Genomic DNA, 109,829 nt, shown 5'->3' with positions numbered 1-109,829 from the left:
TCGCTTTGTTTAAGCCCATTGTAGTACGTGTGTAGCCCAGGACATAAGGGGCATGATGACTTGACGTCATCCCCGCCTTCCTCCGTCTTGTCGACGGCAGTCTCCCTTGAGTTCCCACCTTTACGTGCTGGCAACAAAGGATAAGGGTTGCGCTCGTTGCGGGACTTAACCCAACATCTCACGACACGAGCTGACGACAGCCATGCACCACCTGTTTTCGTGTATCCGAAGATAGGAACTAATCTCTTAGTCTTTCACTCAATGTCAAGCCCTGGTAAGGTTCTTCGCGTTGCGTCGAATTAAACCACATACTCCACCGCTTGTGCGGGCCCCCGTCAATTCCTTTGAGTTTCAACCTTGCGGCCGTACTCCCCAGGCGGGGTACTTATTGCGTTAGCTTGCGGCACAGAAGGGGTCGATACCCTCTACACCTAGTACCCATCGTTTACGGCTAGGACTACCGGGGTATCTAATCCCGTTCGCTCCCCTAGCTTTCGCGCCTCAGTGTCAGACACAGTCCAGAAAGTCGCCTTCGCCACTGGTGTTCCTCCCAATATCTACGCATTTCACCGCTACACTGGGAATTCCACTTTCCTCTCCTGCACTCAAGATTCCCAGTTTCCTGCGCCTATACGGGGTTGAGCCCCGCACTTAGACACACGACTTAAAAATCCACCTACACGCCCTTTACGCCCAATAATTCCGGACAACGCTTGCCACCTACGTATTACCGCGGCTGCTGGCACGTAGTTAGCCGTGGCTTCCTCCTTTGGTACCGTCATTAGAATGCATTATTCACACATCCCACGTTCGTCCCAAACGACAGAGCTTTACAATCCGAAGACCTTCTTCACTCACGCGGCGTTGCTCCGTCAGACTTTCGTCCATTGCGGAAGATTCCCCACTGCTGCCTCCCGTAGGAGTCTGGGCCGTGTCTCAGTCCCAGTGTGGCCGTTCATCCTCTCAGACCGGCTACTGATCGTTGCCTTGGTGAGCCATTACCTCACCAACTAGCTAATCAGACGCAGACCCATCTCTAATCGGTAGCTTATAAATAGAGGCCACCTTTCTTATCCTAGTCATGCGACCAAGATACCACATTCGGTATTAGCACCACTTTCGCGGTGTTGTCCCCAATTTAGAGGCAGGTTGTCTACGCGTTACTCACCCGTTCGCCACTAAGCATCCATTGCTGGATACTCCGTTCGACTTGCATGTGTTAGGCACGCCGCCAGCGTTCGTCCTGAGCCAGGATCAAACTCTCCAATAAAGTTTTATTATTGAAGCCATTTGTTGGCTCTATAAATCATAGTAAGAAATTGTTTTTGTGTTGTATGTCGCAAGCGACATATAACCGCACATCTGGCTTTTATGATGCATTACTTACATTGTTCAGTTTTCAGGGAACGTGTTGTCGTTCGCTGACGACTTTTATATAGTAACACATAGGTTTTCACCGTGTCAATATATCTTTTGTTGGTAATTTTTGTCGTTTGAATGAATCGCTTATTATTTCATTCTGACTCGCTCGTTACAAGCGACTTTTATATAATATCCTAAAGGGCTCACCCTGTCAAGCTAGTAATATTAACCTGTTCCCAAGCTGTCAAGACTTCTGGTTTTTACTTGTACTGGTGGGGTTGCAAGTGGAATTTGAGGGTAGCTAAGCGCCTGTCGCTGCCGGCTTATTTTTTGTTCCCAGTCAGTCATCGATTTTTGCATAAACTCATGCACCAGGAATTCAGGCTGCACATAGTCGACTATTTTTTGCGCGACTGAGGTAGCGAACGGCAGATGTTCATCAATTTTCAGTACATGGTTCATAACCTCTTCCATCGTGTATTCTTCCTTACACAGTTTTGAGGTTTGACTACGGTGCAGGTATCTTCCTGACAGCGACTTGTGCAGATGAATGCCTCTAACATATTGCTTATAACTTCCCAGGTTTTCTAGTGTCTTTAGAATATACTGCACGCCCTCAGCCTCAGTCTGTAAGTCCCTGTTAGTATTCATTAGATGGCCGGTATCCAGCATTATCCCGACATTCCGATGGGTGACGTTATCAAGCAGTCTGGCAGTCACACCCTTATCAATAAGTGTCATGCCAGGCCACCACAGGTTTTCAAATAGCAAAGCCATATCCTGAGGAATTTCCTTGGCTAGCGCATTGACTACCTCAAGCATGGCTTCTATTACTTCTCTGTTTGTAGCACTAAACTTCCAACTGAATAATTCAGGTATTCGAGCATGACTAACGTGTAATACCAGATATTTTACGCCAGCCTGCTTGGCAGTCCGAATATTATCTCGATAAATGTCAAGCCAAGCTTCGCGGGTTGGTCCCCCATAGCACTCATTGATGCTTGCTTGACTACCAAACTGTCGGAGTAATGCCTCCTGATCACCGCGCCAAAAATCCAGCCACCAAGGCCAGAAACGCAAATGGCACCCATGCATCCATTCTGGTCTATGAAGCTGCGCGTCCCAAGGCCCGCAAAACATCATTTCTAAGCCATCAAGGTTATGGCGTTCCAAAAAATTCTGCAACCGCGCAGGGTCATTTTCCACAAGTTCATTATCACAACTATAGTTTGACATATTTACAAGCTGCAACATAATGCTTATCCTCACCCAGCTATTTTGTATCTCTTTAGCTATTATATACTCAATTATCTTTAGGTCACATTTTTCAGAATTCTATTCCTTTTTGCGCCTTTATCCCTTTTTTATAAGGATGTTTAATTTCCTTCATTTCAGTTACCAAATCCGCTTTATCAATGATCTCCTGGCGTGCGTCGCGCCCGGTAAGCACAAGATGCAGTAATGGCGGTTTTATTGCCAACAGTTCGACTACGGCTTCCCAAGAAACCAGTCCAAATTTAATCGCATAGTTAATCTCGTCAAGAATAATCATGTCCCAGTTTCCCGACACAATTTCCGTCCTCGCGTCCTGGAGTGCTTTTTCGGCAGCCTCTTGATGATCAGCTCGGTCCGCTTCTGTGGTATCTCGCACAAAGCCTTCACCCAGCTGGCGAATTACAAAGTCAGCTCCCATTCTTTCAGCAGCCTGTAATTCACCATATTTCCAATTCCCCTTGATAAATTGCAAAACCAATACCTTAAGTCCCTGACCCCACGCACGCAACCCCATACCCAATGCAGCAGTAGTTTTCCCCTTGCCATTTCCCGTATTTACGATAATCAAGCCCTTGGTTTCTGCCATAGTATCCTTCCTTTCTTTACTATAGTTTTCTTATTACTGCCTGCGCCTGCAAACTTCTTACTGCGCAATATATGCAATGTGTTAAAGAAATCCCCCTGTTACTACCTTCTCGGCAAACTGTACTGAGCTCAGCACAGTTACCTGCGGCAACGCAAGCAAATCATGGTACCGCTTGGCTGCTGCACCACCGGTAAAATCACGTTCCTCAATAGCTGTATCTTCAATAATAATAAGTTTTTTTGCAACAAAGGCCGCCTCAAGATTATCCAGATTTTGTTGTCCGTAATAGAGATTACTTAATACTGTACAATCGGCAGCACGGATTTTTCCTCTGTTTTCGCTCGCCTGGCCTTGATCAATAATGCAAAAAGGCTGGCCGACTATCGCCTGTATACCAAAAGCTAAAGCTGCCTCAGCATCGGTATCGCCTTGCTGAAAAACACCGCCGCTTACATTATAGGATCTTTCGTGCAAGAGCCGCAAAATATTTCCAGCAGTACCCCCACCGCCAATCACGTGGACTGACGGCTGCCGTGTAGTAGTCCCAGCCGCCTCATAGGTGTGAATATCCAGATTGCCTGTTACTTTATTAATAAAAACATCTGAATGTAAACCATAGGCCTTTTCCAAATTCTGTGCAGTAATAACTTCTTCCGGACTTCCGTCAGCAAGTATGGTGCCGCCAGTTAATAAAAGCAAGCGCGTACAAAACTTAGCCGCGAGTTTGATATCATGAGCAATAATAAGCACCGTCTTGCCTGCTTGGCACATGACCTGACAATGCCGGAAAATTTCCTCTTGGTACACCAAATCCAAACTGGCTGTCGGTTCATCCAGGAAGATGAGCGGTGTTTCCTGCGCCAATACCTTTGCCAGAAGAATACGCTGACGTTCTCCGCCTGAAACCTGCTGCACAGATTTCTCAGCCAATGCTTCAACACCGGTGAAAGCCATGTATTTTCGGGCAATCGCATAATCCTCACTCTGCTCATTCTGCCACCATTTCAGATATGGGTAGCGTCCAGCCAACACCACTTCTAGCGCATTAAAACCAAAGCCAACATTTACGTCCTGCTGCATATACGCCACAGCCCGAGCCAGTTGTTTGTCTCCCATAGTACGAATGGACTGGCCAAATACCTGGACATCCCCGGAGGCAATGGCGCCCATACCACGCAAGCCTCTGAGCAGCGTGCTTTTGCCTGCACCATTGGGTCCAATAATACCGATAAACTCACCTGGATTAGCCGCGAAAGAAATATCCCGCAAAATAACTTTTTCACCAATAGTAACGCCCACGTTAATGGCAGCTAAAACAGGTTGACTGACTATCTTCATGATAAGCCGCCCCCTTTCTGTGCTTTACGCAACAGATACAAAAAGTAGGGCGCCCCCACTAACGCTGTCATAATACCAACCCGAACCTCAGATGGTGGTATTAACAGCCGTCCCAAGGTATCACAAGCCACCAGGAATATCGCTCCGGCCAAAGCACAGGCAGGTAAGAGCGTCCGATGCTCTGGGCCAAGCAATAGACGCATAATGTGCGGCACAACTAAGCCAACAAAACCAATTGTACCACTAGCACATACGGCAATGGCGGTTGTCACGGCTGAAACAAACAACAGCACTAGTCGCAAGAAGGCCACCGGAACTCCGACTGAACGGGCTTCTTGATCGCCCAAAACTAAAATATTGAGGTGTCTGGCCAATAAAAACAAAATCATAATACCGATAATGACTGGGCCTGCAGCCAGATATACATGTTCCCAGCGACGGTAATCCAGGCCACCCACCGTCCAGAATAAGAACTCCCGCAGCCGATACTCGTTCATAAAGGTCAATATCCCAGAGGTCAAAGCACCCATTAGCAAACTTACAGCAACCCCAGACAAGAGAAGCACCATCACCGGGATTTTGCCATCACGCATAGCTAACGCAACTGTCACTCCGACTGCCAGCAGCGCACCCGCTAACGCAAAGAAAGGCATGTAAAAAATCCCGTTAGCTGTCACACCTAAAGCAATGGCAATAACAGCGCCCAATGCCGCACCGCTTGACACACCAATAATTCCCGGATCGGCCAGCGAGTTGCCAAATACCCCTTGCATAACCGCTCCTGATACCGCAAGTGCCGCACCCACCAGGATCCCTACCAGTGTGCGTGGCATACGAATATGCCAGATAACAGATATTTGTTCCTGGGTAACACCTGCCCCTTGAATGCCGGGAAGGTGTAATTGTTGAGCAATAACTGCCAGTGTGGTATTGATAGGTACAATTATCTGCCCCCAAGCCAGCGAGCATATGATCACTACAAGCAGCAACACACCCATCCCGCCAAAAAATATAGTTTTATTTTTAACCCTGCCGCTCATATCATCTTGTCCTTTTCACTAATTAGAAAGAATACTTGACACCCAGCTGGAAGTTGCGAGATGCCATAGGATAGTTACCCCGGCTACTTCCGGTTTCGCTAGAAGTGAGTTCATATGCCTTGTCTCCTAAATTAAAAACATTTAAGTAGACACTGGCAGCTGGCGACATCTTGTAATTGGCCGCCAAATTCCAGACCCAGTAACTGCTGTCAATAAATCGATTAGTGCTTAGCCCAGTTGCGCTCAGACCGTTGAGATTCACATCCCACTGCGTATCAGTATAACCTACCTTCACACGATACCCGTTTGGTTGACTGTTTTTGTCTTCCACTAGATAGCCCGCATTATCTTGATTGTTTTCTGTATGCACGTAGGAATAGCCAACTTCAGTGTAATAATGGTCAGAAAGCTTATGATGAATATCAAGCTCAAAACCACGTTTCTTTTGTTTGGCAATATTGCGCGCCCACGCATTGTTATCATCATAGTCCCAATCAATGGCATCTGTAAGCTTGCTGGTAAAGTAGTTGGCTTTTATTGATGTATTATCATTAAGTTTTTTATTCACCCCAACACTAAGTACATGCCCTTTTTCTGGTTTAAGATTAGGATTCCCTTTCCATGTCATTCCATAATAATCTATATTATAATACAAGTCATCCAGTGTAGGTGCCTTAAATACTTTATTGTATGAGAAATAAATATCGGTAGATGAATCGGCACTATAATTTACATTCACTTTAGGAGTTGTTTGCCCTCCAAATTTGCTATGATGGTCATAGCGCACGCCTGGTGTCATCGTCCATTTGTCTGTGACAGTAAAAATATCTTGCAAGTAAATTGCCGTATTCGTAACCGATTTATTTTCGTAGTTTACAATATCATAATATTCATCGTGATATGTATTTTCCAGGACTTCACCCTTTTCCCAGTCAAGACCGGTAATCAGTTTATGTTTGTCACCTAATTGCCAGCCTGTTTGGAAGGCAAAGCCTTGTGTTCTGCTTTTATAGATACCGCTAAAGTCTTGATTCATATAATTAGTATAAATGCGGGCAAAACCCGGCACGTTTTTTTGTTTATTGAAATCATAGGTTAGCGCCCAGTTGTTTGATAACTTTGCCGATTTAACGCTAGAGAGTGCAAACGCTGATGATACTGAATACGGTTGTCCGCCCTCATCATCCCAATGTTCAAAGTTAAACGTAACCGAACGATTATCATCAATTGTTTTATCTAACCGCATGGTGAAGCCTTGTCCCTCATATTTGCTATTCGGCCACCGATAGCTGTCACCTTTACTGCTGCCTGGTGTTAAGGCTGGATTCAACACGTTGTATTTCGTATAATCCTGTTCCTTTTTATTGGCGGTAACATACCAGCTAAATCCATTTTCACTGCCCTGCGTACTAAACCCATAATTGCGGTTACCCCAGGAACCGACAGAAACGTCCATTGTGGTTTTAGCCTCTGTTCCTTTGCGAGTAATAATATTAACCACTCCGCCGACAGCGTCGGAGCCATATAATGCGGAAGCGCCGCCCTTAACAATTTCAATACGTTCAATATTATCCAGCGAAATAATTGAATTTAGATCAATACCGGCCCGACTACCAATAACGCCCTGGGGCTGACTAATCCTGCGTCCGTCAATCATAACCAGCACACGGTCATCGCCGTTTAGACGAATTATCTGATTGGCACCAGCAAAACCTTTGGTAGTGACAATAACTCCATTAACGTCTCTGAGTACATCCCCCAAGTTGGCGAAAGCCCCTTTTTCAATTTGTTCTTTGGTAACAACCGTGACATTCGCAGCGGTTTTCGATACTGGCGTCAGCACCCTGTTCGCCGTTACCACCATTTCATCAAATGAAAACTGTTCTTGCTTAGCCGCCTCTTCTGCCAATGAAATACCGGGTATCTGGAATAGCAATGTACTTGTCACCATCGCACATAACCAAGTCTTTTTTGTACTTGTGGATTTCTTCCTTTTCACTATTGTTCACTCCTATTCTATACGTTCAGCTTAAATACCACAGGCATGGTAGTTTGACAGGCAATACTTTGACCTGACCCCCGCACTTTGGCTGGAACAAAACGCCAGCGCTGCACCGCAGCTGCGGCAGCATCATCCAGAAGTTCTGAACCACTGGATTGATAGATACTCACCTCGCCGGCGCGGCCATTTTCTAAGATTTCAATACTAAGCACTACAGTGCCTTCAATACCTGCCTGACGTGCTTTCTCCGGATAATTTGGTTCCCGGCGTGAGAGGATTCCGGGAGGAATGATTTCCCTCGCTGCGCCGGCGCTTTCCACTGAACCTGAACTACTTCCCGTAACACCGCCAGCAGGATTGCCAGCACCAGTTGCGGGTGTTCCTGCTGGAGATGCTGTTGTGCCTGTCGACGCAATCGTGCTACTATCAACAGCGACAACCGCCATAGCACTACTAACATCTACTACCGCCGCTTGCGTCATCTGTTCCGCTACAGGGTTGGTTTGTTGCTGTTGTGGCACCATCTCCTGACTTGATGGTGCTACCGCCGCCGGTGCCGGTATAGCCGCCAAAGAAGGGCTTGTCGGATCACTGGCTAACTCCAGCTCAATCAGCGTCTCCGGCATGGGAACAGGCAGGACAGCCTTACCGGCCAAGTACCCGACACCAGTTAACACAATACTATGCAAAAGCAAAGAAAGAACCATAGCTTTGCGCCAACGCGAACCTGCCACCCAATCCATTACTTATCCTTCCTTTCGGTCGCAATAGATACCCGCTGGGCCCCCGCTAGTTTCAATTCATCGAGAACAGCTACCACTTTGCCATATTCAGCCGCTTTATCAGAGCGCAGGATAAAAACCAGGTCGCTTTGCTTGCTCATTTCCAGTTGCACCCGTTTTTTCAACAATTCCAGTGGTATATCTTCCTGTTCAAATAAAACCCGTCCCTCTTTGGTAACAGCAATCGCCACACTGTGCGGTTTGTCGCTTTGGGACGAGGCAGCCTGCGGTAAATTAACAGGTATGGTCTGCTGATCAACCATATAGAGAGTACTCATAATGAAAAATACCAATAGGAAAAAAATAATATCAATCATGGGGATAATCATCAGTTTAGGCTGGCGCTCAGACCGCAAATTACGCAATTTCATGATGTTTCTCCTGTTTGATATGCCCCAACACTAACAGGCAAGCTTGTTCAACCTGGGTGATCAATTGGTCTAGGCGATGGTTGAAATAACTATACACAATCATCGCTAAAGTAGCTACACATAAGCCAGAGGCAGTAGCAATAAGCGCTTCCCCGACACCGCCAGTAATGGCCTGTGGCTGGCCAGCTTTAATATTCATGACACTGAAAGAACCAATCATGCCAATAACTGTACCCAGGAGACCCAAGAGTGGCGCAATGGTTACAATGGTGTCCAAATGACTTAGATTGGTACGCAAACCAGCAACAGCTAACGCAGCCTCACCCTCAAGCACACTTTCCACATTGGCACAGCCCTGTTGAATGTAGCCAATACCCTTGGCAGCAACACTAGCTGCAATTCCCTGAGTCTGTCGGCATAATGCATAAGCTGCTTCCCAATCAGCCTGTTCTAGCAATGGTGTAAGCTGCTCGCTAAACTCACGCATGTTGGTATTCATCTTTTTATAATATAAGAACCGTTCAACACCAATGGCTACAACCAGTAAGGAACAGGCCATAATCAAATACATAACCGGGCCACCTTTATGAAATATGCCAAAAAACTCTGCTATAATGCTCATCTTTGTTCCTCCGTTTTATGTAAATTACTTGTAATAATGCTCAGCAGCAATATCTGCCAGGTTTGCAGACAAGCTGCAGCACTCGTATCGGCGATCACAGGTGCTGTCACCCCAAATTTAGTGGCAACTGTCATAAGCAATTGATTGGCTACCTGACACACCTCACTACCAGATAATAATTCCCACTGCAGTTCATCCAGGAGATGTACATACAAAGCCCCATAGGTCACTAAGCAAGCATCACTGTCTATCTGGTATAGTTCATCTAAAAATTTAGGTTTAATCACAGCTTTTTCCGTATTATCTTCATAATAAACCTGCCATAGCTCTTCTTCTGCTAACCCATATCGTTTGAACCGGCGCAACATGCTGTGTTGCTGCTCTGGTGACAATCCAGTCTGCTTATACAAAGCTTCTTTAACAGCAGACACTACTGTCCGGCCAATCAATTCTCCCAGCTTCGAGTGTTTGCCCGCGCTCTCAAAGTACAGCGACGAGGTAGGATTAGCAATGACAATTGTCTGATCTGTACCTGAACCGGTAGCCAAACCGGTCGAGTAATTGCTGCCTGCCATGAGTTCTTGCAAGGCCGCCGTCTTGGCTTCCGTACAGGTAACCAGCGCTCTGCTTATAATGCCTGGCGGCAAATCAGCATCAATGACCAGAATAATATTGATAGTTCCAGGTTTTTCCACACTACTTTTATCAATAGGCTGAAAGTAGTCTGCTGGATCACCGACCCGCCCACCATTGACCTCAATACCGCCGGTAACAATGGCGGTTACTGTCAGGGTTTCATAGCATGCCGTATGGATAGCAACATTCTGCATAGAGGCCGCGGTCTCCATCCCAACCGTTGTCACCGGGTCCAGGCCGATTTCTTCGGTAATAAGCTTGATATGTTCCTGGTAGGTGAGCGCACGCAGGGTGCAGGCCATCCCAGCCCCAGGATTACAGTCATTATTAAACACAGCTGTCAAATCCTCCCGGTAACCCCCATTAACAATTGCTGTGCTGATTACCTTGCGTGGTTGCTCAAATGGAATGACAATACTTTTATAATACTGGTAAACAATATCGCCAGTAGATAAGGTACAAAGTTTCATGCTACTGCTCCTCGTACACTTCATTTTTTCTGACCTAAAAATACTGCGGATAAGCAGCCCGAGCTACGTCCTGTACGCCATACACAATGTACTGCGAAGTAGAAGTTAAGTGTCTGTCAGGCACAGCAATCATTTTTTTATTGCGAACAGCTTTTACCGACTGCAATGCCGGATCATTCTGTACATCCTCTGCGAACTTCTTCGTATCTGTTTTGCCACTATAATCCCAGACAGGCAGCAATATTACATCTGGATTAACACTGACAATTTGTTCTTTGGACAATACTTCATCACTATGCAGTCCAGCCAACGCCGCACCTTCTAATACCCCGGCCTGACGACAAATATCTTCAAAAGTACTGCCTTGTCCACCGCCGTCACCCATCAAGGAAAACCGGATAACTACCGGCTGACTGCCTGCAGGAACTTGCCGTACTTTCTCCTTAACTTGTGCCAGTTGAATTTCCATCTCGGCTACCAACCGTTCACCGGCTTGTTCTTCGCCAACAACATGAGCCATTGTTGTAATCGATTGTTTGACTTCGGCAATGGTGGTTGCGGTTTTATAGACATAGACCGGAATGCCTACCTCCCTGAGTGTTTGGCTTAGCGCTGGCGGCAGCCAGTCTGGAATAATTACAAGGTCTGGCTGAAGCGCAATAACGCTTTCGGCATTGGCCTGTATTTTTTTAGGAATCGCTTGGCCTTGTTCAACAATATTCGATACGCCACTGTTACCAGACAACTGCGTCAAGGCCGCAATACGCTCTTTGACTACCAGAGCCATAAGAATCTCATCAGTGCTAATAGAAAGCGACACAATCTTCTGGGGTTTTTGCGGAAGTTTCAATACATAGCCAGTACTATCTACTACTTCGTAACCCCCAGAACTGGCTGCACTTTCGCCTGGAGGCGAACTACTATTATTTTTTTCGGCACAACCACCTGTGAATACTAGCAGCAGTCCTAAAACCACAAGCATACTCAGTCGAAGGAATGACCGCTTAGCTAGGTTTACCATTGTCATAGCTTCATCTCCTGTAGGTTGTCTCTTCAGCAGATACTGTGCAGCATCATTGCCGCCAAAGCAGTGCAACCGTGTTATTTATCCTGCTTATTGAGAAAAAATGGATACACATAGCAAAACTCCCGACCACGTAAAGTCGGGAGTAATAAACAAACAGTAAGCTAATGCTAATAAAAAACTCCTGGTGTCAAAAACCAGGAGTGAATCAGCTAGTCGACAAAACGCCTACTGTAATCCCCTCCCCAAACCTCGTGGGTAACAAACGGTGATTGTCAGACAGGCAGTTCTCCTGACTCCGGATCATTGCTTGCTTAAACCTTCCCAGGAAATACATCCCAGTGGCGTATCTTAAGCTTGCTCCCCGTTACAGTGGCGGGACCGCGCCGGCTTTTAACCGGTCTTCCCTATTAAGCCCAGTTGGGCACCTACCTCAAATATTTTATTTTCCATATTCAGTATATACCTTTGTGAAAATACTTGTCAAGTTCTATGTCTTTTCCTTTTCATCTGAACAATAACTATAATTGACAATTATGTCGAAACAATTTATAGTTAAAGTAGCTATTCTGAATCATGAAGATTCGAAATTCCGGTATGAAACCTGAGGAAATGCTACCTTGGATGTTCATGCCTTTTTTATTAATTGCATTTCAGGAAGGTGAAAATATATGTGTAATACTAAGTTTTGGACAGCTGCCTGGCAGGAGGTACGAGATACCTCTAATTATGCTCCCAGTTATAGCAATAAACAGGGCTGGCAACAATTCTGGAATTCATTCGCCGAAGAACATGCACTGCGCAACCGCCAGAGCCGTTCTATTTATAATACCATTGTTGAAGGTCTTGTGGCCGACAAGGTGATCAGCCCCTTCAGCACCGTACTGGATATAGGCTGCGGTGCCGGTACCTATACATTGCCCCTGGCTTCCAAGGTCAGACAAGTTACCGGCTTGGACACAGCCGACCAAATGCTGGCGATGTTGAAATCCGAGGCCATACATGAAGGGCTTACATGCCGGATTGAGCCGCAGCAGGCAGATTGGCTCGATTTCCCATCTGAACCTGCCTATGATGTCGTGTTTGCGGCCAATACGACTGCCATCAATGATTATGACAGCTTAATGAAAATGAATGATGTGTCAACCGGCGTCTGTTGCCTTATCGGCTTTGCCGGCACTTACCATATCAAGGTTCGCTCTCTTCTGTGGGAACATCTCATGGGAGAACCCCCTGAGCATATGGCCTTTGACATTCAGTATCCGTTTAATATCCTCTATAATGAACGTTTCCTCCCGAACCTCAAGTTTTACAGTTACCGCGAGCGCTACCGGGAAACCCTGGCGTACATGATTGAGTACTACACCAGCTATTTTTCACTGTTTGGACTGGAAGGCCCAGAAACAACAGCTAAAATTACCGAGTTTATGACCAATCGGGCTGTTGAGGATTATTGTACTGAACTGATTAACACAACAATCGGCGTGCTTTGGTGGCGTGCAGACCGTAAAACAACTATTTTAGAATAGCCCACTACTATACAACATATATAAACACCCTGCGGTAAAGTGTTGGTTCGTAATTTTCACTTTACCCGCAGGGTGTTTTTTTATTACCTAGAAAATAAATCAAATTCCATTGCTTGCAAGAAAGTCACGCAGTAAATTCATACAAACAGCCTTGCGGTATTCTGCCGAAATTCTACCTCTGATAGGAACAATAGCCTGCGCATAGGCAGTAAGATACTCTTCCTTGACGTTCTTTGCTTCATCAATCGTCTTACCGATAAACATAGCATCAATATCTGCTCGCCTAATGATAACGTCGCTGACTGCACCGAATGCCGTCATACAGCTTGCAATCTTCCCTTGTTTAACGTCAAAGATGGCCGCAAAGGATACTCGAGAAATTGCTAAAGCATTTCTTGCACCCACCTTCTTATAATAGTAATTACTAAGACCGGTTCGCTTCATTAGAATTTCTACAAGCAGTTCATCTGCCTGCAGGGACGTTTTCTTTCTACCCAGATAGAACTCCGTAATAGGAATCACCCGTTCGCCCCGGCTGCTAACAAGACGCAGTTTAGCGTCTGTCGCGAAAAAAATCAGTGCGCTGTCCGCCTTAGGTGAACCGTTACAGATATTGCCACCAACAGTGCCCAGGTTGCGGATGGCCGGTGCCGCAATCTGCGATACCGCCTTCTTTAAAATAGCAGGCGCCAGTTCACTTTCCATAATATCAGTAAACGTGCACGCGGCCCCAATACGGATATACTCGCTATCTTCCACTATATTTTTCATCTCAGGTACTTTAGCCAGGAATAAATAGTTTGCATTTTCATCTGGTTCAAGCATCAAATCAGTACCCCCACCATAAGGGATAACCGTCTTTATTGCACGAATCTCCAAGGCTTCTTTCAACGATGCTGCCTGATAACTATTTACCATAAACCTTGCCCCTCCTTTGCGGCACTCTGAATCGCTTGGACGATGGCATTATACCCGGTACATCTGCAAAGATTACCTGATATACCTTCGCGAATCGCTGCTTCGGTAGGGTTGGGATTCTTGGCTAGAATACATTCAGAAGCAAGAATCATGCCTGGAATACAAAAACCACACTGCACCGCACTGACAGCAGCATACGCCTTATCCAGAGCGGCAAAGCGCTCTGTTTCACGATAACCTTCAATAGTCATAATCGTACTGCCTGCAATGTGGCCCATGGCTACCATGCACGAGTTAACCAATCTGCCATCAAGAATAACCGAACAGGCACCACATTCCCCTTCTTTACAACCGCACTTTACACCAGTAAGGCTAAATTCAGCTCGTAGCACATCAAGCAACCGCGCATTTTCTTTGGCAAGAGATGTAACCGAGTGACCGTTAAGAATAAATTCTATCATCGCTTATTCGCCTCCTGTAAAATGCTCATGGCATCTTCTTGTGTGAATGGCACCTTATTCAATGGAGCACCAAGCGCATTTTCCATCGCGTCTAGATAAGCTGGAGCCGCACCAACAAGCGGAAGTTCACCAGCCCCCTTTGCTCCATAGGGACCATGGGTATATGGATTGTTCAGGATTTCAGTCACCAGATTGGGCACATCTACCGCTGTCGGAATAATATAGTCACTAAAGCTGTTATTGCGAATCCTGCCTTTATCGTTATAGTCCATCTGCTCCATCGAGGCATAACCAATCCCTTGAAGGAAACCGCCCTGCATTTGACCTAATATAATATTCATATCAACAGGAACACCAACATCGAAGATTCCCCATGCTCCCAAAATCTCGGTAGTAGCAGTAAGTGTATCTACTTCTACTTCAATCGCATTAACAGACCAGGAATAGGTCGGATAGGCGTCTCCCCTAAATTCTTCAAGATTAAACGGAATTACAAAATCAGGCTCGACAAAATGCTCTTCGATAACTTGTTCTTCGCCAGGTCGCCATTCTTTCTTAAGCTTCTCTGCCGCTCGCTGCAGCAATCCACCAACTGTCATTAAGGAACGGCTGGCTACAGTCGGGCCTGAATCTGGCACACGGTCGGTATTCGGGTTATCAATGAATACCTGATCATACGAAATACCCAGGGTATCTGCAACAATTTTACAAAACGTAGTTTTGAGACCTTGACCTATATCTGCATTGCTTGTGAGAACCTCTACCGTATCATCTGCATTTTTTCTAATCTTGGCAACAGCCTTAATGATGTCACGCTCGCCACTGCCCGTAAACCCACAGCCATGGTAGAACAACGACATGCCAATACCTTTCCGGTATCGTCCTGTCTGATTCTGGTACAGCTTGCGCTTGGTGCGATAATCGGTAAGCTCATCAATCCGCTGAATCATTTCAGGCAAAGGTACATGGAAATGATACTTACCGCTGGTAGACGTAACATCCCCCTGTTTAACAATATATTTTTCTTTAAGTTCCAGAGAATCCATGCCCAGTTCTTTGGCAATATGAGCCATGGCCATCTCTACTGCAAAGAAAGTCTGCGGTGCGCCAAAACCGCGATAGGCTCCGCAAGGCACTGTATTTGTCTTAACTGCCCGCCCGGCAACCCTCAGATTATCCACACGATACACACCATTTGCGCAAATCAAGCCCCGCTGCAAAACAACGGCAGAAAGAGTAGTATAGGCACCGCTATTGAATAACACTTCAATATCCATACCTGTAATTTCACCATTTTTAATCGCTACCTTATAGGTGCAAATGGATGGATGGCGTTTTGAAGTAAACTCCATATCTTCGCGCCGGTCAAATATGACCTTAACCGGCTTGTTTGCCTTTTTTGCCGCTACTGCGGTTTGACACGCAAGCATGGAAGGAAATGCTTCCTTGCCGCCAAAGCCTCCCCCAGTGACATCCTGGATAACTTGAACAGCCTTTCCCTCGCAGCCTAATGCTTGGGCAACTGCAGCATGCACATAATAGGGGCACTGCATCGAACCACGTACCGTCATTCGTCCATCATGCGGCTCTGCAATCAGCCCTTGTGTTTCAAGATAAGCCTGTTCCTGATAACCAGTCTGGAATGTCTCAATGAAAATACGATCTGCTTCTGCCAACGCCGTATCAATATCGCCTTTGGCATAATTGTACTTGAAAAAAGCAGTATCTGATTTACGCATATCAAGAACTGGAACTTGTTCTTCATATACTACAACAACCTCATGCAAAATTCTCTCGACTTCTTTAAAATCCGGACCGACAACCATCAAAATCGGCTCACCAATATACTCAACAGTATCCTCAGCATAAACCGGAGTGTCATGAACGATAATTGCCACGCGGTTTACACCAGGTACATCATTCTTGTCAACAACCAAATAGCCCTCCGGCAATGCTGGCAGAATAATATCAGTGATACGTGCTTTGGCCTTTGCGGAGTGCAATAATCTACCATAAAGCATATTGTCCATTACATGATCATCCACATAAAGAGCCTGGCCGCTTACTTTCGCTTCATGATCTTTTTTCTTAGCAGATTTACTGATTGTTTCCATGCTGGGCCTCCTCTACCTCAACTTTTTTTACATCGTTCCTATTGATAGTTAGGGTAAACATAAATACCCTCCCATTTTGTAATAATTTAACAATCACTTGTTATAATCATTATAAAATAGGAGGATATTTTCATCAAATTCTTTGTCAAAAGAACTTGCTATACAATTTTGATTTTTAAAATAATCTATCAAATTCATTTTTTGCATACTGGCGTATATTTTGTTCAAATTGCTGATATTTCTCCAGAAATTTCAGACCTTCATTTGTCAAATACGTTTTTCCGCCCTTGCTGCCGCCATGTTTTCTTTCAACAACTGCATATCCCAACTCTTGTTCCAATTCGTTTAGCATATTCCAGGCTTTACTATAAGACAATGCAATACGCCTGCAGGCACTTCGCACCGAATGTGTATCCTGAATCAAAATCAAAAGCAATTTTGTCCTTGAATTAAAAAATAGAGATTCTTTTTCAATACTAATCCTAACAAACGGATGCAATATCTGGTGATTATGTTTTTCTAAAAGTTGGTCTAACCGCTCAATGTCATCGGTATTATGGAGAATACCTTCATCCTCTATCTCCAGCCCTTGTCTTTCAACCCCCATATTTTCAATGGCTCCTCGCATTCCCCTATTCCCCGCATACTTGAGGATGCCAGGAATCAGTTTGGAAGATAACATAAGGGGATGACCGACTTTTCCATGATACGATGGCGAAATTACCTTTTCACCACATTCCATCATCTTTTGAATTGTCTCTGGTGTAAACAGCGGAATATTTACTGGATTGAATAATACCTGATCACATTTATTTTGTAAGAAATCCAGTCCGATTTTGGCAGAATCAAACATCTGCGAGGTTTCATACTCTGGATTTCGTAAAAATATAACCCCATAATCAGCTAAATCATGTTCGATTTCTTCCGCTCTATACCCGGTAATTACCACAATTGGTGAAATTTCAACCTGCTGGAAGGTTAAAACAATTCGTTTCACTACAGAAATAGAGCCAATTTTGAGCAGTGGGCATGCTTCATTTCCTGCTGAAGTTTTTCCAGCAGCAACGATTAGGCCGCCTGTTATTTGTTTTTCTTTTTTTTCACAGTTATGCTGCTTACTTTGTCCAGGCAGTGTCATTTCAACACCCCTTACCCACCATGGGTTGTTTTATCTGATGACTCGACAGCTTACTTTATCTTACCAGGACTTACCTTGAACAAGCTCACTTACTTTCGCCACAGCTTCTTTAATAGATACCACCAGTGGCCTGGTTTCCAGCCCAACTATATCGAAGTGTTGTTGATTAACCGGTATCAGTACTTTATGCGCATCAGATGAAGCAACAGCTTCGGCAATCTTAGGCGTAATCTCGCCCATCAAGGAATTAGGAATTATAATACCAATTGGCCCTACTACTATATCAACTTTGCGGATAGAGACAACAACAACATTCTCTCCGGTCGCACCACGCATAGCTCCCGCCCGCACCATATTGTTGGTTGCTAACGCATTTGTTCCCAGCGCAATAATATCTGCTTTTTGCCCGAGTTGTGATGAAAGCTGCGTAACCAGCTGCACTCCAAGGCCTCCGCCCATTCCGTCAATAACTGCAATTAACATTACTTTTTTACCACCTTCCGTAAAACTGGACGATTGCCATATCTATTCGGCTAACAACAACCAAATCCCTGCAGAAGCCGCCTGTGCCCTTTAGGGGTATAGTCGTTCAATCCAGGGAAAGTTATACTTTCCATCTGGAGAACGAAAAAAACCATGAAAATCGCTTCACACGAAACCTTCATGGCTACATTTCACATTATAGGTTATTTACAAGTCGTTCAACATAAAGAAACCACGGCCTGCTTTTAAGAAATTTTTATACTTTCTGTTATGGAAACAAACAACCGTACTTCATACGGTATTCAGCAGCTTCAGCTACCTTCATTACTCTGATTGTACCAAAATTCACTTTTATATGTCAAGACATAGTACGAATTATCTAAAATCATTAGCATTACAAACTATACTTACACCTATTATAGTACTGGTTCTTCTGAAATCATCTTGACAAAAATTACAAAATGGTTTATAAATAAGTAATTAATGCAATGATAGGGAAATACACTGCGGTATGACGCTCCAGAGAGCTGTTGGTTGCTGAGAAACAGCGCGCAGAGCAGTCGTGAAACTCACCCTAGCAGATATCAACAAGAGTGATACCACGAAAGTTTACGCTTTCGTCTCTTAGCAGAAATGCTTAGAGATGAAAGCTTTTTTATTGCTGGGTATAGCTAACTAAGCAGACCGATTATTAATAGTTCTAAAAAAGATTTGTGAGGAGACTGCAATGAAACTTGCTTTTTCTACCTTTGGTTGTCTTGATTTCAGTTGGACAGATATCTATTCCATGGCCAAAGATTTTGGTTTTGACGGCATTGAAATCCGTGGACTGGGCAACGATACTGTTCGCGCACATCCGTTTACCGCAACTCAGATCCCGCAAACAATCCAAAAGCTCTCTGAACTACACCTCGAAATTCCTTGCTTTTCTTCTGTTTGCTGCTTAAAGTACGCAGAAAAAGCGGAAGAAAACCATGAACAGCTTGTGCAGTATATTTTACTAGCTGCCAAATTTGGCACGCCCTATGTCCGCATTCTGGCCGACCTTGCTCCCCAACCAACCGGCGATGTGGATGATGGGGTTGTACTTGACGCATTAAGGCGCCTGGTTCCTATAGCCGAAGAAAATGGTATAACCCTGCTGGTGGAAACCAATGGTGTTTATTCCGATACTGCCCGCCTATGCCTGCTGCTTAATCAAGTTGCAAGCGATGCAGTGGCCGCTCTGTGGGATATACATCATCCCTACCGCTTTGCAGGTGAGACACCAGAACAGACGATACAAAATCTTGGTGCCTATATTAAATATGTACATAGTAAGGATTCTATTGTGGCAGATGGCATAATCCACTACCGCGTAATGGGCGAAGGAGATTTACCAATTAATGCTATTATGATGGCATTAAGCTCCATAAAATATGATGGCTATGTTTCACTTGAATGGATCAGGCACTGGGCACCAGACCTTAATGATGCAGGCGTTGTTTTCCCAAATTTTGCAAACTATATGAGCCGTTACATTGAGAAAACTACGGCAAAGGGCCGTCTGTTCGACAATAACACCAAAACTGGCAAATATGTCTGGGAGAAAGATACGCTCATTGACTTGACCTTCCCTCAGGTGCTTGACCGCATGGTTAATGAGTTTTCCGATCAGTATGCTTTTCGGTATACCACACTAGATTATACCCGAACCTATTCGGAATTCCGGGACGATGTCGATACCTTTGCCTGTGCGCTAATTGCCTTAGGCGTCAGACCAGGTGATCATGTTGCCATCTGGGCAACTAATGTCCCTCAGTGGTTCATTACCTTTTGGGCAACGACCAAGATTGGTGCGGTGCTTGTCACTGTAAATACAGCCTACAAGATTTATGAGGCGGAATATCTGCTCCGTCAGTCAGATGCACATACACTTGTGATGATAGACGGTTATAAGGATTCCGATTATGTCGGTATTATCAAGGAGCTTTGCCCAGAACTTGAAACCGCCGATGCGGAGAAACCTCTGCACATAAAACGTCTGCCTTTCCTGCGCAATATAATTACGGTTGATTCAAGGCAGAAAGGTTGCCTGACATGGGAAAATGCCATAGCCATGGCTGACAACGTTCCCATCGAAGAGGTTTATCGCCGCGAACGTTCTATCAACAAACATGATGTGTGCAACATGCAGTATACCTCGGGAACCACCGGCTTTCCGAAAGGTGTCATGCTCACCCACTATAACGTGGTAAATAACGGAAAAAATATCGGCGACTGCATGGATCTTTCCACAGCCGACCGCATGATGATTCACGTACCTATGTTCCATTGCTTTGGCATGGTGCTTGCCATGACAGCTGCGATGACGCATGGCGTTACCATGTCGCCGATGCCGTATTTCTCACCTAAGCTATCACTGGAATGCATCAACCGGGAGAAAATAACCTGCTTCCACGGAGTCCCCACTATGTTTATTGCGATGTTAGAGCATGATGACTTTCCGAAAACAGATTTTTCTACTATACGAACAGGCATTATGGCTGGCAGCCCTTGTCCTGTCAAGGTAATGCGCGATGTTGTAGACAAAATGAACATGACTCAGATAACAATAGTGTTCGGGCAAACCGAATCTGCACCTGGCTGCACCCAAAGCCGCGTAGATGATTCTGTTGAATTGCGCGTTACCACCGTAGGCCGTGCGCTACCTGGCGTTGAGTGTAAGATTGTAGACCCCGAAACCGGCAAAGATTTACCTGACAACATGGATGGCGAGTTTGTAGCCCGCGGCTACAACATCATGAAGGGTTACTACAAAATGCCTGAAGCAACATCAGCTGCCATTGACAAAGACGGTTGGCTTCATACCGGCGACCTGGCAAGGCGTGATGAAAATGGATACTACAAACTTACCGGACGTATCAAGGATATGATCATTCGGGGTGGTGAAAATATCTATCCTAAGGAAATCGAAGATTTTATCTATACACATCCCAAAGTCAAGGACGTTCAGGTGATTGGCGTACCAGACAAGCAGTATGGCGAGGAGATTGTTGCGTGCGTGATCCTCAAAACGGGGATGATCCTAACGGCCGACGAGCTTAAGGATTATATCTGTTCCCATATATCCAAACATAAGACTCCTCGCTATATCGATTTCGTTACTGAATTCCCGATGAATGCCGCCGGAAAAATCATGAAATATAAGATGCGCGAACAGGCAATTCTAAAATTAGGCTTACAAGCAGACAGTCGAATTGAGACCGCATGACAATAAATAAAAAATTCTGGAGGTTATCATGAACAATCGTCCTGCCGACTTTCAAAGGGCTATTGACTTTCACGGGCATTGCTGCCCCGGGCTTACTATCGGCTACCTGGCCGCCAAGGCTGCCTTGGCACATCTCAAGGTAGAACGCGCCGCCGACGAAGAACTTGTTGCTATTGTCGAATCTGACGGCTGTGGCATTGATGCCATACAGGCTATTTTAGGCTGCACCATCGGTAAAGGCAACCTGATCTACAAAGATCATGGCAAGCAAGCCTATACAGTTGGCAATCGTAGCACAGGTAAGGCTGTACGGGTTGTTGTAACAGGCGATAGAGTACCACTGACACCTGAGCAGGAAACCATCAAAACTGCCATATTCAGCGGACAAGCTACGCCGGAACAGGAAGAATCCTGGCAAAAACTTCAGTCTGAGCGCATTGCCTGTCTGCTAGCTACCTCGCCTGATGAAATATTTAAAATCCAGGACGTCGAACTCAAACTACCTTCAGAAGCCAAAATCTTCAACTCTGTTATCTGCGAGTACTGCGGCGAAAAAGTCATGGAAGCCCGCGCCCGGTTAAGAAATGGCAAAATTGCTTGTCTGGCCTGTACCGAAGAATATAGCCGGGGATGGTAAAACAAGAGCGAGGTGATTTTATGTACAATACCAAATTTTGGGCCAAGGCGTGGGACGAGTACCGCCAAACCGTACGAAAACAGAGTCCTGATCCCCAAGCCTGGATCGAATTTTGGAACAGCTTTGCCAGCAGTTATACAAAAAATACTAACACCAACCGGCAAACCCATCAGGACATCATTGAACAGCTTATAGCGCAGGGAGCCGTCAAACCAGGCGATAGCTTACTTGACATTGGCTGCGGCCCTGGCACCTATGCGTTGCCTTTGGCTGCTAAAGGCGTTAAAGTGACTTGCCTGGATACAGCCAGTCAAATGCTGTCTACACTCCAACACAAGGCCGATAAAGCGGGGCTATCTGCTCATATTGATTGCTTGCATGCCGATTGGAATGACTTAGCGGCAAAACCGGTCTATGATGTTGCGTTTGCCGCCAAAAGCCCGGCCATTGATGACTATGACAGCCTCATGAAAATGATCAAAGTAGCCCGCAAAGTTTGCTGCCTCATTGGCTTTGCCGGTCAGCACAGCCTTACTTTGCGCCGCCTGTTATGGGAGAGACTTCGCGGCCAAGCTCCGCCCGGTCCCTCTTTTGACATTATTTACCCTCTCAACATCCTCTACCAAGAAGGCTATCGCCCTAACTTGACTTTTTACAGCTACAGTCAAACCGAACAAGAGCCGCTTAATTATCTGATTGAGCACTACACCCGCTATTTTACTGTATTTGGCATAAGCGGCCCAGATATCGAAGCCAGTATTCGCGACTTCTTAGAGTCCCGCGCCGTTGATGGCCTGTGTACCGAACAATCAGCAACAACTGTTGGGGTTATGTGGTGGAAGGTTACAGAGAAACTGTCATAAATAAATTAGTAGAGTGTGTTTCAAAAATAAAACTTTGAGTACTTAGGAAACTTTGAGTACTTTGCGGTAACAATCCTTAATACGGGCTTGGTTTGGGCTATGGGGTTAGGTTTATATAACCACAAAGGACACAAAGAGCGCAAAGGGATACGAAGGGTAGATTGTATTGTATAGCGCCTGCTGCACTCAATTATGCAGCAGGCGCTTTCTATACGTTAAACTGAATAGTAAACACTGTTCCCTTGCCTGGTTCACTTGTTACTTCAACCGTAGCACCATGCAGGTTGATGATTTCCTTAGCAATAGCTAAGCCCAAGCCTGTACCGCCAGTGGCACGGGTATGGGATTTGTCCGCTTTGTAAAACCGTTCCCAGATATACGGCAAGTCCTCAGGCAGAATACCGGAACCAGTATCTGCAATGTTCAGTGTGAGTATATTGTTAACTGCACTCACACGTAGCGTAATTGTCCCGCCCGCTGGGGTAAACTTAAGCGCATTGTCAAGCAAAATCAGGACTAACTGAGTCAATCTGTCACCAGAGGCCTGAATTTCCGGCAACCCATCCGCAATCTCAGTACGCACGATAACTCCTTTTTCCTGACTCGGCTGTTTAAATAAGGTTACAATATTATCCACAATTTCTGCCAAAGAAACCGGTTCTGTCTCCAGCGCAGCCGTACGGGCTTCCAGGTGACTGAGATCCAATAGCTCATTGATCAATTTTTGCAGCCGTATGGATTCGTCACGCATAACTTTGTGGTATTTTTCCACCTGCTCAGGCTGGGATATTGTCCCGTCGAGGAGCGCCTCATTATAGCCGCACATAATAGTCAACGGTGTTCTGAGTTCATGCGAAACATTGGCAACAAAATCACGTCTGAGCTTATCAGTTTTTTCGGTTTTATTCACAAACTCATTGAGTGCTTTAATCAGTAGATTTAACGAGCGGCTTAAATCACCTACCTCGTCGTTAGTCTCGACTTTAGCCTGAACCGAATAGTCGCCTCCAGCCATAGCCGAAGCCACTGCCTGCATGGACCGCAGTGGCCGGATAATGCTTGTGGAAAGATAATTGGCGATAAAAATCGTAATCAATATCCCCACCGTTCCGGCGGCGGCAATATACCAGTAAATCCGACTGAGGAACCCATCGAAATCGGATAAAGGTGCATTAATCAGCACAGTGCCTTGAATCTGGCCCTCCGCTTGTTTCAGCGGCACTGCAACAAGCAGCATGTTCTCTTCATAATAGGGATGATATACCATTTTAGACCAAGCCGTCCCACGAGCTGCTTCCAACTGCTGTTTTACTTCCTCAATGCCGCTTATGGCTGCAAGGCTTGGCACTTGACCGGACTCTGCCTTGTCGACAGGCCTGTCTGACGTCATACCCGACATCCTGCCATGCCCTCCCATACCAACGCCATGACGCCCCATCCTACCTTGACCTTCCAGCATATCACAATCCTGCCCCATCTCCATGGGACTTTTTTTCATCATCCCGGCCCGGCGGCGAATACCACCTGATGGTGCCTGCTGTTCTTCGGAAGCGGCGATTAAATTAAAAGAGCTGTCTACGACCCAGACTCTAGCACTAAGCAAACTGTCAATACTGTTAATAAAATTAGCCAACTGACCATAATTGATCTCACCATTATAATAGCTGTTTACCACCCGCGCGGTTTCATAGGCCTTGTCAGTCAGTTCACGCTGCTTACTGGCAAAGAAATAATTGTGGATTAAGAATGAAACCCCAGTGGAGACAATGAGCAATACCAACGCAACAACCATGATGAAACTGCTCAGTAATTTGTGTTGCAGCGATACTCTCACTTTTTCACCTCAAATTTGTAACCTATACCCCACACTGTTTTTATATCCCAGGGTGAAGTCGCACTGATCGCCAATTTTTTCCTAATCCGTTTAATATGAGTATCGACAGTACGCGTATCGCCACAATAGCTATAACCCCAGACACTCTCTAACAGCTGTTCACGAGAAAATGCCCGTCCTGGCTGAGCGGCCAGCTCCCAGAGTAGCTCGATTTCCTTATTGGCAAAGGGAATTTCCTGGTCAAACGCCATGACCGTATGCTTAGCCATATCAATTGTCAGATTTGGATATCGTAAAGCAGCCGTTGACTGTTGCGGCGGCACGGCCAAACGGCGCAATACCGCCTTGACTCTGGCAACCACCTCCCGGGAATTAAAAGGCTTTGTCACATAATCATCTGCTCCAAGCTCAAGGCCCATGATGCGATCTTCATCTTCAGCCCGCGAAGTCAGCATAATAATAGGTATGTTTGAAAACTTTCGAATTTGACGGCATACCTCGAGTCCATCCAAAACAGGCATCATAATATCCAAAATGATAATATCCGGCTTATATTCCTGATTTTTAATAAGCGCCTCTGCACCATCTGCTGCTTCGTGCACCGTGAAACCTTCTTTAGTAAGATAGAGAGCCAATAATTCCCGAATGGCCTGTTCATCATCAACAAGTAGTACCGTTTTACCTGTCATGTTTTCACCTCTTAGCTTAAGCATACCACAAGCTGCATTTGCTCAAAAGAGCCTGCCGCTATGCGACAGGCTCTTTTACTTTATATTATTGTTGAGCCGGAACGTTATTATTACCACAACTGCCGTTCATTGGCCCCATGCCCCGTCCTTGTCCCATCTGGCCATGCCCGCGGCCCATACCCATCATGCCAAAATTACCGTCTTTTTGCCGCTGCTCCATGAAGGAAATCTGCTCATCAGCCTGAGCTTGGGTTAGCCTGCCCCATTCAACCTGTTTTTGCAACACTTGTTTTCTGTGTTCAAACCGCTCTTGTTGCCAAGTAGCCATCTGAGCTTTTTGTTCGTCAGTCAGGTTAGCTTGTTGTCCGGCCGCTCCGAAGAATGGGCAAGCCTGACCGAGATTGTTTCCTGGAGCCGCAAATGCAACTGCACCTGCCAACGACAGTACGAGGGCGCCAATTAAAGCAAAACTAGTGAACTTTTTCATGTCAATCACTCCTTGTTATTATTTGACTTAAGTATAGCGTATTCTTTTAGGCAAAGTGTGACCAAACTGTGAACAAAGCGTGAACACTTTTATGATTCATTTGCTATTTACAATCATAATTTGGTAAAGTATATTGTGTAAGGGTTTGTGTCAAAAGCATAAGGAAAGGTGGTTTTACCATGACTAACAAATTTGACATTGGCATTGTCGGCGGCGGCCCAGCCGCTGTATTTGCTGCTTATGAGCTTGTCATCAATAATCCTGCTATCAATATTGTTCTTATAGAAGCCGGACATGACATCTATTCCCGGCATTGCCCCATCGCCGATAAAAAAGTTTCTGCTTGTATTAAATGCAACCCCTGCGGTATCATGCGCGGTTTTGGCGGTGCAGGCGCGTTCTCTGATGGCAAGTATAACTTTACCACCCAGTTTGGCGGCTGGCTGAATGAGTATCTTCCTGACAAAACCGTGCTTGATTTAATTGACTATGTTGACCAAATCAACTTGAAGTACGGCGCACCGGCTGAATATTTCAGCACCCAAAACAGCGGACTCGGCAAAGAGGCCTTAAAGGTTGACCTACACTTATTAGATGCTAAGGTTCGCCACTTGGGCACCGAAAACAATTTGAAAATCCTACAATCGATCTATGACTATCTGCAAAAAAAGATCACTATGCTATTCGGTGTAACGGTAAATTCCATAAAAAAACAAGACAACACCTTTATCCTTGAAACAGCCAAAGACGGAGCCATCGAATGCGATTATCTGATAGCTGCGCCTGGACGCGCCGGTTCTGAGTGGTTTTCTCATCAATGCCGCGACCTTGGTTTATCACTAACCAATAATCAGGTGGATGTTGGCGTGCGGGTAGAGATCCCCGCTGAGGTATTCCAACACATAACCGATGAAGTATATGAAGCCAAACTTGTATACCGTACCAAACAATATGGCGACTTGGTACGGACCTTCTGCATGAACCCTAAAGGCTATGTTGTTGCCGAAAACACGGACGGCATTGTTACTGTAAACGGCCACAGTTACCGGGACGAAAAGCTGCATAGCAAAAATACCAATTTCGCGTTGTTGGTAAGTAATACGTTTACTGAGCCGTTCACCGAACCCCACCAATATGGCAAACGCATTGCGTCCTTCTCCAACATGCTTGGCGGCGGTGTACTGGTGCAGCGTTTCGGTGATCTGCTAAAAGGCCGCCGCACCAATGAACACCGTCTGGCCCAAAGCTTTACCAAGCCTACCCTCAAAGCCACCCCCGGCGATTTGAGCTTAGTATTACCCAAACGCCATCTCGACAATATCATTGAAATGATTTATGCCCTCAACAAAATTGCTCCTGGCATGACCAATGACGACACACTGCTCTATGGAGTTGAAGTCAAATTCTACAGCTCACGCCTTAAACTCACCGGCGAACTGGAAACTGAGATTGAGAACATGTTTGCCATTGGCGATGGTGCCGGTATCACCCGCGGCTTGTCACAAGCCAGCGCCAGCGGCGTGCATGCTGCCCGGATTATCAATGCCCGGCTAAAAAAATAAAAGAAAAATAGACCGCCAGGTGCTGCTTGACCTGGTGGTCTATTTTTCTTTACACTACTAAACCATCGTTCTATTAAAATACTCCAATGTACGCTGATATATACCACTATCACCTACCACAACAATCTTGTCATAGGCTTTAATTGCGGCATTGGGACCTGGTGATATAATAATTTCCGTGCCGCGTCGAATGGCTACCACTGTGGCGCCTGTATGCTGCCATAATCGGAGCTGACTAATGGTCTGTCCGACAATATGGGCATCGGCTTTAACTGCAATTTCCACCGGATTATAAGGCGTGAGGTTTCTCAGCCGATCGGAATAATTGATTATTTCCGTAAGCACTGCCTCGATTTTCTCATCAAGATCGCGCTTTTCCCGTAAGAGAATTTCGATTTCCTGCCGCAGTGAATAAACAGACTCCGCGCTTTTGTAATGCTCGATAAAATCATATGACTTTTCCACTGAGAGGATAGTTACTTCTTTACCTTGCGAGACATCGACAACCCCCTCATCTTTCAATAGCGATATAGCCTTCCTAATGGTTTCCGGTGACACATTATAGTGACCGGCAAGTAACGTCCGCCCTGAAATTTTACTGTCTTCCCCAAACTCACTGTTAATAATTCGCTGCGCTATATCAAGTGCAATAGCGCGAAAAATCGGGACATGCCCCTTCATCTAGCATCCTCCAAACTTGTCCCTAGTGAGCACCATAACCAACCGGTCTTGTCCTGGCCCATACTCGTTTTGTCTAAACTCCGTTACTTCAAATCCCAGCTTTTCTCTGTACACCTTAACTGCCGCTACGTTGTCGGCCTCTACCGTAAGTTCAACTGTGGTAATCGTAGCCTCAAATAGCTTTTGGATACTCGTAGCAAGCAGTTTTGTTCCTATGCCTCTGCCGCGAACCTGTCCAGACACCGAAACCCCAATTATATAAGCCAGCCCCGGGTTATCCCAATCCAGCATATATTGAACTTCCCCGACCACAATATCATTTTCCTTAATAACAAACACTCTGCCGTGACGGATAATAGGTACAAGATGCCACTCGTTCATTCCTCCATAGCCAAAAGCTTCTTGCTCTAATTCGATGAGACGCTTAAGCAGTTTTGGTTCTACTACAGTGATTAATTCAACCATACATTATCCTTTCTGAACACCTTTTTTACATATCTAGATTGACTCACCGAAAGTAACCCTGAATACGTAACATGAAATGCCAGTTCGTCACCAACCCGTATTTTTCTTGTTATATCAGTGATATCCAAAATCGTATGATCGCTGCTCGCTCCTAATATTGTTACTTCCTTGTCAGCAGGGATAAGACCTTCAATATACGCATCCTGTTTGCCCAAAGCGACAATAGCCTTATTTCTTATACCCACATCTGCGAATTCCGGAATATTTCCAAAAGCATCCCGCCCGATGTTGCCAATAGGAACCGATGGTTTGAATTTGGCTTCGATTACTTCGGCTTTTAATATAAAAGCATCATTTTCGAGCCAATCTATTATCCGATGATTTGTCGTGTCAGTTCCTAGTAACATTCCTTCCCCAATGCGCAATTGATTGATGCCTGTAGGAATTTCGTCTCTTTCCACAAGTAATAATGATGACGTACCACCACCCGACAGGATCTTCATGGTTACACCTAGTTTGGTCTCAATCATTTTACCAAGCTTCACCAAAACGTTAAGATTACGGTACTCTGGCAAAACACCACCAAAACAGCCCATATTAGTTCCCAGCCCCACTAGCTTAATCCCTTCCATACCTACTACCTTGCGGACCGTATCCAGGACATTCTCAATCATAATGCCTTCACGCAGGTCACCCACGTCAACCATCAAAATAACTTGATGCTCTACCCCGATTTTTTTAGCAATCTGCCCCAAAGCCCGAATAACAGCTACTTCAGAATTGACACTTACGTTACAGTATTTAACTACATTCTCCACATTGCTTAACCGGGGAATACGTAATAAGGTTATGGATTCCAGGCACCCTTCATTTCTTAATTCGAGAATATTTTCCATTCTGGCGTCAGCCAACCCATCAACGCCACCTTCGAGGATTGCAGTAACAATTTGCGGAATTGCGGTAAATCCCTTGGTAACTCCAAGCACCTCTATCCCGTGGCTATGGCAAAGCTCTACGATTTTAGCGGCGTTGTACTTGATTTTATCCAAGTCAACCTCTAGTCTCAGACTATGGCTCATCCCTCTTTTCCTCCTGTTAGTAAGCGTTCACGGCGATATCATGGATATACTACTATTCTTGACAGTTTTTGAATTTATTACATACAACTTATTTATAATATAAAATTGTTAGTTGTACAAGTATTCTAGAACTCATTTTTTACATACATTTATATCCAGAATTTGTAATAGTAGATATAAATGTATGCTGCTTCCGATTTATCATAATCGAAAGCAGCATATGGGGAAACCATTGACTAGGACCGATACAAGACATATGCTACCCAACCTGAGTTGTCAACCCGGCGATAATTAGATAAGATACCGCAGGTACACATAAACGTTTGCAATCAATATCGACAGTAGCATAAGCGGAAAACCAACTTTCATAAATCTTACAAAAGATATGGGATATCCTTCTTGCGCAGCAAGTCCTGCTACAATAACATTGGCACTGGCACCAATGATCGTACCGTTGCCACCAAGACAGGCCCCCAATGCAAGGCTCCACCAAAGTGGCTCCAGATTAGTCATCCCTAGAGCGCCCATATCTTTGATTAACGGAATCATTGTGGCAACAAACGGAATGTTGTCAACAAACGCTGAGGCAATAGCACTAAGCCAAAGAATGACCATGGCCGTAGTTGTAGGATTGCCTGCTGTGAGTTCCATCGCCTTTTGGGCCAATAGGGAAATTATCCCTGTCTCGACAAGTCCGCCAACCAAGATGAACAGCCCGACGAAAAAGAACAGTGCCACCCATTCTACCTTGTGAAAAATAGATTCCAGGTCATGATCAGAGTTCTTTTTTGCTAACAGCATCAACAACGAAGCTCCAAAGATCGCTACTGTCGCCGATTCCATATGCAGCTGCTGATGTAGAAAGAAGAGAGTTACTGTCAAAGCCATCACAGCGAGAGAAAGTTTCAACAGCTTGGGATTTTTAATTTGGTGACTTGGATTAAGGCTCATAATTTTCGCACGCAACTCTGGTGTTGTTTTGAGCTGCTTGCGATAAATTAGTACAAGGATAATGATATTGACAACAAGGATAATCATTGCTATACCAGCAAGATTGTTAAAAAATGCGAGAAAATCCAGTTCTTTTACCGCACTGCCAATCATGATATTCGGCGGATCTCCAATCAATGTCGCAGTCCCACCAACATTAGACGCGATGATTTGTGATATCAGATAAGGGGCTGGCTTAACATTAAGCTGCTTTGTAATACTCAGCGTTACCGGAACAATTAATAATACGGTAGTCACATTGTCTAACAGAGCTGAGCATAACGCCGTAATAACACTTAAGGCAATCATAAGCTTTAAGGGATCGCCGCCAACCGCCTTGGCAGCCCAAATAGCCAAAAAACGAAATAGTCCTGTTTCGCTGGTAATCGCCACGATGACCATCATACCTACCAATAACCCTAATGTATTAAAATCAATGTGATGAATGGCCTGTTCCTGACTCAAAACCCCTAGCATGATAACAAGTACTGCCCCTGCCAAAGCAATAACAGTCCGATGAATTTTTTCGGAAATAATTAACGCATAGGCCACAAGAAAAACACCTACAGCAATCGCTGCCTGATTACTCTCCATTTTTTTACTACCTCCAATTTATAGTTTGCTCTTACCCCTAGATAGACATTCAGGGAGGAGCCTGCAAACACTCCTCCCTGATAGTAATTCCCTGAAAAAAACAGGAGGAGCCCTTGGTGACAGGCTCCTCCTATAAACAAAACATATTATTTTGTGAATTAATCATAATCAAAACCAGACTGATTGTCAAGTTCACTTTATGGATGGACTAAATTCTTCTATCCACACATAAAATGATAAAAAATGGCATATAACGTTGACTAGTTTACTAACATATCGTATTATTTTCACAATGATATAATTTTATTGTGAAAATTATTAGGAGGCGCATTTATTTTGCATGATCTTGCTTTTTGGGGTTCAGTTATTGTATTCTTAATTACCTATGCCCTAATTATCTCTGAAAAAATCCATCGGATGGTGGTAGCGACAGCCGGGGGCATGGTGATGCTGCTGCTTGGCTTTTTGACCCAGGAAACTGCGCTCAAAGATAATATTGATTTTAACACTCTTGGACTATTAATTGGTATGATGATTTTGGTTACCATCACCCGCCGTACAGGCGTGTTCGAAGCGGTTGCCATCTGGGCTGCCCGCATAACCGGTGGTGAACCGCTGCGGCTCCTGGCGCTGTTAGCCTTTATAACCGCTATCGCCTCGGCTTTTCTTGACAATGTTACCACCGTCTTATTAATTGTACCAGTAACACTGACACTGACTGACAAGCTCCAGGTTAACCCTACCCCGTTTCTCATTGCAGAAATTATCGCCTCAAACATTGGTGGTACTGCTACCTTAATCGGCGACCCTCCGAACATTATGATCGGCAGTGCGGTGGGCCTTGACTTTAACGCCTTTTTAGTCCACCTGACTCCTGTCATTTTTATCGTTTTGATTGTAACCATTGCTCTGTTGCTCTTGATTTATCGTAAAGATTTACATGTTGCTGACGAAAACCGCCAAGCTATTTTACAGCTCAATTTTAAAGAAGAGATTAAAGACTGGCAGCTATTAAAAAAATCCTTGATCGTTCTTGGCATTACCATTGTTGCTTTTATCTTCCACGGAATGCTGCATTTGGAATCAGCTACGATTGCCTTTACAGGAGCCATCTTGCTTATGCTGGTCAGCCGGGAAGAGCCTGAAGATATTCTGTTACATGTTGAGTGGCCTACCATCTTCTTCTTCGTTGGACTGTTTGTTCTGGTTGGTGGCTTAAAGGCAACTGGCGTCATCGGTGAATTAGCCCACTGGACCCTCACGGTAACCCATGGGGATTTACTACAAACGACCTTGATCGTTTTATGGGTGTCTGCAATTGCCTCAGCCTTTATTGATAATATCCCCTTTGTCGCCACCATGATTCCTCTGATCCTAGAAATGGGACAGCTCTCTGGCATGACTTTAGATCCCCTGTGGTGGTCACTGGCGCTTGGCGCTTGTCTTGGCGGCAATGGAACACTTATCGGTGCCTCGGCCAATGTCATTGTCGCAGGAATCGCCGAAAAAAATGGCATTTCGCTCACCTTTAATCACTATCTGAAGATTGCCTTTCCGCTGATGATAGTATCGATTATTATCTCTCACATCTACCTCTACTGGCGTTATTTTTAATTAAGCGAATCTAAGGCCGACAGGTGCGGAGAACTTACTCTTCACTTGTCGGCCTTTATAATTCTTCTGGGCAAATAGTAGCTTTGAACTTGACTATCAAGGAATCTTGTGGTAATATATGTAAATAATAGAGTCTGTTATTGTATACGGAGGAGACTGTCACAGGCAGGCTCCTTTTGTTACCCTAACCGAAGAATGTATCACTTTATAATAACAGGCTAAAAATAACATTGTTTTGTACTTTCGCTAAAACTCTACCAGATACGAATGGGAGGAATTGTTATGACTGCAGCTATGAAAAAATGGCCATTTCAAGGTAACCCTCAAATCATAATTAAGGATATCGCAGACATAACAGAGCTACCAAATTATTGCGAGCAGATCGCCGCCGTTACCGACGGTTGGGTCGGCGGCCCAGTCGCAGCAGTTCTCCGCGGTGGCAGTAATGCCCGGTCAGTACTTGATGTTATGGTACAAGCAGGTATCAAAGAGGCTCATATATATCACTTAGAAGAAAAAATCCCTCAATTGGAGGAAGTCTTCCTGTCATCAGTAGTAGCGCCTGCTCACACACTGTTTGATAATGTAAATATTACTTGGCGGCGTGAGGCTACTATTTTTGATTTACTCAAGAGCATCGGCTCTCACTATAACATGCTATTCTTTGGTGCACCGCTGGCACAATCAGAAATTGATCCCCTTTATAAGCAATTGAGACAAGTATATGAAGGCAGTATAACACTTGTACGCGGACCAGTACAAGATATCGACTTCGATAAAAGTGATGCCATTTACCGCTGGGTGCGAGAGAGAACCTTTGAGGCAGCGGACTTTTCTCTACCCTCGGTGCTTCGGGCATGCAAAAAAAACTTAGGCGTCAAGATTGCTATTATCTTGCCTAGTCTGAATGAAGAAAAGACTGTTGACAATGTGATAAAAACTGCCCTTGAGGTAAAAGATGCTGGAGTCATTGACGATATTATTCTCATAGACTCTAATTCTACAGACAACACGATAGCTATTGCTAAGTCCCATGGAATTCCCGTTTATCAGCATACCGAAATAGTTCCAGAGCAGGGCAGTTACACAGGTAAAGGCGAGGCTATATACAAAAGTGCCTATGTTACCGATGCTGATATTCTGGCATGGGTGGATACTGATATTGAAACAATTACACCTCGCTTTTTCTATGGCCTATTAGGCCCTATGCTTACCCATCCTGAGATAAAGTTTTCCAAAGGCTACTTTTCCCGTCCAGTGCGAGTCGAAGCAGCTGGTCTCGAGCTGGGCGGTGGCCGTGTTACGGAAATATTAGCCCGCCCCTGGATTAATACCTTCAGTCCTGAGCTTTCCGGCTATATTCAACCGCTAGCCGGAACGGTGGCGATATACCGCGATTCCCTGCTCAGAATGCGCATACCGGCAAATTACGGCGTAGAAATGGCTATGCTTGTTCAAGCTGTCGAGCAAGCCGGTCTCTGGTCTACTTGCCAAGTAAATCTTGGTGAAGTCATTCATAAATCAAAGGGAGTCATTGGACTTAGTGAAATGGCTTTTCAGATCATTCAGGTCATGGCTGAATTAAAGGGTTTTCATGGTGAACAGGCTCTGCCTAATATTTTGCGACGCGTTTATTCGGCGCATGGCGAATTTAAAATTGACACCAAACGGTTTAGCACCGTTTGGCGCAACTATGGGACGTAAAAAATAGCCAAGTCGGCGAAGCCTTTCTGCGTGGACTTTTGTACTTCCAGGGAAACTATATTGTTAAGTTGATCTTGACTATGAGTAAATTTCGCAGTAATATAGGAGGAGACTGTCACTGACAGGCTCCTTTTCTTACTATTTGAGTTTTTATCAACTGCCTCTTTGTTACTGAAATTATCGATACTTTATGAAAGCATAGCTAAGAAATACAACCTTATTATCTCAGGGAGGAATATTTACTCTATGAAACTAGCTGCTCGTTTAGACAATCTTGGTACAGAAAATGCCTTTGATGTACTCAATGAAGTAAACCGTCTCAAAGCTGCTGGCCGCGATATTATTAGCTTTGCCATTGGCGAACCTGATTTCGAGACTGCTGATAACATTAAACAGGCCGGTATTACTGCTATCCAGAACAATTTTACTCATTATAGCCCCTCAGCCGGTATTTTACCGCTCAGAGAAGCCGTTGCCAGCCACATTTCCACTACCCGCTATATCCAGGTAAACCCGGAACAAGTCGTTATCACCCCTGGCGGTAAGCCGATCATTTATTATGTACTGCACGCCTTAGTTGACCCCGGTGATGAGGTCATTTGCCCCAATCCCGGATTTCCCATTTATGAGTCGGTCATCCGCTTCACCGGCGGCATACCAATAGCCGCCCCGATACTGGAAGAACAGAATTTCAGCTTAGATACCAATCAATTGGAAAATCGTATTACTCCAAAAACCAAGGTAATTATTTTAAATAGTCCTCATAACCCCACTGGCGGTATGCTGACTGCTCAAGATCTAGAAACTATCGCTGCCCTTGCCAATAAACATGATTTATGGGTATTATCTGATGAAATTTACAGCCAGATTACTTACATGGGAACTTTTGGCAGCATCGCTTCACTGCCAGGCATGCAGGACCGAACCATCATTCTTGACGGGTTTTCGAAATCATATGCCATGACTGGCTGGCGGCTAGGCTATGGCGTTATGCCAGAAGAATTAGCCATACATGTTGCCCGGCTAATCACCAACTGCGAATCCTGCACTAACACCTTTGTACAATATGGCGGTCTAGCAGCGTTAACCGGCCCGCAGGATTTTGTTAGCAATATGGTTAGTGAGTTTAAAGCCAGACGTGATTTAATCGTCGCCGGACTAAACAGCATTCCCGGGATTTCCTGCAAAACCCCCAACGGTGCCTTCTATGTTTTCCCTAATGTCACTAAGGCCTGTCAACGATTAGGTTTGCCTGACAGCAAGGCTCTGCAGCAGCACCTGCTCTATAACGCCGAAGTAGCCGTACTACCCCGCTCGGCTTTTGGCGCACAAAATATCGGGGAAACTGAGGAATATCTCCGTTTCTCCTATGCAACCTCCTGCGACACAATTGAAGCCGGCCTTGCACGTATTGAAAAAGCAATGCGCCTGTCATAGCACAAAATAGGCTGCCACTGGTAAAAAAAATACCATTGGCAGCCTATTTTGAGTTTCTTTACAACTTAAGCAATTGCAAGGTTTCTTTATCGGTTATACCACTTTCCGGCAACCGGTTATCTCGCTGAAAAGCCCGCAACGCCGCCTCAGTGTCTTTGCCAAAGGTGCCCTTCGCTCGTTCCTGATAATAGCCCAGTTTCACGAGTTTAAGCTGCAGCACAACAACATCAGGCCCCTGACTCCCTCGGCGCAACACCTGGTTCAAACCAGGTTTCGGTCCAAGAATATCGACAGGCGTCCCTACAGGCACCCATTCATACAATTCTTCCGAATCCTGATTACGCATGCGAATACAACCATGGCTGGCAAAGCTACCGATTGACCACGGTGCGCTTGTTCCATGTATACCGTAGCTTCCCCATGGTATATCAAGACCCATCCAGCGGGTGCCCATCACCTCTTTGGGGCTCCAGCCTTTATACACAATATTCCATTCTCCAATCGGCGTTGGTGTCGCCCGTTTGCCGACAGCAACCCGGTAACGCTTAAATAGCCTCCCATTATCATACAGTTCCAGCACCCGGTCAGGAATTCTAATAATTATATGCATTTCACCTTGCGGCACTGTCGACGGCTGGCTGACAGAATAGTTGAGAGCAGCGGCATCCAGATATTCAAACAACCAGATACCGCCAAATAGAACAAATAGCGCAGCAATAATAATACTAAACCGGTTTTTGGTCCGCTTGGCATTTAAGTAAAAAAAACGCATGTTCATTTTACTCCTGCTCAATATTTACTACTAACATCCTATTAACTTGCTCGATTATCCATGCATACAATAAAGTTTTTTCCAGGATTTTTTTTAAAATACGAATAAGGGAAAAATAGAAATAGTCTGAAAAAGTTTATCCTAAGAGGACAACCTGTAAATAGTAAGTCTAACCGCCCAATATAACGGTTTTTGCTATTTTTAAAAATTCCCTAAATTGGTTATAATTGGAGTGGAATCCACTTTTACGAGGAGGGGTCTTATTGAACCGGAAAAGTTATTTATTCCTAGCGGTCATCTGTGTGCTGGCATTTAGTTTACAGGCTGTATGTTTGGCCGCAGAAGCACCTGACAAACTTCCCAATGTCAAGATTCTTGCCACAGGCGGTACTATTGCTGGCTCTGGTGCAACAAACACAACTACTGTGGGTTACACAGCAGCGGTAACGCCGGTTGATGCGTTAATCAACAATGTGCCAGAATTACAAAAGGTCGCCAATGTCAGCGGCGAGCAAATTTGCCAGATAGCCAGCGAAAATATGACCAACGAAGTATGGCTTACACTTGGCAAACGCGTCAATCAATTACTGGCGCAAGATGATGTTGATGGCATCGTGATTACTCATGGTACCGATACTCTGGAAGAAACAGCCTATTTCCTAAATTTAGTAGTAAAAAGCGATAAACCTGTTGTTGTAGTTGGCTCCATGCGTCCACCCACAGCTATGAGCGCTGATGGTATGCTCAATCTTTATCGGGCCACTATCTTGGCTGGTAGCAAAGAGGCCGTAGGCAAAGGCGTCCTGGTTATGCTCAACGATACGATTCACTCCGGCCGTGATGTTACCAAAACAATTACCGACAGGGTCGACACTTTTAGAGCTCCAGAAATTGGCCCACTTGGCTTCTTTACCGGAGATCAACCAGTCTTTTATCGAGCTCCTTTACGCAAACATACCACCGCTACTGTATTTGACATTAGCCAATTAACTGATCTACCCCGTGTTGATATTGCTTACCACTATGCCAACAATACCGGCGTTGTGGTTGAGGCGCTTACCCGCGCAGGTGCCAAAGGCATTGTCCACGCCGGCACTGGTAACGGCAGCATCGGCAAAGCCGAATACCCTGCCATTGAAGCTGCTCAGAAAAAAGGAGTTGTCATTGTAAGAAGTGCCCGCGTTGGCAACGGTATTATTGCCCGTAACGGCGAAGCTAATGATGATAAATATAACTTTGTCGCTAGCGATAATCTAAATCCTCAAAAGGCTCGTATCCTTTTAATGCTAGCCCTAACCAAAACTGATAACCCACAAGCTATTCAAAAAATGTTCTGGGAATACTAATTGATAAAAAAATGCACCGCAGCGATCTGCAGTGCATTTTTTTATCAACTAGCTGCGAGCCTTATCAATAGCACTAAGTACTTCTTTAAAGTCTGCGCCGTATTTATCAATTACAGGTTTAACAGCAGCTTGCCAAGGTTTGAGATCTTTTACTTCGGTAATGGTTACGCCTGCTGCACGAATTTTGGCTTCGGCCTCTTTTTCTGTTTTAGTCCAAACTTCTCTTTGATAATCTACTGAATCCATAGCCGCTTGTTTAATGAGTTTTTGATCCTCAGGCGATAGCTTTTCCCAGGCAGCCTTACTCATTAATAACACTTCAGGAATTCGTTGGTGAGCATCCAGAATGTAATGCTTAGCTGACTGATAGTGGTTTTGCGCAACAAATGTTGGATAGTTATTTTCAGCGCCGTCAATTACCCCTGTTTGCAAAGCACTATATATTTCACCAGCCGGCATGGGAGTTGCACTGCCACCTAAAGCAGCAACCATATCCATGTTAATTTTATTTTGCATAACCCGAATTTTCAGCCCTTTCAGGCTGTCAACACCAGTAAGTGGTTTAAGTGAATAGAAACTGCGGGCGCCGCCAGTATAATAAGCCAACCCTTTCATTCTCGATGGTTGCAAATCATTCAACATTTTTTCGCCCATTTCACCTTTGAGAAATTTCCACATATGGTCTTCATTATCAAAAACATAAGGCAATGAAAAAACACTCATTTGTTTGTTAAATTCACCTAATGGTGATGCACTTACCCGTGTAAACTCAATAGCACCTAATTGTACTTGTTCAATCACCGCTTTCTCTTCCCCTAATTGCGCTCCTGGGAAAACATCAATAGTAATACGGCCATTGGAACGCTGCGCTACCAGCTCTGCAAACTTTTTGTCACCTAGCGTTACCGGATGTTCCTCTGGATTACTTTCAGCAAGCCGGAATTTGTAGGTAGCTCCATCTTTTTTGTCTCCAGCAGTCTTAGAATCCTTTTGTCCGCAGCCAGCTAATAGCATCGAACCGGCTACTACCACAGACAACGCTGCCACTAAAAATTTTTTTGTATTCATATTCCATCCCCCTTGTTTTTTTCGGGAGTTAACCCCTATTTATATTCCTGCATAACCAAGCGCCCTTGATATTTCCCCAGTACTTTCCAAAAGCTTGCCAGCAACTTCGTTTTCAATATATTCCTTGGAAAAGCGGGAGGCTAAACCAGAAATACTGATTGCCGCCACAACCTGACCGGAATTATCATAAATAGGCGCCCCAATACACCGGCCATCAAGCTCACTCTCACAGTCGTCCAACGCATACCCTACCCTGCGAATCTTCGCTATCTCAGCTAAATAATCATCAACCGTGCATAAGGTATATTCTGTCCGCCGCTCCATTCCATCTATGGCGAGAAACTCCCTGATTTTGGCCGCATCATGTTCGACAAGCAGTACCTTACCTAACGCTGTACAATGAACAGAATTAGTCGTACCTAACTTAGCCACCAGCCGCAAAGCATGCGGACTCTCTACCGTATCGACATACAAAACCCGATGTTTAGTCAAAATTCCCAGATGAACAGTCTCTTTGGTCAATTTGTTCAACTGCACCAAATACTTTCTGGCTAAATGCTTAATATCAAAATTCTGTTCGGCCCGCTGACTCATCATCAGCAATTGGATACCCAGCCGATAACTACCATTACTATTACATTTCACATAATCCCGTTTTTCCAGATTACTAAGCAGCCGATAGACAGTGGATTTTGGCAAACCTGTCTCATCCGTAATATATTTCAGGCTTACCGGCGAAACACTATTGGCAACGACCTCTAATATATCAAATGTTCGCTGCAAGGACTGTACTTCTAAGCCCGGCACCGGCATCCTCTCCTACTCTCCGCTTACAAAATATTCTGTCACTCACACGTATTAAATGCTAGCGACTACTTCCTTTTATCTTAACCGCCGTGTCAAGCCTCCCGCCTCTACAGGCGGCGTCAGATCAGGTGGAGTAGACTCTCCACCTGATCCCCCGATGTTTCAGCTCTGCTGAAACAAGTTCACTACTAACGTAAATCCTTCATGGCAACATGATCCATATCATCAAAGGCCTGATTTTCGCCTGCCATACCCCAAATAAAGGCATAACAGCTGGTTGCTACACCGGCATGGATAGACCAGCTAGGAGAAATGACAGCTTCTTCATTTTTAAGGACAAGATGCCGTGTCTGATCAGGCTCGCCCATGAGATGGAACATCGAAGCCTCTTCCGGCAGGTTGAAATACAGATATACTTCCATCCGCCGGTCATGAGTATGGCAAGGCATACTATTCCACATGTTGCCTGGCTCTAAGACCGTCATCCCCATTACTAATTGACAGCTTTTGACAGTATTGGGTTCAATATATTTGTAGATATTTCTTTCATTGGAGCTTTGGATTGAGCCAAGGTGAACCGGAGTAATACCCTTACGTTCAATTTTAACAGTCGGATAGGTCGTATGGGCCGGCGCACTGTTAAGATAAAATTTAGCTGGTTTCTTGGCATCCTCACTTGTAAAAATAATCTCTTTGGCACCCATACCTACATAGAGGGCATCAGTGCTATCAAGCTTGTACTGGGCACCATCCACCTTGACCACACCAGCGCCGCCAATATTGATTACCCCTAATTCTCTTCTTTCCAAAAAGTAACTTACACCTAATTCCTTGCCCCCACTAAGCGCTAACGCCTTAATGGGACAGGCGCTGCCGGCAATCATGCGGTCAACATGGCTGTATACCAGCTTAATTTCGTCAGGCTGAAATAATCCCTGAATCAAAAACCGCTCTCTTAATTCCTCAGTAGTTAATCGCTTTACATCATCCGGATGAACAGAATGTCTGACTTCCATATAAGCTCCTCCTAGTATTTGTAGTATTATTTAATTGTGCCACATCGTAAAACAGAATGCTATTTTATATTTATAGTAATACGCTCTCCGCTAAGAAACTCCTTTGATAGTTTAAGGAATAGTCATAATATTTCACCATATGGAATGTCAATTCAAATAATCGCGTGTTTTGGAATTAAGTTTGTGGAAACTCTTGGCAAAACCCCGTCCTTTGCTTTACAATATAAGCTAGGGGGATTTTGACAAATATCTGTAAAGTTACCAAAACCAACAAAACCTTACTATTTTATTTGAAAAAATAAATATAGATTTCCATGGATGGGTACTCTTCACACGGCTGTGAAAAAAGGAGTCATACTATGTTATGTTTCATAAGCTGCGCTTTAAACTCACTGCAATCAATGTAGTAATCATGTTAACCCTTTTCTTTTTGCTTATTTGCAGCACCTACTTTTTTTCCAAAATCAATATCACCCGTCACACGGAGGCCGTGTCGCAACGAATCGTAGACGATATTCAGGCAGAGCTCATCGGCGATTTACCGCTGCGGCCTGGTGACCTTGCCAGAGGTCCTGACAAACTTCAGCCTGTTCCTCCACCGCTTATCCCCCCCGGTCCACCTCCTGAGCCTAGTTTCTTTTTCGTTAAAACTTCACCTGAGGGCGCTATTATCTTTCAATCCTCCAATCAGCCGCTGGATACCGACAGTCTAACGGCTCTTACTAAACGTACCTTGCTGGCGGGCGCTACCCAAGACACCATTATATTGAAAGAAACAACCTATTCGTATCTTAAAGCCCCGCTCCATAACTCGCCTGGTACAGTGATCATTTTTCATGATTTAACCCCCGAAACCAATATGCTACAACTTGTGCTGACAACCCTCCTGGCGGTCGGTCTTGTCTGTGCCCTCCTCTCCTTTGGCGCTAGCTTCTACATGGCTAATCGCGCCATGCTCCCAATAAAAAAAGCCTGGCAGCAACAACATGATTTTCTTTCTGATGCATCCCATGAATTACGCACACCGCTCACCATTATTCAAACCAACTTGGATATTATCAAAGACAGCCTGGACGAAACCGTAGCAAGTCAGAGCAAATGGTTAGATAATATCCAGGAGGAAAGCACCTGTATGAAAAACCTTGTTAATTCCCTCCTATTTTTAGCCAGAGCAGATTCGAAGCAGCAGTCGCCTAATAAACAACTCTTTCCTTTCGATATAATTCTCAGCGAGGCCGCTGCTCCCTTTGAAGCAATTGCCCAACAAAAAAATTTATCGCTGGAAGTACACGCTCAGCCAAATATAGAAGTCTTTGGCGATGAGCATCAACTAAAACAAGTTATTGCCATCCTGCTGGATAATGCCAGCCGTCACACTGCTTCTGGCGGAAAAATTATACTCGCCTTGTCCCAAACAGGCAATAAACTATTACTAACCATTACCGACTCAGGCGAAGGAATTAAACCTCAATATCTAGAGAGGATTTTTGACCGTTTCTACCAGGTAGATGAATCCCGCAATAAGGGCGGTTCCGGACTAGGGCTGGCGATCGCCAAATGGATTATTGAAAGTCATTGCGGCTCAATTTCCGTAAGCAGTACACCTAACGTAGGAACAGTCTTTACTATTTTGTTGCCTGCAAGACCTAGTATTTAATTCTTTTTAAATAAATATTTGGATTAAATAAAATTCCAACATTTATATGGCAAAATATATATAGATACCAAGGATGGAAAATTTTTCACAAGGCTGTGGTTACAAAGGTTGTAGTTACATGAAACTACTGCTCGTAGAGGACGAAAACAAGTTAGTCGATTCATTATCGCACTTATTAAGGAAAAATGGCTTCGTAGTAGATGCCGCTTTTGACGGTCAAACAGGCCTGGAAATGGCCTGCACTGACATCTATGACATTATTATGTTAGACCGCATGCTGCCTCAGCAAGATGGGATTTCTTTACTCAAGGAATTTCGCAGTCTGGGACATGATACCCCTGTTATTTTTTTAACTGGCAAGGATTCTCCTGAAGACCGGGCCGAGGGCCTGGATGCAGGCGCAGACGATTACTTGATTAAGCCCTTTTATTCGGTAGAATTATTAGCACGGCTCAAAGCCTTAACCCGCCGCCGCGGCGGAGCAATAGCAGAAAACGTGCTTACTGCCGACGACCTTATTTTAAACCCGCTGCGCTGCCAAGTAGTAAAAGGCGATGACGTCGTTCAGCTAACACTCAAAGAATCCCAGCTTTTGGAGTTGTTAATCCTTAACTACGGTCATGTAGTAACCAAAGAACAAATCATCCAAAAGGTATGGGGCTACTTTTCCGAAGCTGAATTTACCACCGTCAATCTCTACATTCATTACCTACGCAAAAAACTTAAACTCACTAATCTGAAAACCGTCTGGGGCGTAGGCTATTATCTACATAAAGAAAAAGAGGCAGCATTGGCTGCGAATTAATCTAAAAAAGACTACCAAAACCAACCTTTCTAGGCTGGGCTTGGTAGTCTTTTTTTGTCCAAACAAGATCCTGTCCCCTGTCTGTTTTCTTAATTAAATTATTTATCAACAATTTTCTAAGTAAATTATAAATATTTATCCGAGATAATAAATATAAAGAATTCTAATAATGGTGATCCTTCCACAAGCTGTAGGACAAAAAAGGGGGTGTATTCATTGAAACTACTACACATCGAAGACGACAGCAAATTAGTTGACTCATTATCCCATTTATTGAGAAAGAACGGTTTCGTCGTAGATGCCGCGCATGACGGGAAAACAGGCCTGGAAATGGCTTGTACTGACATCTATGATATCATTGTTTTAGACCGCATGCTGCCAGAGCTGGATGGGATTTCCGTACTACAAGAATTTCGCGAACTGGGACATAATACCCCTGTTATCTTTTTAACAGCCAAGGATTCTCCTGAAGACCGGGCCGAAGGCCTAGACGCAGGCGCTGATGATTACCTGATTAAGCCCTTTTACTCAGTGGAATTATTAGCAAGGCTCAAAGCCTTAACCCGCCGTCGCGGTGGATCCATCGCGGAAAGTGTACTGACTGTCGACGATATTATTCTCAATCCGCTGCGTTGCCAAGTAATCAAAGACAATGACGTCATTCAACTAACACTCAAAGAATCCCAGCTATTGGAGCTCCTCATCCGCAACTATGGTCATGTAGTAACCAAAGAACAAATCATTCAAAAGGTCTGGGGTTATTTTTCCGAAGCGGAGTTTACCACCGTTAATCTCTACATCCATTACCTGCGCAAAAAACTCAAACTCACCAATCTAAAAACCGTCTGGGGCGTAGGCTATTATCTGCAGAAAGAACAAGGGGCAACACCAGTTGCTAATTAAGCAAAAAGACTAACAAACCCGTTATAGGCTGGGTTTACTAGTCTTTTTTATTTAGTCCACTTCAACTTTATAAAGCAGCCTATCCCGCTGCTTTTATTGAGCCCAAAGGGGGAAATTGTCGTTTTGGCTCAATAAATATTTTCTTAACTCTTTCTAAATACTTTATTTTACTTATTTCTAATACTGCCGTCCGAACTTTAGGTTAGAACATCAAAAGGAGGAGATAGGCAGACAAATATTTACCTTTTTTGACGTAGTGCACCACAGGCAAGGATGCCCAAATTTTTCTTAAAATCAAGGAGGAATGACAAAATGGGAATGATTATTAATCACAATATCTCTGCGTTGAACACGTATAACAAATTGAGTGCCAACAACACGCTGATGAACAGCTCACTGGAAAAATTATCTTCTGGTTACCGGATCAACACAGCTGCCGATGATGCCGCCGGTCTGGCTATCTCGGAAAAAATGCGTGGCCAAATCCGCGGTCTTGACCAAGCAACCGACAATTCGCAGGATGCTATCTCCATGACCCAAACCGCTGAAGGTGCCTTGGATGAAACCACCAGCATTCTCCAACGTATGCGTGAACTGTGTGTAAAAGCTTCCACCGATACCTTAACCGATGATAACCGCACCGCTGTCCAGGATGAAATGGACGCGCTGACTTCCGAAATCAACCGGATTGGCAATACGACTTCCTTCAATACCAAAACCTTGCTGAAAGGTGATGGCAAAGCTGATTTAGCCGCATCCGGATCGGTCACTGACGGAAATTTGGCTAGTGGTGCTACGAACTACAATGATGTATCACAAGCTACCACCATTGGCAGCGGCTTAGTTGCAGCTGATAATGGTAAGTCAGCAACCTGGACACTAAATGGTCAACAATTAAAGGTTACCTTTGTTACTGATGCAACAATTACTGCAAACAGTGCCGCAGTTGATACTTCTTCTATTACTGGTAATAGTGTTACTGTTAAAATCAATGGTACCGTTGCTAATACTGATGCCGGTACCGCGGTTACATCAGCCCTTAATAGCATGATACTGCAAAATTCTACTTTGAAAAATAATTATACTGCAACTGCGGGTGCTGCCGGTCTCGTCACAGTGGCAGCCACAACTACTGGGGCTTTTAGAGGAAAAGATGGCGCAGCTGCAGCTGTAGCATTCTCAGCAGCATTAGCAACAGCCGCGACTGGTGGTGCAGCCACTGTTGGAACGACGACCTATACACAAGCAAACAAGCAAATCGACTTGAGTGCAGTCGATACTGACGCTGAAATTAAAGCACTTGTCGGAAAAGGCATGACAATTAACGGCAAACAGATTGAGTTTTACAATGCAAACGACGGAGCCTACACCGGTGATGCCATTGGCGTTAACATCAGCACAGCGCTAGCTGCTGCCACCGGCGCTAAAGATGAAGAATTAGTTAATACTATCGTCAACCAAGTCGGCACAAAGATTGCTGGCGTTGCTTTAAAAATAGATGCTACTAATACTAATAGACTGGATATTGTCGCTGATAGCACAAAGCTTGGCGAAGATGGTAACACCATTGCCGTTAAAGATGGCGGCGTTCAGGAAGATTTCAAGGCCACCTTCCAAATCGGTGCCAATACCGGACAAACTATGTCCCTCAGCATTAAAGACATGCGTGCTAAGGCGCTTACTGTTTCTTCGACAACTGCTGCCGACACCATCACCGTTAAAGACAGTGAAGGCAAGGATGTAACTGCATCCTATAAGGCTGCTAAGACAGTAACTGACGGCACTTCCGACACCGACGTCGAATATTCGCTTGATGTTTCCACTGCGGATAAGGCAACTGCTGCCATCAGTGTTCTTGATCAAGCTACCAGCAAAGTATCGGCTGAACGTTCCAAAATGGGCGCCGTTATCAACCGTCTGGAGCATACTATCAACAACCTGACAACTTCGAGCGAAAATCTGAACTCGGCCGAATCCAATATCCGCGATGTAGATATGGCTTCGGAAATGGCCACCTATACCAATAAGAGCGTGCTGAACCAAGCAGCTACTGCTATGCTGGCCAAAGCCAATCAGCAGCCCCAGCAAGTACTGACTCTGCTGCAAAACTAATATTTACTAGTACAAAAAAAGACAGTGGAACGCTTAGCAATAAGCTTATCCACTGTCTTTTTTTGTACTAGAGAAACCCCCAAGCAAAACAACCGCTTACTTCGCAGCGGTTGTGGCGGACGAAAGTCTATCAACAAAAAATCTCCCCGTACTTCTGGACGAAGTGAAGAGAGATTTTTTATCTTAATCGCTGAGTCAAGACTCCCGCCTCTACAGGCGGCGTCAGTTCAGGTGGAGTAGACTCTCCACCTGAACCCCCAATGTTTCAGCTTTGCTGAAACGAGTTCACTAGCCTTTTATACTTAGTTGGCGGCCAGCGACCATACTTGGCCATGGCGGCGCATAGTTGTTCTTTAGAAGACGTCCGGCTTTTATTTCGCGCAGCTCGGCGGCAATCTGCAGACGGGCTGCGACCGCTTCTTCCACGATAAGCTTACAGGAGTTTAGCATCGCCGCTTGTTCTTCTTTAACGGTTTGCAGGATTGCCTGCCACGCTGCCGCTTGCTGCCAAGTAGCCCCGGCACTTTTCAGCCTGCCTTCCACTGCGGCAAGTTCTTCAATTAATTGATCCCGTTCCAACAGCAATCGCTGCAAGCCCTTCATATTCTGGCGCTGAATGAAATAGCGCTGTGTTTCGTTATTGGCAAGGATACGCTGAATAATTTGCCGTTTTTGCTTCAAGCACTCTTTGAATTCGAGCTCATTCATCCTGGCTTAGCCCCTTATCATGATGAAGTTAAAGAAGATATTTGCGATAACTGAGAATTCATTTTGTTAATATACGTTTCCAAATTCGAGTATTTTTTATAGAGACTATCTTCTTTACTGTCCAGGCGTTTTTCTTCTTTCGTAATCCGTGCCTTCAGATCCTTGATCTGATCGCTCAGCTCATTATCAGTATCAGTGGCATCACTCTCCATACCGGCCTTTTCCAGTAATAAACCCTTGTTACCCTGCCTATCGCCCAGTGTTGAGATATTATCCTGCAAGACATCATAGAGCCGGTAAGCAATGCCTTCCTGTTTGTACCTTGTATTGCGTTGGCTGGTAGTTAATTTGCGCATATTCGTTCCGGGATATTCGGAAGATTGCTTGGTAAATAGATTCATGACCCCTTCAGGGTTGTTTTTGATCGCGCTTTTTAAAGTATCTTCATTGATATGCAGCTTGCCTTTTTCTTTGTAGTCGTCGGTAGTAATGCCAATGCTTGCGAGACTTACACCGGAAACCGCTTCCGACAATACCTCCCGTATGCTACTTGCAAAACTGTTCAGGGTTGAATCACTTTCCAGCAGACCGGTCTTAGCCTTTTTCTCCCAGTTCGTGATTTCATCGTCTGACATGTCTTTTTTCTGATCATCGGTCAGCGGCGGATAATCGGAATTATATTCTTCATCAAGCTTGTCATTAATTTTATCAATTAATGTATTATAGGCATCTACAAAGCTTGTGATATTGTTGTAAATGGTATCTGCATCCTGGGACACACTAATGGTTGCTGCTGTTGCTGCTGTTGTCTCCTGGTTCAGAGTATAGATAACGCCGCCAACAGTCACCGTATTGGTACTGCGGGTAAGACTGGCGCCGTCTATGGTTACTTTAGCATCCTGCCCGGCGGTGTCTGTGCCCAGTGCCGCCGACAAAAAGGTACTGCCTGTCTCGCTCACATTGAGCATATTGCCGGCGCCGGTCTTCGCGGCTGTCATTATCAGTTTGTCGGCAACCTCATCATATTTCATGGTAACACCGGCAGCGCTGCTATTATTAACCTCGCTGATCATTTCTGCAAGTGTTGTGTCTTTGTCAAAGGAAAAGTTGGTACCATTAATCGTGAGTTCTACTTGGTCGTGCGAATCAAAACTAAAGCCACCATTCACACTGGTAGCCAGGGTTGCCAGTGTCGACTGGGTGCTGATCCGATTTGACTGCTTGTTGGTCAGTCCCAGGGTGCTTAATGAGCTGGTGCTGGTTTTGCTGTCCGGATCACTAACCGTGATTTTCTGAACCCCACTGTCAGCAACCGCAGTCATTTTCAAGTAACCTGAACTTGTATCGACTTTTACCTTATTTGAGCCTACAGCAGCGTCTATGGCTGTTTGCAGCGTCGACGCATTGGTTACGGTAGAATCCAATTTTACAGTATAACTGGTGCCGTCAATGGTGAGTTTAAAGCTGGTGTTCGCCAGGGCTGTGTAATTAATACTTGCTGCTGCCGTTGTCCCGGTAATATCCTTCGAAAGCTTGCCAGTGCTGCTCTTCGAGGCAGCTTTCGCCAGCTGGCTGACAGTCATGGTGTGCGTGCCTGCCACAGCATCACTGGTATAATCGGCGGAAACAGCCGTGCTATTGCTTGTTACCGCAAAGGCCTGGAAGGTTTTCCTGCTCATGATACTACTGGAAGAGGTAGAGGAAAAGTATTTATTGGAAAATGTCTGGATATCGCTCGTGATATCCCGATAGGCTTCTTGTGTCCACTCGGCCTTTTCTTTCTTCTGCTTTAATTTATTTACCTTGGTCTTCTCTGCCGACATGGTTTGTTCTACTAAAGAATCCACATCAAGGCCTGAAGACAAGCCAGTCATCCTTGTTGTTCCGTTAACGGTGGTTGCTGATACACTGCCGCTGCTTGAACTTGCCATGTGATCGCCTCCTTTTCCTGTTATTGACTAGCGCAAATAGTCAACAAGTGACTTACCCATCACTTTGGAACTGACGGCCAGTGATGCATTATATACCGTCTGGGCCGTAGTTGCATTGGTGTAGGATTCTAACAAATCGGTATCTTCATTATTGCTCATCAGTTCGGTATATGTTGTCTTGTCACTGTCCACACGGTTTTTCGCCATATTGGTATAGTTCATGCGCGCCCCAAGATCGGCGCGGGCGGTTAGGATAGTATTATTGTTGGCGGACAGCTCGTCAAGCGTATCGGTGAGTTTGAATTCGGTGCTTTTGACAGTTACGGCACCTGTTGTTTGGTCAACAGTCGCCGTTTTATAGCTGGTGCCGCCATCCAAGCCGATTAAGATTTTAGAAAAAGTATCAAATAAATTATTTAAGCCTGAGCCTGTCACATTCTGCCCTTCCACATTTACCGGCACACTGCTGCCAAAACCGACATTATACTGGATATCCTGCGCGGCAGTTGTGCTGTTGTAAATTTTCGAATTCGTGTAGGCGGTGTTGCAGAAGCTGGTAATATCGCTATCACTAGTTGTCCCGGCCATTGCGCCGCCGACACTTAAGTACTGGCCTTTGAATTTTATCCGGTTACCCACCGCGGTTGACTCGATTTCGTAGGGAGGCTTATCGGTATCATAGCCGGCAAATACATAGCGGCCGGCATAGGAGGTATTCATATAGTCAACCACTTCTTGCTGCAACTCGCTGACCTCTGACTTAATGTCCTGCAGCTCCGAGTCAGTCAGGGTACCGGATGAGGAAGCCTTGGTGACCAGTCCTTTGAGACGGACAATAGCATCGCCGAGGTCGTCAAGCGCGCCGTCGGTGACTTTTTCCCAGGAGACGGCGCTGTCCACATTTTTCTGATACTGCTCGACATTCGCCACATAACTACGGTATTTTACCGCCCTGCTGGCTACAATCGGATCATCGGACGGCAGTTGAATTTTGGACTGTGTCGTGTATTTTTGCTGAGCGTCGTTCAGTCGCTCCATGTTTTTATTAATGTTCCATACAGAGTTATCTGTTATCATGGTGTTAGTAATACGCACAAGCTTCCCTCCTTACTAGTCAGATACCATGTCAAGGGTGGTTTGATAGATACTGCTCCAGGTACTCACCATTGTCGCCGAAGCATTATAGGCCTCTTCGTATTTGGTTATATTGGCCGTTTCTTCATTGGATGAGACGCCGGAAACTGATTTCCGGCGGGTATCAATGTTATTGACAAATGAACCTTGCTTGCTTGACATTGTATCAGAATAATCGCTAGCGATCCCCAGTGTGGTGATAATCGAACCCATTTGATCGGTGGGTGTACCGTTAGTATACATATTTGAATCCGCAAGCAGGTCAATCAAAGAATCAATGTTTTTCGCATTATCCGTCCCTCCGGTAGCGTTGGCCGCAGCAATGTTGTTCGTATTGTCCAGCACTTCCTTCGATAAGGATATATTGGCGGCCGTGACCTTGCCATAGTCCAGCCCAGTGCCTGTCAGGCTATCATAGGAGAAGAAGCGATTCCCTGTTGGGGCAGCTGCACCAGTTGTAGCCGGCAATCCATACCCGCCGGCGTGTCCTGGATAGGTGATGGTGGTACCATTGGCATTGGTATATGATCCGCCTTCATTAAAGACCTTGGCCAGCGTCTGGGCATAGTTATCAAGCTGGTTGAGATAATACGGGATACCTTTATATTCCGAGTTTTCCCCCGTTCCGTCCCGCAACTCCAGATCTGCTTTTAGTTCACCGCCCCCAGAAGTAAAGTCTTCTTTCGTATCCTGCCAGCACACACCATACATACCATCTGCATTCTGATAGCATTCCAGTTGCCGGTATTTGTCATTGTTAACTAACGTAACGCCGCCGGCATTAACGGAAAGGACAATATCGTCACTGCCGTCAGCCAATTTGCCGACCACCGCTTGATTTACAGTGACATCTGTCAGTTTAGAAAGCTTGTCAATCAGTACTGTGCGCTGATCTTTCAAGTCATTGGTCGAAGCGCCGCTGCCGGCAGCTACCCTGATCTGGCTATTTAAGGTCGCGATTTGCGAGGCGTAAGAGTTGATCTGATCGGCATTTGCTTTTACTTCACCATTGAGACTTTCGCGTAATTGGGTCAATTTTTTTGATGTGGAATTAAGATATTCACAAAGATTTTTTCCCTTTTGCTGCAGCGACTTCCTGGCACTGGAACTGCCGGGGTCTGTGGATACACTCTCCAAGGCGTCATTAAAATCACTCATTGCCGTAGTAAACGCCTTATTGTCCGCTTCCCCGAAGGTACTTTCCACTTCTTTTAATGTATCTGACTTTGTCTGCACCTCGCCCAGATCGCTATTTTCCCGCCAGTACTTCTGGTCAAGGCGTTCACTTCTGGCACGGGTAACAGACTCCACTTCAGAACCACTGCCAATCATATATTTACTGTTATATATGGCAGCCGGCGTAACGGCTACTTGATTTACCCCTTGCCGGGAATAGCCTTGGGTATTCGCGTTACTAATATTATTGTTAGTAACCAGTAAGCCTGCTTTACTTGAAAATAATCCACGCGTTGAAATGCATAGTCCGGTCCAGGTAGAATTCATCCTGCTCCCCCCTTTAGTTTACTTATCAACCAATTTCTTGAATTAAATCGGCAATGAGGCCGTCCATGGTACTTAGCACCCTTGCCGACGCACTATAAGCATTCTCATACATAATCATGTTGGACATCTCTTCGTCCAGTGAAACCGAGGAGATACTCTGTCTTTGATTGTCAACCTGGCTGGCTAGTGATGACGCCGTGTCGTAATAGCCGGAAGCATTACTACCCGCTGTTCCCACCCAGGTAACCACCGATTGATAAAACCCGGTAATATCCTGGGATAGTCCATCAAATTTATAAATCTTCGCTGTTTTTAGATCAGCTATTGCATCAGCAACCGTGTTGTCACCCTTTTGACCACTGTTACCAGCAGCCAGCAGATCTGTGTTACCGGCAAGCTTAGGATTCACCTGGATGTTATTGATACTTAGCGGCTCACTTGTGTCAATTGCCACAAAAAAGTCATTACCGGTACTGCCATCCAAGCCTTTGCCTGCTTTATGCAAGTCGTTAATCTTGACTGCCAGTGTGGTAATTACATTATTTAATGCCTGCCGCAGATTACTGATTGAACTTACAGCATCCGCACTATAGTTATAACTTGCGGGATTGGTAATATCCGCAACACCGGTTTGATCGGCATCGTCAAGACAAGCCTTCAACGTGCCGCTGGTTATTTTCGCAGTTTCATCCAGCCCGACCCATTGCACTTCAAGCGGACGTTCTACTGAGCCATCGCCTATGACAGCTAATTTGTTTGTCTTATCCATGTTTACCAGCGCTACTCCGCCAATTGTCACAGAAACCGAGCCGTTAGGCTGTTCCTGCATGCTAAAGTTGGTATAGTTAGACAAGTTGTCCAATAAGTAGTCCCGCTGATCCCGCAAGTCGCTGGCTTCCGCGTCTGTCGCTTCTGCTTGGGCAATTCGCACGTTGAGTGCAGCCACTTGCTCACCAATACTATTGATTTCTTTTACGATATCGTTCGTCGAGTTACAGGCATCCTGCTGCAGATTAGCCAGATCTTTATCTGCCTTGTGAAAGGAATCAAGCAGTGTAGCGGCCTGTTCTATGACTTCCTTCCGGCTATTGGTGCTGCCCGCGTCCTGGGACAATTCGTCCCAGGAGTTGAAAAAGTCCGTAATTATTTGCTGCAAGCCATCATTGTCTGAAGTGCTAGTTGTGGCAGTGGTGGAAAACTCGTCAAGTATTTGCTGCGCGTAAGTAATCATGCCGCTTTTGGTACTCCAATAGGAGGCCGTTGCATTTTTTTTATGATAGGCATTATCAAGCAACTCATTCCGGGCCCGAGCAACCTCATTAACGCTGACGCCTGTTCCCTCCGTCTGCCGACCTGAATATGCAGTGACCGTCGCCACACTGTTTACCTGCTGGCGGGAATAGCCGGGAGTATTCACGTTGGATAGATTATGACTTGTCACTGTCAGCGCGGATTGATTAGCACGCATGCCCGAATGCGCTATACTATAGACGCCAAAGGTCGAGCTCATAGCTGCGTTTCCCCCTTTTCACTAGCTCACCATATTAATGACAGATTGCAGACACTCATCTGATGCCGAAATAATCTTGCTGTTGGCCTGATAGGCGCGCTGGGTGATCATCATCTCACTGAATTGTTCGGATAAATCCACATTGGACATTTCCAGAGTACCGGCACTCAGGCCGCCGGTACCGGCACTGCCTGCCGTTACCCCGCCGGTAAAGTTACCAGAGTTAACGGTAGTTGTATATAAGTTATTACCAATTTTGTTCAGACCGGCTGAATTGGTAAAATTGGCAAGTGCAACCATACCTAATGGCTGGGTTTGTCCATTGTTATAACTACCGATAATTGTGCCATCAGCACTAATGGTAAAGTCGTCCAGTTCACCGGCCGTATAACCGTCAGTAGTATTTGTCAGACTGTCGCTGCCGGTGCTGGCATAAGAAGTCAATTCATCCATAACCAGGCTTACATCGAAAGGTGCGGTGCTGGCATTGGAGTTTGTCGGTGTTAATGTAATGGAAGAGGTAGAGGGATAAGTTGTTGTAAGCATCTTGCCATTTTTGTCAAACTGGATATAGCCGCTACCGTTGACAGAAAGATTTTTATCTGCGGTATCAGCTTCCCAGTACCAGGTTGTCACAGGATTATCGGCATCCGTAGTATTGGCATCAACCTTATAGAGGTTGACCTGAACATTATAGCTGTTTCCTAGTTTGTCATATGCTAATAATGTAGTTGAAGAATCGGCCTTCATGGTAGTCGTTGCCGAAGCTGACGTGTCCGTAGTACTTGTGGTTGCTGCAAAAATGTCTGTCAACGCCGCATTGTTACCTGACAGAGTAATCTTTGACGTACTGCCGACAGTAGCCGAATTTAGTTGAACATAACCATTTGTGCCGTCACCGGCGTTCCAGGCAGCGGTCACACCGGTATTTGCAGTCTGTAAGTTTATTTTTGCGATAATCTGCGCTGGTGTCTCACCAGTAGCTATAGCAATAGTAGTTCCGTTAATTTTGATGTCTCCTGTTTGCGCAGCAGTTGCCGTGCTGGCTGCTGTTAACCCTGTAGCATTGGTAGTGGCATTGGCAGCAGTGCCTAAGGTTGTCGAAATTTTGCTAGTTCCCGAAGCAGTAACGGCGCTAAGCGAAGTACTGCTGGTTGCAGCAAAAAGTTTCGTCAGGGTGGTATTATTCGCATTCAGCGCAATGTTGTTAATAGTACCAGCAGGTTTCCCCTCGCTGGTTAATTGAATATAACCATTTGTGCCATCACCGACATTCCAGGTAGCAGTTACACCGGTGGTTGCAGTCTGGGCATTAATTTTACTAATAATTGATGATATTGTGTCAGTAGCCGTTATGGGAACACTAGTGCCATTAATGGTGACAGTAGCATCAGCAGTTCCGTAGGCTTTGGTTACATCGTTCATCCCTGTGTTATTGGCAGTAGCTATGGCCTTACTGCCAATGGTCGCGGCAGGTCCCTGAGCAGTTGCAGAAGCGTTAATGCTGCCGGTCAATGTGGATTTGGTTGAAGCCTTGGGCGCCAGGGTTTTCTTGCCGTTCGAGAATAAATTCAAGGGTTCTACAGCTGCTTCTGTATCATAGTTATAGGTACCATCGGCATTTATCGTATAATTCTGCCAACCGCAGACTTTATAACCATTTACTGTCATGTTACCGGAAACGTCCACACCAAAATTGCCGGCCCGGGTATATTGGTACTTATCTGTTCCGCCTCCCTGCACAATAAAGAACCCGTTACCGCCAATTGATACGTCGCGGGAGTTGCCTGTCGATTGTGTACTGCCGGGAGTCATTATCATTGTTGTCGATGTCACCCCTACACCTAAGCCTATTTGCTTAGGATTGGTTCCCCCTCTTCCGCTGGCAGCATTACCGGCGGAAGCTCCGCTAAGGGTCTGACTTAATAAATCAGCAAAACCCGTGGTTTGCCCCTTGTAACCGGGTGTATTCACATTGGCAAGGTTATTGCCGATTACGCTAAGTTTCTTTGACTGTGCCTGAATTCCGGACACTCCGGAATATATTGAAGCCATCATAGTGATTCGCCCTCCTAAAATTGCTATTTCTTCTGTCATTCAGAAATAGACGTCAGCCTCTCCGCAAGAGTCCAGCTGACAACTGATTAATTACCATCCTCAATAATCTATGGCCTAGCCGTCTGCTTTATTTAGTGGTGGTTTCGCCAACAGACACAATTTCACTAAGTTTGACTTGCTGACTACCTATATTAAGATAAGGAACACTGTCTTTGAAACTTACCGTGCTTACCTTCCCGGATCCCTCGATCTCTTTTCCGGCAGTATCTTTTGTTTTATAACTTACTGATTTGCCAATTAAACTATAGGCCTGGGTTGCATCTACACTGTTCTGTAGTTCACTCGTTGTATTTGTAGTGTTTTTACCAACAGTCACAACATCGCTAAGTTTGACTTGCTGATTACCTATATTAAGATAAGGGATATTGTTTTTGAGAGTTACCGAACTTACCGTCCCAGTGTTATAGCTCGTTGTTCCAGCATCATCTGTTGTTTGGTAAATCACTGCTTTGCCAATTAAGTCATAGGCCTGGGTTGCATCTACACTGTTCGTAATGGTCTGTACTTGATTCAATGCTGCAAATGATGCCATTTGGGAAACATATTCCGTGCTGCTGACAGGGTCTTGCGGGTCCTGATATTGCAGTTCGGTTGCCAGTATTTCCAAGAATGCCTGAAAATCGATTGAATTGTTGCTAGTACCGCTACTGCTACTGCTGCTGCTATCTGTCGAGGTAGGTTTTTTCCAATAGGATGTAGAATCTGAAACCGCGCTAGTACTCATTAATTTTTTCCTCCTACTATTTGTCAAATTTTTAGATAAGCTTATTCTTACACTAATCCATCTATCTCTTCGCGCCCGGATATTTAATATTTATTCGAATAAGTATTAGTAAAATGTTTAGTCGGTCAAATAACGCCAAAAAAGATAAAATCCCAACAGTCTTCGACTGTTGGGATTTTATCTTTTTGATTAACACCTGATAATAGTAAACATACTGTGGAGAATTAGGTAATATAAGCTATATTTCCATACATTTCGTATATACCTAAAAACCTTTACTCATAGCGCAGCGCATCAATGGGATTCAAGAGCGCCGCCTTACGCGCTGGATAGATTCCGAAGAATACGCCGATTATAACTGACACGCCAAAGGCGCCGATTATGGCGAGTGGCGAAATGACGGTATTCCAGCCGGCTATCATGGAGATTACTTTGGCACCACCCACTCCTACTAAAATACCGACTAAACCACCGGTAACGCTAATAACAATGGCTTCAATCAAAAACTGCAATAAGATAGTACGGTAGGTAGCCCCCAACGCCTTTCTTATGCCGATTTCTCTTGTCCGCTCCGTAACTGACACCAGCATAATATTCATAATCCCGATCCCGCCAACGACCAGGGAGATGGCGGCAATATTGCCGAGGAGCAGGGTAATCGTACCTGTTGTCTCAGTCATCATTTCCATCAGTGCTGTCAGGTTGCGCACATTGAAATCATTTTCGGCTTTCCCCTGCAGATGATGGCGGGTTCTTAGCAGGGTTGTCACATCATTTTGAACCTGATCAATGAGTTTCTCGCTCTCAACCTGAATACTGATATTATTAATGTAGGTTATGCCCATCATCCGCTCCATGGCCGTACTGAGCGGCACCAGCACAATATCGTCCTGATCTTGTCCCATCGAGGACTGGCCTTTGGTTGCCAGCACCCCAACGACCCGGAAGGGCGCGGTGCCAATCCGGATGTTCTGACCTACCGGACTGATATTTCCAAACAGATTGGTTGCCACCGTTTGTCCCAGTACGGCTACTCGCGCCCGGACACTGTCATCACGGCTGGTAAAAAAACTACCAGTGGTAATCTCAAAGTTACGGATAGTCAAAAACTCGGGCGTTGTCCCCTGGACACTGCTGTTCCAGTTCTGCTTATTGTAGATAAGCTGAAACTGCTGACTGACAGCAGGCGCCACATAGCTTATCCCGGCGATTTCACGGGCAATGGCTTGCGCATCCTGTTTGGTCAAGGTAATATTGGAACCTGCCGCCTTCCGCACTCCGCCGCCTGACGGCTGACCGGTGCCTGGCATGACAATCAGCAGGTTGCTGCCCATACTGGCAATAGAGCTTTGCACCTTTTGCTGCACCCCTAAGCCAATCGATACCATGGCAATGACAGCGCCCACACCAATAATGATGCCCAGCATAGTCAGGATAGCCCGGAGTTTATTGGCTCTCAAGCCCTCAAAGGCAATGAGAATGCTTTGCCAAAACATAGTATTCCTCCTATTCTGCTCCCTTACATGGGTGGCGGCCCTTGTTGATTGCTCGTTGTAGTGGCCTTAGCTGCCGGCAGTACAATGGTATCACCTTCATTTAGGCCGCTGATAATTTCCACATGTTGATCATCACTAAGACCAACCTGGACTGCGGCCTTCTCAGGCTTGTCACCAACCATTACTTGCACATATTTTTGTTCTTTTTCTTCTTTTATCGCTGATAAGGGCACTAACAAGGCATTTTTGCTTTCACCAACAGTAATCGTTACCCTGGCAGTCATCGTAGGATACAAGAGACCTTGCGGCGAATCAACATCAACATATACCGGATAGTACACTACATTGGAAGTAGTGGTAGCACTCTTAGAAATACTGGTAACTTTACCGGAAAACGTTTTATCAATATGGGCATCAACGGTAAAGGATACGATTTGTCCTGGTTGAATTTTTCCAATATCAGTTTCATCAACCATGACTTTAATCTGCATTTTCGACATATCGGCAATAGTCATAATGACCTGTGGTGTCGAGATACCTTGGGCTACAGTCTGACCGGCCGGCGTAGGCTTGCCGACGACAACGCCGTCAATCGGCGACTTAATCACATAGTAGTCTAGCTGCAGTGCATAGTTATTATAATTAGCCTGTGCCACCAAATAATTGGTGCGGTCAGCATCCAGTTGTTGTTCTGATTGGCCACCTATGGCTGCCAACTCTTTGCTACGCCCATAGACAGCGGCATAATTGGCCATCTGAGCCTGGTACTGAGCCAGCTGGGCTCTAAGACTGGAATCATCCAATACCACTAATACCTGTCCGGCTGTAACAGTATCGTTTTCTTTTACATTAAGCTGGCTAATCAGGCCGGTTACGCGCGAACTGATATCAACCGAATTGACAGCCGAAATAGTGCCTGTTGCCGACACGGTTGACGTAATATCAGCGCGGCTAACCATACTGGTCTTGGTCTCAACAACAGCCGCTGTATTCTTCTTATTATAGTAGGCGGTCCCGCCTGCTGCCACGAGCGCCAGCAGGACTAGCCAGATAATCCATTTTTTATATTGTTTGAGCTTTTTCCAAACTGCCTGCATACCTTAGACCTCATTTCTCTACAATTGCTATTCCCATGGCTTTTTCCAATTGCGCTTTGCTTGTGTTATAGTCATATAACGCCTTATTGTTATTGAGTCTGGCCGTATTTAACGCCACTACCGCATCAAAAACTGCCAGATTTGTCCCTGCTCCCAAACGGTAACGGGCTTCGGCAATCATGAGGCTTTCCTCGCCCTGCGCGACTGCCACCTTCTTGGTGTCAATCCGTTTTTCGGCTTCGCGCAGACTTAAATATGCCTCGCGCACCTCTAACAAAATCGTGTCCCGCTGTTGCCTGGCTTGCTCTTGCACAGTAGTTAGACTATATTCTGACTGTTTGACCTTGGATTTGTTGATCCCCGAGTCAAACAGATTCAAGGAAGTAGTCAATGTGGCCTGCCAATCGCTATTATCGGCGCCAGGAAAATTTTTATCAGACCAATTTTGCGCTAAAGAAAAATCTACTGTTGGCAAATAGCCACTTTTAGCAATCTTGACATCGGCCTTCGCACTGCCGACCTTAGCCTGATATGCTCCCAGCTCAGGCCTGTTAGCCAAAGCGTACTGAATACACTCTTCCAGCGCGGAAGGATATTTTTCATACTTAAGTTCCTGAGTAAGGATGAGCTGACTTTCCAGCGGCAAGCCAATCACATTATTCAGCTTGGCGACCGCTAATTCATAATTGTTCTGGGCCACACTGAGGCTGTCTTGGGCATTGGCTAATTCAACCTGACTTGACAGTACCTCGACTTTAGCCACCGTCCCCGTGCGATACTGGGACTCTACTAAGGCTAAGTGAGCCGCATAATTAGCTACCGTCTCCTGGTTGACCTTTACTTCATTGCGGTATTGCTGTACATTGTAATAGTAGGTAATGACTGTTTGTCTAAGCTGTTGTTTAGCCTCATTGATCTCCAGATCAGCTACGGTAAGGGCCAGCTCGGCCTGCTCAACCTGGTTTTCTAATTTACCGCCAGAGTACACCGGAATAGTAAGTGCTAGCTGGTTATTAAAGCGGTTATGGCTGGTTTCACCCTCACTTACTACTGCTGAACTATAACGCGTATCAGTGTGGGAAAAATTCACCGCTAGCTTTTTATTAGACTGAGCTTGTTTTAGTTCCCAATATGTTTTCTCCCTGCTGTTCTCGGCAACTTTTATATCGGCATTACTTTTGAGCGCCAGCGCCACACTATCCTCTAAGGACAGTTCAATCGCCCCCGCCATGACTGGCTGGCCCAAAGCTACCAAAATTAGCATACTGCCAAGTATTTTAGTAATACTGCTGTATCCACAGAATAATTTCACTACTATGTCTCCTTCCGGTAATCTCTTCACTTTCCGCCAATTAACCTTTATTATACAAAAGCTTTGTTAGTAATATATATACTATTACTACTTCATTAATCGTTCAATACCTTTTTGCTTATGAAAATAATCGCTTCGTGCAGCTACAAAAAATTAATAAATTATTGGTATCTTTTAGGCTAATCCAGCCATACTAAATGCTGTAGTACAATAGAAAGCGAGGTGAAAAGCGATGTCTTTACCTGGTGTAAAATGCAAGGTATCAAGCTGCAAGTACTGGAAATCTGGTGAACACTGTGATGCTTCGGCCATTGAGGTTAACGTTGATGGCGGCGGCACAAGTGCCCGGCAAAGTGATCAAACCAACTGTCATACCTTTGAGTCTAAGAATTCCTAATTAAGATAGTCTAATAGTAATAAGCCGTCCATGAACAATATGGACGGCTTATTACTATTAGACAGTATCTAATCTTTATTATTATTGTAGTCTCTATCATTAAAATAGTTTAACCACGAGGAAGTACGGTGCAGTTCCCAATTACAGGGTGGCATATACTTGGCTTTCATACGTTCTTCTTTACCACGTCCTTTAAAGCCTTCATACATTTTTACATAAATACACTTTTGTTGCTCAGGATAAACCTCACACCACCCATCGCGGCTGCCGCCGCATGCACCATTGCGCTGTTGCTTGGGACACTGCGACATTGGACAAATAAAACCAAGCTCATGCATGGCACAATCACCACAGAACCGACATTCATTTGTTATTGTCTTTGTGGTGTATTCAGCAATAGTAAATGGCTTTTTCAGGCAGGAGTTATCAATAAATTTCGCAACTGCTTTGTTTAGCGGGTAGAGCGGTGCTTTATGGTCAAATGCCACCCCATGGACCAAGTCCATCACCGACTGTTTTAATGAGGAATGGGCCGAACCGGTCTGTCTACGGTCAAAGGGTTGGCAAGTATTAAGTCCTGTTGTTACATCTTTTTCAAAAAAATAAAAACCGTCAGCCTGCGGATAGTCAAAGTCGGCTACTGCAATATCCTGCCAGTTACCACTCTGTTCCTCACCTTTTTGCATAATATATTGCACATCGTCATAGCTAAGACCATGACCACCAATATTTACGCCATCATAACGTAATCCCTTAAGCACTGCATACAATTTGGCTGCCCTGAACAATTGCTGTTCTTTTTTATTTGCAGTATCTGCCTGCTCTGCTTCCAGTTTTTTTACCAATTTATCTGTTACCACACAGCCAGGAATCAGATTCTTATTCATCAGTTTAGCAACAGGTACAGACAGCACATAGATATTCCCAATAAGTGGCACGTTGAATTGATTACTATCGGCATACTTGCGCAACTCATCATACTTTCTGGCATCATAACCCAGTTGGGTAATAATAAACCTGGCACCATTCGCTATTTTTTTATGCAGCTTGTAATATTGAGCCATAGTTTCTGCTTCAGTAGCTTTGAACGGTGAAACAACAGCCCCAGCAAAAAAGTGAGTAGCAGGAAGGTTAGTGTAGGCACCTTCATTCATTTTCGTTATCATACGGAGAGCATGCACGGCATCAAAATCGAAAACCGGCTTGGCATGACCCGCATATCCTTCTGTGGGATAGTCCCCAGTCATAACCAGTAAGTTGTGAATGTCGGCCCTGCCCAACGCATATAGTTCGCTCTCCAGAGCATTTCTGTTTTTATCTTTACTAGTAAAATGAACAAGCGGATCGATACCCAGTCGTTTGGCTTCCACCGCCATGGAATAAGGCAAAATAGCTGCTTTTCCACCAGGATTATCCGTAATCGTAATGGCATTGATTTTGGGGTCCTTAGCCGCCAATTCAGCCATTTTCAGCAAATGCTCCTGTGCCTTTTCCCGCATACCCCGTCCCGGAACCAATTCCCAGGTTATCGACAGCTGTTCAGGATCAGCCAAAGCTTCACTAAAAGAATATTTGGGGGACATCCTATACTCCTCCTTTGTCACAAAATTTTCGGTCCTATATTCTTATAGTTTTTACCATTTTATTTATCATCATTCCTATTGTTTGTTACCAAAATCATTTCCCTATTCCTGCTGACTACCACTAGTTTGAGCGCTGTTCTGTTCTTTTGCTCTACCGGGTTTTACGATAACTGGCTTATATGATATTATTTATAGTATGAATGAAAGTCCATTTTTTTCAACAAACTAATCTGAATACCCTACAAAATTAATGCTTACATTTATTGTTTACCTGGTATACATTGTAATTATGAAAACAAAACGCGTTACATTCTACTAGCTAAAGGAACATTTAAATGTATACGTATTTCTAACCAGTCGGGTTTCCAGACTAGTTATTTTGCATTCGAGGCTGAGAAAAATTTAAGTGTTTATAACATATTTTTGTTTACGCGGAAACAAAAATATGTTATTATTATATTGTTTCCATAGAAACAAAGGAGGAATGTCTGTGGATAATGCAATAAAAATTATAAGCTCACTTACACGAATACAAGAACGTTCCACTATTTTTGAGCATCATTTTTTTGCGGGGATTAATTTAGCGGAAGCACATTGCATTGATAAGATCGGTTCGATGGACTATGCTAATGTCACGAAAGTAGCAGCTGAAATGGGTATGACACGAGGCGCCATAAGTAAAATCAGTAAAAAATTGCTAAACAAAAAATTAATTGACAGCTATCAAAAGCCAGAAAATAATAAAGAGATTTATTTCTGCCTGACAGAGCAAGGGCAGCAAGTATATATCGAACATAAAAAGTGTCATACTCAATCGATGCAAGAAAAATTAGCTCTATTATCAACATATAGTGAATATGAGCAGTCTATTATCTTGCGGTTTCTGAGCGATATAAACCAGAAGTATGATAAAAAACTAAGTGAAGAAATATAAATAGGATACCTAGGAGGACATGGAATTGAATCGAAAATATGTGTATGTAGTAGCAGTAAGTCATTTTTTCTGCGATGTTGGCATGGGGGCATTGCCCGCTATTTTGCCGTTTTTCATTTTACAGTATGGTATGGATTATCAAGCTGTAGCAGGTTTGATGTTTGCATCCTGCTTTTTATCATCCATTGTACAGCCTGCCTTTGGCTGGCTGGCAGATCGTACGTCAAAAACATGGCTTATGCCGCTGGGAATTTTTTTAGGTGGCGCCGCCATGGGGTTGGCAGGACTTTTTGAAAATTATTGGGCTATTTTTGCAGTGGTAACGGTGAGTGGAATCGGCAGTGCTATTTTTCATCCAGAAGCGGCGCGGATGATCCATAAACTTTCCGGATCAAGAAGAGGTACGGCCTTGAGTATTTTTTCTGTAGGCGGGAACGGTGGTTTTGCTGTCGGACCGATTATTGCCGTGGCTGCCATTACGGCATTTGGCATGAAAGGGACAGCGGTATTTTGTTTGCTGGCGTTGATCATGTCAATGATTTTATTGGTGATTGTTCCGAAAATGAAAGCAGATATCGCGCAGACTTCAGTTTCCGAGGTATCTGCAGACGGAAAGGTCACAGAACCAAAAAGCAATCTTAGAAATGATTGGCCATCCTTTGCGCGATTGACATTGCTGATTGTTTTTAGTTCGATTGTCATTTGCGGATTGCGAAGCTTTATTCCGCTGTATTTGGTAAATGTCGCGGGGCTTTCTACTGCGGCAGCTGCTTCAGCATTGACATTATTATTTATGTTTGGTGTAGTGACTACACTCATTGGCGGACTGTTGGCAGACAAAATCGGCTACTTGAAAGTGGTGCAGATGAGTTATGTACTGTTAGTACCGATGGTAGGGTTATTATCACAGACGACGAATGCTTTCATTAGTTATGCGTTGATGATACCGATCGGATTTGCTATGTTTTCACCGTTCAGTTCGGTCGTTGTTTTGGGGCAGAGCTATTTAGCACGTAGTATAGGTTTTGCTTCCGGAGTGACACTGGGACTTTCTTTCAGTGTGGGTGGTATGTTTGTTCCATTGATTGGTGGGTTTGCGGATAATCACGGCTTGCCAGCAACGATGGAACTTCTTACAGCAGTTGCACTACTGGCAGCGTTGTGTTCATTCTTTCTGCCAAAACCTGTACATATGGGAGCAAGTCGAACAGCGAAAGCTCTGTAGTTATCCTACTCGTTGGAATAGACAAAATGGAAGTTCCTATTTTGTCTATTCCAACGTATCACCCCTTAGAGGGAGATTGATAACCTAAATAGTAATAAGCATTGACAAAAGCGTATAGCTGCTATATACTCATGTCATGATGAATGCGCATAATTTACATGAATTAAGAATTAGTTATTCACTCTTAAGAGTAGTCTACAAGTTTTTTGAAATTGATAAAAAAACTCGTTATTATGGTATTGATGTACCGTTATTTCCTTCGGAAATTCATATGATTAACAAGATAAAACAAAATGAAGGGATACATGTAACCGGCTTGGCCAATATTCTAAAGGTAACCAAAGGCGCGGTCTCTCAAATTATAATGAAGCTGGAAAAGAAAGGTTTAATCCGCAAAGAAAAGGACATAAATAATCAGTCGAAACTTGTATTAAAATTAACTCCTAAAGGTGAAACAGCCTACAGTAATCATGAAAAGTTTCATAAAAAAATTGATGTTATGGTAAATGAAATCGTCAAAAATGCCTCTGAGGAAAATGTTACCTTTTTCAAAGATGTTTTGACTACTCTAGAAGAGAGATTGGAGCTTTTTAAAAAGGAAGTTGATCAATAATTTTTTAAGCAAAGTGTATAGTATCTATACTCAAAACAAAAACCTGTATTTTAAGGAATGATGGAGAGTGAATTTTTTTCAAGATAGTGTATAGCACCTATACTAAAAATCAAAAGCATATCTAAATGAAAGGAAAGATGGAAAATGGATAGCAACGATCAAAAAATTAAGCTGATGGCGGAGGAAAAAATTCCGAAAGTGTTACTGAAGTTTAGCGCACCGGTAATTATCGGTATGCTGGTAACTGCCTTTTACAATGTTATCGATGCTATGTTTGTGGGGGGATTAGGAACAAGCGCTATAGGAGCGGTATCGATCGCTTTCCCGATTTCAATGTTTCTCATGGGTTTAGGATTAACTTTTGGCAGCGGAGCATCTTCTTATATTGCCCGACTGTTAGGTCAAGGAAATATCGTACAGGCAAATCGGACGGCTTCAACAGCGTTTTTCAGCAGTCTGTTTATCGGGATTATTACGATAACAATAATACTAAGTTTTTTAGATGAAGTTTTACTATCTTTTGGCGCAACACCAACGATTTTACCGTTTGCCCGGGATTTTGCCTCAATATTCATTGCTGGTTCCATACTAAGTATCATCGATGTAACCTTGAATAATATAGCAATATCGGAAGGTGCTGCCAAAATAAGCATGACGGCTATGATAGCTGGGGCAATCATCAATGTAATTTTAGAGCCGCTCTTTATTTATACATTTGGCTGGGGAATAAAAGGAGCAGCGATTGCTAATGTAGTGGCCCAGAGCGTAACTACTTTTTTGTATTTGCAATATTTTTGGGGCAGCAAAAGTTATGTAAAAATAGCATTTCAACATTTTGTTTTTGATAAAGAAATATATTCGCAAATATTGAAAGTAGGAATTCCGCTTCTGATTTATCAGCTCCTAACAAGTGCTTCAATGGGATTAACAAATGCAGCGGCCAGTAATTTTGGTGACACTGCAGTGGCTGCCATGGGGATTGTTACCAGAGTCTTTGCCATAGTGACATATGTGGTTTTTGGCTACTCAAAAGGGTTTCAACCCCTCGCCGGATTTAATTATGGCGCAAAAAAAATTGACAGATTAAAAGAAGCAGTTAGCGTTTCTCTTAAATGGACTACCTGGTTTTGTGGAATCAGTGCATTGCTGATAATCGTTTTTTCAAATGCAATCGTTGCTTTGTTCAGCAATGACAGTGCGGTCATTGCTATCGGCAGTAGAGCTTTGATTGCCAATAGCATCCTGTTTATTTCCTTTGGCTTTCAGACAATATATATATCACTATTTTTAGCGCTTGGCAAAGCAAAAGAGGGTGGAGTGTTAAGTATGGGAAGACAAGGCATATTTTTTATTCCTGTCATTTTTGTATTGCCATCGATCATTGGTATAGACGGAGTGATTTATACTCAAGTGATTGCTGATATATTAACAACACTACTAACGGCAATATTGGCGGTAAGTTTAAAGAAAGAGATTAACGGTTTAACTGAAAAAAGCATGGCGCAATCAGCTGAGCTATTATAGGGGGATAACAATGAGAATACAACAAGTTTTAAATCGATTTTATGTACATGATATTGAGCAACCAATAGAGTTTTATAAAAAGGTGCTAAATGAGAAATGTAATTTGAGATTTAAATATCCTCAAACAAATTTAGAAATAGCACAAGTAGGAAATATTTTACTTATAAGCGGTTCTGATGAAAGTTTGAAGCCACTTAAAGATACACAAGCAACATTTATCGTAGATTCTATTATTGATTTCAAAAATTTTTTATTAAACAATGGTGCTACAGTTATAAAAGATTTGAAGGAGGTTCCAACAGGAATGAATATGACTGTAAAACATTTAGATGGTACTATAGTTGAATATGTTCAACTATAGTATGAATTAAGAGAAGCCTGACACTGGCTTCTCTTAAAAATTATCATGAACGGTTAAACACGGTCCCTGTCTCCCCGTTTTTTCCTTAAATCTTCATTTTCGCGGATGGCGCTTTTCTCTGACCGGTTGCATATTTTACATTCTAGGGGTATAATATAAGAAAAGGACTGACGTGCTCGATACACGCCAGCCCACAGGCTGTCTAACCGGAAAACGGTTAGCCCAAATGTTTGTTATTTAAGAAATAACCGCCACTATTTGAGCAGAGGGGCGGTTATTTCTTTTTGGTCGTGACCAATACCCTTCTTATTCAATAAAAAATGGCTTGCGTTTCCGCAAGCCAAAAGGTTAGGGTAATACCCTTAGTTAAAAATTAATTTTTCTGGGCGGCAATGCGCTCAACAATACCGGTTTCCTTTACTACTTTATTAAGTCGTTGATTATCTGCATTCCACTTATCACCAAACTCTGTTGGCCCCAAATATTCAACTTTCATCCCCAACGCTTCCATATTCTTTTGAAACTCCGGATCGCTAAGAATATTTTTGATTCCTAGTGCCAATTTAATTTGAATATCTCCTGGTATACCCTTAGGAGCACCAATCCCCTGCCAATTGTTAAATATCAGATCCACTCCCTGTTCTTTGAATGTTGGTATATTTTTAAGGTCCACATCCTCACATCTATGTGGATCAGCTATAGCAAGAACCCTCACTTTACCTGCCTTTACTTGCTCTTTTACAGATGCAATGTTAGAAAACATAACTTTTACATGTCCACCTAACAGAGCTGCTAGCGCTTCCGAACTTCCCTTAAAAGGGACTTGTTCAATAGTAATTCCCGCCTCTGTAGCAAACATCTCTGCTACAACATTAGCAGTAGCGCCCAAACCTGGATGACTATATTTTAATTCTCCAGGATGAGCTTTAGCATATTTAATTAAATCATCAACATTCTGCCAGGGACTTTCCGTTAACACCGTCATTGCCATCGGCGAGGTAGTAACTTGTGCCAATGGCGCCAATGCTGTTGGATAATAGTATCTTGTTTTACTGTATAATGGTTGCAAAATTGCACCAATAGTTGTAATCCCAATAGTATATCCATCCGGGTTAGCTGAAGCAAGTTCGTTCCACCCTAATGTCGCCCCTCCACCCGGTTTATTTACAACAATCATGGGCTGTCCTAAATATTGTATCGCCAGTTTTTCCATGGTTCGGGCTATCATATCTGAGTCCCCACCTGGAGAATAAGGCACAATAATCGATATTGGCTTAACTGGATATTCCATATTTTGATTACTTACCTCTTTTTCCCGCACACTACCACATCCCCCCAATAAAATCACCATACTCAGAAAACAAATAAGTACTCTTTTTCCCATTTTACTCCTCCATTCCATTACTAACTTTTTCATACTCATTCAAAAGTAAGTTCAATCCATTGACAGCATTCATAGCTTGTCTGTACTATGAATGAAGCAGTTCACTAGCAGCATACTAATTTTTCTGCAATTTGTAATATAAAATACGTTCTTATCCATAATTATACAGGATAATATTGTAATAATTTGTATAATTAAGGGATCGATACAAAAAAACTCCACCTCTCGACGTATCCTTATCTCTAAAGCAGACTTAACGCTAGGCTTGTTTGATGGAAAAAGCTTCTCGCCGCTCGATTTTAGCCTCTATTCGGAAAAACCGTTAAAGGCAAAATATCGGAAGCAGCAGTATCAGAAGCAACGTGATCCAAAGTCGCCAGGAGCTGAGCGTAAAAAGAAATGCTCCATTGATAAAATCTCCAACGGATTACAGATGCTCAAACGGGCTGTCAAACACGGTTTTCGCGCCAAATATGTCCTCGTTGATAGTTGGTTCAGCAGCAAAGCATTTATCATGACGGCGCGTAGCCTAGCCGCAAGACGATGCATGTGACCTGCGGCGTCAGAAAGGAAAAACGTTGTCTCAAACGCAACACCCGCTATTACGAGGTTATAGTGAATTATGAAGTGCAGGGATGCGGAGCGAGCCCTATGTATTTTACAAAAGACGTGGATATATAAAAATTAATACTTGCATTTATCGTTTACTTGGTATACATTATAACTATAAAAACAAAACGTTGCATTCTATCAGCTAAAAGGGAGCAATAAAATGTGTAGGCAAAGTGAACGTGTACTTGAAATCATGACGCGCATTATCAATAAAGCATCGTCACTCATGACAGAACCACATCATTTTGGAACCGATGATGTGTTGTATGCCTCCGAAATCCATATGCTGGATGTCATCGGCAGAAACCCGGGTATTAACGTTACAGAAATCGCCGATAAACTGGGTATAACCAAGGGTGCCGTTCCTAAAATTATACGCAAGCTCATTCATAAAGACTTGATTTGTCGTTATCAGACAAAAGACAATAAAAAGATCGTCCTGTTTGAACTCACTGACAAAGGACGTACTGCCTTTCAAAATCATATTGAATGGCACCAAAAATTTGACAGCGGCATCATCCAAAAACTCAATTCCCTGAACAAAACAGAACTTCTTTTTTTTAATGATATTATGTCTGATATTGAGCAGTATATTGATAAAATAAAGCACGGACAGTGAACTCGTTTCAGCATAGCTGAAACATTGGGGATTCAGGTGGAGAAGTCTACTCCACCTGAATTAACGCCGCCTGTAGAGGCGGGAGTCTTGACTGGCGTACTAAGATAAATTTTTTGCCAACATGTTTACCTGGTAAACGTTTTGTTTTGTTAGTGGAGAACAGTTTAGACCCATTGTTCTTCAAACTAAGGAGGATGTTATCTATTACGAGCAAGCTAATTATCAGTTCAACACCCACATTGGATTGCCATTTCAGAGTAATTTTCAAGTTATGGTATAGCAGCTAAACTGACAAGTGTTCTGCTGTAATAGTAATTTGAGTCAGTTTACTTTTCAGTATAGCAATTAAACTTACTAAACAAAAGGGGACTAAAATCATGAATAAAAAGGTATTAGGAATCTGTGTCAGTAGCCGTAAAAATGGCAATAGTTCAATAATTCTAAACGAACTACTGCGCCCCGCCAAAGAAGCAGGTCACCAAATTGAAATGCTAAATTTTGGATCCCTACGAATTTTGCCGTGTGTCGGTTGCTTTGGCTGTAGTAATAAGTTATCCCGCTGTGTTTTAAACGATGATCTGGAACTGATCAAGTCCAAGATCGAAGAAGCAGATGCAATTGCGCTTGCTTCACCTTGTTATTATCTGTCTACACCATCCCCATTAAAGGCCGTTATGGATAGATCGGCTGCTTGGGCTATCGAGAAAATGGCCAATAGTAAGCAGAAAAAATATGGTGTTGCAGTGTCGGTTGCCGGAGGAGAGCCTATGGAATTTTCGCTGCAGAGAATCTATTCAAGTTTATTTCTCGGATTGTATAACTGCGAAATCGTCGGCCAATTTACAATTGGACACGCTTTTAACAAAGGAGAGGTCTTATTAACACCAAGTAAGTTAAAGCTAGTGGCTGAGCTTGGTGCAACTCTTGTTCAATCCATTGAGCAGGACCAATGCATAAAATCCGCGATTAATGAATGTGAAGATAAAATGGTATGTCCTAATTGTTTGTCAGATGCATTCCAAATTTATAAGGATAATCGTTTGATCTGCCCAGTCTGCGGTATGGAAGTGAGACGTACGAATTTGGGTGATCAGCTAGTTGGCTCCAGCCGCTTTTCTGTTGAAGGAGCGCGTGAGCATAAAAAGCATATCGTTACTAATGTGATCGGAGGAATGCTGGCCAGTGATGAAATCAGCCAAAGATTACAAGCATATTGGAGCTCTAATGTCTTACCGACTGATGATCATTTAATTGATAATGATTTAAGCGGTGTGATAGATTCGCTAGACTGGGATGACGACGCTCTTGAGGCGTTAAGTGCCTCTATTCCCTATGCTTTACAGGAAGTAATCAAAAAGGCCGTCACTAAAAAAGCGAATCAAAACGGAGTGAATCATATAACAAAAGAAGTATTGCGGCAATATGGGCCCAAGTTTTAAGATATGTATCCGTTGAAGCGTAATTGCTGATGGTACAAAATCTATTTTTGAAATAGTAAAATTTGAGGAGGAAATACTATGAAAAGCAATGTTGATTTTAAAAAAGGAACTTTTAAGCTCCATCCTAATCCAAACTTTAATTATCAATTAAACCGGACTTACGCCTGGAGTAACGGCGATTTAGAAGAGCTTAAAGCCGTTGCCGCAAGAATTACCAATGCTGAGACCTGGGAGAAAGAGTTGCTGCAAATTGCGGAAAAAGCCTTACAGGAAAATCGTGTAGAACATGCCATTGCTTATTATCGAATGGCAGAATTTTTTATGTATGATGGGCATCCTGCTAAAATTGAGACATATGATAAAGCCGTGCAACTCTTTTATGATTACTATGGCGATCTCTTCAAATCGGGAATTATAAAGAGAGATTCCGTACCGTTTGAATCGGCGCACCTTCCCGTATTATACACCGTACCTGAAAAGGGAGAAGTTGTTGATACCATTTTACTACATGGTGGGTACGATTCTTATCTGGAAGAATTTGTACCGATGATGCTTTACCTCCGTGAAAACGGCTTTGCTGTTTACCTTTTTGAAGGGCCGGGCCAAGGGGGCGCTTTGAGAAAAGAAGGCTTGACGTTTATTTCGGAGTGGGAAAAACCGGTAAAAAGCATATTGGATTTTTATAACCTGGATGATGTAACGATTATCGGATTATCCCTCGGTGCGATGCTGGCGCCAAGAGCCGCAGCGTTCGAAGACCGGATCAAACGAGTTGTCGCCTGGAGTTTATTACCTAATCTTTTGGATCTGTTAATTTATGATATGCCAAAGAGTTTTCAGGATGTCATCCGCTTGTTGATGACAAATGAGGACGAAGATATGCTAAATCTGCTGCTGAAAAGTGTAATGAAAAAAGAGCCGCTGATTGAATGGGCAATCAATCATGGAATGCATAACATGGGTGTGCGCACTCCCTATGAATATTTACGAAAAATAAATCAATTTCAGTATATGGATGTCGGAACAAGAATAACCCAAGATTTTCTGTTATTGGGCGCTGAAAAAGACCATTTTATTCCGGTTGAGTTCCATAAGCCAATTATTGATGGCCTTCCCAATGTTAAATCGCTGACATACAGGCTTTTTACTGAAAAAGAGAGTGCCGAAAATCATTGCAATGCCGGCAATGCGAAATTGGTTCTTGATACGATTATTTCTTGGATAAAGCTTATTAAACCATCTGTTGATTAAGATAAATAAATAGCAGAGTACTATCTATCCTTAGTCAAAACGACAACTTCATTTTACGCTTTGCAATACAATAATTTTTATATTTTCTGTTGCATTTTGGGCCTAATAAAAAAAATAAAATAGAGAAGGCCGAATAACGGCCTTCCCTATTTTATCTTCTCCGCGTTGCTACACGGTTGCTACATTTTATGCAAAAAGGGTTCACAGCGATTGCTGTGAACCCTTGAATTTCATCTGGTGGGGCATGCTGGTTTCGAACCGGCGACCTCTTGAATGTGAATCAAGCGCTCTCCCACTGAGCTAATGCCCCGAACAAGTTTTATTATAACACAATGATCCTTAAAATTCCAGTTTTTTCAGGTGGCGGAGGCAGTACAGGAAGATCGTTTATATTTCTCCCTTGCTCAACTTATGCTAAAATAAATAATCACCATATAAGGGGGATACTATGGAACAGACGATAAGAAAGCGCCTTTTGGCGCTGGTCGACGAGGAGTACCGGCAGTTTCACAGCAAACTGGTGCCAGATGCAGATAATATTTTAGGCGTACGGTTACCACATTTGCGGGAGCTTGCCAAGGAACTTGCCAGGGGAGATTGGCGCAGCTATCTAAAGGCGGCATCAGCTGATTATAATGAGGAAATTATGCTGCAGGGACTGGTAATCGGCTACGCCAAGGCCGATATTGAGGAGATTTTGTGCTATGCCGCTGCCTTTGTACCTAAAATCAATAACTGGGGCGTATGCGACAGTTTTTGCAATAGCTTAAAAATCACCAAGAAACATCAGGCCCGAGTCTGGGAGTTTTTACAACCATATCTGCTGTCACAGGAAGAATTTGAACTACGATTCGGTATTGTGATGCTGCTGAGTTTTTATATCGAAGATGAGTATATTGAGCAGGTACTCCTGCGTTTAGACGGCGCGAAGCACGATGGCTATTATGTAAAAATGGCCGTAGCCTGGACTATTTCCATTTGCTTCATTAAATATCCGGAACAGACCATGGCCTATTTAAAGCAAAATACGCTAGATGACTTCACCTACAACAAAGCCTTACAAAAAATCACCGAATCCTTTCGGGTAGATAAAGCGACCAAAAGCTTGATTCGCGGAATGAAACGCAGCATAACGAAGTGACATATTCTTATTTGGCAGGTATCGGCCAATATCTATAGAAAATGGTAATTATATTTATCAATATTGGAGGTCCGACGGCAGTTTACCGGGACACAAAAACAGGAGATGACTACATGGAAGATCAATTGAGCTTGATTGAACAAAAGATATATAACGGGGAACGCTTGACGCGTGATGACGGCTTGTTTTTACTAAAATCCGACGAATTACTTCGGATCGGCGCACTGGCCCGTTTTGCCAAACAACGCAAATCCGGCCGCAAAGTCTATTTTAATGTCAACAGGCACATTAACCTAACCAATATCTGTGTATCCCGCTGCAAATTATGCGCTTTTGGCTGTGATGCCGATGCATCCCAGGCTTATGTGATGGAACCGGAAAAAGCTCTTTCTATTGCCCGCCAGGCGCTTGCAGATGCACCAGAAATGACAGAACTGCATATTGTCAGCGCTTTGCATCCGGACAAACCTTTTACCTATTACGCAGATATCATTTTGCGTATTCACCAGGAATTTCCTAACCTCCACTTAAAAGCGTTTACCGCTGTGGAAATTGCCCATTTTGCGAAAATAGCTAACCGGTCAATTCGAGACGTACTGACGATTCTCAAGGATGCCGGATTAGGCTCGCTGCCGGGTGGCGGTGCTGAAATATTAAATGACAGGGTGCGGCAGATTATATGTCCGAACAAGTGCAGCGCCGCCGAATGGCTGGAAGTGGCGCAGACAGCGCATCAGCTAGGTATACACAGCAATGCCACCATGTTGTATGGGCATGTTGAAACCTATGAAGAACGAATTGACCATTTACTGACATTGCGTAGCTTGCAGGATAAAACAGGTGGATTCCAAGCCTTTATTCCCTTCCCTTTCCATCCGGAAAATACCGGACTCAGCGACATTAAAAGGGCGACAGCCTGGGAAGATTTAAAAATGCTGGCTATTAGCCGCCTCATGCTGGATAATTTTGATCATGTAAAAGCATTTTGGATTATGTTAACATTGCCCATTGCCCAAATTTCAATGGCATTTGGCATCGACGATCTGGACGGAACGGTCGTGGAAGAAAAAATTCTCCATGCGGCCGGGGCAAAAACCGCGGTAGGTATTAGTAAGCAAGCTATTATCGATTTTATCCGCGAAACAGGGAATATTCCCGTCGAACGGGATACTCTCTACCGTGAAGTGCAAGTATATGAAGGGAGCCAAGCGTGATGAGACCCAGAGTGGGACATATTCAGTTTATCAATTGCTTACCCCTTTATTACGGTTTGGTAAAAAACGACGTGCTGTGGGATGTAGAATTGAGCAAAGATACGGCCAGGGAATTGAGCCGCCATTTGTTAGAAGGCAGGCTTGACATTTCTCCAATCCCATCCATTGAATACTCGCGGCATTGGCGTGAACTGATCTTGCTTCCTGGTCTGTCGGTAAGCTGCGACGGCCCGGTGGCAAGCATATACTTGGTGAGCAAGGTACCTATCGCTGAACTGCATAACCGTAAAATTGCCCTGACAAATACCTCTCGAACATCGCAAGTGCTATTAAAAATTATTCTTGAGGATAAATATCATATTCACCCTGCCTATTTTGAGTGTCCCCCCCATTTAGGCTCAATGCTTCTGGAAGCTGATGCGGCACTGTTGATTGGTGACGAAGCACTGCAGATTCATTATCAAGTTCCTAGTGGCTTATACGCTTATGACTTGGGCTGTGAGTGGAAGGAATTGACTGGGTGCAAAATGGTGTTTGCCGTCTGGGCCGCCCGGCGAAACTTTGCGGGCGATAACCCGGAACTTGTCCGTGAAGTGCAGCGCTCTTTCGTGCATTCCATGTCCTACAGCCTGATGCATGTTGACCAAGTAGCCAGCGATGCCGCTCGCTGGGAATGCTTTGACTCAAGTTTTCTGCAAGCCTATTTCTCCACGCTGCAATTCGGCTTTGATGCCGAGCATCAGCAGGGATTGAGGGAATATTACCGGCGGGCGCAAGCGTTGGGGCATATTGCCGAAGCACCTGAACTAACTTTTCTGGAGGTATGACAACAGTGGACAGATGGCAGTCGATTATCGACCAGATACTTCAGGGCAGCCGTTTACAAGACGATGATGCAGTAGAGCTATTAACCCGGGGAGATCTGCCCACTTTGGGACAAGCGGCAGATGCCATCCGACGACGGAAACATTCCGGGCCCTATGCTACCTTTATTGTAGACCGAAATATCAACTATACCAACGTTTGCAAAAGCCAATGCAAATTTTGTGCTTTTTACCGGGCTAACGATGCCGCGGACGCTTATGTACTCAGTACAGCAGAACTCTACAAAAAAATTGCAGAAACGCTAGCTGCCGGTGGCACCCAAATCATGCTGCAAGGCGGTTTGCACCCGGAGTTAACTCTCCCTTATTTTGAAAATATGCTGCGGGGCATTAAAGAGCAGTTTTCGATTACAATTCATTCTTTTTCGCCGGCGGAGATTGTCCATATGGCCAGCCTAGCTGGTACCTCCATCCAAAAAGTTCTGCATCGCCTGCAGGCCGCAGGTCTGGATTCCCTGCCAGGCGGAGGAGCGGAAATATTAGATGATGCTGTACGCCGCCGGGTCAGTCCCTTTAAAATTATGACAAAGCAGTGGCTGGAAGTCATGGAAGCGGCTCAGCGTATCGGGATGGGTACAACTGCTACCATGGTGATCGGAATGCAGGAAACTTACCGGCAACGTATTAATCATTTCCGGGCCATCCGTGAACTGCAAGATTGTACGGGCGGTTTCCGGGCTTTTATCATGTGGACATTCCAGCCTGGCAACACAGAATTAGGCGGCGAAAAGGCTAGTGCCTGGGATTATCTGCGGACTTTAGCCGTAGCCCGGTTGTATTTCGACAATATCTCACATTTGCAGGGCTCCTGGGTAACTCAGGGCCAATCAATCGGCCAGTTGACACTGGCCTTTGGTGCCGATGATCTAGGCAGTATCATGCTGGAAGAAAACGTAGTCCGGGCTGCTGGTACTGCCTATCAGATGTCAATTGAGAAAATGACAGACCTTATCCGCACCACAGGCAAAATTCCGGCCCAGCGGAATACACAGTATGAAATCCTGAAAACTTTTAAGTGAACTCGTTTCAGCATAGCTGAAACATTGGGGATTCAGGTGGAGAGTCTACTCCACCTGAATTAACGCCGCCTGTAGAGGCGGAAGTCATGACTCGCGTACTAAGATAAAACGATTGGAGGGGATATAATGAGCTGTATTCCGCAGGCAAGTATTGCCATTATTGGCGGGTCAGGCACGTTGTCAATGGACTTTCCGGCAGCACTGTGCTGTCATGATGTGGAAATAATCGAACGCGATATGGTGTTTGACACACCCTATGGGCAAACACCACCGTTACTCCTATTTCGCCTGGGTAATAAAAAGGTGCTAGCCTGCCGAATGCACGGTTGGCGCAGCGGGGTCAGCCGTGCCGATGCTTCACGGCAAATTTTTTGGTTATTCCGTGAGGCAGGCGTTAAAAAAATACTGGCCGAAGGCGGTGTAGGGTCAGTTAACCATCTGCTTGATACCCGGGATATAGTTATCGCATCAGACTATATTGATCAATCCGTGCGTAAGGATGTAGGGCTGGAAGGCCATTATCTATTGATTATGCGGCAAGCCCTTTGCCCGCACCTACGGCAAGAGTTAATTTGTGCGGCAAAGGAGAGACCCTTGACCCGGGTCTTTCAACGGGGGGTATATGCCGTAACCGATGGGCGGCATTTTGAAAGCCCTGCTGAGGTAGCAATGTTGAAGGGACATGCCGATATTGTTGGCCAAAGTCTCTGTCCCGAAGTCTATCTGGCCCGAGAAATCGGCGCTTGTTATGCAGGCCTATATACTGTTGTGAATTATGGGGAAGGCGTTGTAAAAGATTGGGAGCATAACGAGCTCAGTCAAATCTTCTATTCAGATGCGGATAAAATTGGGCATATTCTATTGGATACAATCAGACGGCTTGACGATAAACAGGTCTGTAACTGCGCCGACTTGCGAAAGCCCACATTATTAAAAGAGGTCTATGGATCGACACTATGAAATATAACTACCAGTTGACTATTTAGTCAATTTTAGTATAATCGAATTATAGTTGAAATACTAAATTGAACTGGAGGAGTTTACATGAAAAAACAGATTTTGATTGGTATGTTACTGGTTTCCTTGCTATTAGTTACCGCTGTTCCAGTTTCGCAAGCATTTAGCTTTGGTGATGTCTTAAAAGTCGGTGGGATCGGTATTCTTATCGACAAATTTTCAACCCCACTTAATAATTTCATCAATACATTGACCTTTAAACATGGCGCAGGCAGTGACTATGCTACTAAGGTAGTCCCCATCGTTTCTGTCGGTAATAAAGGGTACATAGGTGCTGCCCAGGTAACAGGCACACAGGAATTAGTGGACCAAACGGAAGCAGTTCTCCAATTAGAAGGCAATTTTAATAGCAGTACGTTTAGGGTAAAAGCATTAGTACCTATCGATAGTACCAATCCCGTCAACTTCAATCGTGTACAGGGGGTTGGGATATCAGCCATTATTGACATTAGAATATAGGGAAATTGGAAAAAGAAGCTGTAGTGAACTTTTATTTCACTACAGCTTCTTTGTTTTGTGTTACTCATACCGCAGGGCGTCAATCGGATTCAGAAGCGCCGCTTTGCGAGCCGGGTAAAGACCGAAAAACAGGCCAATACCTACCGAAAATCCAAAAGCTACCAAAATCGGTGTTGCGGTGATTACCGTATTCCAACCGGCAATTGACGAAATGGCGTAAGAAGTACCAATTCCGAACACAATGCCGATAGCACCGCCAATGACGCCGATAACAACGGCTTCGATGAGGAATTGCATAAGAATATTGGCATATCTGGCTCCCAGCGCTTTGCGAATACCGATTTCTCTGGTCCGTTCCGTAACAGATACCATCATAATATTCATGATGCCGATACCGCCAACCAAGAGCGAAATGGCCGCAATACTTCCCAGCAGCATAGTGATGGTTCCTGTTGTTTCCTGGGCTGTCGCCATAACACTGGCCAGGTTACGCACGCTAAAGTCATCGGTTTTATCTGCTGTGATATCGTGCCTCGCCCGCAGGAGGCTGGTTATACCTTCCTGTACTTGGTCTACAACCTCAGAATTGGCAGCCTGCACGCTAATTGTTTGGACATAGGTGATGCCCATCATGCGTTCCTGAGCTGTGGTTAAGGGAATAATAACAGTATCATCCTGATCCTGGCCCCCGGCTGACTGGCCTTTGCTTTCAAGCACACCAATTATCGTAAAAGGAGCATTGTTAATACGGATGCTCTGTCCAATCGGGTTTGTGTTGGTAAACAGGTTGCTGGCAACAGTAGTACCAATAACGGCCACTCGGTTGCGGGTCTCGACATCTTCATTGGTAATAAAACTGCCTGCTTGCACGCTTAGGTTACGCACCTCCAGATAGTCTGGCGTCGTCCCCTGCACGCTGGTTGTCCAGTTCATATTACCGGCAACCATTTGATATTGCTTACTAACACTAGGGGCAACCGCGCCGATACCATTCACTTCACGAGCCATAGCCTGCGCATCCTTCAAAGTCAGGGTAATATTGGTGCCGGCTGCCTGCCGCACACCGGAAGAAGAGGCGGCCCCTGGTGTTACAATGATAAGATTGCTGCCCAGGCTGGCAATCGAGTTTGATACCTTATCCCGTACCCCCATACCAATAGACACCATGGCAATAACAGCACCCACGCCAATGATAATACCAAGCATGGTAAGGATGGACCTGAGCTTGTTGGATACTAATGCATCTAAGGCAATCTTAACACTTTCCCAAAACACGTTATCCCTCCCTTCCTGTGTCCCTGACAATGAGTCCGTCCCGGACATGAATGACTCGTTTGGCATGAGCGGCAATATCAGGTTCATGGGTTACCAAAATAATGGTACGACCATAGGAATTAAGTGTTTTAAAAATATCCATAACCTCCTCACCTGATTTGGTATCAAGTGCGCCAGTAGGTTCGTCAGCCATTATAATGCTAGGTTCATTAACCAGCGCCCGGGCAATGGCTACCCGCTGACGCTGACCACCTGACAATTCATTAGGCAAATGTTCCATTCTTTGTTCCAACCCGACAGAAGCCAGTGCCGCGGCCGAGCGCTCATGCCGTTCTTTTGCGGCAATCCCGGCATATACTAGCGGCAAAGCAACATTCTCAATTGCCGAGATACGTGGCAGCAGGTTAAAGTTCTGAAAAACAAATCCGATTTTTTTGTTCCTGGTCAGCGCCAGTTCATCATCAGTTAACGTCGAAACCTCCTGCCCATCCAGCAAATAGGAGCCACTTGTCGGACGGTCTAAACAACCCAGTATGTTCATTAATGTCGATTTACCAGAGCCTGATGGTCCCATGATGGCGGTAAATTCCCCCTCACGTATATCAAGACTGACTCCCGCGAGGGCGGCAACCACGGTGTCACCCATTTGATAGGTTTTTATTATATTAGCTAATGCTATTGTCATTGTATAACCCCCTTATATACACCGGCACTCAGTTTAGAACATCGGACGTGCCCCGCCCCCCTGACTTGATCCCTGTTTACTACCGGTTTGTGTCTGTGACTGGGTTTTGACTTGTGATACAACCACCTTATCGCCCTCATTAAGACCACTGATAATTTCCACCCTATCATCGCCGGTATTCCCGGTCTTAACAGACACATTCTGTGCCTCACCGTTTGGTCCAGCAACGACAACGTATTTACCTGTTTTATCTGAACGGATCGCTGACAGTGGCAGGGTCAACACGCCTTGGCTTTCACTGACAATAACCGATACTCTGGCAACCATGCCTGGGTTTAGGAGGTTTTCGGCATTTGTAACGTCGATGGTTACCGGGTAGTAGGTCACATTCCCAGAAACTACGGCTTTACGGGAGATAGTGGTTACCATGCCGCTAAACTCTTTACCGGGGTAAGCATCAACCGTAAAGATAACCTTTTGTCCCAGCACGATTTTGCCAATGTCAGTTTGATCTATATTAGCTTCGATTTGCATTTTTGACATATCTGCCACTGTTAAAATAACGGTAGGATTATTTACCCCTTGAGCTACCAGTTCCCCGGCTGATAACGGTTTACCGATGACACTGCCCGCCATAGGTGAAACAATAATAGTATCATCAAGCTTAGACATAACCTCATCATAATTGGCCTGAGCAATCTTATAGTCCATGCTAGCATTATCCAGTGCCTCTGTGGAAGTGCCGCCAATGGTAGTCAACCTAGAGGTCCGCTGGTATTTGATAGCCGCATTATCCAGTCGTTCTTTAGCCTGAGTTACCTGGGCCTGCAGACCAGTATCTTCTAATATAACAAGCACTTGCCCGGCGGTAACCTGCTCATTTTCCTTGACCTTAATTTCTTTGATATGAGCTGTAATCTTGGAGCTGATATCTACAGAATTTACGGCTTTGATTGTACCTGTTGCTGCTACCACTGAGGTAAGGTCCCGGCGCTCGGCCTGAATGGTCTGCTGGGGCACTGTGGTGACTTTACTTTTATTTTGATAGTAATAGCCACCACCAGCGATGGCAACCACCACAATGCTGGCTATAATTAACAGTTTTTTATGGTTTAGGATTTTCTGCCACATTAATCTCATAACCCCTCTCCCCACCTATAGACTTGTGGCGTTTACGCCCATGGCCTTATCAAGTTTGGCTTTGTTGACATTGTAATCATACAGAGCCTGAACATGGTTTGTTTTGGCTTGTGTAAGTGCCAGTTGCGCATCAAAAACATCAAGATTGGTACTGACACCGGCTTTATAGCTTTCCTGCGCAATGTACAGATCTTCATTGCCCTTGTTGACTGTTACCGCAGTGGTATTTAAGCGTTTTTCAGCTTCCTTCATGTTAAGGTAGCTTTGACGAACTTCCTGTTCGATAGAATCTGTTGTTTGCTCAGCCTGCAGCTTGGCTTTGGCTACGGAAGACTCAGCCTGACTTACTTTTGACTTAGTTACACCGGCATCAAAAACATTCCAGCTTGCTGATGCCCCGACCGACCAGTTGGTATCATTGGTAGGCAGCAGTCGATCATTCCAGCCAGTTGAAGCTGACAAGGAGACAGTTGGCCGTTTGTTACTCTCGGCAATCTCTATGCCTTTTTGGGCACTGTCAACACTGACCTTAGCCTGGGCCATTTCCGGTCGGTTTTGTTTGGCCAGGCTAAGGGCCTCTGCCAATGTTCTGGTATCAGCTTGATAGGCCAGCTCACCCTTTAGCTGAATTTCACTCCCGGCATCCATATTCATGGTAGTCAGCAAATCAGATACTGCCAACTCATATTGGTTTTGCGCTTTAATCAGGTTTTGATCCGCGTTGGCAACTTCTACTTCAGCCCGTAAAACCTCGGACTTAGCAGCAACACCTTCCTGGTATTTTGCCTGAACAATGTTCAGATGAGCTTTAAGATTATTGACACTTTCTTCATTCACGGTGCGCATATTTTTAGTCTCAAGCACGCTATAGTAATTGGTCGTTGCGTCAAAAATCAGTTGCTGTTTGCTTTTCTCGACATTTAGATCAGCAGTACGCACACCAAGTTTAGCCTGTTCAATTTGTGCTTCGGTCCGACCACCGCTATAGAGCGGCCAGTTCATGCGCAAGCTATTGCTAAAACCGTCATCACCGGAATTTCCTTGGTATGTGTAGCCGCTGCCAAGAGAAACTGTAGGCATCTTACCAGCTTGCGTTTCTCCAACACTAAGCTCAGATTTCTTTTTATCTTCGCCGGCAATTTGGATGGACGGGTTATTTTTCAGAGCATATGCAATACTGTCTTGCAGTGATAGCTCGATAGGTGCAGCAAAGGCAAAGGTGTGCTGCAAAAAAATCAAACCGGCAGTAATCACAGCAGCCTTATTTGTCAAGTTTATCATACTATAAGCAGCCTCCTACGTTTTTTTGTAATACAACTGATGTTCCTATTGTAAGCAACGTCTTTTTGAATTCCTTTAGATTTTATTTAGTTTCAGCCGTGGTGTGGGACTACAGACAAGTCTACAACCATACTCCCCATTATACGGTTTCTCTCATTGTTCGAACAGAGTTAAATAGTAGAAAGAGCACTCCAGCAAGAAGTGCTCTTTCTACTATTTATATTATTTTTTCACCGGCAATACTATACTGAACCTTGCACCGCCACCGGCTTTGTTATCTACGCCGATTTTTCCGCCATGCTGCTGCACAATCCATTTAGCAATTGACAGCCCCAGGCCTGTGCCGCCCTTTTCTCTGGACCTGGCCTTATCGCCCCGATAAAACCGGTCAAAAACGCGAGGCAAATCCTCTGTCGGTATCCCCTGTCCAGAATCTTCAACAGTTATTACCAGGCTGCTGCCCTGCTTAACGCCGGTAATTAGGAGTTGTCCTGGTGGCGGTGTATATTTGATAGCATTATCCAGTAAAATAACAAGCAGTTGATGCAAACGCTCTTTGTCTGCCATTAGTTCTAGCTGTTCACTCAGTTTTACCTGCAGTGTAAGACCTTCCATCTCTGCTAGCGGTATAAACTGCTCGGCGATATTCTCAATAACTTCATTCGCACTTACAAGGCCTAATTTGATTTCTGTTTGATTGGCATCAGATCTGGCCAGCGTAAGTAGGCTAGAAACCAGTTTGGTCATACGCCTAACTTCCCTGATGATATTCGTTACCCGGATGCTTTCTTCTTCCACTGTATGATCAGGGTGCCTCAATATAAGTTCAGCATTGCTTTTGACGACGGCTAACGGCGTCCGTAATTCATGGGAAGCATCAGCAACAAACTGCTGTTGTTTTTCCCAGGACGACTGAATGGGAATCATTGACCGCCTTGCCAGATAATAACCGGCAATAATAATAATGATCATACCAATGACAAGTCCGCTGACAATAATAATAAGCAAATCACGCAGAGCAGCTATTTCCGAATCAACTATACTCACAGCGATAATACTTTTGACAACAATAGGCCCTCGCTCAGTATGTAGGATGTTATCCTGATAGCGGTACGGAATATCGAGGATTCTATAAGAATGATCTTCAATAGTTCTGGTTTCAAACTGGTATGGCAGAGCATAGCCTATCATTTCCAGCAAATTTTCCATATCATCCTCATCATGAGGAAATATAGTGCTAACCTGTCCCTTATCGTCCCGTATCAAGATAAAAATACGCGGGTCGAACAAAAACCGGTTCCGGCTTTGCGGAACCATCTTACCATTCACAACAGTAAAATTATTGACCTTAAGAAACATGGATTCATCAACTTTATCAAAAAAACGGTAAGCTACATAGCCGTAAATAACAGTCCCGAAAAACACAAAAATCAATAAAAACACGATCGAATTCATCGCCGACAACCGGCGAAGCGTGCGTTTAAACATTCTTATTTCTCCTTAAACATAAAGCCAGCACCGCGTACTGTGCGCAGCAAACAGTCATGACCTGATTGAGCGAGTTTTTTGCGCAAATAGTGAATATACAAATCAACTACATTAATAGTAGTTTCCGACTCAAAACCCCAAACACGATCAAATATTTGTTCTCTGGTTAAAATCTGTTCTTTATTTAAAACCAAGAATTCCAACAGCTCATATTCTTTAGTAGTTAGACCTAGCGCCTGATTCTCAACAAAGCCGTCATGCAGCTTGCTGTCGATTGCAACACCGCCATAACTAATTTTACCGTCACTTGCCATAGAACCCCGACGACGAATCAAGGCTTTTATGCGCGCTAACAATTCCTGAATCGCAAAAGGTTTAACCAGATAATCATCAGCCCCTATCTCCAGACCATTCACCTTATCAGCGACGCTGTCGCGAGCTGTTAATAATAAGATAGGGACCTCATTATCAGCAGCCCTAACTTTCTTGACAATCTCCAGACCAGTAATTTCAGGCAGCATAATATCTAGTATCAACAAATCATAGATCCCTTGTTGAGCCAAATATAAACCCTCATCGCCGGTGGCTGCTTCATCAATAAGATAATTTTCCTCAGTTAATAACGAAACAATGGCTTCCCGTAATGGGTCATCATCTTCAACGACTAAAATTTTCACAAAACCACTCCCTACCCTTTTTCCACACATAGCATTACCTAACCAAAGAGTATGGTATTATTCTTTCCCTGTCAAGGCATTGTCACCACTCGATTTTTACTCTCCCACATTTCCACTGGTTGCGCAACCCCAGGTTCAACCTTTCCAGTATCAATGTATTTTACCGGAGCTGCTTCCCTTATCCCGAAACTTTCCACAGCTTCCACAGGTTCTGCTGCATACACCATGGCCGCTACCGGCGAGGCCATGATTAAACAAGTAGTAATAAGACTTAAAACACCACTTAGTAATCGTCGTATTAGCTTCTTCATCCTCTCACCCCCAATTCAGATCATCTTCATAGTGAATGAGTGTATTATAGCTTGCGTTTTTTAGTATTTCCTTAGAAAAACAAAAGAAGCCTTTGCATACACAAGTGCTTCCTTGGTTTTGTTGGTATTAATTAGTGTCTCGCCTGACAATAACTACTCTTTGTACTTTATTTTACCATACCTAATGACATCTATGTTGTCAATCGTAACCAGACCTTCCTTCAACATCACATCAAGATATGGCAGTAATTTATTAATATACTCCTCACTATCCACTACTTCTACCACTATTGGTAAATCACTTGACAAATCAACAATACTTGCTGTATGAATACGACTGTTGGCTCCATAGCCCATTAAACCACGAAGCACAGTGGCCCCGGCCAAATCTAGCGCTTTGGCTTTTTCAACAATAGCCTGGTAGAGGGATTTCCCCTCATACCGGTCATGTTCACCAATGTAAATCCTCAACCGTTTGGCTGTACCGGTAATTTTGGGCATAATGTCTGCCTCCTTATTTCTTTTAATGCAACTTTCCCGCTATTGCATTAAAAATCCTGCTATGATTATACCGTTAATTACCAGTATTTATGCATCTTAAGATAGGATGAAAACGGCTAAATGCTTCTCTGAATGGGGGAAAAAATCACGCAGGCTAGTTGCCTGCGTGATTAATGTAACTATATGTAACTTAGTAGCTAATCCTGCGGCAAATCAGCAAACCTTGCCTGGATTTAATATATTTTTGGGATCAAAGGCCATTTTAAGTCGTTTGAGTAGCGCCATGTATTCGCTGCCTTTGGTAACTTCCAGATAAGGTTTTTTGGCACTGCCGATACCATGTTCACCAGAAACTTCTCCGCCAAACTCTTTTGCTTTGGCATACATAGCATCCATGGCACGAGCCAATTTATCCTGCCATTCTTTTTCTTCAAGTTGGTCGCGAAGCACATAAACATGTAGATTGCCATCACCAGCATGGCCAAAACCTTTAATCTTGATACCAATTTCCTTTTGAAGCTCATCCGTGTATTTAACAAAGTCGGCAACCTTGTCTCTTGGTACAACAACATCACATTCATCCAGTTCTGTGGTCGACGCTTTGATCGCCTCTAAAAAAGCTCCCCGCGCTGACCATATTGCTTCTTGGCGCTCCTGCGTATTCGAAATCAGTGCATCAATTGCACCTGCGTCTAAGCAAATGTGAGCCACTTTTTCATAGGCTTCTTCCAATTCTTCTTTGCTGTTGCCATCAAAGGTAAGCAGCAAATAGGCGTTAGCTGAACTGTCAGGAAATTTTTTGCCCAAAAACTCTTCAGACGCTAAGATAATTTCTTTTTCCATAAATTCAATGGCTGTGGGGATGGATTTTGATTTAATAATTTTGGGAACAGTTTCAATGGCTTGTGCCAAATTAGGGAAGGGAACTAACAAGCTTAAGGATTTTTTAGGCAACGGCAATAATTTTAATATTGCTTTTGTTACAAACCCCAGTGTCCCCTCTGAGCCAATAATGATATCTTTTAAACAGTAGCCTGAACTGTTTTTTACCGTTTTTCCGCCCATTGTCATGATTTGCCCATCAGATAAGACTACCTCAATGCCGCGGATATAATCTCGAGTTACACCATATTTAACAGCTCGCATACCGCCGGCATTTGTGCTGATATTACCGCCAATTGTCGCACTTTTTTCACCGGGATCAGGTGGATAAAACAGGTCATTTTTTTGGACAAACTTCACGATATCTAAGAGCAATACACCAGGTTCCACTGTCAAAGTCAGATTTTCCTCGTCAAGCTCCAATATCTTATTCATCCGGACAGTGCTCACCATAATTCCACCATGAAGCGCAACCGCTCCACCAGCAAGGCCTGTTCCTTGACCGCGTGGAGTTACTGGTATGTTATTTTCATAGGCATATTTCATGATTTTTGAAATTTCTTCGGTACTTAAAACCTCGGCAACTACTTCCGGATACAAATGTTCATTTACCAATTCGTCCCGGCTGTAACTTTCATGAATTCCTTCTCCGGTAAAGATCCGTTCCTTGCCGCAAACCGATAGGAGAAAGTCTATATCCTGACTATCAATTTTTTTATAATTCATATTTTTCACCTCTAACGCAACTAATTTTATGAAAGGACCCTCCGATTATTCATTGTTTGAGGACAAGCGTTCAATCAGGTCTGGCACAATCTTGTAGAGATCGCCAATTATCCCGTAATGAGCCACATTAAAGATAGGTGCATTCTCATCGGTATTGATAGCAATAATATTTTCCGAACTATCCATGCCTGCAACAAACTGCACCGCGCCGGAAACACCACAGGTAATAATCAGCTTGGGTTTTACGGTTCTGCCGCTTAAACCAATTTGTAGTCTGGGATCGGCAAATCCTGCTTCAATCAGGGGTCTGGTAGTAGCAACCATACCGCCGAGTTTATCGGCCAATACCTGCAGCATCTCCATATCTTTAGAGCTTTTGATACCGCCGCCGGCGACCACAATCACCTCGGCATCTTCAATACTTTTCACTTTTTCCTTAGGCTTAACCTGTAAAACCCGGATCTGCGATACTAAGCTTGCTTTCGGGATAGTGCAGACAGTTACTTTTCCTGTAGGACTACTTGTCTTTTCAGCAGGAGAAAACACCTTATAACGAACAGTAGCGAACTGGGGACGGGTATTAGGGGTAACGATGTGCGCCATAATATTGCCGCCAAAGGCTGGTCTAATTTGGGCTAAATCGGTATTTTCAGCTACATCCAGCACCGTACAGTCTGCCGTCAAACCGGTACGAAACCTTGCCGCCATTCTGGGAGCCAAGGATCTGCCAACCGTAGTTCCACCTACCAACGCAATTGATGGTTTCACCTTACTGATAAATTCTTCGAAAACAGCCGCATAGGGTTCAATACGGAAATGTTTGAGTTCTTCATCATCATATACAAATACTTCATCTACACCATATTGCAATAATTCTTGAGCTTTATCTGCTATGTTATATCCCATAAACAGACAATACACCGGATAGTTCACTTTTGCGGCAAGTTCTTTGGCTTTACCGATAAGTTCCAATGTTATCGGATGGATATTCCCATCCATATGGTCAACATAGACCACAATGCCTTGCCACTGACTTTTGTCGATGGCAACGACTTCATCTTCAATAAAGGTAAACACCCCTGCGGGTCCTTTTTTCACACACATCTTGCACATTTTGCAGGCAGCATTAATACTCAAATAATCGTTGTCCCACTCCAGCGCGTCAAAGGGACAAAGTTCAAGTAGGGCCTGCGGATCTGTAATTTTCTCTTGATCAATAACTATTTTTGCCACTGTTGCTTCCTCCTTTACACGTACTTTAACTCTTTTAACTTATTGACCAAGCGATTAACTAATACGCCTGGAGTATCTTTCCACATTTCGCGATCATTGTTGGCTTCCGGGGAAAATATTCTTATAACCCGGGTCGGCGAACCATTGATCCCATAATTATTTTCATTCTGATCAATAAAATCATTAAAACTATAAATAGGTATCGCTTGGTTCTTTGTCGCCATTTTCCGTTTAAAGGAAGGCAGGCGAGGCTGGTTTATATCTTTTTCCACAGTAATGAGACAAGGATAGTTAACTTCTACCGTTTGCACAGCATGCGGCATATCCATGTCTACGATAATTGAGCGTTCTTTCACTTCTACGATCTTCTTTACATTGGCAATATGAGGTATCTTGAGAAATTCTGCCAACTCAGGACCTACCTGAGCCGTATCACCGTCTGTTGTTTGTTTGCCGCAAATAATGAGGTCATACTGGCCAAATTTTTGTACTCCCTGGGAAATAGTGTAGGAAGTCGCCAGTACATCCGCTCCACCAAACACCCTGTCAGAAATCAGTGCGCCTTCGTCTACACCCATCATATAGGCTTCCCGGATAATCTCGGCGGCCTGAGGTGGTCCCATGCTAATAACACTGACTTTAGCGCTATTTTCTTCCTTGATCTTTATTGCGGTCTCAATAGCAAACAAGTCATAGGGGTTCATTTTCGAATCAATGCCTTCTCTTTTTAGCACCCCTGTCTCTTGATCTACTTCCACTTCTGACGTTCCTGGAACCTGCTTAATACAAACAATAATATTCATAATAGTCACCTCGCAAAATCTATACCTGTCTGAGAAAAACTGATTCAAGGTATCCTAAATTGGTTATATATACTAATTATACATAAAACTCAGATAGCCCTTCAGAATTTTTTGATTTTTACCTTAATTTTTTTGCTATATACTACCACTCCCAGGGTTCACCCGGAATCTGAACAGCGAATTTCCCGCCACTTATTTCTAAATCAGTTCCAGTTATATAACTAGCAGCTCCAGACGCGAGAAAGACGAGTCCTGCTGCCACTTCCTTGGCATCACCAGCCCGGTTTAGCGCAATTTGCCCTAAGGTAGCACCAGGTTGTTCAGCAAGGCGCTTGCTATTCATCTGGGTAGCAATAACACCAGGGATATATCCATTCACGCGAATGTTATAAGGTGCCAATTCGGCAGCTAGCGTCCTCGTCAAGCTAGAAACGGCCGCCTTGGAAGCAGCATAAGCCCCGCCGCCTGCTGACGGAATAACTGCGGCATAGGACGAAGCATTTAGGATAACACCGCCCTCACCTTTGCGCATATACCGGGCCGCAACTTGCGCTCCCAAAAATACCGACTTAAGATTGATGTCCATGATCTTGTCCCAGTCAGTTGCTGCCATTTCAAGAAGTTTCGTTTTATGAGAAATACCAGCATTGTTCACCCAAATATCAATTCTTCCATATTTAGCATACACTTGCTGGGCAAATTCTTCAAGTGCCTGCTGATTAGCAACATCAGCTACACAGCCAAAAAGTTCATATCCCGCTTGCACCATGCTAGCCTTGAAAGCATCAAGCTTTTCCTGACTGCGGCCACATATCGCCACCTGGCAGCCTTCCTGGAGAAAGGCTGCTGCGCAGGCCGCGCCAATCCCTGCTGCGCCCCCAGTAATGACTACTACTTTCCCTGTCAGTTGTAAATCCATCTTTTACCCCTCCAAATTATACAAAAGGGTTGTGAGGATATTTCCTCGCAACCCTTTTGTTCAGTTTCTTGTTATTTCAAGACTATCTTGTTCCTATTTTGTCTGCTGCGGGTGACTTGCCAAGAGCTAATACCGATATGGTACCCATAATGGCGAAAGATGCCAGAAAGTACATGCTCAAGGTGGTAGATCCGCCGCTTAGTTCCTTAAGGAAGCCTACGACATAGGGTCCAATGAAACCGCCAAGGTTAGCTGTCGAATTAATGATGGCTATCCCGACTGCCGCAGTTGCTTCTGTCAGGTACATATTAGGGAAACACCAGAATGTACCGACAAAGCAGTAAATAGCCATCTGGCTTACGCAAATAAGCGCCATAGAAACCCATAAATCATTTGTCATTGTTAAACCAATCAGGCTAAAGAAAGCTACACTAATCGGCAGCGAGCCATGGTACTTACGTTCCCCGGTCTTGTCCGAGTGGCGAGCAACAAGCACCATCGCGACTACGGCGAAAAAGTACGGAATGGTAGATATCCACCCGATGTTGATGAGACTCAGTTCTTTGGATAAGCCCTTAATAATCTGTGGCATCCACAATCCCAAACCGTATAGAGCAATAACATAGCACAGATAACAGAAGGACAGATGCCAAACTTTGCCCATTTTGAATACATCCCATTTATTGGCAGGTACAAAAGCAGCTTTTGCTTCATGTTCTTCTTTCAGTCTGCCAAGCAGCCATTCTTTCTCCTCTTTATCCAGGAATTTGGCTTGTTCAGGACGGTCAATCATTACAAAGTAGTTATAAAATCCGAGCAGTACAGCAGGTAGTCCTTCTAGCACGAACAACCAGCGCCAGCCAGCCAAATCCATCCATTGAACATTTTGCATAATCCAACTGGAAATCGGCCCTGTTATAATGTTTGCCAATGCCATGCCACACATAAAGATGGAAACAGCACCCGCAAAGTACTTGCCAGGAAACCAGAAGGTCATATATAAGATGATACAAGGATAGAAGCCAGCTTCAGCAGCGCCGAGCAAAACGCGCAGAATACCAAACTGGGTTGAAGTTTGAACAAAGCCGGTAAATACGGTTACCAAGCCCCAGCTGATAAGAATCCGGGTAATCCAGACACGGGCTCCGACTCTGTGCATAATAACATTGCTTGGTACTTCAAAGAAAAAGTAGGCGATAAAGAAGATACCGGCAATGAATCCAAACATACTTGCTGATATACCCAAATCTGCATTCATTTGCAATGCGGCAAAACCAACGTTTACCCGATCAATCATCGCCATGATATAAAGTAACATCAGATAGGGCAACAATTTCCAGCGCAACTTAGTTATTGTTCTTTGTTCAACTGCACTTACCATAATATTCCCCTCTTTTCTATTATTTTTTTGATAAATATTATTTATTTAATGCTGCTAAAAATTCTTGGACTTCAGCATCACTCATTTTATAGGTATGTTCCTCATCACTAGGGAATTGACCTTGTCTAACTTCTTCCGTATATTCTTTAAATGCATTTGTCAAAACTTCACCGACATTGGCATATTTTTTAACAAATTTCGGTGTGAAGTTATCATACATTCCAACCATGTCTGCATAAATGAGCAATTGACCATGAGTATACGAACCAGCGCCAATACCCAGGATAGGAATACCGGCTCTTTCAGTAATAGCTTTGCCTACAGCAGTAGGAATGCCCTCTACCAGAATGCTGAAAGCACCGGCTGCTTCAACCGCTTTGGCCTCGTTCACTATCTTCATGGCAGCAGCTGAGCTGCGCCCCTGCGCTCTGTAACCACCGATTTGACCCATAAGCTGCGGTGTCAAGCCGATGTGACCCATAACTAGGATACCTGCTTGCTGGATGGATTTAATCCGTTCAGCGATCATTGGGCCGCCGCCTTCCAATTTGATACAATCGGCACCGGCTTCTTTTATGAAACGTCCGGCATTAGCAATAGCTTGCTCATTGGAAGTCTGGTAAGACATATATGGCATATCGCCAACAATAAAGGTATTAGGTGCGCCGCGACGGACAGCCGAGCAATGACGAATCATATCATCCATAGTTACCGGGAAGGTAGTATCATAGCCTAAGCTTACCATACCAAGAGAATCGCCAACCAGGATCATATCCACGCCAGCTTTTTCTTCCATTTTAGCAGTGAGATAGTCGTAAGCCGTAAGATATACGATTTTTTCACCCTTTTCCACCATTTGAGCAAAATCATTAATTGTCTTCTTTGCCATAAATACCGCCTCTTTTCATTTTTTCTATAAAGTGAGACTTAGCTTCAGATGGAGCTTTAACTCCATCTGAAGCTTAGTCGGACTTAGTTCATGGAAAAAAACCGTCTTAAATATCTAATCCTGCGCCCTCAGTACAGGTACGCGCGAGTTTTTTGTACATTCTCAGTAATGGTGTTGTCTCTTTTACCGGGAATACTTTAGTTTTTTTGCGTTCTGCCAATACTGCCGCCACCTCTTCTGGGGTAGCAGGGTTACCCTTAATACCAACAATGTCCAGTTTACGAGCAGCGACATCCATCTTGATCATGTCACCATCTTCCAGATAAGCAATCGGGCCGCCTTCCACAGCTTCAGGAGCAATGTGTCCTACTGCCGGTCCTCTGGTAGCACCGGAAAAACGTCCGTCAGTAAACAGAGCCACACTATTTGACAGTTCAGGCATATTCCATAATGCTTCTGTTGTCCGCAGCATTTCCGGCATGCCCGAGCCTTTCGGACCCTCAAATCGAATGAACATAGCTGTTTTCGGACCAATTTTCCCACTTAGCAGTTCAGCAACAGCCTCTTCCTCAGAGTCAAACACCCGCGCTGTACCTGTAAAGTTGTGAATTGCCTCATCCACACCAGATAATTTAATGACAGCCCCTTCTGGTGCAAGATTACCTTTGAGGACTTTGATATTGCCTTGCGGCTTCACAGGGTTTTTGCGAGTTTTCACAATATCACTGGCCTGTACCTTATAGTTGGCTAAATAGCTGTTTACTTCGGCAAACCAACCGACTGCTTCCAGGTCGTCCAAGTTTTGACCGACAGTTTTACCGGTAACAGTCATGGCATCAAGATACAGAATATCTTTCAGTTCACGCATCAGCGCCGGTACCCCGCCTGCATACCAGAACAGGTCTGTCGGCCATTGTCCGCCGGTTTTCAGGCTGACAAGCACCGGAACCTCACGGTTAATGGCATCAAATTCCTGCTGATCAATAGCAATTCCCACTTCACGGGCAATGGCCGGCAAATGCAGCATCGCGTTGGTTGAACCGCCTAAGGCCACGTGAACCATCATTGCGTTCAGGAAGTTCTTTTTGGTGATAAACTTACGGGGAATCAATGAATCTTTTACATTTTGAATAATTTGCCGACCAGCTCTCCGGGCATAACGAGTCAAATGGGTTGTGTACGCTGGAACCAGAGCATTGCCTGGTAAGGCCAAGCCGAGCGCCTCTGACATACATTGCATAGTACTTGCCGTACCAATAAATTGGCAAGCACCGGCGCTGGGGCAGCAGTTACGGGAATAATACATCAATTCTTGCTCTGTCATCTCGCCCTTGGCATACTTATCGCCAGCTCCATAGAGAATCTCGGAAGACATATAATTAGGGCCGCTAAGCATGGAGCCACCAGTAACATGGATAGTAGCCATATCCAGGCGCATCATGGTCATCAATTGCGCCGGTACGGATTTGTCACAAGAGGCCATAAAAATACTGCCGTCAAAGGGTGACGCCAAAGCATGTATTTCAAACATAAATGACATGATTTCCCGGCTAGCCAGGGAATAATTCATTCCATCATGCGCCATGGCAATACCATCACAGATATCAGTAACCGCATACACGGCTGGTTTACCTTGCGATTCATAAACTCCAATTTTTGCTTCGTCAGCCAGTCCACCTAAATGGCTGCTGCCAGGATGGCTGTCGCCATGCACAGTATCTATTAGAATCTGAAGTTTTCCCAGATCCGCATCTTCCCACTGCATCCCGGCTCTCAGACCGTCTCCCTGGTAATTGACTTTTCGTAAGTTTTGACTACGACTGCAACCACAACTCATATAATCCAACCCCCTAAAATTTATGACCTTTGCTTCTTTACCAAGATATTGCAAGGTCGTTGTTTATCATTAAATTTTCCACTAACACATATTGACAATGTTCTTATAGCAATTCCAGTACTTTGCGGAGTGAATTTTGCTTGCCAAAACCACCAGCCTTAGTAACCAAATGTACACCGTCACAGTTACTGCCAACAGCTTTGCAAACCGGTATACCAGGAAGTATTTCCCGTTCAAGATCAATTAATCCAATCCCTAAGGTATTACAAATACTTGTTGTTGTGCCATCACCAGAGATAACAAGATTCCGCAGACCGTGTTTCTCAACAATTTCTTTGGTAAGCTGGCCCAACAAGTTGGTTATGACCTGACCATGCTTTTGCACTTGTACCGATAAACTTAACGCACCTGCGTCATTGCGGTTTTTGAGCAATGTATCAGTCACAACTACCGGAATCCTTCCGTCAGCCAGCACTGTCTCAACGCTGGTTATCACCCGCTGCAATTCTTCGGCTGCGCTGCCGCCATAAATTACATCTGTTTGAATAGCAATCAATTCGGTGTTGGGATAATCTAAGACACTGATTATTTGCTCGGCTGTAACATGATTCAGTGTCCCTGCAACAAGCATAGTTCCTTGTCGCAAACGCAAATGTTCTTGCGCAACGACCTTCCAGGCGATAGGTAACTTACTTGCTAAACCGGCAGAGCCGACAGGGAGACAAGGAATATCAAGTTTGCTGATGGCAATGGCAATATTACGTAAATCTTCATCTGTCACTGCGTCAACAGCAATTAAGTTAATTCCTGCCAGGTAGAGCTCGGTAAACTTTTGTGTGAGTTTTTTTTCTCCCTGCCGTACGTCAGTCAATGTTAAAACAGCTACAGGAATCTCAGGAGAAGACTTAATTATGGAAGGAACATAGCATATAGGAAGCGGACTGCTATTATCGCCCCAAGCTTGTACAATCTGCAAATAACCATTTTCTACAATTCTGCCATGGGCAGGATAGGACGGAACAATAATCGCGAGACTAAGTGCTAGCGATTCCATCATTGCTTTTACTTCTTCAGCAATATTTCCCCGCAGAGTAGAGTCAATTTTTTTGTAAAAGCGGTGAAAACCAAGTTTAATGAGCTCAGACCCGACTTGGTAGACACGATCATAGGCAGCATCTGCCGAGACCTTACGTGAGTTAGTGTTAATCGAAATCACGTCAATTCCCGTACAGTGCTTTATTAGTTCTGTGTGGTTAAGTACAACTTGCGTACTAAAACCAAATTTCCGAAATTGTACTCCCGCATCATTTGCTCCAGTTAAGTTATCTGCAATAATCGCTAGCCGTTCCATCATATATCTCCATCCTCATTTACGTAATAGTATATGCATTTTCCATGCCAATTTTCATTACAATCTCATTTTCTATAAAAAACGCAGTAAATTCAAGACTATTGTCGCAATAACATTACTATTTGAAAATCCGCACAGCCATATTGATATTACAAAATGAAAGCCAGGTATATAGTTTACGCTATATACCTGGCATAGTAGCTATATTATAATTGACTTTGTCGCATTTATTGCAAATTGAAATCATTTCTTTCACTTTGAAATGATTTTATTTTTCGCCAAATTGTTGTTGTACTAATTCCTAAAATTTTTGCCGTTTTCTCGTGACTGCCTGTTTCCTTCAGAACCTGCATTATTATGGCATACTCTATTTCTTCCATAGTTCCTTTGGGCACCGTTCTAACTTCATCACCCTGACAATCATCGCTTGCATCTAAAACTTTTCTTACATCATCGCTACTTACAATGGTATCTTTTTTAAGAATCATTAACCGCTCGATGACACCCTCTAACTCCCTAACATTTCCCGGCCACTGATAACGTGCCAGAACACTCGCGGCCCCGGCACTAAAGTGCAACGATTGTTTACATAGCTTGGTTGAGAGTTTTTCACCAATAGCTTCAACTAACAAGGGTATATCTTCCGGTCTGGCAGCAAGCGGCAATAGCCTTAGCTGCAGAATACTTAATCGATGATAAAGATCCCGGCGAAACAATCCTTTTTCTATTAATTCTGGCAAATTTCTATGAGTTGCTGCTATTATACCTACATCCACCGGGATGACCTTATCCCCGCCAACCCGCATAATCTCACGCTGTTGCAGCACCCGCAGCAATCTGGCCTGCATACCCAACGAGACTTCACCTATTTCGTCAAGAAAAATCGTCCCTTTGTCAGCTTGCTCAAACAAGCCTTTTTTGCCGTTTTTGCGAGCGCCGGTGAACGCCCCAAACTCATAGCCAAAAAGCTCACTTTCCAACAAGCTTTCTGGCAAAGCTGCACAATTAACAGCAACAAACGGACCCCTGCAGCGCTTACTATAGTTATGAATACTTTGCGCAATAATTTCTTTGCCAGTACCTGTATCCCCATTAATTAGAATTGTCGAATCCACGCAAGCATAACTCTTAGCAGCCTCCAAAGTTTCCTGCATAAATGTATTGACTGTGATAAAATCATCAAAATTATAGGTAGCCTTGTAGCCACTTTCAGTTAGAGCCTTGCTTGTCTTATCTTTGTCCTTAACAGAAAATGGCGCTTCGGTAATTGTTACTATTGCACCCACTGTTTGTCCGCTGACAAGCATAGGTACAATTCGGCAAGTAAAGTCTTGATCGCCGCCACCATCAGTCAGTGCTGCCATTCTTGTCTGTCCATACCGTAACGTATCATCCAGATTTATGTCCGGAAAAACAGTGGCGGCAAGATAGCCCACAATCTGCGCTTTATTCTTGTTCAGCAATTTTTCTGCCGTATGGTTAACATACGCAATCCGCCGCTGACTGTCAATAACAACTATGCCTTCTCCGATAAACTCCATAATGGCTTTGAACTGCTCCAGTTTTACCTTGTCCACGCGTCCAGCCAAAACCAACTCGCGCGCTCGGTATACCGACTTAAACACAGTTTCACGCCCTACTGTTATTGGAAAACAGGGAATGGTATCCATATCAACTGATGGTTCGCTCCCCCGACTGTCCGCAATATCCGCAATTTCTTTAACAATCGCTACAATCTCTGATACATCTTCTCCTGGAATACCCGCCAAAATCTTAGTCTTAATTCCCAAGATGTCAGCAACAACTGTGGCGTCAGCAATTATAGCATCGCCAAGCAGCCCCACAGTCTGCCGAGCGGGGGTCAAATTCCCGGCTTTTTCCAGCCATTCCTTAACCCCCTGCAAACTCTGCAAAATATCCAGCATACTTGGTCGGAGAGCAACAGTAGGAATAGTAACCGTTGTCTTTATAGTCTCACTAAAGGTCGCATAACAAATAAGTGCATCTGCTCCTCTTTCGCTGAGCTGCTGCGCAATGGCAATACTATCTTCCCCTGAGGCCACAGCCACATGGATCTTTTCTCCCCATTCACTGAATAAATCCAAAGCACGCAAAGTGAAATCTTTATTAGGAGCAATAAGTGCAATTTTATTTGTCTGCAAGTGTAATCCTCCCCAATACCATGTCGCTTGAAGAATCGCCTGTCAGCACGCGGCTTCTTGCTTAAAGCTTGATCACAGCACCCTTAGCAGCCGAGCTTGCCAATTTAGAATAGATACCTAAATAACCGCGGGTAAATTTAGGTTCCGGCCTTTGCCATTTTTTCAGCCTTGCACTAATTTCCTCATCAGAAAGATGCAGCTGCAGCAGTCCCTTAGTAACATCTATAGTAATCTTATCCCCGTTTTCTACGGCAGCTAACGGCCCGCCTTCCGCTGCTTCCGGCGAGATGTGTCCAACAAAGCAGCCATTATTGGTGCCCGAAAAACGTCCGTCAGTAATCAGCGCTGTTTTCTTGGCCAAGCCCATACCATATAGATACTTCATCGCTTTATACATTTCCCTCATACCAGGCCCGCCTTTCGGCCCTTCGTAGCGGATAACTACAACATCACCTGCAGTAATACCACCATTCAATATGGCCGCTTCTGCAGCTTCTTCAGAATCAAACACCTTGGCGCTGCCTGTGAATACATGCATAGCCGGGTCAATTGCCGCCGGTTTGGTTACCGCTGTCTCTGGCGCAAGATTTCCCCTTAAAATTGCTAGCCCTTTCTGTGTTCCAAAAGGTTTGTCCAGCGTGCTAATCACGTTGTAATTAAAGGGGTATTTAAATTTGTAGTCTGCCAAGTTTTGTTCTACCGTTTTGCCACTTACGGTAATGCTGTCTTTATTAAGCAGGTGTTTAATTTCTTGCATCACCTTCGGAATTCCTCCCGCCTGATGAAAATCTTCCATATCATACTGCGAGGCCGGATTTACTTTGGCAATCTGCGGCGTGGACTGACTGAGCCTGTCATAGGCTTCCATCATGGTCTCAGCCTCAATGCCCAGTTCTGCCGCAACAGCCGACAGGTGCAACACGGCATTTGTCGAGCCGCCGGTAGCCATCAATACCCGGATGGCGTTCTCCAGTGACTGATAGGTAATGACTTTGTCAGCCGTTATTTGACTAGTTACTAACGAAACTATGGCCTTACCCGTATTTTCTGCCAGCCTCAGCCTATCTGCATAAACGGCAGGCACAAGTGCCGCTCCCGGCAAGGACATTCCCAGCGCTTCGGCCAGACAGCACATGGTATTCGCCGTCCCATAAAAAGCACAAGAGCCGCAGGTCGGTCCGCATAGTTCCTCTAACTGTTCATAGCTTTGTTCGTCAATTTTATCACTTTTTAACATACCCAAGGCTTCTGACATTGTTGTTAAATCAGATTTGCGATTATCAAATGTTACGCCGCCAAGCATCGGCCCACCATTTAGAAAAATAGCCGGGATTTTAAGTCTGGCCGCTGCCATTAACATTCCGGGGACAATCTTGTCACAGGAGCCTAACATAACAATACCATCTAACCGATGAGCTTCAACCATTACCTCAATATCGTTGGCAATTAGGTCCCGCGACGGTAAAATATAGTGCATACCTGCATGTCCCTGAGCCGTACCGTCACAAGCACCAATAACGCCGAATTCAGCAACAGTTCCACCAGCCCGGTAAATACCCTTGCGCACATGTTCAGCAACCTGGCGCAGGTTGGCATGACCAGGTACTAGTTCATTCCAGGAGTTAGCGATACCAATAACAGGTCGGTTCAAATCATCATCAGAATACCCCACTGACTTAAATACACTGCGGTTGAAACACCAATCGGGTTTGTTTAAAATATCATTGCTTCTATTTCCCATAACCTTTGTTCCTCCCTCTATTGTTTTTGATTCACTATAAAGCGGCTTTTTGTTTAGCCAGTTCAATGGCTACGTCAATAATCAAGTCTTCTTGTCCGCCTACCGTTTTGCGCCGTCCTAGTTCCAACAAGATATCACGCGCATCTACCCCAAATTTCTCAGCCGCCCGACGGCTATGAAGCATAAAGCTGCCGTAAGCGCCAGCATAACCGATTGCCAATGCCTCATTGCTGATGATCTGAGGACGGTCCATCATATCGTCAATAACATCTTTGCCTAGATCCATAAGTTTATAAAAATCAACCCCGGTTTCATAACCAGCCTTACTCAGCGCAGCAATCAACACCTCAAGTTGGGCATTACCAGCCCCGGCACCCAAGCCACGCACAGTACCGTCCACCGACGATGCACCAGCCTCAATTGCAGCTAATGTATTGCCAATTGCTAAGCCCAAATTGTTATGGGCATGAAAACCTACAGGAACCGATACCGCATCCAGTACGCTCTCAATCCTGATTTTAATTTCGGCTGGCATCATCGCTCCGGCCGAATCGGTTATATTGATTCGATCTGCACCGTAGCTTTCAAATTTTTTAGCTTGTTCCACCACTTTTTCCGGTGACGCCATATGAGACATCATCAAAAAGCCGACAGTCTCCAGTCCATTTTGTTTGGCAAATTTAATATGCTGCTCGCCTGTATCGGCTTCCGTAACATGGGTAGCCACCCGAACAGTATTCAGACCGTACTCCATAGCCACCTGCAGATCTTCTACTGTGCCGATTCCTGGAATCAATAAAACGGCAAACTTCGTTTTCTTTAAAACTTTGGAAACTGCTTTGAAATACTCTTCGTCTGTCGCTCTAGCAAAACCGTATTGCATGGATGATCCACCGATGCCGTCGCCATGGCCAACCTCTATGGTATCTACACCGGCTGCATCCAGTCGGGCAGCAATAGTCGCCATTTGTTTAGGTGTCATTTGGTGGCTGACGGCATGCATTCCGTCACGCAGTGTTGTGTCAAAAATTCGTATTGATTTCATTTCGTTACCTCCCCGGACTTCAGTTGTGCATAATGTTCTGCAACAGCTACCGAAGCGGATGTAATAATATCGAGATTGCCGGAGTATTTAGGCAAATAATCTCCCCTACCTTCGACTTCCACCATAGTAACCACACGATCGCCATCAGCATATGGTTCCACCTTCAAACGATAGCCTGGTACATATTGTCTCAAATCCGCTACCATGGCATTCACAGAGTCGATGATTTCCTTGATCTTGCCGGTATCGCACTTGGTATAGATCGTATTGCGCATCATGATCGGTGGTTCGGCCGGATTAAGAATGATAATGGCCTTGGCTTTTTTTGCGCCACCAACCTTTAACAATGCATCACGGGTAGTCTGTGTAAATTCGTCAATATTCTGCCTAGTTCCCGGACCAGCACTCAGGCTGCTAAGTGTAGAAACAATTTCCGCATACTCTACCGACGCGACCCGATTGACAGCATAGACAATCGGTACAGTTGCCTGTCCACCGCAGGTGACCATGTTAACATTGCATTCATTGATATGTTGTTCCATATTGACTGCCGGGACCATGTAGGGGCCAACTGCGGCCGGAGTCAGATCAATCGCGAAAATTCCTGCTTCTTTTAACAGCGGCGCATGTTTGGCATGCGGTCTGGCACCAGTAGCATCAAAGACAAAATCAATCTTGTTATTAGTATGATATGCCAATAGACCGTCAATTCCTTCGGCAGTTGTGGCAATACCGAATTCTTTCGCCATTCGCAGACCTTCCGATTCGGCAATAATACCTGCCATCATCACCATTTCCAAATTTTCACTGCGGCGAATCTTCATCATTAAGTCAATTCCAATGTTACCTGGGCCAATAATAGCTGCCCGTAATTTCTTTTGCTCCAAATTACCCATCCTCTCTAATCCTCTTACTATGTTAGTTTGACATTGTCAAACCTAGTTCGTACTTTCACCTAAAAAAATTAATACCAACTAAAAAACTTGATATTAATCTTTAAACCCCAATTGATGTGAAATATCCTTGGCAGTCCTTACCACTCTGATGGCAATTTCATCAAGTTGGGGCACCAACAGCCTGCTAGCCGGTCCCGAAAGGCTAATCGCGGCAATAATTGAGCCGGAACTATCTTTTACCGGTGCAGCAATACATTGTAAGTCCTGCTCAAACTCCTGACTGTCGAAAGCATATCCCCTTTCGCGTACCTGCTGTATCTGATTAAGTAGTTCCGGCAAGTCTTTCACGGTATTATTTGTGTATTTTTGTAATACACTGCCACAATACAAATCCAAAATTTGCTGCTTATCCAGCCCTGAGAGCAACACCTTACCAACACCTGTACAGTAAGCTGGGTTGCGACCACCGACTTGTGACCGTATGCCAACTGATCGCAAACCATCCACTTTATCGATATAAACAACATCTTCACCGGAAAGTATCGCAAGATGCGTTGTTTCCTGATAAGTAAGCGATAGCTCCTTCAGGTATGGCAACGCAATATCTCGCAAATCTAGATTAGTGATATAAGCCTGGCCTAATTCAAATACCTTTACACCAAGAGAATATTTCCCTGTCTTGGTGTCCTGACGCATATAGCCACATCTCTCCAAGGTAGCAATAAGACCATGGGCAGTACTCTTGTTTATGTCAATACCTTTGCTTATTTCTGTTAGACCGGCAATGTTACCATGTTCTGCTACATACTCTACGATCTTAAGCGCGCGTACCACTGATTGAATCGTTCTTTCACCCTCTTGTTTGCCAGCCACTATTTTCGCCCCCTTTGTTCGACATTATCAACCGCAGTTTGGCATTGTCTTGCACACTTCGATAATCACCAGCACTATTCCTGCTCACCAGAGTACCTTCCAAAAAAATATTTTAGATTAACCCTGGATAGCCTCTGCTTTTTTCAGCAACTCCTGGATTGTCTGTAATTGCGCAGTTGTCAATCCGGCAGCTGGTTCTTTTACCGCCGGAACAAATGGCTGTCCGGTCGCAGCAGCAGCGCCTTTAATGCCGGCAATAAAGGGCTCAGACACATCATACAAACTCATCAGCAGGGAAATCTTGGCTTGCGCTACCGCAACCCTGTCCAAATCTTTTGCAGCATAGGCGTTCATAAGACCAGCAAAAACCTGAGGAATGATATTGGTTAAACCACTCAAAACACCATCGCCGCCTGCCATTAGGTTAGGTATCAGATATTCATCAAAACCGGAAAGAACACTAAAATCTGGACGTTCAGCCTTGACAATGCGGATCATTTTCCGCGTATGGCTGATGTTATCTACCGTATCCTTGATTCCCACAATATTGTCAAACTCTTTGACCAAACGAAGCACAAGTTCTGGTGTAAGGTCGTAAGACGTCCTGTCAGGAAAATTGTATAGTACAATCGGCAGCGAGGTACTTCTGGCAATACTGGCATAATAATGATAGATTGTTTCGGTATTCAACTTGAAGTAATACGGCGATATAATTACTGCCGCATCAGCGCCAGCTTGTTCTGCAAAACGAGTAAGTTCAATAACCTCTGCTTGCACCGTACCGCCTGTGCCGATAAGTACAGGTACCCGTTTGTTTACTGTTTTTATGGCAAATTTGATAAACTCTTTTTTCTCTTCCATAGAAAGCGTAAAAAATTCACCAATACTGCCTAAGAACAGAATTCCGTTAATTCCATTGCCAATTAGCCGGTTGATGTGGGCCTCATTCCCTTTAAAATCAATTCTTCCTTGTTCATCAAGAACAGTAATAATCGGTGACAATACCCCTTTAAACATATTTATACCCCCGTTTTATATAAAATTCAAACCCTACCTATTTCAAACACTTGCGCCCGTACAGACGCAGTAAGATTGCTAGGTGATTGTTGGTAGTGTTTTTTAAAGACACTGCTAAAATAACTAGCATCACGAAATCCCACCATGCGAGCAACTTCATTAACAGTATATTTACCTGTCAACAATATTTCTTTCGCTTTTTTTAAACGAATATTCGTCAAATAAGTCGCGTAACCTTCGCCGGCATGTTTCTTAAAAATACGGCAAAAATAGCCTGTACTCATAAATAATTTTTCGGCCAATTGTTCCAGTGTAAGGTCTTTATGGTAATTCGTATTGATATACTCAACCGCCCATTTCACGGCTTGCTCGGCTTGATTTTGCTCTAAAGAGCCAACATTACTCTCCAAAGTATCAATTAAATTACACAAACATTGTTCTAAATCGCATACCGAAGTTGTCTGATTCACTTGCGTGATGAAATTCTTACGAATCAAATTTGCATCCGTATCGGAAATGATATATTCCGCATATTTTCCAACCAGATTATTGGCGATTTTTATAATTGCGGCATGCACATATTCAGGCTGACAAACAGACTGCTTGGCGTCACTCAAAAACTGGCGAAGAACTGCTTTGGCTTGCTCCGGTTTACGTTCCAGCAGATATTCCCGTAGTTGTTTTTGAATGACCTCACATTCTATTTCTTTAGGTCCATCCACAGCACTGTCAATTACTAGAAGCCCCTGTTGTTGCCAGAATAAACCGGCTTCCCGTTTCTTCTTGGCATTCTTATAGTCCCCACCAATTTGCGACGGTCTATCCACCAAGCTGAGACCGGCACAAATCGTAATCGCATATTTTCGTTCCCACTCTTCCAATTGAGTCTGCAATACACAGCGTTCATCATAATCCCAATGATCAAAAATCATCACTAATTCATCACTAAATGAGGTTACAATGACATTTTCCCCAAAAAGAGTCGTACTTTCCTGCAGAAGTCGTTCTTCCATCCCAACACTCTGGGACCTCTCCGAATCATGCCAATACGAAACAGAAAGGACGGCAGCCGGACTGAAATCTTCCATTTTAGAGATACACTGCAGTAATTTCAAAGCACCAGGATTATCACTGTCCGATTTTAATAATTCAAACAACCGCTGTTGTGTCACAACAGGTCTGTCTTTGGCAATTTGTTGCTCCAACCGCTCAAGCCGTTGTTTCGATATTCGTTGACTTAACGCGCTGGCAATACCTTTGCGAAGTGCATCTGCCAATTGAGCTGGTTTAATAGGCTTTAGCAGATAGTCGGCAACATGAGTTTGCACAGCCTGATGAGCATATTCAAATTGACTATAGGCAGTTAGTATATAAATAATTGCCTCTTTGTGCCTTTCCCTAATAACCTTTGCTGCCTCAAGACCATTCATCAGCGGCATATTAATATCGAGTATGATAAACTCCGGCTGATACAAGTCTGCCAACTGCACAGCTTGTTCTCCATCCTCTGCCTCACCGCAGATTTGGAAAGGCAAATTGTACTGTTTAACAATATACCGCAGGTATTGGCGCACCGCAGGCTCGTCATCGGCAATAATCATTTTGTACATTTGCTTCCCCCCACTCGTCTCGCGTTGAAGTCAACCTATAATGGCAAGACAATCCGAGCTAACGTTCCTCCTGCTGATGACCGATTGATCGTAAGTTCAAATTTTTCTTCATAATAATGCTTTAACCGCAAGAAAATGTTTTTGAGCCCAATCCCTTTCAGACTTGGCGGATCATAATCAGCATTAGCCAGTTCCCGAACTGCCTCAACAATGGCGTCAGGTATTCCACAACCATTGTCGCAAACCTCAATAACCCCACAGTTTCCTTGCATGTACCCATGCACCCAAAGTTGTCCTTCTTGACGAACATTTTTAAATCCGTGCAATATAGAATTCTCTATTAGCACCATTATCGTCATAAAAGGAATTTTTATTCCTAAGATCGCGGGATCTATATCAATAGCAACAGTAAATTTATCTGGAAACCGCGTCTGTTGAATAAACAAGTAGTCTTTAATATAGCTTAATTCTTCTTCGATCGTAACTAACGAATCTACTTTGCCCAGACTCAATCTGAGCAGATTCGAGAGCGAGTAGGTTAGCGACGCCAAAGTGCTGGCACCATCCATTTCAGCCTGTTGAGCAATGGTATTTAGCGTATTAAAAAGAAAATGCGGGTTGACTTGTGATTCCAAAAATTTAAGTCGCGCCTGGCTCAGGGAATGATGCAGCAATGCTTGTTTTTCCCGTTCTTGGGATAAATTAATCCGGTAGTCGCTCAGTTCTTTTTCTTTCATGGAGTTAACCATTAGTTGTACAAGCGAAGCACTCACTAATGACAAAGTCTCAGCAACAGAATTAAGATGATTGCGGTGGATAAAATTTAGTTTGAAATAGACTTCCTGAGCACTGTCGGCAGCAAATTCGTTTGAAACTGGCTCAACCTGAGTTATGTTTGTTGACATTCTCCCATAACCACAGCCAAGATAGCCTAATACCCTATTATTAATTATAAAGGGGCTTTGAATTGCCGAAACACCAAATTTACAATGGAAAATCTTCTGTTCCAAATAAGGCGGCGTTAAGGCTGTTGTGTTCAAAATACAGTTTCCGCACTGTTCATTGATACATCGTTGACAGATCTCAGGCAAATTGTTCTTATCTGTCAGAAAATTACCAGCTACATCAATCAGTGTAACCGTCATTTGGACTGATTGCGCAAACTTTTCAACAATAGCATCAAGGTTAATCAGCTTGGCCACTTCACTAAGCTCAATATCCTTACCAATAATTCCCTCTTCTAATGGCTTGGGCATCGTTGAGTAGACAATGCTAAGAAAAGAAATCGGCTTTGATGAATTATTGACAATACGATGCTTACTGCCCTCACTGATATAGCTGATTTTGCCTTCTTCCAGTTTTATTTCCCGGTCGTCGCACCAATGAGTAGTCATACCATCAAGGCCAATGATAATCTCGATATAACCGGAATGCACATGTGGTGACTGTGAACCGCCAGGGTATACCGTTGATACAGATACAGTTGGCTGAGTTTTCGACTTATCCGGTTCTAATTGCAACCAATGTTGTTCTCCCCAGCCAAACTGCTGATCACTAACAATATTTACTTGAAAAGTTTCTTTTATTTTGTTAGCAATATCACTGGTCATTTATAATTACCTCGTACTTTCCACATAAGGTTATTACCGCTAACTATTATCCATTCGCTAATAAAAATCCTGCATTATTTTGATATATTAATGCAGAATATGTCGTAACAAAAGGGCTGTGAGGACTTCTCCTCTCAACCCTTTTTGTTCACGTCTATTCCAAGACTATTTTACCGTTAATTCAATTGACTCTCAGCTTGTTTCTCGGCTGGCGGCTTGCCAAGAGCTAATACCGATATTGTACCCATAATGGCAAAGGATGCCAGGAAGTACATGCTCAAGGTGGTCGATCCACCGCTTAGTTCCTTAAGGAAGCCTACAACATAGGGTCCAATGAAACCGCCAAGGTTAGCTGTCGAATTAATGATGGCTATACCGACTGCAGCCGTTGCTTCGGTCAGGTACATATTAGGGAAACACCAGAATGTACCGACAAAGCAGTAAATAGCCATCTGGCTTATGCAAATAAGCCCCATAGAAATCCATAAATCATTTGTCATTGTTAAACCAATCAGGCTAAAGAAAGCCACACTAATTGGCAGCGAGCCATGGTACTTACGCTCCCCGGTCTTGTCTGAGTGACGGGCAACAAGCACCATCGCGACTACTGCAAAGAAGTAAGGAATGCTAGATATCAATCCTATATTGGTAAGACTCAATGCTTTTGATAAGCCCTTAATAATCTGGGGCATCCATAATCCCAAACCGTATAAGGCAATAACATAGCACAGATAGCAGAAAGATAAATGCCAAACTTTCCCCATTTTGAATACATCCCATTTGTTAGCAGGTACAAAAGCAGCTTTTGCGTCATGTTCTTTTTTCAGTTCGGCAAGAAGCCATTCTTTCTCATCTTTTTCCAGGAATTTTGCTTGTTCAGGACGGTCAATCATCGTGAAATAGGTTACAAAACCAAGCAGAACTGCAGGTGCTCCTTCTAAAACGAATAACCAGCGCCAGCCTGTTATGCCCATCCACGCAACATTTTCCATAATCCAAGTGGAAATCGGCCCTGTTATAATGTTTGCTAATGCCATGCCGCACATAAAGATGGAAACAGCACTAGCAAAGTACTTGCCCGGAAACCAGAAGGTCAAATACAGGATAATACAGGGATAGAAACCAGCTTCAGCAACACCAAGTAGAACACGTAAAATACCAAATTGAGTCGAGCTTTGAACAAAGCCTGTAAATACGGTTACCAAACCCCAGCTAATAAGAATCCGGGTAATCCAGATACGGGCCCCAACTCTGTGCATAATAACATTACTAGGTACTTCAAAGAAGAAGTATGCGATAAAAAAGATACCAGCGATAAATCCGAACATACTAGGGCTTATACCCAAGTCCGCATTCATTTGCAATGCGGCAAAACCAACGTTTACCCTATCAACCATAGCCATGATGTACAGTAACATCAGATAGGGAAGTAACTTCCAACGTAACTTGCTTATTGTTTTTTCTTCAACTGCACTTACCATAATATCCCCCTTTTCCGCATTAATTAGATTATTAAGACTCTTTTGGGTATGCCCCTGGCCAGGGAAGGGAAGCCTGCATTTACTCTATAACATAACAAGCTTTCCTTTTTAAAAATTTTCTATGTTTATATATTTGCCAATTATCGCTCAATTACCTCCGGACTTTATTGATGCCCATCATGAATATATTGCACACATCGTACCACAGGAAAAATAAAACCACTAAAGATTTACCTACAAACCTGTTGTTAATACACATTTATATCAACAACAGGCTTGTACATCTTTAGCGGAATTCAATACAATTTATAAAATTAAGTCTAACAGGAACTTGACGACTCTTAACTAACCCTTAAGAATCTTAGATCAGATTACCGCAAAATCGGCAGCGTATTGGCACCCTGCGGCATTACAGTATAGGTGGGGTTATCGACGCCACATCTTTCCCTGGCAATTCGGAGCGCCTCCTCAATCGTGGTTGTGGGAATCATACCAGTCTTGCGAACAAACTCGGCATTTTCAGCACGCGTAACCATGACATATGTGGCATGGCTGCTGCATTCTACTTCTTTTAGCGCTACCCAGCCCGGTATTCCAAAATCTGCGCGCAACGCTTTTTCCATGGATAGCTTGTCATCATATTGAAACCAGCGGGAAAATTCCTCTGGTTCGTAAATGTCTGCACACTCACTTAAGAGTACTACCGCACCGCCTTTTTTTACAGCATAATAGGCGTTATCCATGGTCTTACCGGTTTGGTAAAGATTAATATCTTTAGGAAAGCCACCGGCTGTGGTAACTACAATATCTGCTAAGTTATCGATTGGTACACCATAAAGTTGATCTACCAGTTTACAGCCTTCCTTCCAGGCCGAAACCCAGTTTCCGGCGAAAACGCCACCAAATTGACCGTCAGGAGTAGGCACCGTATTAACGATAAAGTCAGGCTTAATAAAGCCGCCAACTTCCATCATATCTTCATGCAGCTCGTTGCCTTGTGTTTTTCTGGACGCAGAATTAGGGTTAGAGCCGGCACCTACAGCACGCCCAAGTCCCCATAAGTGATTCTGGCGAATGGTTTTAATGGAACTAATGCCTGGAACAATACTTTTACGCCCGCCGCCGAAGCCAGCCATATAATGATAGACAATGCCGCCTGTTAGGATTAACCTGTCGGCTTCAGCTGCTATTTTGTTAATAGAAACCTCAGTTCCGGTACTGGTCTTACCAAAGTACACCATGTTGTCCGAATCAAAGGCATCATGATTTACTATTTTAATTCGATCGTAGATTTCCTTGCCGCATAGCTGAACAAACTCTTGCTCGGTATTTTGACGGTGGCCGCCTACCGCGATAATAATAGTAATATTACTGTCCGGTATGCCAGCTTTGTTAAGGGTAGCAATAATCTCAGGTAATACTACCGGCATTTTCTGCCAGGCACGGGTAATATCACTAACGGCAATCGCGACTGTCTCACCAGCTCTTACCAGCTCGCCCAGTGGCGGGGCGTCAATCGGTTTAGCCAGTGCCTCACGCACAGCCTGAGGGATATCGGCGATAGGCGGATACTCTTTACCAACAACTTCGTGCAGGAGCTGTTCTGCCGGAACAGAAAAACTCATTTCTTCCTTGCCATACTTTAACGTAAACTTTTTCATCGTCCAACACCTCTTTCTAAAAGACACTTATCCTCTTTTTTTATTATACTCTTCCAGGTCTGCAATAGCTTTATAAAGTTTTTCTGCGGTTATTTCATAAGGTGCATTCTTAACATCTCTTACAGTAAGCGTTGTTTCGATTGCAGGCCCAAGCTCGTCGTATGTAACCTCTATATCAGCAAGCTTTGTTGGCAGCTTAACTGTTTTATAGAAATCGTAAAGCTCTTCCAGCTTATCCATCTGATTATCATACATAAGCAGTACAAGAACACCATAGGAAACAACTTCGCCATGAAGATGGTTCTTTTCAATCTGTGGAAGGACAGTCATACCATAGAAAAGAGAATGAGCGATACTGCTATTGATTGAAAACTCAATGAAGTTTGATACGATACCGGTTGTGACAAGATTACAAAGACAAATCTGTTCAACCTCGAAGGAAGGAGTATTGTTTCTGCAATCTTCAAGGGCTTTTGCTCCATACTGAACCAGAGGCTTATAGCACTGAACGCCCATAGCTACACCAAATGCATTTCCATGCGCTAATGCCTTGCCACGGCTTGCAAGCGTAGTTTCAAAGTGCTTAGCCATTGTGTCAGCCATACCTGTCCATAAGTAA

At 44.1% G+C, this 109,829-nt stretch carries 93 protein-coding genes, 1 tRNA gene, 1 rRNA gene, 1 pseudogene and 1 riboswitch (2 of these 97 running past the window's edge); of the genes and pseudogenes, 29 read left to right on the top strand and 67 right to left on the bottom strand.

Going from position 1 to position 109,829, the window contains the following annotated elements:
• The 11 genes and pseudogenes from ACZ449_RS26705 to ACZ449_RS26655 form a co-directional block, all read right to left on the bottom strand.
• Positions 1 to 1,270: ribosomal RNA gene (locus ACZ449_RS26705) — 16S ribosomal RNA — on the bottom strand (it extends 288 nt beyond the left edge of the window).
• A 317-nt stretch (positions 1,271 to 1,587) separates the two neighbouring features.
• Entirely contained in the window at positions 1,588 to 2,616 is a 1,029-nt protein-coding gene (locus ACZ449_RS26700; RefSeq protein WP_464259042.1) for a sugar phosphate isomerase/epimerase family protein, read from the bottom strand.
• 73 nt (positions 2,617 to 2,689) lie between these two features.
• A pseudogene (gene cobO / locus ACZ449_RS26695) lies at positions 2,690 to 3,229 on the bottom strand (cob(I)yrinic acid a,c-diamide adenosyltransferase); the annotation flags it as partial.
• A 75-nt stretch (positions 3,230 to 3,304) separates the two neighbouring features.
• Positions 3,305 to 4,561, bottom strand: coding sequence for an ABC transporter ATP-binding protein (locus ACZ449_RS26690; RefSeq protein ID WP_464259041.1), 1,257 nt, complete (start codon positions 4,559 to 4,561; stop codon positions 3,305 to 3,307).
• The gene (locus ACZ449_RS26685; protein WP_464261948.1) at positions 4,558 to 5,559 is read right to left on the bottom strand and encodes a FecCD family ABC transporter permease; all 1,002 of its coding nucleotides are present in this window, start codon (positions 5,557 to 5,559) and stop codon (positions 4,558 to 4,560) included. The genes ACZ449_RS26690 and ACZ449_RS26685 overlap by 4 nt, the downstream gene beginning before the upstream one ends.
• A 64-nt stretch (positions 5,560 to 5,623) precedes the next feature.
• Positions 5,624 to 7,600: a TonB-dependent receptor plug domain-containing protein gene (locus ACZ449_RS26680; RefSeq protein WP_464259040.1), complete on the bottom strand. Its 1,977-nt coding sequence runs from the start codon at positions 7,598 to 7,600 to the stop codon at positions 5,624 to 5,626.
• 17 nt (positions 7,601 to 7,617) lie between these two features.
• Positions 7,618 to 8,346 (bottom strand): energy transducer TonB, encoded by a 729-nt coding sequence (locus ACZ449_RS26675; protein WP_464259039.1) that lies wholly within the window; start codon positions 8,344 to 8,346, stop codon positions 7,618 to 7,620.
• Positions 8,346 to 8,756 carry an ExbD/TolR family protein gene (locus ACZ449_RS26670; RefSeq protein WP_464259038.1) on the bottom strand — a complete coding sequence of 137 codons (411 nt, stop codon included), beginning with the start codon at positions 8,754 to 8,756 and terminating at the stop codon, positions 8,346 to 8,348. The genes ACZ449_RS26675 and ACZ449_RS26670 overlap by 1 nt, the downstream gene beginning before the upstream one ends.
• Positions 8,743 to 9,378: a MotA/TolQ/ExbB proton channel family protein gene (locus ACZ449_RS26665; RefSeq protein WP_464259037.1), complete on the bottom strand. Its 636-nt coding sequence runs from the start codon at positions 9,376 to 9,378 to the stop codon at positions 8,743 to 8,745. Before ACZ449_RS26665 ends, ACZ449_RS26670 begins: the two co-directional genes overlap by 14 nt.
• Positions 9,375 to 10,484: an adenosylcobinamide amidohydrolase gene (locus ACZ449_RS26660; RefSeq protein WP_464259036.1), complete on the bottom strand. Its 1,110-nt coding sequence runs from the start codon at positions 10,482 to 10,484 to the stop codon at positions 9,375 to 9,377. Before ACZ449_RS26660 ends, ACZ449_RS26665 begins: the two co-directional genes overlap by 4 nt.
• 34 nt (positions 10,485 to 10,518) lie before the next feature.
• Positions 10,519 to 11,511 (bottom strand): ABC transporter substrate-binding protein, encoded by a 993-nt coding sequence (locus ACZ449_RS26655; protein ID WP_464259035.1) that lies wholly within the window; start codon positions 11,509 to 11,511, stop codon positions 10,519 to 10,521.
• A 262-nt stretch (positions 11,512 to 11,773) separates the two neighbouring features.
• A riboswitch (cobalamin riboswitch) is annotated at positions 11,774 to 11,955 on the bottom strand.
• Between the two features lie 224 nt (positions 11,956 to 12,179).
• On the opposite strand from ACZ449_RS26655, the gene ACZ449_RS26650 reads away from it, so the two are divergent.
• Positions 12,180 to 13,037 carry an SAM-dependent methyltransferase gene (locus tag ACZ449_RS26650; protein WP_464259034.1) on the top strand — a complete coding sequence of 286 codons (858 nt, stop codon included), beginning with the start codon at positions 12,180 to 12,182 and terminating at the stop codon, positions 13,035 to 13,037.
• Positions 13,038 to 13,136: 99 nt separating this feature from the next.
• Here the strand turns inward: ACZ449_RS26650 and ACZ449_RS26645 are convergent, their stop codons facing one another.
• The 5 genes from ACZ449_RS26645 to ACZ449_RS26625 all read right to left on the bottom strand — a co-directional run bounded on the left by ACZ449_RS26645 (position 13,137) and on the right by ACZ449_RS26625 (position 18,151).
• Complete coding sequence (locus ACZ449_RS26645; RefSeq protein ID WP_464259033.1) at positions 13,137 to 13,955, bottom strand: FAD binding domain-containing protein; 819 nt, start codon at positions 13,953 to 13,955, stop codon at positions 13,137 to 13,139.
• Positions 13,949 to 14,416 carry a (2Fe-2S)-binding protein gene (locus ACZ449_RS26640; RefSeq protein WP_464259032.1) on the bottom strand — a complete coding sequence of 156 codons (468 nt, stop codon included), beginning with the start codon at positions 14,414 to 14,416 and terminating at the stop codon, positions 13,949 to 13,951. Before ACZ449_RS26640 ends, ACZ449_RS26645 begins: the two co-directional genes overlap by 7 nt.
• Positions 14,413 to 16,530 carry a xanthine dehydrogenase family protein molybdopterin-binding subunit gene (locus ACZ449_RS26635; protein ID WP_464259031.1) on the bottom strand — a complete coding sequence of 706 codons (2,118 nt, stop codon included), beginning with the start codon at positions 16,528 to 16,530 and terminating at the stop codon, positions 14,413 to 14,415. Before ACZ449_RS26635 ends, ACZ449_RS26640 begins: the two co-directional genes overlap by 4 nt.
• A 175-nt stretch (positions 16,531 to 16,705) precedes the next feature.
• Complete coding sequence (locus ACZ449_RS26630) at positions 16,706 to 17,668, bottom strand: NTP transferase domain-containing protein (RefSeq protein ID WP_464259030.1); 963 nt, start codon at positions 17,666 to 17,668, stop codon at positions 16,706 to 16,708.
• A 60-nt stretch (positions 17,669 to 17,728) separates the two neighbouring features.
• Positions 17,729 to 18,151, bottom strand: a complete 423-nt coding sequence (locus tag ACZ449_RS26625) for a DUF3842 family protein (protein ID WP_464259029.1) — start codon at positions 18,149 to 18,151, stop codon at positions 17,729 to 17,731.
• A 727-nt stretch (positions 18,152 to 18,878) separates the two neighbouring features.
• Here ACZ449_RS26625 and ACZ449_RS26620 point away from each other — a divergent pair.
• The 3 genes from ACZ449_RS26620 to ACZ449_RS26610 are packed head-to-tail and all read left to right on the top strand — an operon-like array spanning position 18,879 to position 22,904.
• The gene (locus ACZ449_RS26620) at positions 18,879 to 21,404 is read left to right on the top strand and encodes an AMP-binding protein (RefSeq protein WP_464259028.1); all 2,526 of its coding nucleotides are present in this window, start codon (positions 18,879 to 18,881) and stop codon (positions 21,402 to 21,404) included.
• Positions 21,405 to 21,432: 28 nt separating this feature from the next.
• Positions 21,433 to 22,041 (top strand): FmdE family protein, encoded by a 609-nt coding sequence (locus ACZ449_RS26615; protein WP_464259027.1) that lies wholly within the window; start codon positions 21,433 to 21,435, stop codon positions 22,039 to 22,041.
• 20 nt (positions 22,042 to 22,061) lie between these two features.
• Positions 22,062 to 22,904, top strand: a complete 843-nt coding sequence (locus ACZ449_RS26610) for an SAM-dependent methyltransferase (RefSeq protein WP_464259026.1) — start codon at positions 22,062 to 22,064, stop codon at positions 22,902 to 22,904.
• A gap of 208 nt (positions 22,905 to 23,112) precedes the next feature.
• Here the strand turns inward: ACZ449_RS26610 and ACZ449_RS26605 are convergent, their stop codons facing one another.
• From ACZ449_RS26605 to ACZ449_RS26595, 3 genes are all read right to left on the bottom strand, one after another.
• On the bottom strand, positions 23,113 to 24,738 hold the full coding sequence (locus ACZ449_RS26605; protein WP_464259025.1) for a sensor histidine kinase: 1,626 nt from the start codon (positions 24,736 to 24,738) through the stop codon (positions 23,113 to 23,115).
• On the bottom strand, positions 24,735 to 25,427 hold the full coding sequence (locus ACZ449_RS26600) for a response regulator transcription factor (RefSeq protein ID WP_464259024.1): 693 nt from the start codon (positions 25,425 to 25,427) through the stop codon (positions 24,735 to 24,737). Before ACZ449_RS26600 ends, ACZ449_RS26605 begins: the two co-directional genes overlap by 4 nt.
• A gap of 85 nt (positions 25,428 to 25,512) precedes the next feature.
• On the bottom strand, positions 25,513 to 25,914 hold the full coding sequence (locus tag ACZ449_RS26595) for a DUF2680 domain-containing protein (protein WP_464259023.1): 402 nt from the start codon (positions 25,912 to 25,914) through the stop codon (positions 25,513 to 25,515).
• 179 nt (positions 25,915 to 26,093) lie between these two features.
• Between ACZ449_RS26595 and ACZ449_RS26590 the strand changes: the two genes are divergently transcribed.
• Positions 26,094 to 27,476 (top strand): NAD(P)/FAD-dependent oxidoreductase, encoded by a 1,383-nt coding sequence (locus ACZ449_RS26590; RefSeq protein WP_464259022.1) that lies wholly within the window; start codon positions 26,094 to 26,096, stop codon positions 27,474 to 27,476.
• A 57-nt stretch (positions 27,477 to 27,533) separates the two neighbouring features.
• Here the strand turns inward: ACZ449_RS26590 and ACZ449_RS26585 are convergent, their stop codons facing one another.
• The 4 genes from ACZ449_RS26585 to ACZ449_RS26570 all read right to left on the bottom strand — a co-directional run bounded on the left by ACZ449_RS26585 (position 27,534) and on the right by ACZ449_RS26570 (position 31,285).
• The gene (locus ACZ449_RS26585) at positions 27,534 to 28,157 is read right to left on the bottom strand and encodes a GntR family transcriptional regulator (protein WP_464259021.1); all 624 of its coding nucleotides are present in this window, start codon (positions 28,155 to 28,157) and stop codon (positions 27,534 to 27,536) included.
• Entirely contained in the window at positions 28,158 to 28,622 is a 465-nt protein-coding gene (locus tag ACZ449_RS26580) for a GNAT family N-acetyltransferase (RefSeq protein WP_464259020.1), read from the bottom strand.
• Positions 28,610 to 29,701, bottom strand: a complete 1,092-nt coding sequence (locus ACZ449_RS26575; RefSeq protein ID WP_464259019.1) for an alanine/ornithine racemase family PLP-dependent enzyme — start codon at positions 29,699 to 29,701, stop codon at positions 28,610 to 28,612. Before ACZ449_RS26575 ends, ACZ449_RS26580 begins: the two co-directional genes overlap by 13 nt.
• A gap of 291 nt (positions 29,702 to 29,992) precedes the next feature.
• A complete protein-coding gene (locus ACZ449_RS26570) occupies positions 29,993 to 31,285 on the bottom strand; it encodes an ArsB/NhaD family transporter (RefSeq protein WP_464259018.1) in 1,293 nt (430 codons plus the stop codon).
• A 336-nt stretch (positions 31,286 to 31,621) separates the two neighbouring features.
• Here ACZ449_RS26570 and ACZ449_RS26565 point away from each other — a divergent pair, with 336 nt between their 5' ends.
• The 3 genes from ACZ449_RS26565 (at position 31,622) to ACZ449_RS26555 (ending at position 36,040) form a co-directional block, all read left to right on the top strand.
• Positions 31,622 to 32,899, top strand: a complete 1,278-nt coding sequence (locus ACZ449_RS26565) for an ArsB/NhaD family transporter (RefSeq protein ID WP_464259017.1) — start codon at positions 31,622 to 31,624, stop codon at positions 32,897 to 32,899.
• A gap of 282 nt (positions 32,900 to 33,181) precedes the next feature.
• Positions 33,182 to 34,603, top strand: coding sequence for a glucosyl-3-phosphoglycerate synthase (locus ACZ449_RS26560; RefSeq protein WP_464259016.1), 1,422 nt, complete (start codon positions 33,182 to 33,184; stop codon positions 34,601 to 34,603).
• Positions 34,604 to 34,849: 246 nt separating this feature from the next.
• Positions 34,850 to 36,040: a pyridoxal phosphate-dependent aminotransferase gene (locus ACZ449_RS26555; protein WP_464259015.1), complete on the top strand. Its 1,191-nt coding sequence runs from the start codon at positions 34,850 to 34,852 to the stop codon at positions 36,038 to 36,040.
• Between the two features lie 58 nt (positions 36,041 to 36,098).
• On the opposite strand, the gene ACZ449_RS26550 is transcribed toward ACZ449_RS26555, so the two are convergent.
• A complete protein-coding gene (locus ACZ449_RS26550; protein ID WP_464259014.1) occupies positions 36,099 to 36,812 on the bottom strand; it encodes a L,D-transpeptidase family protein in 714 nt (237 codons plus the stop codon).
• Positions 36,813 to 37,075: 263 nt separating this feature from the next.
• Between ACZ449_RS26550 and ACZ449_RS26545 the strand changes: the two genes are divergently transcribed.
• On the top strand, positions 37,076 to 38,158 hold the full coding sequence (locus ACZ449_RS26545; RefSeq protein WP_464259013.1) for a type II asparaginase: 1,083 nt from the start codon (positions 37,076 to 37,078) through the stop codon (positions 38,156 to 38,158).
• 48 nt (positions 38,159 to 38,206) lie between these two features.
• Here ACZ449_RS26545 and ACZ449_RS26540 read toward each other — a convergent pair whose 3' ends face one another.
• The 3 genes from ACZ449_RS26540 to kduI form a co-directional block, all read right to left on the bottom strand.
• Entirely contained in the window at positions 38,207 to 39,226 is a 1,020-nt protein-coding gene (locus tag ACZ449_RS26540; RefSeq protein WP_464259012.1) for a TRAP transporter substrate-binding protein, read from the bottom strand.
• 39 nt (positions 39,227 to 39,265) lie between these two features.
• On the bottom strand, positions 39,266 to 40,033 hold the full coding sequence (locus ACZ449_RS26535) for an IclR family transcriptional regulator (RefSeq protein ID WP_464259011.1): 768 nt from the start codon (positions 40,031 to 40,033) through the stop codon (positions 39,266 to 39,268).
• 188 nt (positions 40,034 to 40,221) lie between these two features.
• Positions 40,222 to 41,049, bottom strand: a complete 828-nt coding sequence (gene kduI / locus ACZ449_RS26530; protein ID WP_464259010.1) for a 5-dehydro-4-deoxy-D-glucuronate isomerase — start codon at positions 41,047 to 41,049, stop codon at positions 40,222 to 40,224.
• Between the two features lie 364 nt (positions 41,050 to 41,413).
• Between kduI and ACZ449_RS26525 the strand changes: the two genes are divergently transcribed.
• The 4 genes from ACZ449_RS26525 (at position 41,414) to ACZ449_RS26510 (ending at position 46,526) form a co-directional block, all read left to right on the top strand.
• Positions 41,414 to 42,706: a sensor histidine kinase gene (locus ACZ449_RS26525; RefSeq protein ID WP_464259009.1), complete on the top strand. Its 1,293-nt coding sequence runs from the start codon at positions 41,414 to 41,416 to the stop codon at positions 42,704 to 42,706.
• 118 nt (positions 42,707 to 42,824) lie between these two features.
• On the top strand, positions 42,825 to 43,511 hold the full coding sequence (locus tag ACZ449_RS26520; protein ID WP_464259008.1) for a response regulator transcription factor: 687 nt from the start codon (positions 42,825 to 42,827) through the stop codon (positions 43,509 to 43,511).
• A gap of 216 nt (positions 43,512 to 43,727) precedes the next feature.
• On the top strand, positions 43,728 to 44,414 hold the full coding sequence (locus tag ACZ449_RS26515; RefSeq protein WP_464259007.1) for a response regulator transcription factor: 687 nt from the start codon (positions 43,728 to 43,730) through the stop codon (positions 44,412 to 44,414).
• Positions 44,415 to 44,726: 312 nt separating this feature from the next.
• A complete protein-coding gene (locus tag ACZ449_RS26510; RefSeq protein ID WP_464259006.1) occupies positions 44,727 to 46,526 on the top strand; it encodes a flagellin N-terminal helical domain-containing protein in 1,800 nt (599 codons plus the stop codon).
• A gap of 288 nt (positions 46,527 to 46,814) precedes the next feature.
• Here ACZ449_RS26510 and ACZ449_RS26505 read toward each other — a convergent pair whose 3' ends face one another.
• The 10 genes from ACZ449_RS26505 to ACZ449_RS26460 form a co-directional block, all read right to left on the bottom strand.
• On the bottom strand, positions 46,815 to 47,234 hold the full coding sequence (locus ACZ449_RS26505) for a hypothetical protein (protein ID WP_464259005.1): 420 nt from the start codon (positions 47,232 to 47,234) through the stop codon (positions 46,815 to 46,817).
• Positions 47,235 to 47,251: 17 nt separating this feature from the next.
• Complete coding sequence (gene fliD, locus ACZ449_RS26500) at positions 47,252 to 49,165, bottom strand: flagellar filament capping protein FliD (protein WP_464259004.1); 1,914 nt, start codon at positions 49,163 to 49,165, stop codon at positions 47,252 to 47,254.
• A gap of 27 nt (positions 49,166 to 49,192) precedes the next feature.
• Positions 49,193 to 50,260, bottom strand: coding sequence for a flagellar hook-associated protein FlgL (flgL, locus tag ACZ449_RS26495; protein WP_464259003.1), 1,068 nt, complete (start codon positions 50,258 to 50,260; stop codon positions 49,193 to 49,195).
• Between the two features lie 15 nt (positions 50,261 to 50,275).
• A complete protein-coding gene (gene flgK, locus ACZ449_RS26490) occupies positions 50,276 to 51,802 on the bottom strand; it encodes a flagellar hook-associated protein FlgK (RefSeq protein ID WP_464259002.1) in 1,527 nt (508 codons plus the stop codon).
• Positions 51,803 to 51,827: 25 nt separating this feature from the next.
• A complete protein-coding gene (gene flgK / locus ACZ449_RS26485; RefSeq protein WP_464259001.1) occupies positions 51,828 to 53,312 on the bottom strand; it encodes a flagellar hook-associated protein FlgK in 1,485 nt (494 codons plus the stop codon).
• A 21-nt stretch (positions 53,313 to 53,333) separates the two neighbouring features.
• On the bottom strand, positions 53,334 to 55,370 hold the full coding sequence (locus ACZ449_RS26480; protein WP_464259000.1) for a flagellar hook-basal body complex protein: 2,037 nt from the start codon (positions 55,368 to 55,370) through the stop codon (positions 53,334 to 53,336).
• Between the two features lie 127 nt (positions 55,371 to 55,497).
• Positions 55,498 to 56,154, bottom strand: a complete 657-nt coding sequence (locus ACZ449_RS26475) for an FLgD tudor-like domain-containing protein (protein ID WP_464258999.1) — start codon at positions 56,152 to 56,154, stop codon at positions 55,498 to 55,500.
• A gap of 275 nt (positions 56,155 to 56,429) precedes the next feature.
• Positions 56,430 to 57,650, bottom strand: coding sequence for an ABC transporter permease (locus tag ACZ449_RS26470; RefSeq protein WP_464258998.1), 1,221 nt, complete (start codon positions 57,648 to 57,650; stop codon positions 56,430 to 56,432).
• A 23-nt stretch (positions 57,651 to 57,673) separates the two neighbouring features.
• Positions 57,674 to 58,747, bottom strand: coding sequence for an efflux RND transporter periplasmic adaptor subunit (locus ACZ449_RS26465; RefSeq protein ID WP_464258997.1), 1,074 nt, complete (start codon positions 58,745 to 58,747; stop codon positions 57,674 to 57,676).
• Positions 58,748 to 58,757: 10 nt separating this feature from the next.
• The gene (locus tag ACZ449_RS26460) at positions 58,758 to 60,059 is read right to left on the bottom strand and encodes a TolC family protein (RefSeq protein ID WP_464258996.1); all 1,302 of its coding nucleotides are present in this window, start codon (positions 60,057 to 60,059) and stop codon (positions 58,758 to 58,760) included.
• Between the two features lie 232 nt (positions 60,060 to 60,291).
• On the opposite strand from ACZ449_RS26460, the gene ACZ449_RS26455 reads away from it, so the two are divergent.
• Entirely contained in the window at positions 60,292 to 60,456 is a 165-nt protein-coding gene (locus ACZ449_RS26455) for a DUF1540 domain-containing protein (RefSeq protein ID WP_464258995.1), read from the top strand.
• 68 nt (positions 60,457 to 60,524) lie between these two features.
• On the opposite strand, the gene ACZ449_RS26450 is transcribed toward ACZ449_RS26455, so the two are convergent.
• Positions 60,525 to 62,039, bottom strand: a complete 1,515-nt coding sequence (locus ACZ449_RS26450) for a methylenetetrahydrofolate reductase C-terminal domain-containing protein (RefSeq protein ID WP_464258994.1) — start codon at positions 62,037 to 62,039, stop codon at positions 60,525 to 60,527.
• A 490-nt stretch (positions 62,040 to 62,529) separates the two neighbouring features.
• Between ACZ449_RS26450 and ACZ449_RS26445 the strand changes: the two genes are divergently transcribed.
• From ACZ449_RS26445 to ACZ449_RS26425, 5 genes are all read left to right on the top strand, one after another.
• A complete protein-coding gene (locus tag ACZ449_RS26445; RefSeq protein ID WP_464258993.1) occupies positions 62,530 to 62,973 on the top strand; it encodes a MarR family winged helix-turn-helix transcriptional regulator in 444 nt (147 codons plus the stop codon).
• A gap of 25 nt (positions 62,974 to 62,998) precedes the next feature.
• Entirely contained in the window at positions 62,999 to 64,198 is a 1,200-nt protein-coding gene (locus ACZ449_RS26440) for an MFS transporter (RefSeq protein ID WP_464258992.1), read from the top strand.
• Between the two features lie 136 nt (positions 64,199 to 64,334).
• Positions 64,335 to 64,811 (top strand): MarR family winged helix-turn-helix transcriptional regulator, encoded by a 477-nt coding sequence (locus tag ACZ449_RS26435; RefSeq protein ID WP_464258991.1) that lies wholly within the window; start codon positions 64,335 to 64,337, stop codon positions 64,809 to 64,811.
• A 144-nt stretch (positions 64,812 to 64,955) separates the two neighbouring features.
• On the top strand, positions 64,956 to 66,335 hold the full coding sequence (locus ACZ449_RS26430) for an MATE family efflux transporter (protein ID WP_464258990.1): 1,380 nt from the start codon (positions 64,956 to 64,958) through the stop codon (positions 66,333 to 66,335).
• Between the two features lie 10 nt (positions 66,336 to 66,345).
• Complete coding sequence (locus tag ACZ449_RS26425) at positions 66,346 to 66,696, top strand: VOC family protein (RefSeq protein ID WP_464258989.1); 351 nt, start codon at positions 66,346 to 66,348, stop codon at positions 66,694 to 66,696.
• Positions 66,697 to 67,069: 373 nt separating this feature from the next.
• Here ACZ449_RS26425 and ACZ449_RS26420 read toward each other — a convergent pair whose 3' ends face one another.
• The gene (locus ACZ449_RS26420; protein ID WP_464261947.1) at positions 67,070 to 67,987 is read right to left on the bottom strand and encodes a tripartite tricarboxylate transporter substrate binding protein; all 918 of its coding nucleotides are present in this window, start codon (positions 67,985 to 67,987) and stop codon (positions 67,070 to 67,072) included.
• A gap of 358 nt (positions 67,988 to 68,345) precedes the next feature.
• Between ACZ449_RS26420 and ACZ449_RS26415 the strand changes: the two genes are divergently transcribed.
• The 4 genes from ACZ449_RS26415 to ACZ449_RS26400 all read left to right on the top strand — a co-directional run bounded on the left by ACZ449_RS26415 (position 68,346) and on the right by ACZ449_RS26400 (position 72,001).
• A complete protein-coding gene (locus tag ACZ449_RS26415) occupies positions 68,346 to 68,633 on the top strand; it encodes a hypothetical protein (RefSeq protein ID WP_464258988.1) in 288 nt (95 codons plus the stop codon).
• A gap of 219 nt (positions 68,634 to 68,852) precedes the next feature.
• Complete coding sequence (locus tag ACZ449_RS26410; RefSeq protein ID WP_464258987.1) at positions 68,853 to 69,311, top strand: MarR family transcriptional regulator; 459 nt, start codon at positions 68,853 to 68,855, stop codon at positions 69,309 to 69,311.
• 377 nt (positions 69,312 to 69,688) lie between these two features.
• Entirely contained in the window at positions 69,689 to 70,750 is a 1,062-nt protein-coding gene (locus ACZ449_RS26405; RefSeq protein WP_464258986.1) for an NAD(P)H-dependent oxidoreductase, read from the top strand.
• A gap of 78 nt (positions 70,751 to 70,828) precedes the next feature.
• A complete protein-coding gene (locus tag ACZ449_RS26400; RefSeq protein WP_464258985.1) occupies positions 70,829 to 72,001 on the top strand; it encodes an alpha/beta fold hydrolase in 1,173 nt (390 codons plus the stop codon).
• A gap of 235 nt (positions 72,002 to 72,236) precedes the next feature.
• On the opposite strand, the gene ACZ449_RS26395 is transcribed toward ACZ449_RS26400, so the two are convergent.
• A tRNA-Val gene (locus tag ACZ449_RS26395) sits at positions 72,237 to 72,311 on the bottom strand.
• Between the two features lie 138 nt (positions 72,312 to 72,449).
• Here ACZ449_RS26395 and ACZ449_RS26390 point away from each other — a divergent pair.
• The 6 genes from ACZ449_RS26390 (at position 72,450) to ACZ449_RS26365 (ending at position 77,735) form a co-directional block, all read left to right on the top strand.
• Positions 72,450 to 73,142: a DNA alkylation repair protein gene (locus ACZ449_RS26390; protein WP_464258984.1), complete on the top strand. Its 693-nt coding sequence runs from the start codon at positions 72,450 to 72,452 to the stop codon at positions 73,140 to 73,142.
• A gap of 113 nt (positions 73,143 to 73,255) precedes the next feature.
• Complete coding sequence (gene mqnE, locus ACZ449_RS26385) at positions 73,256 to 74,356, top strand: aminofutalosine synthase MqnE (RefSeq protein WP_464258983.1); 1,101 nt, start codon at positions 73,256 to 73,258, stop codon at positions 74,354 to 74,356.
• Complete coding sequence (locus ACZ449_RS26380) at positions 74,356 to 75,183, top strand: menaquinone biosynthetic enzyme MqnA/MqnD family protein (protein WP_464258982.1); 828 nt, start codon at positions 74,356 to 74,358, stop codon at positions 75,181 to 75,183. Before mqnE ends, ACZ449_RS26380 begins: the two co-directional genes overlap by 1 nt.
• Positions 75,184 to 75,188: 5 nt before the next feature.
• Positions 75,189 to 76,259, top strand: coding sequence for a cyclic dehypoxanthinyl futalosine synthase (gene mqnC, locus ACZ449_RS26375; protein ID WP_464258981.1), 1,071 nt, complete (start codon positions 75,189 to 75,191; stop codon positions 76,257 to 76,259).
• 126 nt (positions 76,260 to 76,385) lie between these two features.
• Positions 76,386 to 77,219: a phosphorylase family protein gene (locus ACZ449_RS26370; RefSeq protein WP_464258980.1), complete on the top strand. Its 834-nt coding sequence runs from the start codon at positions 76,386 to 76,388 to the stop codon at positions 77,217 to 77,219.
• 84 nt (positions 77,220 to 77,303) lie between these two features.
• On the top strand, positions 77,304 to 77,735 hold the full coding sequence (locus tag ACZ449_RS26365) for a hypothetical protein (RefSeq protein WP_464258979.1): 432 nt from the start codon (positions 77,304 to 77,306) through the stop codon (positions 77,733 to 77,735).
• A 60-nt stretch (positions 77,736 to 77,795) separates the two neighbouring features.
• Here ACZ449_RS26365 and ACZ449_RS26360 read toward each other — a convergent pair whose 3' ends face one another.
• The 27 genes from ACZ449_RS26360 to ACZ449_RS26230 all read right to left on the bottom strand — a co-directional run.
• Positions 77,796 to 79,010: an ABC transporter permease gene (locus tag ACZ449_RS26360; protein WP_464258978.1), complete on the bottom strand. Its 1,215-nt coding sequence runs from the start codon at positions 79,008 to 79,010 to the stop codon at positions 77,796 to 77,798.
• Between the two features lies 1 nt (position 79,011).
• Complete coding sequence (locus ACZ449_RS26355; RefSeq protein ID WP_464258977.1) at positions 79,012 to 79,695, bottom strand: ABC transporter ATP-binding protein; 684 nt, start codon at positions 79,693 to 79,695, stop codon at positions 79,012 to 79,014.
• Between the two features lie 33 nt (positions 79,696 to 79,728).
• A complete protein-coding gene (locus tag ACZ449_RS26350; RefSeq protein ID WP_464258976.1) occupies positions 79,729 to 80,835 on the bottom strand; it encodes an efflux RND transporter periplasmic adaptor subunit in 1,107 nt (368 codons plus the stop codon).
• Positions 80,836 to 80,850: 15 nt separating this feature from the next.
• Positions 80,851 to 82,116 (bottom strand): TolC family protein, encoded by a 1,266-nt coding sequence (locus tag ACZ449_RS26345; RefSeq protein WP_464258975.1) that lies wholly within the window; start codon positions 82,114 to 82,116, stop codon positions 80,851 to 80,853.
• A gap of 222 nt (positions 82,117 to 82,338) precedes the next feature.
• Entirely contained in the window at positions 82,339 to 83,604 is a 1,266-nt protein-coding gene (locus ACZ449_RS26340; RefSeq protein WP_464258974.1) for a sensor histidine kinase, read from the bottom strand.
• A 2-nt stretch (positions 83,605 to 83,606) separates the two neighbouring features.
• Positions 83,607 to 84,281: a response regulator transcription factor gene (locus ACZ449_RS26335; RefSeq protein WP_464258973.1), complete on the bottom strand. Its 675-nt coding sequence runs from the start codon at positions 84,279 to 84,281 to the stop codon at positions 83,607 to 83,609.
• Between the two features lie 71 nt (positions 84,282 to 84,352).
• Positions 84,353 to 84,592, bottom strand: a complete 240-nt coding sequence (locus tag ACZ449_RS26330) for a hypothetical protein (RefSeq protein WP_464258972.1) — start codon at positions 84,590 to 84,592, stop codon at positions 84,353 to 84,355.
• A 153-nt stretch (positions 84,593 to 84,745) separates the two neighbouring features.
• Positions 84,746 to 85,093, bottom strand: coding sequence for a DUF190 domain-containing protein (locus tag ACZ449_RS26325; RefSeq protein ID WP_464258971.1), 348 nt, complete (start codon positions 85,091 to 85,093; stop codon positions 84,746 to 84,748).
• A gap of 213 nt (positions 85,094 to 85,306) precedes the next feature.
• The gene (locus ACZ449_RS26320; RefSeq protein ID WP_464258970.1) at positions 85,307 to 86,701 is read right to left on the bottom strand and encodes an FAD-binding oxidoreductase; all 1,395 of its coding nucleotides are present in this window, start codon (positions 86,699 to 86,701) and stop codon (positions 85,307 to 85,309) included.
• A gap of 45 nt (positions 86,702 to 86,746) precedes the next feature.
• A complete protein-coding gene (locus ACZ449_RS26315) occupies positions 86,747 to 87,934 on the bottom strand; it encodes an electron transfer flavoprotein subunit alpha/FixB family protein (RefSeq protein ID WP_464258969.1) in 1,188 nt (395 codons plus the stop codon).
• 14 nt (positions 87,935 to 87,948) lie between these two features.
• A complete protein-coding gene (locus tag ACZ449_RS26310) occupies positions 87,949 to 88,737 on the bottom strand; it encodes an electron transfer flavoprotein subunit beta/FixA family protein (RefSeq protein WP_464258968.1) in 789 nt (262 codons plus the stop codon).
• Positions 88,738 to 88,879: 142 nt separating this feature from the next.
• Positions 88,880 to 89,656, bottom strand: a complete 777-nt coding sequence (locus ACZ449_RS26305) for an SDR family NAD(P)-dependent oxidoreductase (RefSeq protein WP_464258967.1) — start codon at positions 89,654 to 89,656, stop codon at positions 88,880 to 88,882.
• An 82-nt stretch (positions 89,657 to 89,738) separates the two neighbouring features.
• The gene (locus ACZ449_RS26300; protein WP_464258966.1) at positions 89,739 to 91,037 is read right to left on the bottom strand and encodes an MFS transporter; all 1,299 of its coding nucleotides are present in this window, start codon (positions 91,035 to 91,037) and stop codon (positions 89,739 to 89,741) included.
• A 37-nt stretch (positions 91,038 to 91,074) separates the two neighbouring features.
• Positions 91,075 to 91,926, bottom strand: coding sequence for a 3-methyl-2-oxobutanoate hydroxymethyltransferase (gene panB / locus ACZ449_RS26295; protein ID WP_464258965.1), 852 nt, complete (start codon positions 91,924 to 91,926; stop codon positions 91,075 to 91,077).
• Positions 91,927 to 92,032: 106 nt separating this feature from the next.
• Positions 92,033 to 93,763, bottom strand: a complete 1,731-nt coding sequence (gene ilvD / locus ACZ449_RS26290; protein WP_464258964.1) for a dihydroxy-acid dehydratase — start codon at positions 93,761 to 93,763, stop codon at positions 92,033 to 92,035.
• Between the two features lie 103 nt (positions 93,764 to 93,866).
• Positions 93,867 to 95,117 carry a four-carbon acid sugar kinase family protein gene (locus ACZ449_RS26285; protein ID WP_464258963.1) on the bottom strand — a complete coding sequence of 417 codons (1,251 nt, stop codon included), beginning with the start codon at positions 95,115 to 95,117 and terminating at the stop codon, positions 93,867 to 93,869.
• Between the two features lie 224 nt (positions 95,118 to 95,341).
• Positions 95,342 to 97,276: a sigma 54-interacting transcriptional regulator gene (locus ACZ449_RS26280; protein WP_464258962.1), complete on the bottom strand. Its 1,935-nt coding sequence runs from the start codon at positions 97,274 to 97,276 to the stop codon at positions 95,342 to 95,344.
• A gap of 61 nt (positions 97,277 to 97,337) precedes the next feature.
• Positions 97,338 to 99,017, bottom strand: a complete 1,680-nt coding sequence (ilvD, locus tag ACZ449_RS26275; RefSeq protein ID WP_464258961.1) for a dihydroxy-acid dehydratase — start codon at positions 99,015 to 99,017, stop codon at positions 97,338 to 97,340.
• A gap of 34 nt (positions 99,018 to 99,051) precedes the next feature.
• Complete coding sequence (gene dmpG / locus ACZ449_RS26270) at positions 99,052 to 100,062, bottom strand: 4-hydroxy-2-oxovalerate aldolase (RefSeq protein WP_464258960.1); 1,011 nt, start codon at positions 100,060 to 100,062, stop codon at positions 99,052 to 99,054.
• Positions 100,059 to 100,958 (bottom strand): acetaldehyde dehydrogenase (acetylating), encoded by a 900-nt coding sequence (locus tag ACZ449_RS26265; RefSeq protein ID WP_464258959.1) that lies wholly within the window; start codon positions 100,956 to 100,958, stop codon positions 100,059 to 100,061. The genes dmpG and ACZ449_RS26265 overlap by 4 nt, the downstream gene beginning before the upstream one ends.
• Positions 100,959 to 101,051: 93 nt before the next feature.
• Positions 101,052 to 101,831, bottom strand: a complete 780-nt coding sequence (locus ACZ449_RS26260) for an IclR family transcriptional regulator (protein ID WP_464258958.1) — start codon at positions 101,829 to 101,831, stop codon at positions 101,052 to 101,054.
• Positions 101,832 to 101,948: 117 nt separating this feature from the next.
• Positions 101,949 to 102,848, bottom strand: a complete 900-nt coding sequence (gene dapA, locus ACZ449_RS26255) for a 4-hydroxy-tetrahydrodipicolinate synthase (protein ID WP_464258957.1) — start codon at positions 102,846 to 102,848, stop codon at positions 101,949 to 101,951.
• Positions 102,849 to 102,874: 26 nt separating this feature from the next.
• Complete coding sequence (locus ACZ449_RS26250; protein ID WP_464258956.1) at positions 102,875 to 104,458, bottom strand: response regulator transcription factor; 1,584 nt, start codon at positions 104,456 to 104,458, stop codon at positions 102,875 to 102,877.
• A 35-nt stretch (positions 104,459 to 104,493) separates the two neighbouring features.
• Positions 104,494 to 106,068 (bottom strand): histidine kinase, encoded by a 1,575-nt coding sequence (locus ACZ449_RS26245; RefSeq protein ID WP_464258955.1) that lies wholly within the window; start codon positions 106,066 to 106,068, stop codon positions 104,494 to 104,496.
• A gap of 176 nt (positions 106,069 to 106,244) precedes the next feature.
• On the bottom strand, positions 106,245 to 107,549 hold the full coding sequence (locus ACZ449_RS26240; protein WP_464258954.1) for an MFS transporter: 1,305 nt from the start codon (positions 107,547 to 107,549) through the stop codon (positions 106,245 to 106,247).
• A gap of 371 nt (positions 107,550 to 107,920) precedes the next feature.
• Positions 107,921 to 109,210 (bottom strand): NPN-dependent 2-hydroxyacid racemase, LarAH10 family, encoded by a 1,290-nt coding sequence (gene larAH10, locus ACZ449_RS26235; RefSeq protein WP_464258953.1) that lies wholly within the window; start codon positions 109,208 to 109,210, stop codon positions 107,921 to 107,923.
• 27 nt (positions 109,211 to 109,237) lie between these two features.
• On the bottom strand, positions 109,238 to 109,829 hold the 3' portion of the coding sequence (locus tag ACZ449_RS26230) for an iron-containing alcohol dehydrogenase family protein (protein WP_464258952.1). It continues 497 nt past the right edge of the window; only the last 592 of its 1,089 coding nucleotides appear in the window; the start codon falls outside the window, past its right edge; the stop codon is at positions 109,238 to 109,240.

The organism is Desulfosporomusa polytropa, assembly GCF_055380075.1.
This window is presented reverse-complemented; position numbering and strand designations above follow the sequence as displayed.

Bases quoted from the DNA above. Each gene is read 5' to 3' on its own strand.
- ACZ449_RS26700 (WP_464259042.1), bottom strand. From the start codon at position 2,616: ATGTTGCAGCTTGTAAATATGTCAAACTATAGTTGTGATAATGAACTT.
- ACZ449_RS26690 (WP_464259041.1), bottom strand. From the start codon at position 4,561: ATGAAGATAGTCAGTCAACCTGTTTTAGCTGCCATTAACGTGGGCGTT.
- ACZ449_RS26685 (WP_464261948.1), bottom strand. From the start codon at position 5,559: ATGGGTGTGTTGCTGCTTGTAGTGATCATATGCTCGCTGGCTTGGGGG.
- ACZ449_RS26675 (WP_464259039.1), bottom strand. From the start codon at position 8,346: ATGGATTGGGTGGCAGGTTCGCGTTGGCGCAAAGCTATGGTTCTTTCT.
- ACZ449_RS26670 (WP_464259038.1), bottom strand. From the start codon at position 8,756: ATGAAATTGCGTAATTTGCGGTCTGAGCGCCAGCCTAAACTGATGATT.
- ACZ449_RS26665 (WP_464259037.1), bottom strand. From the start codon at position 9,378: ATGAGCATTATAGCAGAGTTTTTTGGCATATTTCATAAAGGTGGCCCG.
- ACZ449_RS26660 (WP_464259036.1), bottom strand. From the start codon at position 10,484: ATGAAACTTTGTACCTTATCTACTGGCGATATTGTTTACCAGTATTAT.
- ACZ449_RS26655 (WP_464259035.1), bottom strand. From the start codon at position 11,511: ATGACAATGGTAAACCTAGCTAAGCGGTCATTCCTTCGACTGAGTATG.
- ACZ449_RS26650 (WP_464259034.1), top strand. From the start codon at position 12,180: ATGTGTAATACTAAGTTTTGGACAGCTGCCTGGCAGGAGGTACGAGAT.
- ACZ449_RS26645 (WP_464259033.1), bottom strand. From the start codon at position 13,955: ATGGTAAATAGTTATCAGGCAGCATCGTTGAAAGAAGCCTTGGAGATT.
- ACZ449_RS26640 (WP_464259032.1), bottom strand. From the start codon at position 14,416: ATGATAGAATTTATTCTTAACGGTCACTCGGTTACATCTCTTGCCAAA.
- ACZ449_RS26635 (WP_464259031.1), bottom strand. From the start codon at position 16,530: ATGGAAACAATCAGTAAATCTGCTAAGAAAAAAGATCATGAAGCGAAA.
- ACZ449_RS26630 (WP_464259030.1), bottom strand. From the start codon at position 17,668: ATGACACTGCCTGGACAAAGTAAGCAGCATAACTGTGAAAAAAAAGAA.
- ACZ449_RS26625 (WP_464259029.1), bottom strand. From the start codon at position 18,151: ATGTTAATTGCAGTTATTGACGGAATGGGCGGAGGCCTTGGAGTGCAG.
- ACZ449_RS26620 (WP_464259028.1), top strand. From the start codon at position 18,879: ATGAAACTTGCTTTTTCTACCTTTGGTTGTCTTGATTTCAGTTGGACA.
- ACZ449_RS26615 (WP_464259027.1), top strand. From the start codon at position 21,433: ATGAACAATCGTCCTGCCGACTTTCAAAGGGCTATTGACTTTCACGGG.
- ACZ449_RS26610 (WP_464259026.1), top strand. From the start codon at position 22,062: ATGTACAATACCAAATTTTGGGCCAAGGCGTGGGACGAGTACCGCCAA.
- ACZ449_RS26600 (WP_464259024.1), bottom strand. From the start codon at position 25,427: ATGACAGGTAAAACGGTACTACTTGTTGATGATGAACAGGCCATTCGG.
- ACZ449_RS26595 (WP_464259023.1), bottom strand. From the start codon at position 25,914: ATGAAAAAGTTCACTAGTTTTGCTTTAATTGGCGCCCTCGTACTGTCG.
- ACZ449_RS26590 (WP_464259022.1), top strand. From the start codon at position 26,094: ATGACTAACAAATTTGACATTGGCATTGTCGGCGGCGGCCCAGCCGCT.
- ACZ449_RS26585 (WP_464259021.1), bottom strand. From the start codon at position 28,157: ATGAAGGGGCATGTCCCGATTTTTCGCGCTATTGCACTTGATATAGCG.
- ACZ449_RS26580 (WP_464259020.1), bottom strand. From the start codon at position 28,622: ATGGTTGAATTAATCACTGTAGTAGAACCAAAACTGCTTAAGCGTCTC.
- ACZ449_RS26575 (WP_464259019.1), bottom strand. From the start codon at position 29,701: ATGAGCCATAGTCTGAGACTAGAGGTTGACTTGGATAAAATCAAGTAC.
- ACZ449_RS26570 (WP_464259018.1), bottom strand. From the start codon at position 31,285: ATGGAGAGTAATCAGGCAGCGATTGCTGTAGGTGTTTTTCTTGTGGCC.
- ACZ449_RS26560 (WP_464259016.1), top strand. From the start codon at position 33,182: ATGACTGCAGCTATGAAAAAATGGCCATTTCAAGGTAACCCTCAAATC.
- ACZ449_RS26555 (WP_464259015.1), top strand. From the start codon at position 34,850: ATGAAACTAGCTGCTCGTTTAGACAATCTTGGTACAGAAAATGCCTTT.
- ACZ449_RS26550 (WP_464259014.1), bottom strand. From the start codon at position 36,812: ATGCGTTTTTTTTACTTAAATGCCAAGCGGACCAAAAACCGGTTTAGT.
- ACZ449_RS26540 (WP_464259012.1), bottom strand. From the start codon at position 39,226: ATGAATACAAAAAAATTTTTAGTGGCAGCGTTGTCTGTGGTAGTAGCC.
- kduI (WP_464259010.1), bottom strand. From the start codon at position 41,049: ATGGAAGTCAGACATTCTGTTCATCCGGATGATGTAAAGCGATTAACT.
- ACZ449_RS26525 (WP_464259009.1), top strand. From the start codon at position 41,414: ATGTTTCATAAGCTGCGCTTTAAACTCACTGCAATCAATGTAGTAATC.
- ACZ449_RS26520 (WP_464259008.1), top strand. From the start codon at position 42,825: ATGAAACTACTGCTCGTAGAGGACGAAAACAAGTTAGTCGATTCATTA.
- ACZ449_RS26510 (WP_464259006.1), top strand. From the start codon at position 44,727: ATGGGAATGATTATTAATCACAATATCTCTGCGTTGAACACGTATAAC.
- ACZ449_RS26505 (WP_464259005.1), bottom strand. From the start codon at position 47,234: ATGAATGAGCTCGAATTCAAAGAGTGCTTGAAGCAAAAACGGCAAATT.
- fliD (WP_464259004.1), bottom strand. From the start codon at position 49,165: ATGGCAAGTTCAAGCAGCGGCAGTGTATCAGCAACCACCGTTAACGGA.
- flgK (WP_464259002.1), bottom strand. From the start codon at position 51,802: ATGAATTCTACCTGGACCGGACTATGCATTTCAACGCGTGGATTATTT.
- flgK (WP_464259001.1), bottom strand. From the start codon at position 53,312: ATGAGCTCGACCTTTGGCGTCTATAGTATAGCGCATTCGGGCATGCGT.
- ACZ449_RS26480 (WP_464259000.1), bottom strand. From the start codon at position 55,370: ATGATGGCTTCAATATATTCCGGAGTGTCCGGAATTCAGGCACAGTCA.
- ACZ449_RS26475 (WP_464258999.1), bottom strand. From the start codon at position 56,154: ATGAGTACTAGCGCGGTTTCAGATTCTACATCCTATTGGAAAAAACCT.
- ACZ449_RS26470 (WP_464258998.1), bottom strand. From the start codon at position 57,650: ATGTTTTGGCAAAGCATTCTCATTGCCTTTGAGGGCTTGAGAGCCAAT.
- ACZ449_RS26465 (WP_464258997.1), bottom strand. From the start codon at position 58,747: ATGCAGGCAGTTTGGAAAAAGCTCAAACAATATAAAAAATGGATTATC.
- ACZ449_RS26455 (WP_464258995.1), top strand. From the start codon at position 60,292: ATGTCTTTACCTGGTGTAAAATGCAAGGTATCAAGCTGCAAGTACTGG.
- ACZ449_RS26450 (WP_464258994.1), bottom strand. From the start codon at position 62,039: ATGTCCCCCAAATATTCTTTTAGTGAAGCTTTGGCTGATCCTGAACAG.
- ACZ449_RS26435 (WP_464258991.1), top strand. From the start codon at position 64,335: ATGATGAATGCGCATAATTTACATGAATTAAGAATTAGTTATTCACTC.
- ACZ449_RS26430 (WP_464258990.1), top strand. From the start codon at position 64,956: ATGGATAGCAACGATCAAAAAATTAAGCTGATGGCGGAGGAAAAAATT.
- ACZ449_RS26425 (WP_464258989.1), top strand. From the start codon at position 66,346: ATGAGAATACAACAAGTTTTAAATCGATTTTATGTACATGATATTGAG.
- ACZ449_RS26420 (WP_464261947.1), bottom strand. From the start codon at position 67,987: ATGGAATATCCAGTTAAGCCAATATCGATTATTGTGCCTTATTCTCCA.
- ACZ449_RS26410 (WP_464258987.1), top strand. From the start codon at position 68,853: ATGTGTAGGCAAAGTGAACGTGTACTTGAAATCATGACGCGCATTATC.
- ACZ449_RS26405 (WP_464258986.1), top strand. From the start codon at position 69,689: ATGAATAAAAAGGTATTAGGAATCTGTGTCAGTAGCCGTAAAAATGGC.
- ACZ449_RS26400 (WP_464258985.1), top strand. From the start codon at position 70,829: ATGAAAAGCAATGTTGATTTTAAAAAAGGAACTTTTAAGCTCCATCCT.
- ACZ449_RS26390 (WP_464258984.1), top strand. From the start codon at position 72,450: ATGGAACAGACGATAAGAAAGCGCCTTTTGGCGCTGGTCGACGAGGAG.
- mqnE (WP_464258983.1), top strand. From the start codon at position 73,256: ATGGAAGATCAATTGAGCTTGATTGAACAAAAGATATATAACGGGGAA.
- ACZ449_RS26380 (WP_464258982.1), top strand. From the start codon at position 74,356: ATGAGACCCAGAGTGGGACATATTCAGTTTATCAATTGCTTACCCCTT.
- ACZ449_RS26370 (WP_464258980.1), top strand. From the start codon at position 76,386: ATGAGCTGTATTCCGCAGGCAAGTATTGCCATTATTGGCGGGTCAGGC.
- ACZ449_RS26365 (WP_464258979.1), top strand. From the start codon at position 77,304: ATGAAAAAACAGATTTTGATTGGTATGTTACTGGTTTCCTTGCTATTA.
- ACZ449_RS26355 (WP_464258977.1), bottom strand. From the start codon at position 79,695: ATGACAATAGCATTAGCTAATATAATAAAAACCTATCAAATGGGTGAC.
- ACZ449_RS26350 (WP_464258976.1), bottom strand. From the start codon at position 80,835: ATGAGATTAATGTGGCAGAAAATCCTAAACCATAAAAAACTGTTAATT.
- ACZ449_RS26345 (WP_464258975.1), bottom strand. From the start codon at position 82,116: ATGATAAACTTGACAAATAAGGCTGCTGTGATTACTGCCGGTTTGATT.
- ACZ449_RS26340 (WP_464258974.1), bottom strand. From the start codon at position 83,604: ATGTTTAAACGCACGCTTCGCCGGTTGTCGGCGATGAATTCGATCGTG.
- ACZ449_RS26330 (WP_464258972.1), bottom strand. From the start codon at position 84,592: ATGAAGAAGCTAATACGACGATTACTAAGTGGTGTTTTAAGTCTTATT.
- ACZ449_RS26325 (WP_464258971.1), bottom strand. From the start codon at position 85,093: ATGCCCAAAATTACCGGTACAGCCAAACGGTTGAGGATTTACATTGGT.
- ACZ449_RS26320 (WP_464258970.1), bottom strand. From the start codon at position 86,701: ATGAATTATAAAAAAATTGATAGTCAGGATATAGACTTTCTCCTATCG.
- ACZ449_RS26310 (WP_464258968.1), bottom strand. From the start codon at position 88,737: ATGAATATTATTGTTTGTATTAAGCAGGTTCCAGGAACGTCAGAAGTG.
- ACZ449_RS26305 (WP_464258967.1), bottom strand. From the start codon at position 89,656: ATGGATTTACAACTGACAGGGAAAGTAGTAGTCATTACTGGGGGCGCA.
- ACZ449_RS26300 (WP_464258966.1), bottom strand. From the start codon at position 91,037: ATGGTAAGTGCAGTTGAACAAAGAACAATAACTAAGTTGCGCTGGAAA.
- panB (WP_464258965.1), bottom strand. From the start codon at position 91,926: ATGGCAAAGAAGACAATTAATGATTTTGCTCAAATGGTGGAAAAGGGT.
- ilvD (WP_464258964.1), bottom strand. From the start codon at position 93,763: ATGAGTTGTGGTTGCAGTCGTAGTCAAAACTTACGAAAAGTCAATTAC.
- ACZ449_RS26285 (WP_464258963.1), bottom strand. From the start codon at position 95,117: ATGATGGAACGGCTAGCGATTATTGCAGATAACTTAACTGGAGCAAAT.
- ilvD (WP_464258961.1), bottom strand. From the start codon at position 99,017: ATGGGAAATAGAAGCAATGATATTTTAAACAAACCCGATTGGTGTTTC.
- dmpG (WP_464258960.1), bottom strand. From the start codon at position 100,062: ATGAAATCAATACGAATTTTTGACACAACACTGCGTGACGGAATGCAT.
- ACZ449_RS26265 (WP_464258959.1), bottom strand. From the start codon at position 100,958: ATGGGTAATTTGGAGCAAAAGAAATTACGGGCAGCTATTATTGGCCCA.
- dapA (WP_464258957.1), bottom strand. From the start codon at position 102,848: ATGTTTAAAGGGGTATTGTCACCGATTATTACTGTTCTTGATGAACAA.
- ACZ449_RS26250 (WP_464258956.1), bottom strand. From the start codon at position 104,458: ATGTACAAAATGATTATTGCCGATGACGAGCCTGCGGTGCGCCAATAC.
- ACZ449_RS26245 (WP_464258955.1), bottom strand. From the start codon at position 106,068: ATGACCAGTGATATTGCTAACAAAATAAAAGAAACTTTTCAAGTAAAT.
- ACZ449_RS26240 (WP_464258954.1), bottom strand. From the start codon at position 107,549: ATGGTAAGTGCAGTTGAAGAAAAAACAATAAGCAAGTTACGTTGGAAG.
- larAH10 (WP_464258953.1), bottom strand. From the start codon at position 109,210: ATGAAAAAGTTTACGTTAAAGTATGGCAAGGAAGAAATGAGTTTTTCT.